This window comes from Rhizorhabdus phycosphaerae (assembly GCF_011044255.1).
In the GTDB taxonomy this organism is placed as follows: domain Bacteria; phylum Pseudomonadota; class Alphaproteobacteria; order Sphingomonadales; family Sphingomonadaceae; genus Rhizorhabdus; species Rhizorhabdus phycosphaerae.
This window is the reverse complement of the sequence record NZ_CP049107.1, coordinates 283,000-396,915: the sequence shown is the minus strand read 5'-3', so window position 1 is coordinate 396,915 and position 113,916 is coordinate 283,000. Positions and strand designations below refer to the sequence as shown.

General features: G+C 65.0%; 105 protein-coding genes and 3 tRNA genes (2 of these 108 cut by a window edge). 56 read left to right on the top strand and 52 right to left on the bottom strand.

The window, feature by feature from the left end:
- Positions 1–1,341: the 3' portion of an MFS transporter gene (locus G6P88_RS01885; RefSeq protein WP_165321576.1), read on the top strand. The gene continues 45 nt to the left of window position 1, outside the view; 1,341 of the gene's 1,386 nt are visible here — the last part of the coding sequence; its start codon lies off the left edge, out of view; it ends in the stop codon at positions 1,339–1,341.
- On the opposite strand, the gene G6P88_RS01880 is transcribed toward G6P88_RS01885, so the two are convergent.
- A complete protein-coding gene (locus G6P88_RS01880) occupies positions 1,313–2,680 on the bottom strand; it encodes an MFS transporter (protein ID WP_165321575.1) in 1,368 nt (455 codons plus the stop codon). The genes G6P88_RS01885 and G6P88_RS01880 overlap by 29 nt on opposite strands.
- Positions 2,677–3,582, bottom strand: coding sequence for an alpha/beta fold hydrolase (locus G6P88_RS01875; protein ID WP_165321574.1), 906 nt, complete (start codon positions 3,580–3,582; stop codon positions 2,677–2,679). Before G6P88_RS01875 ends, G6P88_RS01880 begins: the two co-directional genes overlap by 4 nt.
- Before the next feature lie 115 nt (positions 3,583–3,697).
- Between G6P88_RS01875 and G6P88_RS01870 the strand changes: the two genes are divergently transcribed.
- The 4 genes from G6P88_RS01870 to G6P88_RS01855 are packed head-to-tail and all read left to right on the top strand — an operon-like array spanning position 3,698 to position 7,995.
- Positions 3,698–5,005, top strand: coding sequence for a M24 family metallopeptidase (locus G6P88_RS01870; protein WP_226946684.1), 1,308 nt, complete (start codon positions 3,698–3,700; stop codon positions 5,003–5,005).
- Positions 5,002–5,802, top strand: coding sequence for an LLM class flavin-dependent oxidoreductase (locus G6P88_RS01865; RefSeq protein ID WP_165321573.1), 801 nt, complete (start codon positions 5,002–5,004; stop codon positions 5,800–5,802). Before G6P88_RS01870 ends, G6P88_RS01865 begins: the two co-directional genes overlap by 4 nt.
- A complete protein-coding gene (locus tag G6P88_RS01860) occupies positions 5,799–7,034 on the top strand; it encodes an LLM class flavin-dependent oxidoreductase (protein ID WP_226946683.1) in 1,236 nt (411 codons plus the stop codon). The genes G6P88_RS01865 and G6P88_RS01860 overlap by 4 nt, the downstream gene beginning before the upstream one ends.
- Positions 7,024–7,995: an alpha/beta fold hydrolase gene (locus tag G6P88_RS01855; protein WP_165321572.1), complete on the top strand. Its 972-nt coding sequence runs from the start codon at positions 7,024–7,026 to the stop codon at positions 7,993–7,995. Before G6P88_RS01860 ends, G6P88_RS01855 begins: the two co-directional genes overlap by 11 nt.
- Here G6P88_RS01855 and G6P88_RS01850 read toward each other — a convergent pair.
- Positions 7,973–9,217 (bottom strand): serine hydrolase domain-containing protein, encoded by a 1,245-nt coding sequence (locus tag G6P88_RS01850; protein ID WP_165321571.1) that lies wholly within the window; start codon positions 9,215–9,217, stop codon positions 7,973–7,975. The genes G6P88_RS01855 and G6P88_RS01850 overlap by 23 nt on opposite strands.
- A gap of 214 nt (positions 9,218–9,431) precedes the next feature.
- Between G6P88_RS01850 and G6P88_RS01845 the strand changes: the two genes are divergently transcribed.
- The 8 genes from G6P88_RS01845 (at position 9,432) to G6P88_RS01810 (ending at position 17,108) form a co-directional block, all read left to right on the top strand.
- Positions 9,432–10,640 (top strand): FAD-dependent oxidoreductase, encoded by a 1,209-nt coding sequence (locus G6P88_RS01845; RefSeq protein WP_165321570.1) that lies wholly within the window; start codon positions 9,432–9,434, stop codon positions 10,638–10,640.
- Between the two features lie 61 nt (positions 10,641–10,701).
- Entirely contained in the window at positions 10,702–11,448 is a 747-nt protein-coding gene (locus G6P88_RS01840) for a maleate cis-trans isomerase family protein (RefSeq protein WP_165321569.1), read from the top strand.
- Positions 11,449–11,808: 360 nt separating this feature from the next.
- Positions 11,809–12,150 carry an aldehyde dehydrogenase family protein gene (locus G6P88_RS01835; RefSeq protein WP_165321568.1) on the top strand — a complete coding sequence of 114 codons (342 nt, stop codon included), beginning with the start codon at positions 11,809–11,811 and terminating at the stop codon, positions 12,148–12,150.
- Between the two features lie 75 nt (positions 12,151–12,225).
- The gene (locus tag G6P88_RS01830) at positions 12,226–13,194 is read left to right on the top strand and encodes a thiamine pyrophosphate-dependent dehydrogenase E1 component subunit alpha (protein WP_165321567.1); all 969 of its coding nucleotides are present in this window, start codon (positions 12,226–12,228) and stop codon (positions 13,192–13,194) included.
- Positions 13,191–14,216 (top strand): alpha-ketoacid dehydrogenase subunit beta, encoded by a 1,026-nt coding sequence (locus G6P88_RS01825; protein WP_165321566.1) that lies wholly within the window; start codon positions 13,191–13,193, stop codon positions 14,214–14,216. The genes G6P88_RS01830 and G6P88_RS01825 overlap by 4 nt, the downstream gene beginning before the upstream one ends.
- Positions 14,216–14,449 carry a biotin/lipoyl-containing protein gene (locus tag G6P88_RS01820; RefSeq protein WP_165321565.1) on the top strand — a complete coding sequence of 78 codons (234 nt, stop codon included), beginning with the start codon at positions 14,216–14,218 and terminating at the stop codon, positions 14,447–14,449. The genes G6P88_RS01825 and G6P88_RS01820 overlap by 1 nt, the downstream gene beginning before the upstream one ends.
- Entirely contained in the window at positions 14,446–15,177 is a 732-nt protein-coding gene (locus G6P88_RS01815; RefSeq protein WP_165321564.1) for a 2-oxo acid dehydrogenase subunit E2, read from the top strand. Before G6P88_RS01820 ends, G6P88_RS01815 begins: the two co-directional genes overlap by 4 nt.
- Positions 15,174–17,108, top strand: coding sequence for an AMP-binding protein (locus G6P88_RS01810; RefSeq protein ID WP_226946682.1), 1,935 nt, complete (start codon positions 15,174–15,176; stop codon positions 17,106–17,108). The genes G6P88_RS01815 and G6P88_RS01810 overlap by 4 nt, the downstream gene beginning before the upstream one ends.
- Here G6P88_RS01810 and G6P88_RS01805 read toward each other — a convergent pair.
- Both G6P88_RS01805 and G6P88_RS01800 read right to left on the bottom strand, forming a co-directional pair.
- Positions 17,057–17,743 carry a lipoate--protein ligase family protein gene (locus tag G6P88_RS01805; RefSeq protein ID WP_165321563.1) on the bottom strand — a complete coding sequence of 229 codons (687 nt, stop codon included), beginning with the start codon at positions 17,741–17,743 and terminating at the stop codon, positions 17,057–17,059. The genes G6P88_RS01810 and G6P88_RS01805 overlap by 52 nt on opposite strands.
- Positions 17,744–17,745: 2 nt before the next feature.
- Positions 17,746–18,717, bottom strand: a complete 972-nt coding sequence (locus tag G6P88_RS01800; RefSeq protein WP_165321562.1) for a helix-turn-helix domain-containing protein — start codon at positions 18,715–18,717, stop codon at positions 17,746–17,748.
- A 415-nt stretch (positions 18,718–19,132) separates the two neighbouring features.
- Here G6P88_RS01800 and G6P88_RS01795 point away from each other — a divergent pair, with 415 nt between their 5' ends.
- Positions 19,133–20,485, top strand: coding sequence for an aromatic ring-hydroxylating oxygenase subunit alpha (locus tag G6P88_RS01795; protein WP_206335835.1), 1,353 nt, complete (start codon positions 19,133–19,135; stop codon positions 20,483–20,485).
- Between the two features lie 112 nt (positions 20,486–20,597).
- Positions 20,598–22,841, top strand: a complete 2,244-nt coding sequence (locus G6P88_RS01790; protein WP_165321560.1) for a TonB-dependent receptor — start codon at positions 20,598–20,600, stop codon at positions 22,839–22,841.
- Positions 22,842–22,921: 80 nt separating this feature from the next.
- On the opposite strand, the gene G6P88_RS01785 is transcribed toward G6P88_RS01790, so the two are convergent.
- From G6P88_RS01785 to G6P88_RS01755, 7 genes are all read right to left on the bottom strand, one after another.
- A complete protein-coding gene (locus G6P88_RS01785; protein WP_165321559.1) occupies positions 22,922–23,761 on the bottom strand; it encodes a metallophosphoesterase in 840 nt (279 codons plus the stop codon).
- Positions 23,762–23,908: 147 nt separating this feature from the next.
- A tRNA-Lys gene (locus tag G6P88_RS01780) sits at positions 23,909–23,984 on the bottom strand.
- A gap of 184 nt (positions 23,985–24,168) precedes the next feature.
- A complete protein-coding gene (gene rodA, locus G6P88_RS01775) occupies positions 24,169–25,269 on the bottom strand; it encodes a rod shape-determining protein RodA (RefSeq protein ID WP_165321558.1) in 1,101 nt (366 codons plus the stop codon).
- Positions 25,266–27,242: a penicillin-binding protein 2 gene (gene mrdA / locus G6P88_RS01770; RefSeq protein ID WP_165321557.1), complete on the bottom strand. Its 1,977-nt coding sequence runs from the start codon at positions 27,240–27,242 to the stop codon at positions 25,266–25,268. The genes rodA and mrdA overlap by 4 nt, the downstream gene beginning before the upstream one ends.
- Entirely contained in the window at positions 27,239–27,751 is a 513-nt protein-coding gene (gene mreD / locus G6P88_RS01765; RefSeq protein ID WP_165321556.1) for a rod shape-determining protein MreD, read from the bottom strand. Before mreD ends, mrdA begins: the two co-directional genes overlap by 4 nt.
- Positions 27,748–28,623 carry a rod shape-determining protein MreC gene (gene mreC, locus G6P88_RS01760; protein ID WP_165321555.1) on the bottom strand — a complete coding sequence of 292 codons (876 nt, stop codon included), beginning with the start codon at positions 28,621–28,623 and terminating at the stop codon, positions 27,748–27,750. Before mreC ends, mreD begins: the two co-directional genes overlap by 4 nt.
- A gap of 17 nt (positions 28,624–28,640) precedes the next feature.
- Positions 28,641–29,681 carry a rod shape-determining protein gene (locus tag G6P88_RS01755; protein WP_165321554.1) on the bottom strand — a complete coding sequence of 347 codons (1,041 nt, stop codon included), beginning with the start codon at positions 29,679–29,681 and terminating at the stop codon, positions 28,641–28,643.
- Positions 29,682–29,808: 127 nt separating this feature from the next.
- Here G6P88_RS01755 and mutL point away from each other — a divergent pair, with 127 nt between their 5' ends.
- From mutL to G6P88_RS01740, 3 genes are all read left to right on the top strand, one after another.
- On the top strand, positions 29,809–31,605 hold the full coding sequence (mutL, locus tag G6P88_RS01750) for a DNA mismatch repair endonuclease MutL (protein WP_165321553.1): 1,797 nt from the start codon (positions 29,809–29,811) through the stop codon (positions 31,603–31,605).
- Positions 31,606–31,787: 182 nt separating this feature from the next.
- Positions 31,788–32,054, top strand: a complete 267-nt coding sequence (locus tag G6P88_RS01745) for an usg protein (protein ID WP_165321552.1) — start codon at positions 31,788–31,790, stop codon at positions 32,052–32,054.
- A 140-nt stretch (positions 32,055–32,194) separates the two neighbouring features.
- Positions 32,195–32,542, top strand: coding sequence for a diacylglycerol kinase family protein (locus G6P88_RS01740; RefSeq protein ID WP_165321551.1), 348 nt, complete (start codon positions 32,195–32,197; stop codon positions 32,540–32,542).
- A gap of 116 nt (positions 32,543–32,658) precedes the next feature.
- On the opposite strand, the gene G6P88_RS01735 is transcribed toward G6P88_RS01740, so the two are convergent.
- The 9 genes from G6P88_RS01735 to G6P88_RS01695 all read right to left on the bottom strand — a co-directional run bounded on the left by G6P88_RS01735 (position 32,659) and on the right by G6P88_RS01695 (position 40,810).
- Complete coding sequence (locus G6P88_RS01735; protein WP_165321550.1) at positions 32,659–32,832, bottom strand: hypothetical protein; 174 nt, start codon at positions 32,830–32,832, stop codon at positions 32,659–32,661.
- Positions 32,829–33,593, bottom strand: a complete 765-nt coding sequence (locus tag G6P88_RS01730) for an MBL fold metallo-hydrolase (RefSeq protein ID WP_165321549.1) — start codon at positions 33,591–33,593, stop codon at positions 32,829–32,831. Before G6P88_RS01730 ends, G6P88_RS01735 begins: the two co-directional genes overlap by 4 nt.
- Entirely contained in the window at positions 33,590–34,366 is a 777-nt protein-coding gene (locus tag G6P88_RS01725; RefSeq protein ID WP_165321548.1) for a TatD family hydrolase, read from the bottom strand. The genes G6P88_RS01730 and G6P88_RS01725 overlap by 4 nt, the downstream gene beginning before the upstream one ends.
- Positions 34,366–35,925 carry a methionine--tRNA ligase gene (gene metG, locus G6P88_RS01720; protein ID WP_165321547.1) on the bottom strand — a complete coding sequence of 520 codons (1,560 nt, stop codon included), beginning with the start codon at positions 35,923–35,925 and terminating at the stop codon, positions 34,366–34,368. The genes G6P88_RS01725 and metG overlap by 1 nt, the downstream gene beginning before the upstream one ends.
- A 66-nt stretch (positions 35,926–35,991) precedes the next feature.
- On the bottom strand, positions 35,992–36,966 hold the full coding sequence (locus G6P88_RS01715) for a DNA polymerase III subunit delta' (protein WP_165321546.1): 975 nt from the start codon (positions 36,964–36,966) through the stop codon (positions 35,992–35,994).
- Complete coding sequence (gene tmk, locus G6P88_RS01710) at positions 36,963–37,589, bottom strand: dTMP kinase (RefSeq protein ID WP_165321545.1); 627 nt, start codon at positions 37,587–37,589, stop codon at positions 36,963–36,965. Before tmk ends, G6P88_RS01715 begins: the two co-directional genes overlap by 4 nt.
- A gap of 4 nt (positions 37,590–37,593) precedes the next feature.
- Positions 37,594–38,772 (bottom strand): D-alanyl-D-alanine carboxypeptidase family protein, encoded by a 1,179-nt coding sequence (locus tag G6P88_RS01705; protein ID WP_165321544.1) that lies wholly within the window; start codon positions 38,770–38,772, stop codon positions 37,594–37,596.
- Positions 38,769–39,695 (bottom strand): septal ring lytic transglycosylase RlpA family protein, encoded by a 927-nt coding sequence (locus tag G6P88_RS01700; protein WP_165321543.1) that lies wholly within the window; start codon positions 39,693–39,695, stop codon positions 38,769–38,771. The genes G6P88_RS01705 and G6P88_RS01700 overlap by 4 nt, the downstream gene beginning before the upstream one ends.
- Positions 39,692–40,810 carry a lytic murein transglycosylase gene (locus G6P88_RS01695; protein ID WP_165321542.1) on the bottom strand — a complete coding sequence of 373 codons (1,119 nt, stop codon included), beginning with the start codon at positions 40,808–40,810 and terminating at the stop codon, positions 39,692–39,694. Before G6P88_RS01695 ends, G6P88_RS01700 begins: the two co-directional genes overlap by 4 nt.
- A gap of 124 nt (positions 40,811–40,934) precedes the next feature.
- On the opposite strand from G6P88_RS01695, the gene G6P88_RS01690 reads away from it, so the two are divergent.
- Positions 40,935–41,024: transfer RNA gene (locus G6P88_RS01690), tRNA-Ser, on the top strand.
- A 29-nt stretch (positions 41,025–41,053) separates the two neighbouring features.
- On the opposite strand, the gene G6P88_RS01685 is transcribed toward G6P88_RS01690, so the two are convergent.
- The gene (locus tag G6P88_RS01685) at positions 41,054–41,689 is read right to left on the bottom strand and encodes a TetR/AcrR family transcriptional regulator (RefSeq protein ID WP_165321541.1); all 636 of its coding nucleotides are present in this window, start codon (positions 41,687–41,689) and stop codon (positions 41,054–41,056) included.
- Between the two features lie 163 nt (positions 41,690–41,852).
- On the opposite strand from G6P88_RS01685, the gene G6P88_RS01680 reads away from it, so the two are divergent.
- The 3 genes from G6P88_RS01680 to G6P88_RS01670 all read left to right on the top strand — a co-directional run bounded on the left by G6P88_RS01680 (position 41,853) and on the right by G6P88_RS01670 (position 45,768).
- Complete coding sequence (locus G6P88_RS01680; RefSeq protein WP_165321540.1) at positions 41,853–44,018, top strand: TonB-dependent receptor; 2,166 nt, start codon at positions 41,853–41,855, stop codon at positions 44,016–44,018.
- A gap of 77 nt (positions 44,019–44,095) precedes the next feature.
- The gene (locus tag G6P88_RS01675; RefSeq protein WP_165321539.1) at positions 44,096–44,872 is read left to right on the top strand and encodes an SDR family NAD(P)-dependent oxidoreductase; all 777 of its coding nucleotides are present in this window, start codon (positions 44,096–44,098) and stop codon (positions 44,870–44,872) included.
- Positions 44,873–44,919: 47 nt separating this feature from the next.
- Entirely contained in the window at positions 44,920–45,768 is an 849-nt protein-coding gene (locus tag G6P88_RS01670; protein WP_226946681.1) for a tyrosine-protein phosphatase, read from the top strand.
- Here the strand turns inward: G6P88_RS01670 and G6P88_RS01665 are convergent.
- From G6P88_RS01665 to rpsB, 14 genes are all read right to left on the bottom strand, one after another.
- Positions 45,765–46,553: a class I SAM-dependent methyltransferase gene (locus G6P88_RS01665; RefSeq protein WP_165321537.1), complete on the bottom strand. Its 789-nt coding sequence runs from the start codon at positions 46,551–46,553 to the stop codon at positions 45,765–45,767. The two genes, G6P88_RS01670 and G6P88_RS01665, sit on opposite strands and share 4 nt — an antisense overlap.
- A complete protein-coding gene (locus G6P88_RS01660) occupies positions 46,550–46,900 on the bottom strand; it encodes a VanZ family protein (RefSeq protein WP_165321536.1) in 351 nt (116 codons plus the stop codon). Before G6P88_RS01660 ends, G6P88_RS01665 begins: the two co-directional genes overlap by 4 nt.
- 90 nt (positions 46,901–46,990) lie before the next feature.
- Positions 46,991–47,221 (bottom strand): 50S ribosomal protein L31, encoded by a 231-nt coding sequence (gene rpmE / locus G6P88_RS01655; protein ID WP_165321535.1) that lies wholly within the window; start codon positions 47,219–47,221, stop codon positions 46,991–46,993.
- A gap of 111 nt (positions 47,222–47,332) precedes the next feature.
- Positions 47,333–47,806 carry a 3-hydroxyacyl-ACP dehydratase FabZ gene (gene fabZ / locus G6P88_RS01650; protein WP_165321534.1) on the bottom strand — a complete coding sequence of 158 codons (474 nt, stop codon included), beginning with the start codon at positions 47,804–47,806 and terminating at the stop codon, positions 47,333–47,335.
- Positions 47,807–47,816: 10 nt separating this feature from the next.
- Complete coding sequence (locus G6P88_RS01645; protein ID WP_165321533.1) at positions 47,817–48,449, bottom strand: OmpH family outer membrane protein; 633 nt, start codon at positions 48,447–48,449, stop codon at positions 47,817–47,819.
- Complete coding sequence (gene bamA, locus G6P88_RS01640; RefSeq protein WP_206335833.1) at positions 48,449–51,160, bottom strand: outer membrane protein assembly factor BamA; 2,712 nt, start codon at positions 51,158–51,160, stop codon at positions 48,449–48,451. The genes G6P88_RS01645 and bamA overlap by 1 nt, the downstream gene beginning before the upstream one ends.
- A gap of 70 nt (positions 51,161–51,230) precedes the next feature.
- Positions 51,231–52,364, bottom strand: a complete 1,134-nt coding sequence (rseP, locus tag G6P88_RS01635; protein ID WP_165321532.1) for an RIP metalloprotease RseP — start codon at positions 52,362–52,364, stop codon at positions 51,231–51,233.
- On the bottom strand, positions 52,361–53,521 hold the full coding sequence (locus G6P88_RS01630; RefSeq protein ID WP_165321531.1) for a 1-deoxy-D-xylulose-5-phosphate reductoisomerase: 1,161 nt from the start codon (positions 53,519–53,521) through the stop codon (positions 52,361–52,363). The genes rseP and G6P88_RS01630 overlap by 4 nt, the downstream gene beginning before the upstream one ends.
- Positions 53,521–54,321 (bottom strand): phosphatidate cytidylyltransferase, encoded by an 801-nt coding sequence (locus G6P88_RS01625; RefSeq protein ID WP_165321530.1) that lies wholly within the window; start codon positions 54,319–54,321, stop codon positions 53,521–53,523. The genes G6P88_RS01630 and G6P88_RS01625 overlap by 1 nt, the downstream gene beginning before the upstream one ends.
- A gap of 11 nt (positions 54,322–54,332) precedes the next feature.
- Positions 54,333–55,073, bottom strand: coding sequence for an isoprenyl transferase (locus G6P88_RS01620; RefSeq protein ID WP_282097786.1), 741 nt, complete (start codon positions 55,071–55,073; stop codon positions 54,333–54,335).
- Between the two features lie 5 nt (positions 55,074–55,078).
- Positions 55,079–55,636 (bottom strand): ribosome recycling factor, encoded by a 558-nt coding sequence (gene frr, locus G6P88_RS01615; protein WP_165321528.1) that lies wholly within the window; start codon positions 55,634–55,636, stop codon positions 55,079–55,081.
- A gap of 12 nt (positions 55,637–55,648) precedes the next feature.
- On the bottom strand, positions 55,649–56,362 hold the full coding sequence (pyrH, locus tag G6P88_RS01610) for a UMP kinase (protein WP_165321527.1): 714 nt from the start codon (positions 56,360–56,362) through the stop codon (positions 55,649–55,651).
- Between the two features lie 154 nt (positions 56,363–56,516).
- Positions 56,517–57,440, bottom strand: a complete 924-nt coding sequence (tsf, locus tag G6P88_RS01605) for a translation elongation factor Ts (RefSeq protein WP_165321526.1) — start codon at positions 57,438–57,440, stop codon at positions 56,517–56,519.
- A 116-nt stretch (positions 57,441–57,556) separates the two neighbouring features.
- Positions 57,557–58,309 (bottom strand): 30S ribosomal protein S2, encoded by a 753-nt coding sequence (gene rpsB, locus G6P88_RS01600; RefSeq protein WP_165321525.1) that lies wholly within the window; start codon positions 58,307–58,309, stop codon positions 57,557–57,559.
- 243 nt (positions 58,310–58,552) lie between these two features.
- Here rpsB and G6P88_RS01595 point away from each other — a divergent pair, with 243 nt between their 5' ends.
- Entirely contained in the window at positions 58,553–58,771 is a 219-nt protein-coding gene (locus G6P88_RS01595; RefSeq protein WP_165321524.1) for a hypothetical protein, read from the top strand.
- Here the strand turns inward: G6P88_RS01595 and G6P88_RS01590 are convergent.
- Together G6P88_RS01590 and G6P88_RS01585 are read right to left on the bottom strand one after the other, a co-directional pair.
- Positions 58,713–59,507: a CDP-alcohol phosphatidyltransferase family protein gene (locus G6P88_RS01590; RefSeq protein WP_165324833.1), complete on the bottom strand. Its 795-nt coding sequence runs from the start codon at positions 59,505–59,507 to the stop codon at positions 58,713–58,715. The two genes, G6P88_RS01595 and G6P88_RS01590, sit on opposite strands and share 59 nt — an antisense overlap.
- A 37-nt stretch (positions 59,508–59,544) precedes the next feature.
- Positions 59,545–60,279 (bottom strand): phosphatidylserine decarboxylase, encoded by a 735-nt coding sequence (locus G6P88_RS01585; protein WP_165321523.1) that lies wholly within the window; start codon positions 60,277–60,279, stop codon positions 59,545–59,547.
- A gap of 166 nt (positions 60,280–60,445) precedes the next feature.
- Between G6P88_RS01585 and G6P88_RS01580 the strand changes: the two genes are divergently transcribed.
- The 7 genes from G6P88_RS01580 to G6P88_RS01550 all read left to right on the top strand — a co-directional run bounded on the left by G6P88_RS01580 (position 60,446) and on the right by G6P88_RS01550 (position 72,223).
- The gene (locus G6P88_RS01580) at positions 60,446–61,666 is read left to right on the top strand and encodes an NADP-dependent isocitrate dehydrogenase (RefSeq protein WP_165321522.1); all 1,221 of its coding nucleotides are present in this window, start codon (positions 60,446–60,448) and stop codon (positions 61,664–61,666) included.
- A 217-nt stretch (positions 61,667–61,883) separates the two neighbouring features.
- Positions 61,884–63,665, top strand: coding sequence for a cation:proton antiporter domain-containing protein (locus tag G6P88_RS01575; RefSeq protein WP_165321521.1), 1,782 nt, complete (start codon positions 61,884–61,886; stop codon positions 63,663–63,665).
- 55 nt (positions 63,666–63,720) lie between these two features.
- The gene (locus G6P88_RS01570; RefSeq protein ID WP_165321520.1) at positions 63,721–65,388 is read left to right on the top strand and encodes an MFS transporter; all 1,668 of its coding nucleotides are present in this window, start codon (positions 63,721–63,723) and stop codon (positions 65,386–65,388) included.
- The gene (locus G6P88_RS01565; protein WP_165321519.1) at positions 65,381–66,487 is read left to right on the top strand and encodes an HlyD family secretion protein; all 1,107 of its coding nucleotides are present in this window, start codon (positions 65,381–65,383) and stop codon (positions 66,485–66,487) included. Before G6P88_RS01570 ends, G6P88_RS01565 begins: the two co-directional genes overlap by 8 nt.
- A complete protein-coding gene (locus tag G6P88_RS01560) occupies positions 66,484–67,875 on the top strand; it encodes an efflux transporter outer membrane subunit (protein WP_226946680.1) in 1,392 nt (463 codons plus the stop codon). Before G6P88_RS01565 ends, G6P88_RS01560 begins: the two co-directional genes overlap by 4 nt.
- A 56-nt stretch (positions 67,876–67,931) precedes the next feature.
- Positions 67,932–70,718, top strand: coding sequence for a DNA polymerase I (gene polA, locus G6P88_RS01555; RefSeq protein WP_165321518.1), 2,787 nt, complete (start codon positions 67,932–67,934; stop codon positions 70,716–70,718).
- Positions 70,715–72,223 (top strand): lipopolysaccharide biosynthesis protein, encoded by a 1,509-nt coding sequence (locus G6P88_RS01550; protein ID WP_165321517.1) that lies wholly within the window; start codon positions 70,715–70,717, stop codon positions 72,221–72,223. The genes polA and G6P88_RS01550 overlap by 4 nt, the downstream gene beginning before the upstream one ends.
- An 18-nt stretch (positions 72,224–72,241) precedes the next feature.
- On the opposite strand, the gene G6P88_RS01545 is transcribed toward G6P88_RS01550, so the two are convergent.
- The 4 genes from G6P88_RS01545 to eno form a co-directional block, all read right to left on the bottom strand.
- Positions 72,242–73,894: an MFS transporter gene (locus tag G6P88_RS01545; RefSeq protein ID WP_165321516.1), complete on the bottom strand. Its 1,653-nt coding sequence runs from the start codon at positions 73,892–73,894 to the stop codon at positions 72,242–72,244.
- Between the two features lie 96 nt (positions 73,895–73,990).
- The gene (purH, locus tag G6P88_RS01540) at positions 73,991–75,592 is read right to left on the bottom strand and encodes a bifunctional phosphoribosylaminoimidazolecarboxamide formyltransferase/IMP cyclohydrolase (protein ID WP_165321515.1); all 1,602 of its coding nucleotides are present in this window, start codon (positions 75,590–75,592) and stop codon (positions 73,991–73,993) included.
- Between the two features lie 80 nt (positions 75,593–75,672).
- Positions 75,673–76,911, bottom strand: coding sequence for a sensor histidine kinase (locus tag G6P88_RS01535; protein WP_165321514.1), 1,239 nt, complete (start codon positions 76,909–76,911; stop codon positions 75,673–75,675).
- A 103-nt stretch (positions 76,912–77,014) separates the two neighbouring features.
- Positions 77,015–78,298, bottom strand: coding sequence for a phosphopyruvate hydratase (eno, locus tag G6P88_RS01530; protein ID WP_165321513.1), 1,284 nt, complete (start codon positions 78,296–78,298; stop codon positions 77,015–77,017).
- Positions 78,299–78,437: 139 nt separating this feature from the next.
- Between eno and G6P88_RS20245 the strand changes: the two genes are divergently transcribed.
- The 5 genes from G6P88_RS20245 (at position 78,438) to G6P88_RS01505 (ending at position 81,295) form a co-directional block, all read left to right on the top strand.
- Positions 78,438–79,094 carry a hypothetical protein gene (locus tag G6P88_RS20245; RefSeq protein ID WP_226946679.1) on the top strand — a complete coding sequence of 219 codons (657 nt, stop codon included), beginning with the start codon at positions 78,438–78,440 and terminating at the stop codon, positions 79,092–79,094.
- Positions 79,095–79,140: 46 nt separating this feature from the next.
- Positions 79,141–79,833: a phage holin family protein gene (locus G6P88_RS01520; protein WP_165321512.1), complete on the top strand. Its 693-nt coding sequence runs from the start codon at positions 79,141–79,143 to the stop codon at positions 79,831–79,833.
- The gene (locus G6P88_RS01515) at positions 79,830–80,261 is read left to right on the top strand and encodes a hypothetical protein (protein WP_165321511.1); all 432 of its coding nucleotides are present in this window, start codon (positions 79,830–79,832) and stop codon (positions 80,259–80,261) included. Before G6P88_RS01520 ends, G6P88_RS01515 begins: the two co-directional genes overlap by 4 nt.
- Before the next feature lie 121 nt (positions 80,262–80,382).
- Complete coding sequence (locus tag G6P88_RS01510) at positions 80,383–80,979, top strand: MlaC/ttg2D family ABC transporter substrate-binding protein (protein WP_165321510.1); 597 nt, start codon at positions 80,383–80,385, stop codon at positions 80,977–80,979.
- A gap of 100 nt (positions 80,980–81,079) precedes the next feature.
- Positions 81,080–81,295 carry a DUF4170 domain-containing protein gene (locus tag G6P88_RS01505; RefSeq protein WP_165321509.1) on the top strand — a complete coding sequence of 72 codons (216 nt, stop codon included), beginning with the start codon at positions 81,080–81,082 and terminating at the stop codon, positions 81,293–81,295.
- Positions 81,296–81,353: 58 nt separating this feature from the next.
- Here the strand turns inward: G6P88_RS01505 and G6P88_RS01500 are convergent, their stop codons facing one another.
- From G6P88_RS01500 to carA, 4 genes are all read right to left on the bottom strand, one after another.
- Complete coding sequence (locus G6P88_RS01500) at positions 81,354–81,980, bottom strand: rhomboid family intramembrane serine protease (protein WP_165321508.1); 627 nt, start codon at positions 81,978–81,980, stop codon at positions 81,354–81,356.
- Between the two features lie 13 nt (positions 81,981–81,993).
- Complete coding sequence (greA, locus tag G6P88_RS01495; protein WP_165321507.1) at positions 81,994–82,470, bottom strand: transcription elongation factor GreA; 477 nt, start codon at positions 82,468–82,470, stop codon at positions 81,994–81,996.
- An 82-nt stretch (positions 82,471–82,552) separates the two neighbouring features.
- On the bottom strand, positions 82,553–85,885 hold the full coding sequence (carB, locus tag G6P88_RS01490) for a carbamoyl-phosphate synthase large subunit (protein ID WP_165321506.1): 3,333 nt from the start codon (positions 85,883–85,885) through the stop codon (positions 82,553–82,555).
- A complete protein-coding gene (carA, locus tag G6P88_RS01485; protein WP_165321505.1) occupies positions 85,885–87,063 on the bottom strand; it encodes a glutamine-hydrolyzing carbamoyl-phosphate synthase small subunit in 1,179 nt (392 codons plus the stop codon). Before carA ends, carB begins: the two co-directional genes overlap by 1 nt.
- Positions 87,064–87,200: 137 nt before the next feature.
- On the opposite strand from carA, the gene G6P88_RS01480 reads away from it, so the two are divergent.
- The 12 genes from G6P88_RS01480 to G6P88_RS01425 all read left to right on the top strand — a co-directional run bounded on the left by G6P88_RS01480 (position 87,201) and on the right by G6P88_RS01425 (position 99,030).
- Positions 87,201–87,656 carry a GatB/YqeY domain-containing protein gene (locus tag G6P88_RS01480; RefSeq protein WP_165321504.1) on the top strand — a complete coding sequence of 152 codons (456 nt, stop codon included), beginning with the start codon at positions 87,201–87,203 and terminating at the stop codon, positions 87,654–87,656.
- Between the two features lie 59 nt (positions 87,657–87,715).
- Positions 87,716–89,575 (top strand): DNA primase, encoded by a 1,860-nt coding sequence (gene dnaG, locus G6P88_RS01475; RefSeq protein WP_165321503.1) that lies wholly within the window; start codon positions 87,716–87,718, stop codon positions 89,573–89,575.
- A gap of 50 nt (positions 89,576–89,625) precedes the next feature.
- On the top strand, positions 89,626–91,650 hold the full coding sequence (rpoD, locus tag G6P88_RS01470; protein WP_165321502.1) for an RNA polymerase sigma factor RpoD: 2,025 nt from the start codon (positions 89,626–89,628) through the stop codon (positions 91,648–91,650).
- Positions 91,651–91,903: 253 nt separating this feature from the next.
- Positions 91,904–94,150: a TonB-dependent receptor gene (locus G6P88_RS01465; protein WP_165321501.1), complete on the top strand. Its 2,247-nt coding sequence runs from the start codon at positions 91,904–91,906 to the stop codon at positions 94,148–94,150.
- A gap of 113 nt (positions 94,151–94,263) precedes the next feature.
- On the top strand, positions 94,264–94,950 hold the full coding sequence (locus tag G6P88_RS01460) for a PepSY-associated TM helix domain-containing protein (RefSeq protein ID WP_425594466.1): 687 nt from the start codon (positions 94,264–94,266) through the stop codon (positions 94,948–94,950).
- A 9-nt stretch (positions 94,951–94,959) separates the two neighbouring features.
- The gene (locus tag G6P88_RS01455) at positions 94,960–95,442 is read left to right on the top strand and encodes a DUF2271 domain-containing protein (protein WP_165321500.1); all 483 of its coding nucleotides are present in this window, start codon (positions 94,960–94,962) and stop codon (positions 95,440–95,442) included.
- Between the two features lie 11 nt (positions 95,443–95,453).
- On the top strand, positions 95,454–96,356 hold the full coding sequence (locus G6P88_RS01450) for a DUF4198 domain-containing protein (RefSeq protein ID WP_165321499.1): 903 nt from the start codon (positions 95,454–95,456) through the stop codon (positions 96,354–96,356).
- 92 nt (positions 96,357–96,448) lie between these two features.
- Positions 96,449–97,306, top strand: a complete 858-nt coding sequence (locus tag G6P88_RS01445; protein ID WP_165324830.1) for an FAD:protein FMN transferase — start codon at positions 96,449–96,451, stop codon at positions 97,304–97,306.
- 71 nt (positions 97,307–97,377) lie between these two features.
- Positions 97,378–97,608, top strand: a complete 231-nt coding sequence (gene purS / locus G6P88_RS01440; protein WP_165321498.1) for a phosphoribosylformylglycinamidine synthase subunit PurS — start codon at positions 97,378–97,380, stop codon at positions 97,606–97,608.
- Between the two features lie 17 nt (positions 97,609–97,625).
- Positions 97,626–98,291, top strand: a complete 666-nt coding sequence (gene purQ / locus G6P88_RS01435) for a phosphoribosylformylglycinamidine synthase subunit PurQ (protein ID WP_165321497.1) — start codon at positions 97,626–97,628, stop codon at positions 98,289–98,291.
- Positions 98,288–98,701, top strand: a complete 414-nt coding sequence (locus G6P88_RS01430; protein ID WP_165321496.1) for a GFA family protein — start codon at positions 98,288–98,290, stop codon at positions 98,699–98,701. Before purQ ends, G6P88_RS01430 begins: the two co-directional genes overlap by 4 nt.
- A gap of 5 nt (positions 98,702–98,706) precedes the next feature.
- Positions 98,707–99,030, top strand: a complete 324-nt coding sequence (locus G6P88_RS01425; protein ID WP_206335916.1) for a YnfA family protein — start codon at positions 98,707–98,709, stop codon at positions 99,028–99,030.
- A gap of 8 nt (positions 99,031–99,038) precedes the next feature.
- Here G6P88_RS01425 and G6P88_RS01420 read toward each other — a convergent pair whose 3' ends face one another.
- Positions 99,039–99,788 carry a queuosine precursor transporter gene (locus tag G6P88_RS01420; protein WP_165321494.1) on the bottom strand — a complete coding sequence of 250 codons (750 nt, stop codon included), beginning with the start codon at positions 99,786–99,788 and terminating at the stop codon, positions 99,039–99,041.
- A gap of 58 nt (positions 99,789–99,846) precedes the next feature.
- On the opposite strand from G6P88_RS01420, the gene G6P88_RS01415 reads away from it, so the two are divergent.
- Positions 99,847–99,923 (top strand) — tRNA-Arg (locus tag G6P88_RS01415).
- A gap of 7 nt (positions 99,924–99,930) precedes the next feature.
- On the opposite strand, the gene G6P88_RS01410 is transcribed toward G6P88_RS01415, so the two are convergent.
- The 3 genes from G6P88_RS01410 to folE form a co-directional block, all read right to left on the bottom strand.
- Complete coding sequence (locus G6P88_RS01410) at positions 99,931–101,205, bottom strand: putative bifunctional diguanylate cyclase/phosphodiesterase (protein ID WP_206335832.1); 1,275 nt, start codon at positions 101,203–101,205, stop codon at positions 99,931–99,933.
- Between the two features lie 463 nt (positions 101,206–101,668).
- Positions 101,669–102,646, bottom strand: a complete 978-nt coding sequence (locus G6P88_RS01405) for an NAD(P)/FAD-dependent oxidoreductase (RefSeq protein ID WP_165321492.1) — start codon at positions 102,644–102,646, stop codon at positions 101,669–101,671.
- Positions 102,646–103,257 carry a GTP cyclohydrolase I FolE gene (gene folE / locus G6P88_RS01400; RefSeq protein ID WP_165321491.1) on the bottom strand — a complete coding sequence of 204 codons (612 nt, stop codon included), beginning with the start codon at positions 103,255–103,257 and terminating at the stop codon, positions 102,646–102,648. The genes G6P88_RS01405 and folE overlap by 1 nt, the downstream gene beginning before the upstream one ends.
- A 155-nt stretch (positions 103,258–103,412) precedes the next feature.
- Here folE and G6P88_RS01395 point away from each other — a divergent pair, with 155 nt between their 5' ends.
- The 4 genes from G6P88_RS01395 to cofC all read left to right on the top strand — a co-directional run bounded on the left by G6P88_RS01395 (position 103,413) and on the right by cofC (position 106,344).
- A complete protein-coding gene (locus G6P88_RS01395; RefSeq protein WP_226946677.1) occupies positions 103,413–103,985 on the top strand; it encodes a PAS domain-containing protein in 573 nt (190 codons plus the stop codon).
- A gap of 63 nt (positions 103,986–104,048) precedes the next feature.
- Positions 104,049–104,819 carry a coenzyme F420-0:L-glutamate ligase gene (gene cofE / locus G6P88_RS01390; protein ID WP_165321490.1) on the top strand — a complete coding sequence of 257 codons (771 nt, stop codon included), beginning with the start codon at positions 104,049–104,051 and terminating at the stop codon, positions 104,817–104,819.
- On the top strand, positions 104,816–105,745 hold the full coding sequence (gene cofD / locus G6P88_RS01385; RefSeq protein ID WP_165321489.1) for a 2-phospho-L-lactate transferase: 930 nt from the start codon (positions 104,816–104,818) through the stop codon (positions 105,743–105,745). The genes cofE and cofD overlap by 4 nt, the downstream gene beginning before the upstream one ends.
- Positions 105,742–106,344, top strand: a complete 603-nt coding sequence (gene cofC / locus G6P88_RS01380) for a 2-phospho-L-lactate guanylyltransferase (RefSeq protein ID WP_165321488.1) — start codon at positions 105,742–105,744, stop codon at positions 106,342–106,344. The genes cofD and cofC overlap by 4 nt, the downstream gene beginning before the upstream one ends.
- On the opposite strand, the gene G6P88_RS01375 is transcribed toward cofC, so the two are convergent.
- Positions 106,345–107,814, bottom strand: coding sequence for a leucyl aminopeptidase (locus tag G6P88_RS01375; protein WP_165321487.1), 1,470 nt, complete (start codon positions 107,812–107,814; stop codon positions 106,345–106,347).
- Between the two features lie 186 nt (positions 107,815–108,000).
- Here G6P88_RS01375 and G6P88_RS01370 point away from each other — a divergent pair, with 186 nt between their 5' ends.
- The 4 genes from G6P88_RS01370 to rsmA all read left to right on the top strand — a co-directional run bounded on the left by G6P88_RS01370 (position 108,001) and on the right by rsmA (position 113,497).
- Positions 108,001–110,241 carry an LPS-assembly protein LptD gene (locus tag G6P88_RS01370; protein ID WP_165321486.1) on the top strand — a complete coding sequence of 747 codons (2,241 nt, stop codon included), beginning with the start codon at positions 108,001–108,003 and terminating at the stop codon, positions 110,239–110,241.
- A gap of 61 nt (positions 110,242–110,302) precedes the next feature.
- The gene (locus tag G6P88_RS01365; protein ID WP_425594465.1) at positions 110,303–111,661 is read left to right on the top strand and encodes a peptidylprolyl isomerase; all 1,359 of its coding nucleotides are present in this window, start codon (positions 110,303–110,305) and stop codon (positions 111,659–111,661) included.
- A 4-nt stretch (positions 111,662–111,665) separates the two neighbouring features.
- Entirely contained in the window at positions 111,666–112,661 is a 996-nt protein-coding gene (gene pdxA, locus G6P88_RS01360; RefSeq protein WP_165321485.1) for a 4-hydroxythreonine-4-phosphate dehydrogenase PdxA, read from the top strand.
- Positions 112,658–113,497 carry a 16S rRNA (adenine(1518)-N(6)/adenine(1519)-N(6))-dimethyltransferase RsmA gene (gene rsmA, locus G6P88_RS01355; protein WP_165321484.1) on the top strand — a complete coding sequence of 280 codons (840 nt, stop codon included), beginning with the start codon at positions 112,658–112,660 and terminating at the stop codon, positions 113,495–113,497. Before pdxA ends, rsmA begins: the two co-directional genes overlap by 4 nt.
- A gap of 23 nt (positions 113,498–113,520) precedes the next feature.
- On the opposite strand, the gene G6P88_RS01350 is transcribed toward rsmA, so the two are convergent.
- Positions 113,521–113,916 carry the 3' portion of a tetratricopeptide repeat protein gene (locus tag G6P88_RS01350; protein ID WP_165321483.1) on the bottom strand. It continues 135 nt past the right edge of the window, so 396 of the gene's 531 nt are visible here — the last part of the coding sequence; the start codon falls outside the window, past its right edge; it ends in the stop codon at positions 113,521–113,523.

Below are 113,916 nucleotides of genomic sequence, written 5' to 3'. Positions count from 1 at the left end.
GAGGTGCCGAGCGGCGTCGTCCTTCGCTATGGTGTGGGACAGCTCGGCGCGCAGGTGTTCCGCGACACGCCGGCGGTTCTCCTGCCGCTGTTCATGACGACGATGCTCGGCGTACCCGCCTGGCTGGCGGGGCTGGTCGTTCTGGTGCCCAAGCTGTGGCTGATCCTGTGCGATCCATTGGTCGGGGCCTGGTCCGACCGGCTGAAGACCGCGATAGGGCGGACGCCTTTCCTGATCGGCGGGGCGGTGGGAACGACGGTCGGCTTCATCGCGCTGTTCGCCTTCACCGCCTATCCCAGCCCTTATGTTGCCGCCGCGGCGATCTGCGCGCTGTTCTTCCTCGCATCGACCGCGTTCAGCATCTACTCGGTCCCCTATCTCGCCATCGCCGCCGAGCTTTCCGGCGACCCGCATCAGCGCAACCGGATCATGGTGCTGCGCATGGTCTTTGCGACCCTGGGCGTGCTGGTGGGTGTCGGCCTGGCGCAGCCGATCATCGTGAAATTCGGCGGAGGTGCCGCCGGTTGGCACGCCATGAGCTGGATCTTCGGCGCGATCTGTCTCGTCTCGATGCTGACGACCGCCAGCGGGATGCGCAAAGTCCCGCTGATCCAGGCGGGCGCCGTGGCCGGCAGCCTGCGCGAGCAGCTCCGGGTCGTCCGCCGCAACCGCCCGTTTCTCGTGCTTCTGGCGACCAGTTTCCTGTCGAACATCGGACAGGCCGCCAGCTACACCGTCATCGGCTTCGTCTTTCTCTACGCCATCCGGGCGATCTGGCTGATCCCCATTTTCATCCTGTGCATGTCGATCGCCAGCCTCGCCGCTCAGCCGCTGTGGCTGTGGCTGCCGCGCCGGATCGGGAAGCCGCGCGCTTATGTCCTCGCATCGCTCGTCTGGGCGGCGGTGACGGTGACCTGGCTGTGGGTTGGGAAGGGCGGCGCCGATGTCGCGACGCTCCCGGGCGGCCAGCCCGTCAACAGCCAGCATCTGCTGATCCTTCTGCGTGCGTTGGTGATCGGCCTGGCGAACAGTGGGTTCATCCTGCTGGCGCTGTCGATGATGACCGATACGGTCGACTATCAGCGCCGCACGCAGGGCGTGGCCAATGAGGGCGTCTTCGCCGGGCTGTTTTCGGCCATGGAGAAGCTGGCCTTCGCGCTCGGCCCGGTCATCGCCGGGATCGTGATGAGTGCATTCGGCTTCGTTTCCTCGACTGGCGGTGCTGCGGCGCAGACCGATCAGGCGATCACCGGCATCATCCTGCTGTACAGCGTGATCCCCGCCAGCCTGCAGGGCATCGCCCTGCTCGTGTTCAGCCGTTATCGGCTGCCGCGCTCCTGACCCCTTCGAGCTTCTGCTCGTCGAGGTCGTAGGCCCACAGGAAAAGGCCGTTGATCGCGAACATCGCCATGGGGATGACTGCATAGCCCAACTGCAGGGCGAGCATGGCGCTGGCCGGCTGTTCGACGATCGCGCCGCCGGTGGTCGGCACATAATGGAACAGCCGCAGGAACATGCCGAGCATCGCCACGCCCAGCGCGAAGGCGACCTTCTCGATCACCGCGATCGTACTCGACAGCAAGCCTTCGCGGGCCTGGCCGCTGACGATCCGATCATAAGCCAGCGTGTCGCCCAACATCGAAATCGACATGAGGATGATCGCGCCTGAACCGGCTCCGCTCGTGATACCGCGCAGCACCAGGCCGAGCGTGTCGGTGGACCGGTCGGCCAGCAACCAGCTGAGCGCGGTTCCGCAGAAGAGCAGGACACCCGCAAGATAGGTGGCGCGCTTCCCCCAGCGCCGGCCACAGCGCACCCACAACGGCATCGACAGCGCGACGACGATATTCTGGGTCACCGCGAGCACAATCTGCCCGTCATAGCCGACGCCGAGCACGTTGAGCATGAACAGCAGCCCCGTGGAGGCGATCGACGCGAAGGACAGGAACTGGAAGACCTTGGCGCCCAGCAGCAGCATGAAGGGGCGGTTGCGCGCGATCGAGCGGAGGTCGGCCAGTCCGGGCAGATGGCGGCCGGTCGCGACACCCTCGCCATGCTGGACCGGCACGGCCAGCGCCGTGGCCGTCATCGCACCACCGATGATCAGGGCCATGACGAGCCCCATGGTGAAATATCCGTCGGCGCCGCCGCCGCCGCTCTGGATCAGGCTTGCGGTTCCCGCCATCGCCAGCAACTGGCCGATCGAGACGAACACCGTGCGGAAGGACAGCAGACGCGTGCGATCATGGAAGCCGTTGGTGAGTTCCGCCGGCATCGCCATATAGGGCACATTGAAGAGCGAATAGGCTGTGGAATAGAGCAGCAGCGCGGCGATCATCCAGGCGATCAACGGCCCCTGACCGGTGACCGGCGGCGCGAACAGCATCAGGAAGGATGCCGTGGACAGCAGCGCGCCCGCGAGCAGGAAAGGCTTGCGGCGCCCCCAACGCGAGCGCGTCCGATCGCTCATCGAGCCGACCGTCACGTCGATTACCGCATCGGCCAGCTTCGACACCATCAGCAGGAAGCCGGCGATTTCCGGCGATTGCCCGAGCACGGTGGACATGAAGGCCGGATAATAAGCGGTGACGGCGTTGAGCATGATCGATACGCCGACCGTGCCGACGCCGAAGCCAAGGCAGATCGACAGCGGGAGCTTGTCGCGGGTGGCGTTCATCATGCGTCTCCGCCGGTAAGGAAGTGTGCCATAGCCGCCGCCTTGGCGGCATCGCCGGCTGCAAGGGAGACCGCCCGGCCATCCCCAAGGATTTCGAGCGCGCGCTCGACCGAACGGTTGAGGATTTCAAGTTCGCTGTCGGGCTTGAGGAGCAAGGTCGGCGCGCCGATCCGCCCCATCCGTTCGAACGCCTTGTATCGAAAGGCGGCGATGTAGGGCTTCGAATAGGTGTCGAGGGACTTCAGCACGTCAAGCGTGATCCGGTGGAGGATCTCCGGCGGCGGGATGGGAACGGCGAGGCGGTTCTGCGGCTGCTGCATGAAATGCGGAAAGAAGAGCGCCTGGTCGCGGCAGAAATTGAACGCCCAGATCAGGTGCCGGCCATAGGCGTCCGGCTCTACCACCGGCGCATAATTGGCGATCACGGCTTCGCGCAGCTCGTCGGGATATTCGGTGATGCCGTCCAGGACCACCCGCCGGATGCGCTCCGGGAAGGCCGCCGCCATCTCGCAGGCGATGCGCGCGCCGGTGTGGGTGCCGTACACGTCTACCGTCGCAATGCCCTGAGCATCGAGAAGCCGGCGCATGGCGTCTGCAAAATAGCCGATGTCGGGTTCGTCCGGCGCAGGAGCGCAGGAATCGCCGTTGCCCGGCGTGTCCGGTGCCAGGATCTCGCCACGAACACCCGCCGTGCGCAGGGCCAGCATGAGGTTCTGCATGAACCACGAAGATGCCGGGGAGGCGTGGAGCAACAGCAGCGGGGAAGCGGAAGGATCGACGGCAGCGAGGCGGCGCAGGTGGATCTGCCCTTCCTCGAGCCTGATGAAGGCCCGCTCGATGCCCTCCGGAGCGTGCGAAGGAACGGGGGTGGGGGCGGGGCCCGACGGCAGAGAGCTATCATCCATGCAAGGAGGCTAATCCATGCCCAGGTCGGCCGGCCAAGCTTCATCCGCCTGTCCAACTGGCGGATAGAGCGAAGCTTTCGGAGTCCGGCGAGGGAACAGGCCGCAGACTAGGCCGGTGATTGCGAACCTAAATTCCGATGAAGATGCGCTGCTGCTGGCCGAACTCGGCCAGCGCGGACCAATCAACGTCGAACGTGCTATGGCGGTAATGGACCGACATGGCCTGGACGGGCTCGTCCTCGGCCAGCCAGTCAATGTGTTTCATGCGCTGGGCCACTGGCCCCAGATCGCCCGGACCAGGGCGGGGCAGCCAGCGGGGACTTTCGCGCTGATCGCGCGGGCACGGCCGGACCGCTGGGGCCTCGTCATCAGTCGCTTCCTGCATCAATATAGTTGGGCCGATGGCCGCAGCCGCAGCGATGTCGGGGTCTGGCTGTACGACGCGCTGGGCGACGACGCTCCAGCGGACGGTCGACGTGCCGGAGCGACGATGCCGCTGTTCAACGATCGCGGCGCCGTTCCGCTATCGCCGATCGAACAGCATCGCATGGATGTCGGCGCCCAGGCCGAGGAAGAGCGCGCTGCCATGGCCGACAGTGGCGCGGCGCTGGTCGCCGCGATGCGCGACCTTGGGCTCTGGGCGGGCCGGATCGGCTATGACGAACCGGTGATCGCGGAGGTCTGCCTGCGTCACGACCATCCGGGCCGCATCGTCCCGGCACTCAACGCGCTGTGCGAAATCCGGCTCATCAAGTCCGATCTGGAGCGACGACTGATGGCGCGCGCGGCAGCGGCGAACGTCGCGGCACTCGATTCCACCGGGCGGGCGATCCGTGCAGGAGCGACCCATCGCGAACTGCAGGACCTGTTCCGCGTCGAAACCGCTCAGCGCGGTAACAGCGCGGTCTTCCTGAATGTCGACCGCGTCTCGGCCGATCATTCGCTCGGACGTATCGTCGAGGGGCAGACGCTGATGCTCGACGGCGTCAGCCACTTCCTCAACTATCATGGCGATTTCGCGCGGACCGTGTTCGTCGGCGAGCCGCCTCGTTCGGCAGCCCGCGCCGCCGAGGCTGCCGCCTTCGGCTGGCAGGCCGTGCGCGAGCGGCTGCGTCCCGGCCTGCGCTATTCAGAGATTTGCACAATCGGGGCCAATGCCGTCCGCAAGGCCGGCTACGACACGATCATCGGCTTCGGCCCGCACAGCGTCGGGCTCGCCCATACCGATGAACCTGGCGAGGACCATGGCGGCTTCTGGCGCAAGCCGGACATCATGCTCGAGGCCGGCATGATCCTGTCGGTCGACTGCCCGGTCATGGACATCGGGATCGGCGGATCGGCGCATTGCGAGGATCTCGTCCTCATTACCGACACGGGCTGCGAGCCCATTCACCCCCTCCACGATCCGGTGATCATTCTATGAGCAGAGCTTTCCTTCTTTCGGTATCGACAGGCGATCCGCGCCTGAACGATCCTCTCTGGGCGCGCAGCGTCCTGTCCGCCGCCGAGCAGGCGGGGATCGACCTGTTCGTCATGGGTCGTCCCGACGCCCGGCCGTTCGATGCGCAGGTGATCCTCGGCTGGGCCGCCGCCGCGACAAGCCGGATCGGCATTGTAGCAGCCGTTCCTGCCGCTACCTCGCATCCCTTCCACGTGGCGCGCGCCTTGTCGGCGGTCGATTTCCTGTCGGACGGCCGGAGTGGATGGCTGCCGCTTTCCGGCGATTCGCCCGACGGCATGGCGGAGGACATGGTCGCGGCCGTACGCGGCCTGTGGGATGGCTGGGATCCCGATACGCTGATCATCGACAAGGCCTCGGGCCGCTATCTCGACGCGTCCAGGGTGCGATCCACCAACCATGAAGGGCCGTTCTTCAAGGTGGCCGGGCCGGTCAACGCGATGCGTCCGCCGCAGGGGCACATATTGCTGGTCATCGATGGCGCCGATCCCGTGGGCGCGGCGGATGCCGACATCGCGCTGGTCTCCGAAGGACAGGTGCTCCCCGCACGGCGCCGGCTGCTCAAGACGAGCGTAGACAGCGACCCGGGCGCCACCGCCGAGCGGTTCTTCCGGGGCGAGATCGATGGTGCCCATTTCGAATTGAACGATGCGATGGCCGACATCGCGCTGATAGCAGAACGCTTCGGCCCTTTGGTCGATGCGCGAGAGGGCAAGACCCTGCGCCAGCGGCTCGGCCTAGCGCTTGAGGAGTTTGCATGATGACCGACCAGTCCGCGCCGCAGATCCATCTCTGGGCCTTTCTGCAGGGCATCGGCCATTATCCGAGCGGATGGCGGCATCCGCAGGCGACGCCGGCCGAGGTCTTCACGATGGACTATTATCGCCGCGTCGGTCGGCTGGCCGAGCGGGGCCGCTTCGATGCGATCGTGTTCGGGGATCAGCTCCACTCGCGCGGGGCGGGTGGACGCACGTCGGAACGGCTGGCGATGCCGACGCTCGATCCGGTCACGCTGCTGGTGGCGATGGCGGCGGTGACCGAGCATGTCGGTCTCGTCGCGACGATCTCGACCACCTATAACTCGCCGCAGATGCTCGCCGAGCGCCTCGCGACGATGGACCGTATAACGGGCGGACGGGCAGGGTGGAACATCGTGACCTCGGCCTATGCCACGACGGCTGGCAATTTCGGCGAGGAGCAGATGCCGGAGAAATCAGCACGCTACGCCAATGCGGTGAGCACGGTGGCGGAAGCGACCCGCCTCTGGCAACAGGCCGAGGTGCCGATCCCGCAGGGCCGGCCGGTCTTCATCCAGGCCGGGCAGTCGGGCGACGGACGCGATTTCGCTGCGCGCACGGCCGAGGCTATCTTCTGCCCGGCCGCAACGATCGACGATGGCATCGCTTTTCGGACCGACCTGCGTCAGCGTATTGCCGCCGTCGGACGCAACCCCGATGCGGTGCGGATCATGCCGGGTCTGTCCTTCATCCTCGCGCCGACCGAGGAGGAAGCCTTGGCCAAGGACGCGGCGCTGCTCGAACTTGCCGATCTCGATCTGTGCATCGAATATCTGGCGGAATCGCTGACGGTCGATCTGAGCGGGCAGGATCCTTCCGCGCCGATACCGCTCGAGCATATTCTGGAAAACACGCTCGCTCCGCGCGAGGACATCGCCAAGGTGCTGGCAGGGCCGGCATCGAAGGGGATTTCGCTGGGCGACTTCGCGACTGCCTATGTACGGACGCCGCGCGGCCATAATGTGTTCAGGGGCTCGCCCGAACAGATGGCCGACATGATGATCCGCTGGGTGGATGCGGGTGCCTGTGACGGCTTCACGATGCAACCCGCCTGGATGCCCGGCGAGCTGGAGCTGTTCGTGGATCAAGTGGTGCCGATCCTGCAGGAAAAGGGCAGGCTTCGCCGCAACTATCCCGGCAAGACGCTGCGCGACACGCTGGGCCTCGGTCCGCTGGAGGCAGACCTTGCTGCGTAAGGCTGCGCTTGCGGCCGGTGCGCTGCTCGGACTGGCGAGCCCCGCACAGTCGGCGGAACAGTTCAACCCATCGGACAGAGCCACGGTCACAGCGCGTTGGGCTCAGGCGCCGTCGCGCTTCGTAACCGTCGACGGAGTGCCGATCCACGTCCGCGAGGAGGGGCGGAAGGGCGATCCGGTCGTAGTTCTGCTGCACGGTTCGATCGTGAACCTGCATGAATGGGACGCGGTCGCCGCGCTGCTGAAGAAGAACTATCGCGTCGTCCGGTTCGACTGGTCACCCTACGGCCTGACCGGCCCAGATCCCAAGGACGTTTATTCCACCCCGCGCGCGGCCGAACTGATGGACGGGTTGCTGCGGGCGCTCGGCCATGAACGCTTCGTGCTGGTCGCGACATCGAACGGTGCGAATGTCGCGCTCGAATATAATCGCGCCTATCCGGGCCATGCCACCGCGATCGCGCTGTCGATCCTGCCGCTCGAACGCCCGAGCCAGACGCGCAAGGTCGACCCACGACTGCTCACGCTGCTCAAGGCGACCGACCAGTTCACGCCGGGCTGGCGGCCGCACGAATTCTGGCGGCTCGTCATAAAGGACACGACGCCGCCGGATTTCGAGCCGCCGCGCGCGTTCGTGGATTCCATCTACGATATGAATTCGCTTCCCGGCGCGCTCGAACGACAGGCCCGCTACATCGCCGCCAACACCCAGCTGTTCCGCACCACCGATGTCGGCGCCGTTGCCGAGGCGGTGACGGTGCCAGTCCTGTTGCAATGGTGCGAGGTCGACGACGTCATCAGCCAGGGGCCGGAGGCTTCGGTCGCCCGCTTCCGCAACACCAGGGTCGATCTGATCCGCTATCCCGGCCTCGGTCATTTTCCCATGATCGAGAATCCGGACCTTTTCGGCGGAGACCTGTCCCGGTGGATAGCGAAGGTCAGTCACCGCCGCGCGAGGTGAGTCCCCGGATCAGGGTGTTCGGCAGGAAGGCATTGTCCCATTCGGGCCTGCCGTCCTTCGGCGCCGGCGGTGTGGCGCCGACGCGCAGGACGATCAGCCGGTACTTCGGGCTGATCGCCACCTGCTGGTTCGAATTGCCGTCGAACATGAACAGCTCGGGATCCAGAAAGGGTTCGCTGTGCAGAACATGCGGACCGAGCATTCCCGGAGCGCCGAAGGGGCGGCGCTGGCGATAGGGCTCGCCCAGCCATATACCGAGGCCGAAATTAGGATTGGCCTCGGTTCCCTTCCGCATTTCCGCGACATAGCCGTCGGGCAGCAGCCGCTTGCCCTGCCAGACGCCATTCTGCAGCAGAAGAATGGCAAAGCGGAGATAGGTGTCGGCCGGCATGGTCGCGCAGCAGCCGGCGTGGGCGAGACCGCCCGGCTTTCCGACCCACATCGTCCCGCCCGGAGCGCCCAGCGGCAAGAGCACTTCGCGGCTGACCCAGTCGCCATAGCGCATCCCCGTCGCGCCCTCGATCACCATGGCGATCGTGTCGCTCGGGGCGTTTGCATAGGAATAATGCTTCCCCGGCTCGTGCGGCATCGGGTAGCTGTCGATGATCCTGTCTCCGAAATCGGGGTGGAGCAGGACTCGATTATAGGGGTGGTCGGGCTCAGCGCTGAAGCCCTGGTCCAGCATCCCGGAGCGCATATCGAGAAGATAGCGGATCGTGATCTTCTCCTTCGGCGTGCCCTTGGCGCGCGGGATGAAGTCGGCGATCGACTGATCGATCGAGCGGATCTTGCCCAGCGCCAGGGCACGGCCGATGGCGATCGCGGTCAACGGCTTGGACAGGGATTTGGAGGTGATCGGCGTGCGTTCGGTGACGCCGGGCGCATACCATTGGGTGACGAGCCGGCCGTCGCGCCACACCATGAAGGCGCTGCTGTTCATCATTGCCGCATAGGCGCGGGCCTTTTCCAGGCTTTCGACCGAGATTCCGCTCTTCGCGACCGACGTGGCGGGAAGCGGCTTCCAAGCGGGAGCGCCTGCGAGCGGCTCGGTCGGCTCATAGGGCAGGTTGCCCGGGTCCTTTAGGAAGACCGCCAGCCGGGCTCGATAGACCGCTTCGGCATCCTCGCTTTGGGCCAGCACAAGCGCCGGGTTCACGCTAACCGAAAGGGCCAGCGCGGTGAGAGAGAGTGCAAGGATCCTCGCCCGGGTAGATGACGTCATGCTGTTGATCCATCGATGAACGGTTTGCGCAATCTGGCACGACCGGAAGCCGGATGGCGATCCTGCCGACAATGCCAGTCTGACCGCAGCCGTTCCGATTTCCCCCGTTCGACCGGCCAATCACCGCAAGGCGGATAGTTCATCCGCTTTCGACGCGGCTCGAACGCGGGCGGTCCATAGTTCCATCTGCAAGTAAGATTGGAGTCCGCTCGATATGACAGGGGTTGATCGGTGCCAGGTGGCGATTGTCGGAGCCGGTCCCGTGGGGACGGTTCTGGCGACGCTTTTGGCCCAGGCGGGATTTGACGTGGTGGTGCTGGAAGCGGGCGAAGATTGCGCCCAGGATCTGCGCGCATCCACCTTCCATCCGCCGACGCTCGAAATGCTCGACACGATCGGCATCACGCCGATGCTGCTCGAAAAGGGGCTTAAGGCGCCCGTCTATCACTGGCGCGACCGCACCTCGGGCGAAGTCATCGAGTTCGATCTGTCGGAAATCTCGGACGTCACGCGTTACCCCTTCCGCATCCAGTGCGAGCAATATCATCTGTCGCGTGCGCTCGCCGCAGGGCTCGAGAAATTCTCCAACGCCCGGATGCTGTTCAACAACCGCCTTCTTACCTTCAAGGAGGACGAGGCCGGCGTCGATCTCTGGACGGAAACGGCGTACGGGATCAGTCGCATCCGCACCGATTTCCTGATCGGAGCCGATGGCGCCAATTCCATCGTGCGCAAATGGCTCGGGATCGAGTTCGACGGTTTCACCTACCCCGAGCGCTTTCTCTGTCTATCGACCGATCTGGAACTGGCCGATCACCTGCCGAACCTCGCGCTGGTGAACTACGTCTCCGATCCGAAGGAATGGCTGGTGTTGTTGCGGGTGCCTTCGCTCTGGCGCGTGCTCGTGCCGACCGATGGCTCGCTCAGCGACGACGAGCTGCGCTCCGACGAGATGAAGAACGGAATCTTCGATCGGCTCATCGGCGATGGCGCATCGGTCAAGACCGAACACCGTACCCTGTATCGCGTGCATCAGCGGGTGGCGAAGTCCTTCCGCGAAGGGCGCGTCATGCTGGTGGGCGATTCCGCGCACCTCAACAACCCGCTCGGCGGCTTCGGCATGAACTCGGGGGTCCACGATGCCTTCAACCTGTTCGAAAAGCTGGAACCGGTGCTGAAGGGCCAGGCCGATCTCGAAGCCAATCTCGCGCTGTACGATCGCCAGCGGCGTGAAGTAACGCACAGCTTCACCCAGATGCAGACCAAGGAAAACATGGCCTTCATCAAGGGTGGACAGGACGAAGCGCACGAGGCGCGCCGTCTGAAAATGCTCGGCATCAAGCAGAATGACGAGACCCGCCGCAACTATCTGATGCGGCAAGCCATGTTCGACAGCCTCGCCCAGGCGGCTGCGATCAACTGACCAACAGCGGGCGCAGCAGCGGAGGGGCTTGCTGCGCCTGTTCCACCGGAGAAGTACCCAAATGGTCGACGTTCAGGGATACCGTGCCTGTCTCGGCGTGATTGCCCCTTCCACCAACACCACCGTCCAGCCCGATATGGAGCGGATGCGGCCCGCAGGGGTCACCAACCATTTCTCGCGCATCTACGTTGAGGATCCCGTCGCGCTGTCGAACGAGGATTTCATCGCCGGCACGACCGCGATCGCCGAAAATACGATGGACGCCGTGCGCTCGGTCATGACGCTGCGCCCCGAATATCTGGTTCTCGGCATGTCGGCCATCACCTTCTACGGTGGGGTCGAGGGCGGCCAGAAGTTCAAGGCCGAAGTCGAGGCGCTGGCAGGGGTCGGCGCATCCACGGGTTCGGAATCGATCGCCGCCGCGCTTCATGCCTATGGCAATGTGAAGACCGTCAGCTTCGTCTCGCCTTACTACCCGGTGGCCAATGCCGAGGTGCGTCGCTTCCTGGAAGAGTCGGGCTTTTCGGTGGTGCGGGACGTGCCGCTCGAGTGCAAGCGCTGGACCGACATCGCCAAGGTCACGCCGCAGCGTCTGTGCGAGGTGATCGACCATCTCGACGGCCCTGACGTCGATGCAGTGGTGCAGGTTGGCACCAACCTGTCCATGGTGAGCCTTGCCGCCGAATATGAGGCGAAGCTCGACAAGCCCGTCATCGCGATCAACACGGCGACCTATTGGCATGCGTTGCGCACCCTCGGCATCACCGACCGGGTCGACGGCCTCGGACGGCTTCTCGCCGAGTTCTGATATTGGGCTATGCGCGCGAGGGGAATTCCCTGCGCACCGTATCGTTGCTTTGGTGATCTCGCTGACCTGACGCGCGCGCGGCCACTTGTTGGTCAACCGGGCGCGTGTCGCCTTCCGCGAATTTCTGGCCGCAAAGCGGGGAGAATGCTTCCCGCATAAGCGGCGCTAGCCTCGATGCTGCGCGCAAACGCAACTCGCCGTGCGCCTGCGCGCATGCTCTCCTCCTGCGACCGGCTATGCACCGGTCTGCCCGGCGGTTGAACGCCGGGCTCAACCGGGAACGGTCGTCGGACACCCACCAGGCATGCGCCGTCGGCCTTGCCCAGACGGGGTGCCGACCGTTCTCGCAGGAGGCGGACGATGTCTGAGTATAAGCTGCTGATTGGCGGAGCACTCGTCGACGGCGACGAGACGATGGATGTGATCAACCCCGCGACGGAAACGGTGTTCGCAACCTGCCCGCGCGGTTCCGAGCGCCAGATGAACGCGGCCGTCGCGGCGGCAAAGGCCGCTTTCCCCGCATGGCGCAAAATGCCGATGCGGACGCGGCGCGATCCGGTCAACCAACCGGCCGACGCGATCGATGCGCGCCGCGACCAGCATGCCTTTCGGCGGGGCCAGGCGATCGGGCATCGGCGTGGATTTCGCGGAAGAAGGGCTCCACGAGTTCACCCAGATACAGTGGTGAACGAGGCTCGCTGACGCCTCCCTCCCTGCGCTGCGATCGAAGGTCGGATCATGGTAACTGCACACACCAATCGTCAGCATCGGCTTTGGATGTACGAAAAAATGCATCAGAGCCGGCTGTTCGAAAGCCGGATCAAGGAAGCCTATTTCGAAGGCAAGAGTCCGCTGTTCAACATGGCCAAGGGGCCGATCCCGGGCGAGATGCACCTTTCGAACGGCCAGGAGCCCTGTGCGGTTGGCGTGTGCGAGCATCTGACGGACGGCGACTTCGTCACGGCGACGCACCGGCCACACCATGTCGCGATTGCCAAGGGGGTCAACCTCAGGGCGATGGCGGCGGAGATATTCGGGCGCTCCAGCGGGCTTTCCGGCGGGCGGGGTGGACATATGCACCTGTTCGATCCGGCGGTGAACTTCAGCTGCTCGGGTATAATAGGCCAGGGGCTGGGGCCTGCAGTCGGCGCGGCCCTGTCCTTCGCGCTTCAGGGGCTACCGCATATTGCGGTCGCGTTTCTGGGCGAGGGAGCCGCCAACCAGGGGGCTTTTCACGAAGCGCTCAACCTGGCAGCCATATGGAAGGCGCCGGTGGTCTTCGTGATCGAGGACAATGGCTATGGCATCTCGGTCGCCAAGCGCCATTGCACGGCAGTGGCGCGCAACAGCGACCGCGCGATCGCCTATGCCATGCCCGGCATTCATGTCGATGCCAACGATCCCGATCTGATTCACGAGGCGGCGGGGACAGCGATAGCACGCGCACGGTCCGGCGGTGGACCGAGCCTGATCGAGATCGTCACCACCCGGCTCGAGGGCCATTTCATCGGCGACCAGGAGGGCTATCGCCCGGACGGGGAGGTTGCTGCGCTGGCCGCGATCGATCCGATCCCGGCCTATCGTGCCCGGTTGGAAGCGGAGGGCGTCGACCCCGCTCTGCTCGACGAAGCGGAGCACATCGCCGCCGCCGCAGTGGCCGACGCCTTCGCATTCGCTCGCGGCAGCGAAATGCCCAGTGCAGCGCAGGCCCTCGAGGCTGTGTTCGTCGAGAGGACCGCAGCATGAACATCCCGGCACCGCAGCGCAAACTCACGATCGCCAAGGCCATGGCCGAAGCGCTGGCGCAGGAAATGACGGGCGACGACCGCATCATCGTCATGGGAGAGGATATCGGTCGCCTCGGTGGCGTGTTCGGCAATACGGCAGGGTTGCTCGACAGGTTCGGCAGTGCCCGCGTGCGGGATACGCCGATCTCCGAAACCGGCTTCATCAGTGCGGCAGTGGGGATGGCGGCGACGGGTCTTCGCCCGGTCGTGGAGCTGATGTTCGTCGACTTCTTCGGCGTGTGCATGGACGCAATCTACAATCTCGCCGCCAAGCAGGCCTATTTCTCCGCAGGCAAGGTCGCTTGCCCGATGGTGGTGATGACCTCAGTCGGCGGCGGATATGGCGATGCCGGACAGCATTCGCAGTGCCTCTATGCGACCTTCGGCCATCTTCCAGGGCTGAAAGTCGTGCTTCCCTCGACCGCCTATGATGCCAAGGGGTTGATGCTCGCCGCGCTGCGCGACGAAAATCCCGTGATCTTCATGTTCCACAAGGCGTTGCAGGGCATGGGCTGGCTGGGAACGGTGCCGGGATCGATCACCCACGTGCCCGAGCAACCCTATGAAGTCGCCATCGGAAAGGCGGCGGTGGTGCGGGAGGGTGGCGATGTGACCGTCGCAGGCCTCGGCATCACCGTGCATCACGGCCTCGGCGCCGCGAAAGCACTGCGGGGCGAGGGGATCGACGTCGAGGTGATCGATCTGCGCACGATCGCACCGCTGGACCGCGAGACGGTGATTGCCTCGGTCCGCAAGACCGGGCGGCTCGTCGTCGTCGATGACGACTATCGTCATTGCGGGCTTGCCGGCGAGGTGATCGCCAGCGTTTGCGAAGCAGGCGTCGTTCTGCGCGCGCCGCCCGTGCGGCTGGCGCATCCCGATATCCCGATACCCTTTGCCCCGTCGATGGAGCATGCGGTGCTGCCCGATACGGACAAGGTCATCGCGGCGATCCGCCGCGCGATGGAGGTCGACCGCTGATGGATGTACTGGTTCCGACGGGCCTGTGGGATGAAGATGGCGTGGGCGTGCTGTCCACCTGGTTCTTCGATGATGGCGATCCGGTGCAGCAGGGCACGGTGATCGCCGAAGTAATGAGCGAAAAGGTGAGCTTCGAGATCGTGGCGCCCTGCGATGGGATGCTCCGTCCATTGCTCGCCATCGAGACCGAAGTGGCCGGCGGTCAGGTCATCGGACGTATCGAACCCGCATGAGCGAAGCCGGCGTCGCCGCCCCGATTGGCGGGATAAGGGCCATGATCGCGCGGCGCATGCGCCAGAGTCTGGCCGAAGCAGCGCAGATATCCTATTTCGCCGAGGCCGATGTCGGCGCGGTGATCGCGGCCCGTGCCGCATGGAAGGCTCAGGGACTGTCCATCGGTTTCGAGGACGTCGTCATTGCCGCGCTCGGTCGCGTTGTCCGGTCCTTTCCCGATTTCAACGCCCATTTCAGTGACGGCCGACTGACCCGGTGGCGACAATGCGATGTCTCCGTTGCGATCGCCTCGCCTTCGGGGCTTGTCACCCCTGTGGTGCGTGATGCGGGAGCCATCGCGCTGACCGATATCGCCCGCCAGCGTCGGGCGCTGGTCGAGAAGGCGATGGCGGGATCACTCGCCATTGCCGATATGAAAGGCGGCACGATCACGCTCAGCAATTTGGGGCTTTCGCGCGTGCGCTATTTCACGCCGATCCTCAATCCGCCACAGGTGGCGATCATCGGGCTCGGGCAGATCGAGGAGGGGGTCGTGATCGTCGATGGCGCGCTTGCCACCCGCCATCGCATGGGCATCTCGCTCACGACCGATCACCAGATCGTCGATGGGGCTCCCTGCGGCGAATTTTTGTCCGCACTTTGCCGCGATCTCGAACAGACAGAGATCGGCCTTGAGCCGCCGGACCGCCGCCCCGCTGGCGCAGCTGAACAAGGGGCGGTGACGTGACGGGGCGTTTTTCCGGGGCAGGGTGCGATACGGACGACGATGTCGGCCATCGCTTCTGGATGGACGCGGCCGCGGCTCTGGAGTGGGACAGGGCGCCCGAGTGCCTCTCGCGGCCGCTCCCATCGGGCCTCAATGCCTGGTTTCCCGATGGTCTGATCAATATCTGCCGCAATGCGGTCGACCGGCATGTCGCGGCCGGGCGCGGCGGAGATCCGGCGCTTATCTATGACAGCGCCATGACCGGGCAGGTGGCGAAATACTCCTTTGCCCAGTTGCAAGCCGCCGTCGCGCGGACCGCGGGAATGCTGCACAATCTCGGGATAGGCAAAGGTGACCGGGTGATCATCTACATGCCGATGATCCCCCAGGCCGTCTTCGCCATGCTGGCCTGCGCCCGCATCGGGGCGGTGCATTCGGTCGTGTTCGGCGGCTTTGCGCCCCGCGAACTGGCCACGCGCATCGATGACGCCCAACCGCGGATCGTTCTTACCGCAAGCGGAGGGATCGAGCCGTCCCGCCTCGTGCCCTATCTCCCGCTGGTCGCCGAAGCGATCGCGCTGGCCGCGCACAAACCCGCCCATATCCTATCCTACCAGCGCGCGGAGGTGCCGGCTGATCGCGTCGCCCTGCCAGTCACCGACTGGGAAGAGGCGCTGGGCATGGCCGAGCCGATCGACTGCATTCCCTGTGCCAGCACGGACCCGCTGTACATCCTCTACACGTCGGGAACGACCGGCAAACCCAAGGGCGTGGTGCGCGATCATGGCGGCCATGCCACCGCTTTGCTCTGGGCTATGCGCAATATCATGGGGGCACAGCCCGGATCGGTCTATTGGGCGGCGAGCGATATCGGCTGGGTGGTGGGGCACAGCTTCATCGTCTACGGCCCCTTGCTCGCGGGGTGCGCGACGATACTCTACGAAGGCAAACCCGTCGGCACGCCCGACGCCGGAGCCTTCTGGCGCGTGGCGCGCGAGCATGGCGTCGAGATCCTGTTCACCGCACCGACGGCAATCCGCGCCATCAAACGTGACGATCCCGATGGCAGCCTTGTCGGCAAGGGCGATACGCTGCCACTGAAGCGGCTGTTCCTCGCCGGCGAACGGGCCGACCAGCCGACCATAGATTGGGCGCGCGAGAAACTGGGCGTGCCCGTTCTCGACAATTGGTGGCAGACCGAACTGGGCTGGCCGGCACTGTCGCCGCTCGCCGGTCGTGACGATCTGGAGGTCAGGGAAGGCTGTGCGGGACGCCCCGTGCCCGGATACAGGTTCGCCATTCTCGGCCCCGATGGTGCGCCTGTTCCGCCGGGCGCTGTCGGCGATATCGCCATCCGCTTGCCGCTTCCGCCCGGCACGCTGACCGGGCTGTGGAATAACGAGGCCGGTCTGACGCAATCCTATCTGGAGCGCTTTCCCGGCTATTATGTCACCGGCGATTCCGGCCAGATCGACGAGGACGGGTTCCTGTCGATCCACGGCCGGATCGACGACATCATCAATGTCGCGGGACACAGGCTGTCGACCGGCAGCATGGAGGCTGCCGTGCTCGCCCATGGCGCCGTCGCCGAATGCGCCGTGGTCGGGGTTGCCGACGCGCTCAAGGGACAATTGCCCTGGGCCTTCGTCGTTCTGGAAAAGGCGGTTTCGCCCGAACCGGGCATGGTCGAGCGGGAGATCGTGCGACTGGTGCGGGACATGATCGGTCCCGTCGCGGCGCTGCGCGACGTGATCACGGTTCCCGCGCTGCCGAAAACGCGATCCGGGAAGATATTGCGCCGCCTGCTGCGCGAGATCGCCGAGCGCGGCCGGGCGGACATACCCGCCACCGTCGAAAGCCCGCATGTGATCGAACAGATCATGCAGCGTGTGAAGGCGCTTCAGCGTCCCGCCAGTTCCTCCGCAAGCGACGTCAGCGACCGCTCATCATAGGCGGGATTCAGACCCAGCTTGCGCTCGAAGGTGGTGATCGCCGCAATCTCACCGGGAACGGGCGTCAACCGCAGGGTCGCATGAACCAGATGGGCGTCGAACGCGGCACATCGCCGAACCATTGCTGCCGTCCCGGCGAGCTTCCGTCCGGCTACGGCGATGTCATGGCGGCCGTTGCAATAGGCGCGTGAGACCCGCTCGAATCCTGCCACGATACCCAGCTGCGCGAGAGCGCCCATCACAATGTCGCCGAACGCGGCATAGAGGCGATCGACATTGAGATCGCTGCCCTTCGTCCGAGCGACGATATAGGTGATGTTGATGAACCCCGGCCCATGGAGGACGACGGTGCCGCCCGACGCGCGAATGGCGACCGGGATCGGGCTCTCTTCCACCGCAGCCGCGAACTCCGGCTTCCGGGCGAAATGGCGGGGCGCAACCAATGCGGCGGGACCGGACCATAGCCTTAGCAGCGAGGTCGCTCGGTCTCCTGCACCAAGCTGATCGAGAAGCGCTTCGTCCCTCATCACCGCCGATCGGGCATCGCTGGCGGGCTTGTCCCAGACGAGCTCCCCCACCGAAGGGCGCAGCGCTTCGGCCAAGGCGTCGAGATAGTCCAGCGAGAGCGCTTCCATGCCTAGCCCCGGGGCTGGGCGAGGCTGTTCTTGCGGACCCGGTTCGGGCTTTCGCCAAATGCCTTCTTGAAGGCATGGCAGAATTGCGCGGAGTCCGAAAAGGCCCAGCGGTAGGCGATATCGGTCACCGACAGGCGATCGCGCAGGACGGGGTTCACCAGATCGGCCCTGGCATTCTCAAGACGCCTTTTGCGAATATGTGCCATGACCGACTGGTCGGCGTCCTGAAAAAGATATTGCAGCTTGCGGAGCGAAACCCCCAGGTGACTGGCGACCGCTGCCGGCGACAGGTCCGGCGATTTGAGGTTCTTGTCGATATAGTCATGCGCCGCGCTCATCAGGATGGCATCGAGGTCGGATGCAAATCCGATGGCATTGCTGGCGTACAGCATGTTGAGAAGCATCGAGACCGACGCGGACCCGATATAGGCGCCGTTCACATTATCGATCAGGCTGGCCTTCTGTGAGAGCGCGGTGAAATAGGCCTCGGTCAGCGCCACGGTCGGATCTTTGCAGTCGAAGATGTGCTGCCTGTTCCAGAAGCTCGGCAAGCGGTCCATCACCGCCGATTTGGGAAAGAGGATATTGTTGAACTCGCTCGTCTCATCGATGTGCAGCGTCACGCTGTCGTCGGATGACCAGAAGAACATCTGCGACGGCTGCAGCACCAAATCCTGCCCATTACAGACAAGCTGGATGGCGCGGGAGGGGGCATAGGTCAGGCTGTAGAAGGGCACAGGATCGCGGCTCAAGACCTCCCGATCGCGCACGCCATGGACCAGCTCGAACTGCATGCGGGTGAACAGCAGATCATCGAAGGTTCGGCTGCCCACCACGATGTCGCCGACATCGGACGCCTGCTGATCGATACGCCACAGACCGTTGAAGCTGCTGAGAAAACTCTCGACCTCGCGGATCGGGCTATGCCGGCCCAAGGCCCTGACGGTCCAGTTAGAGGCTAGCGCATTGGCCATCTTATATGTCCATGGTCCCCGGTTGCTGTCGTCGATCGCCGATAATGCTGCGCAACACGTGGTTACGTGCTGCAGCGATCCCTGTCGCGTGCACCGCCCCGCCGACGGTTCATCCACTCCTGCCAAATCTAGCCTTGAGGCAAACTGGCTTGTCAATCTCTTTCACGGATTGGCTGCACGCTACGTCATCCGGCCTGGCGAACCGCCGCGAGGCTGCGCCAACCACCAAAAACCGGTGCGCCCATTCGCATGTACCCGTCTCCGGGCAGTGATAGCCCAACGCGAACAAATGAGCGGCAGGTTCGGCATTGAAAGACGATGCCCTGGCCCGTGAATGAGCAGGGGTGGGATGATGAAAGAGGGGCTTGGAGCGAAACGCGGTTCGCGCCACATCTATCGCGACAATCTGTCCTCGATGTTCCGACATGATGGCACGGTGCCGCCCGCCGGCATTCTCGACGATGCCTTCGAGGAGATCGCCGCGTCCAGCGTGTCCACCGAACGCTATACGTCCGAGGCGTTTCACCGGCTCGAGGTGGAGCATATCTGGAAAAAGCTCTGGCAGGTCGCCGGCTGGGCGCAAGATATCCCCAATCCCGGCGATGTGATGACCTATGACGTGGCCGACATGGCCGCGATGATCGTGCGCCAGCCCGATGGCAGCCTCAGGGCATTCCACAACAGCTGCCTCCACCGCGGCATGCGGATCTGCAACGATGCCGTACGGCTCGGCTCTCTGCGTTGTCCGTTTCACGGATTTGCATGGGGGCTCGACGGCCAGAGCAAGATCGTCACCGAACGCTGGGACTTCCCGGAGCTCGCCGGGCGGGACATGAGCCTTCCGCAGTTTCAGGTGGCGGAATGGCAGGGCTATGTCTTCATCAATCCCGATCCCGATGCGCCGCCTCTGGCGACCTATCTGGGAGGCCTGCCCAAGCAATGGGAGGAGGCTGGCTGGAGCTTGCACGACAGGTTCAAGGCCGTCCACGTCACCAAGAAGATCAGAGCCAATTGGAAGGTCGCCCAGGAAGCCTTCATGGAGTTCTTCCACGGCAACTTCGTGCATCATGGCTCGATCGTTCCCGCGGCGCCGGCGGAGGCGATGCGGCAGGATGTGTTTCCGGGGGAGCCGCATTTCGCACGCGGCGTCGGGGTCGCCGGTGTCCTGACGGAGCAGGGCGAGCCCGTGCTGGCGCGCGAGCAGAAGGCGGTCGACCATTTCATCGCTTATTATGCGCCGGAGCTGGCAGGCTGTTCGGAGTTCACCGTCGAGCCCGGGCAGACCGCGCGCGAGAAGATCGCCGAGATCACGATCAGGAAGTTCAGGAACGATCTCGGCGCCGATCTCTCGCCGATGAACCGCTTCGATATGATCGACTATGTCTGGTATAATGTGTTTCCGAATTTCATGCCCTGGCCAACGCTGGGCTACCCGCTGGGCTATTGGTTTCTGCCGGATGGCGGGCCGTCCAGGTGCACGATGGACATCATATTGCTGCTTCCGTTCGGCGGAGAGCGGCCGCCTTCCGCCAAGCGCGTCATCATCGAAGCAGATGAGGCCTGCGGTCCGGCCATGGGCCCAATCGGCTATATTCTCGACGAAGACATGGCGAACATGGAGCGCATTCAGCGCGGTCTCGAAGCTTCGGCAACGGGCGTGATCAACCTATCGCTCTGCAACGAGGTACGCCTGCGGCATTTCCACCGCACGCTGGGCCATTATGTCGGCGAGGCCTCGGCCCCGGCCGCGAACAGCGCGGGCGAGTGACGACCCTGTCGCGTCGACGGGCGGAGCCGCGAACCAGCCGGACCACGCGGTGAAGGCACCCCATTCTCAACGAAATACGACAACGAAACTCAGAAAATCGGGAGGAATCAAGATGCTGAAAGGCAAGACCAAGTCCGCATATGGTGCGATCGCGCTTGCGAGCCTGCTGCCCTCTGTCGCGCTTGCCCAGGAGGCGCAGCAAGAGGATGCCGGCGGGATCGCGGATATCGTGGTGACGGCCCAGCGCAGGTCCGAATCGCTGCAGGACGTTCCGCTGGCCGTCTCGGCGCTGGATGCTCAGCGGATCAAGGAGGCCGGCTTCCGGGACGTAGAAGACCTGTCGTCGACCGTTCCGAACCTCAACATTTCGGCGCTCTGGGGAACATCCAACCCGAAGATCTTCATGCGCGGCATCGGCAACAACAACTTCAACCAGACCGCCGAGAGCAAGGTCGCGGTCTATCTCGATCAGGTCTACCTCTCCGCACCCTCGGGGCAGCTGTTCCAGATGTTCGACCTCGACCGAATCGAGGTACTGCGCGGGCCGCAGGGCACGCTTTACGGCAAGAACGCAACGGGTGGCGCGATCTCGGTCTATTCCAAGAAACCCGGCGACGCTGCCGAGGGCTATGCCAGGGCCGGCTATGGCAATTACGACGCCTATGAACTTGAAGGCGCCGCGACCCTGCCGCTGTCTTCGACGCTCTCGGCGCGCATTGCCGGAACCTGGTCGAAGCGCGATGGCTATGTCACCGACCTCCGGAACGGTTCGAAGGTCAACGACGCGGACCAGTGGGCGGCGCGGGGACTGCTGCGCTGGCAACCGCAGAGCGGGGTCGACATCACCCTCAACATCCATGGCGGCGGATCGGATTCGACCAACAACAACAGCGCCCATCGCGGTCTGTTTGACCCGACGCAAGCGGCGCTCGGCAGCTTCGTGCGCCTCTCGCCCGACCAGATCATCGCACGCCAAGGCGTCGACATCCTCGGTTATCGGGATCCCAATCCGGACCCCTATGTCAACACCTATGGCACCGACACCTTCGCGAAGATCGACCTGTTCGGCGTGTCGCTGGTGGGGGATTTCGATCTCGGTGGGCTGACGCTCACCTCGGTCACCGGCTATGAGAAGTCGAAGCGCCACGTCCTGCAGGAAGGCAATGGCGCGCCCAGCACGATCTTCACGATCGACTGGGGACCCTCGACCTTCGAGTCCATCTCGCAAGAGTTCCGCCTGGCCTCGGCGGACAGCGAGTCCTTCAGCTGGCTTCTGGGTGCCTTCGCATTCCACGAGAAGGGCACGGTCAACAATTTCTACAACCTTTCGTCGGTCAATTTCGCGCTCGGTCTTGATGCCTTCGATCAGGCCTACACGCAGAAGACCGACACGCTGGCAGCCTTCGCCCAGGGGAAGCTAGGCCTGGCGGACGGGCTGCACCTGACCGTGGGCGCCCGGATCAACTATGAGAAGCGCTCGCTGGACCACAGCTCCTTCGGCACGACCGCCGCAGGCGTCTCGGTGCTGCCGGGGCCGCTCTTCGACCTGAACCTCGAGGACAGCTGGACCGAATGGTCGGGACGGGTCGCGCTGGACTATGAGATCGCACCGGACGTGCTCGGCTTCATCAGCGTCAACCGCGGCTTCACCAGCGGTGGCTTCAACACGGGTGCCTTTAACGATCCGGTCGGCGCGGCAAGGACCTTCGATCCGGAAACGGTGATCAGCTACGAAGCCGGCGTGAAGGCGACGCTGCTCAACCGACGCCTGCGGATCAATGCCACCGCCTTCAAATATGACTATAAGGATCTGCAGGTCTTCACCTTCACGCCGTCCGGGCTGCAGTTCATCGAAAACGCTTCCAATGCCGAAATCCAGGGGATCGAACTGGAAGTGCAGGCGGTCCCGTTCAGAAACCTCGAACTCGGCGCGAGCGTCGGCCTGCTCGAAAGCAAGTATAAGAATTTCGTTCGCTCGGTGGCCGGTGTAGTCGAAGATCTCAGCGGGAACCGCCTGATCGGCGCGCCGAATGCGCAGTTCAACCTGGTCGGAAAATATAGCATTCCGACCGCGCTCGGAGACTTCTGGCTGCGGGGAGACTATACCTATACCGGCAACCGCTATTATGACGAACGGCAGCTGAAAGAGATCAGCAGTGAGGGCCGGACGCAGAATCTGAATGCTTCGGTCGGACTGACGGGTGCGAACGATCGGTTCGAAGTCAGCGCTTGGGTCAAGAACCTGACCAAGGAAGTGAACATTATCGACATATTGGATGTCGGCCTCTTCGGCTATCAGAATGTCTGGTACAATATGCCCCGGACCTTCGGCTTGTCGCTCGAATATCGATATTAGAGCTATGCGAGACCCGGCGCCGTCGTGAGAATATCTCGAAGGCCATGACGGTGCTGGCGCTCGGAACAGAAACGCAGTGGCTAGCGTCTCCGCGCGCCTCGGCTTTTGACGGTGATCAGCCACATATCCGGCACGGCGCCCAGCCGAAGCGGTAGCAAGCTGGTCCCCAATCCCGCTCCGACCACAAGCGTTCTGCCTCTCTCGACGACGACGCCGCACGCATATCTGTCGCCATGTTCGGACATGTAGGACAACGCGCCTACGAGAGGTAGCCTGATCTGACCGCAGTGCGTGTGCCCCGCGAGCATCAGATTGACGCCCGCCGGAACGCGGGGGAAGGGGTCCGGGCTGTGGCTGAGCAGAAGCGGAACGCCGCCCAGATCCGCCATGGCGCGCAATGTGGCATCGAGGTCGTCGTGATGGGTATAGGCATCATCCAGACCGCCTATCACGAGAGGCCCTGCACGAGCGGCGCTATTGTTCAGCACCTTGATGCCGATATCCAGCAGGGCGCCGCGCGCCGCCGCAGCCTTGCGCCAGTGGTCATGGTTTCCCAGCACGGCAAAGGTGCCAAAGCGGCTTTTGAGACGATGGAGCGGCGCAACTGCCTCACCCAGGGAAAAGCGCCTGGTTGCAAGCGCCTTGTCGCTTACGAAATCGCCTGCGATCAAAATGGCATCGGGCTTCTGGGCATTGGCCTGCTCGACGATCCGGCTCAGCCGCTCAGGAGGCATGTCAGGCCCGGCCACATGAATGTCGGAAAGCAGAAGAATGCGGAGCCGCTGTTGCCGACTGTCGGCCGGCAGGATGTCGACATCGACGAAGCGGACAATCGGATCGGAGATGGCCGTCCAGTAGGACCAGCCGGCGAGCGCGCTGCCAAGCAAGGCCATCGCTGAAAGGAAGCGCGCGAACGTCATTCGGACTGGATGCAGGCTTCCCCCCTGCACAGCAATGCCAAAGCACACCGGCGGTGTTCGGGATATTCACGCGCTGCGAGCGAACGGCTCGGGCCGCAGTCCCATCACGCTGGAACGCCCGCCACAAAGACCAGGATGTGAGGGGAATGGTGGACGCACTTGGGCTCGAACCAAGGACCCGCTGATTAAGAGTCAGCTGCTCTACCAACTGAGCTATGCGTCCACTTTCCGGCGGTGGGAGATGGTAGCTCCCGTCGTGGAGGCGCGCCTTTAGCACCCGCTCGTTCGAAATGTAAACCGGCAAAATTCGCTTTGGCGACTTTTTTTCGCCGGATGCTGAACGCCCGCGGAACGGCCGGTGAATATCGGCCTCGATCAGCTTGTTAGGGGCATAGCGCGACGCCGTTTCAGGCGGGGCGGGCGCTGCGGTCGATCGCCATCAACATGCCGATGCAGATCAGGACGGTCATCATCGCCGATCCGCCGAAGGAGACGAGGGGGAGGGGGATGCCGACGACGGGCGCCAGGCCCATAACCATCATCAGGTTGATCGCGAAATAGAAGAAGATGGTCGTCGAGAGGCCGGCTGCAGCAAGCCGCGCGAAGCGCCCCTTGGCGCGGGTCGATACGCGCATCCCCCAGCGGATCACCATCATATAGCCGAGGATCAGGAACAGCCCGCCCACCAGGCCCCATTCCTCGGCCATGGTCGCGAAGACGAAGTCCGTGTGGCGCTCGGGCAGATAGTCGAGATGGCTCTGCGTGCCTTCGAGGAAGCCCTTGCCGGAAATGCCGCCCGAGCCGATCGCGATCTTCGACTGGATGATGTGATAGCCGGTGCCCAGCGGATCGCTCTCCGGATTGAGGAAGATGTTGATCCGGTCGCGCTGATAGCCGTGCATCATCGACAGGGCGATCGGAAAGGCGGCGGCGATGATCGCCCCCGCTCCCACGAACAGGCGCAGCGGCAGGCCCGAGAGAAAGGCGACGGTGATACCGCCGCCACAGATCATCAGCGCCGTGCCCAGGTCGGGCTGGGTCATCACGAGAAAGGCGGGCACCCCGATGAGCAGCGCCGGCGGCCAGACCGCGCTGAAGCGGCGTATCTCGCCGGCGGGCAGCATGTCGTAGAAGCGGGCGACCGCCAGCACGATCACCGGCTTCATCAGTTCGGACGGCTGCAGGCGAATAAACCCGAGGTCGAGCCAGCGCCGGCTGCCGCCCCCGACGAAACCGAACAGTTCGACCAGCAGCAACATCGACACCAGGCCGAGATAGGCCGGCATCGTCATCGCCTTCAGCCGGTGTTCGCCGAGGCGTGAAATCAGCAGGGCCAGCGCAAGGAAGGCCATGAGGCGCGTGCCCTGCGACAGCGCCCAGGGTCGCACGCTGCCGCCCGCAGCCGAATAGAGGACGACAAGCCCGAAACCGCCTATCGCCGCGACCAGCGCGAGCAGTCCCCACGGCACTTCGCGCAGCGGCGCGGGCACGATCGATTCCCGGCTCATTCGGGATCGCTCCCCTCTTCGCCGGTCGGCGGGGGCGGCGGATCGGTCCCCGCGGCGGGCTGTTCATCGCGGCGCGCCCAGGCATAGGCCTTGCGCTCCATACGCTGCTCGATCGTCCCGCCCCAGCCCTGTTCGAGCAGGGCGAGCCGGCTTTCCGCCAGCTTGCGATTATAGAGATAGGTGATCATGTCGCGCGCGATCGGGGCGCCCGACGCGCCGTGCATGCCATGTTCGATCACCACCGATACGGCATAGCGCGGATCGTGAACCGGTGCGAACGCGACGAACAGGCCGTGATCGCGATATTTCCACGGGACCCCATGCGTGCCGAAATTTCCTGCGCGGCGCATCGCCATGGTGATACGCCGCACCTGCGCGGTTCCGGTCTTGCCCGCCATCAGCAGGTCGTCGATGTTGAGCCGGCCCGAAAAACCGGTTCCGAAGGGGCCGTTGATGACCCCGCTCATCGCCTCCCGAACGATGTCGAGATGGCCCGGGGCGATACCGAGCGAACCGCCTTGCGGACCATGATTCTTGTTCACGATCAGCCGCGGGACCAGCGCCGTGCCCGACGCGATCCGAGCGGCCATGATCGCCAGCTGGAGCGGGTTGGACAGCATATAGCCCTGTCCGATCGTGGCGTTGAGCGTGTCGGCCGTCGTCCAGCGCGCGCCCTTGTAGCGCCGAGCCTTCCATTCGGTGTCGGGCACGGTGCCGTAGCGCTGCGATGGCATCGGCAGGTCGAACCGCTCGCCCAGTCCCAGCTTGCGGGCCATTGCGGCGATGCGATCGATGCCGATCAGCCGCGCCATGGTGTAGAAATAGACGTCGCAGCTCGATGCGATCGCGCGATGCATGTCGACCGGACCATGGCCGCCATGGCGCCAGCAGTGGAAATAGCTGCTCCCCAGACGATAGCGGCCGGTGCAGTTGACGCTCTGGTGCGGGTCCACGCCGGCTTCCAGCAAGGCCAGGGCGACCATGGGCTTGACCGTCGAGCCGGGCGGATAGAGGCCCTGCATGACCTTGTTCGTCAGCGGCAGGTGATCGTCGTTCGACAGCAGATCCCATTCGAAATGGCTGATGCCGTCGGAAAAGCTGTTCGGATCATAGGCCGGCATCGACGCCATCGCCAGAATGCCGCCGGTCTTGACGTCGACCATCACGGCCGACGCACTCTCCGGACCAAGCCGGGCGGCGGTATAGCGCTGGAGCCCCGCATCGATCGTCAGCTGGAGGGCATTTCCCGGCACCTCGGGGCTCGTGGTGAGCTCGCGCACCACCTTGCCATGCGCGGTGACCTCGCTCCGCATCGCACCCGGCTTGCCGCGCAGCCAGAGGTCCATCGTCTTTTCAAGACCTTCCTTGCCAATCTTGAATCCTGGCGTGATCAGCAGGGGGTCGCGGGACTTGTCATAGTCGGCGGCGGATGCGGTCCCCACATAGCCGGTGACATGGGCCATCGCTGCGCCCGCAGGATAATAGCGGCCATAGCCGCTTGCGGGCTTTACCCCCGGCAGGCCGGGCTGGCGCACGCTGACCGCGGCGAAGCGCTCATAGTCGATATTCTCGGCCACGGGCACGGGCTGGTAGCCCCGGGCCTTGGCGAGATCGGTGCGTATCCGGTCGAGATCGTCGGCGGTGAGCGCAAGGATGTCCCGCAGCTGACCGAGCACGGCTTCCGCATTCTTGAGCTGATTGGGAATGATGTCGACGCGGAAGGTCGTCCGGTTGATGGCGATCGGGCGGCCGTTGCGATCGATGATCCAGCCCCGGCGCGGCGGAACCAGGGTGAGCTGAACCCGGTTGCTTTCCGAGAGTGACGTATAGCGCTCGTTCTGTGCGATCGACAGCCAGGCAAGACGCCCGGCCAGCAGCGTTCCCACCGCCGCCTGCGCGCCACCGAGGAAGAAAGCTCGGCGGGAAAAGGTGAAGGCGAGGCTCTGCTCGGTGATGATCCGCGTGCGCTTCATCGTCTCAGGCGCCAGCGATCGAGCAGCGCGATCAGGCGCAACACCGCCGGGAAGCACAATATTGCCCCGATTGTCTGCGGCAGCAGGACGAGCAGGCTGGTGGCGCTATCGGCCGGTTGCGAGAACAGCCAGGATCCCGCGCCGATCGCGACGATGGCGACCGATGCGATCGCCCATTCCACGCGGCCGTCGCGCCACCGCACAAGCTGGTCGATCCATTCGAGTATCAGGAAAGCCACGGTCCAGAGAATTACCGCCGTCCCGAGATAATGGCCACAGAGGAGATCATCGGCGAGGCCGAGCGGCAAGGCCATCCAGGCAGGCCAGAGCTCGGGTCTAAGCAGGCGCCAGGCCAGCAGGATCATCAGGCCGAAAGGCGGGACGATCGGCTCGGTCGCGATAACGGGCAGGGCGCCCATGGCAGAGCCAAGCAGGGTCGAGGCGATCGGCACCCACCGTACCCTGAGCGGCTGACGCTCGGTGAAGCCGTCGTGCAACTGGCCGATCATGGTCTGGGCGGCGCCGGGCGGTCCGCGATCGGGGCCTGATAGACCGGATAGACCGCTGCGAAATCGGCGCGCGCCGGATCGGCGAGCGGCCGCGCGATCGCCCGGTCGCCGCGGGTCCGCACGACGACCGCAACGGGGACATTCGGGAAGAAGACTCCGCCCGTGCCCGATGTGACCGCCAGGTCGCCGCGTCGGAACGGTCGGCCGCCGGCGATCAGCCCGCGTATCTCCATCGTGCCGTCGCCCTGGCCGGTGGCGATGGCCGGGTTGCCGGTCCGCACGATCCGGACGGGAACTGCCGTCTCGCCGTCGGTCAGTAGCAGCACGCGCGAGGCGAAGAAGCCGCCTTCGTAGATGCGCCCGACCAGCCCCTCGGGCGAGCGGACGGTCATGCCCGGCTTGACCCCGGCCGCGAGGCCCGCGCTCAGCGTCGCGAAACGCCGTTGCCCGGTCGGCGTCGATCCGACGAGCCGCGCCGACAGAAGGGGGCGCGGCAGATTCTCCTGCAGACGGACAAGCGCCTTCAGCCGTGCATTTTCCGCTGCCACGGCCTTCGCCATGATCAGCGCGCGGCGCTGGGCAGCGAGTTGTTCCCGCAATGCCGCATTCTCGCTGCCCGCCCGGACATAATCGGACATCGTATCACCGGCGCCCCGCAGCGCATCGACACCGCTGCGGCCGACGCCTGATACAAGAGAGCCCGCATCGATCGCGAGGCCCCGGAGCGTGCCGAAGGCACGCGGATCGAGCCGCGAGAGCAGCAGCAGGCCCGCGCCGAGCACGATTCCCGCAACCGCGATGACATAGCCCGCGAACAGGCCATATTGAACCCGGCGGGAAAATCCTCGACGCCTGTGTCGGGGCGCCGCCATCGGCGGTTACCCGCGGCTCAGGCGGTCTGCAGAACGCCGCGGAAGACCGAGTCCTCCAGCGCGCGCCCGGTGCCCAGTGCGACGCAGGTCAGCGGGTCCTCGGCGATCGAGACGGGCAGGCCGGTCGCTTCGCGCAGCACCTCGTCGATGCCCTGAAGCAGCGCTCCACCGCCGGTCAGGACGATGCCCTGGTCGACGATGTCGGCGGCCAGTTCGGGTGCCGTGTTCTCGAGCGCGATGCGCACCCCCTCGACGATCGCGGAGACCGGCTCGGTCAGCGCCTCGGCGATCTGCGCCTGGGTGATGGTGATTTCCTTGGGCACGCCGTTGACCAGATCGCGGCCCTTGATGTGGATGGTCTTGCCCTTGCCGTCCATCGGCATCTTGGCGACGCCCACCTCCTGCTTGATCCGCTCGGCCGTGGCCTCGCCGATCAGCAGGTTATGGTTGCGGCGGACATAGGAGCTGATCGCTTCGTCCATCTTGTCGCCGCCGACACGGACCGACGTGGTGTAAGCGAGACCGCGCAACGACAGGACGGCGACCTCGGTCGTGCCGCCGCCGATATCGACCACCATAGACCCGATCGGTTCGGTCACCGGCATGCCGGCACCGATCGCGGCCGCCATCGGCTCCTCGATCAGCCACACCTGGCTTGCCCCCGCGTTGGACGCCGCGTCGCGGATCGCGCGGCGCTCGACCGAGGTCGAGCCCGACGGAACGCAGATCACGATCTCGGGCCAGCGCATGAAGTTGCGGCGGCCATGGACCTTCTGGATGAAATGCTTGATCATCTGCTCGGCGACGTCGATATCCGCGATCACGCCGTCGCGCAGCGGGCGGATCGCCTCGATCGTACCGGGGGTCTTGCCCATCATCAGCTTGGCATCGTCGCCGACCGCACGAACCCGCTTGACCCCGTTGAGGGTCTCAATCGCGACGACCGACGGCTCGTTGAGCACGATGCCGCGCCCGCGAACATAGACGACGGTGTTCGCGGTGCCGAGGTCGATAGCCATATCGTGCGACATGAACTTGAAATAGCGCTGCAGGAACATGCTTTGGTCCGTTCTCTAGGCCCGCCCTTGGCCGGATAAGATCTCGCGAGCATCACCCGACAGGCGAAGGAAAACCGGCGTCTATCAAGGGATGCGGAACGCTGCCGCTTGGGCTAGGACGGGGACCATGTCAATACGCCGCCTGCCCGAACATCTTGTGAATCGCATAGCCGCCGGTGAAGTGGTCGAAAGACCGGCCAGCGCGCTCAAGGAACTGGTCGAGAATTCGATCGATGCCGGCGCTCGCCGCATCGCAGTAAATCTCTCGGAAGGCGGGCTTTCCGCGGTCGAGGTGATCGACGATGGCTGCGGCATGGAAGCGGCGCAGATAGCGCTGGCGCTGGAGCGGCACGCGACGTCGAAATTGCCGGACGACGCGATCGAGGCGGTGACGACGCTGGGTTTCCGCGGCGAGGCGCTGCCGTCGATCGCGAGCGTCGCCGATCTGACGATCGAGAGCCGCGTCCGCGGCGCCGACGGCTGGTATCGCCGGATCGACCATGGCGAACTGGCGGGAGAGGGGCCCGCCGCTTTGCCGCCGGGGACGCGCATCCGCGTCGCACAGCTTTTCTCCAAGGTCCCGGCACGGCGCAAATTTCTGCGCTCGGCCCGGTCGGAATATGCCGCCTGCCTCGACGTCGTCCGCAGGCTGGCGATGGCCCGCCCCGATATCGGCTTCACCCTGGAACATGACGGGCGCCGCGCGATCCTCGTCTCGCCCGATGAAGACCGGGTGAGCCGGGTCGCCGCGCTGACCGACAAGGACCTCGCCGACAACAGCGTCGCGGTCGATTTCCGTCGGGAAGCCGTATCGCTGACCGGCGTGGCGGGCCTGCCGACTTTCAATCGCGGGGTCGCCGACCATCAATATCTGTTCGTCAACGGCCGCCCCGTTAAGGACCGGCTGCTGATCGGCGCGGTGCGCGCGGCCTATCAGGACATGCTGGCGCGTGACCGGCATCCGGTGATGGCGCTGTTCCTCGACCTTCCCGGCGATCTCGTCGACGTGAACGTCCACCCCGCCAAGACCGAGGTCCGCTTTCGCGATCCGGGACTGATCCGGGGCATGATCGTCGGCGGACTGCGCGCCGCGCTGGACGAGGCCGGCCATCGCAGCGTGCAGCGGACGTCGGTCGCCAGTCTCGGCAGCTGGCAGGTCGGGGGTGGGGGATCGTCTGCGCCCTGGCCATCGGCGGCGATGTCGGGGGGAGGCCCCGCTTTCCCGATCCCGGCGGGCGCGGGCGCCCCGGTTCAGGGCAGCGTGTGGGACCGGGTCGCCGATTATACCCCGGCCCCGATGGCCCGTGCCGAGGTCTCTTCGGGCGCAGTGCCCGAGCCGGTGAGCTTTCCGATGGGCGTCGCACGGGGGCAGATCGCCGCCACCTATATCGTCGCCGAGGCGAGCGACGGACTGGTGATCGTCGACCAGCACGCCGCGCATGAACGCCTGGTCCTCGAGCGGATGCGCCGTGCCATGGCGGAAGGCGGCGTTTCCCGGCAGAATCTGCTGCTGCCCGAGGTGGTCGAGCTGGACGAGCCCGCTTGCGACCGGCTTGAGGCGCGGCTCGGCGAACTCTCCGAAATGGGCCTCGACCTCGAGCGCTTCGGCCCCCGAGCAATGCTCGTGCGGGCGACCCCGGCCTTGCTGGGGCAGGGCGACGTCCAGGGGCTCATTGTCGATCTCGCCGACGAACTGGCGGCCTATGACGAAGCGCTGTCGCTCAAGGAGCGTCTCGACCATGTCGCCGCGACCATGGCCTGCCACGGATCGGTCCGTGCCGGCCGCACATTGTCGGTCGCCGAGATGAACGCGCTGCTCCGCGAGATGGAGGTCACGCCGCATTCGGGCCAATGCAACCATGGCCGCCCGACCTGGATCAAGCTCGGCCATGACGAGATCGAAAAGCTGTTCGGCCGCAAGTGAGTGCCGCATGAGAATCGCTTGACCTATGGGCAGGCGATTCGGAAAAATCGGGCCAGACAAGGAAAGGACCGCAAGCGACGACGAAAGGAGGTAGGGATGGTTCGACCGCCTATATCCATGATATATATCGTAAATCTCTCAGCCCCGGCGATATGTTCAGGCGCGCCCCGGAGGAGGCCTGCATGAGCGACGACCTCCTCAAACAGCTGCGGGGCTATGGCCTCGCGACGGTCGAAATCCATTATTATATGCCCGACCATCCATCGCTGCTGCAGCTGTTCCTCTGGCAGCATTATGACGTCGCGCCGGACTTCCCGGAGCTCAACCGCTTTCTCGACCATTGGCGCCGCGAGATCGAGGCCGTGCTCCACTCGATCCGCGTGGCCCACCGCCACCTGATCGGCCCGACCGAATGGCGCGCGGTGGACGGGATCATCACGATCCAGTGATCGTGCGAGGGCTGGCGGCCATTCGCCGCGAGGGGTAGGGATAGGCCAGTCATTCAGCGGTCGGGATTTAAACGGCAATATCGATGGCAAGCGATCCTGACGGGCCGAAGCTGGCCACGCGTTTCTCTATATGCGGTCGAATGAAAAGCTTCATCTACGCTGTCCACGGGCTGCGTTCTCTGGTGCGGACAGAACACAATGCCCAGTTGCACCTTGCCGCATCCGTGGCTGTCATCGCGACGGGGTTCCTGCTCAAGATATCAGTCGATGATTGGCGATGGATCGCGCTGGCCATTACACTGGTGTGGATCGCAGAAGCCTTCAACACCGCGATCGAAGAACTCTGCGACCGGGTCACCACAGAGTTCGATCCAGCAATCGGACGTGTGAAGGACCTAGCGGCGGGCGGCGTATTGCTCGCGTCGATCGGCGCAGCGATTATCGGAGCACTGACGCTCGGACCGGCTGCAGCGGACATCCTGTTTTGATCCGTGGATTCCTGGGGTGGGCATTGGAGGGAGCCACCGCGCGACAAATCGTAAGTCGGACATGGCCAATTATCCGATAATATATATTATGTTAAATTATGCCGCGGTTCAAGCGCTCAGAACCGGCTCGCGACCACTGCTACGACGGTTGCGATCAGGAAGATCGCCGCCCACAACAGAGCGAGTTGCACGAGACGGCCTTTGGCGACACCGCTCCGTAGAACGCGAGGAACGACGAGGATCAGCATCGCGGCGATGGCGACGAGGCCGACGATCATGTCTCCGTTCACAGCAGCACCTCCATTCCGTCATGGCCCGGCTCGACGCCGTCCGGCAGCTTCGCCGCCAGGCTGGCATAATCCATCGACTGGTCCATGTGCGTCAGCACGGCGCGCTTCGGAGAGCAGTCGCGGATCGCGGCGAGCGTGAGGTCTAGATGCGCGTGGGTCGGATGTGGACGAACCCGCAGCGCATCGACGATCCACAGGTCGACACCGGAGAACAAGTCTCGCATATCGCTCGTAATATCATGGAAATCGGTCGAATATCCAATAGATCGGCCATCATGATCGAAGCGCAGGCCGGCACTGTAGATGTTGCCATGCGGCTGGGCCACCGAGCGGACGCGGATGTCGCCGATCGTCATGTCGGCAAGCAGTTCGCCCGCCTCGACCGTCGGCGGGTAGCCGTCTCGACCGGCGAAGACATAGTCGAAGCGCTGGCGCAGCTGACGGATCGTCGCCGGGAAGCCGAAACCCGGCACCGGCGTGCCGCGCGCGTGGAAGATCTGCCGGCAGTCGTCGATCCCGTGGCAATGATCGGCGTGGTCATGCGTCCACAGGATCGCATCGATCGCGATGACATCGGCGTCGAGTAGTTGCTGGCGCATGTCGGGGGTCGTGTCGACCAGGATGCGCGTGGTCGCGCTCTCCACGAGGATCGATGCCCGGCTGCGGCGGTTGCGTGGTTCGGAGGGATCGCAGGCGCCCCAGTCATTGCCGATCCGGGGAACGCCCGAGGATGTTCCACAGCCGAGAATGCGGATCTTCATACCGCTGCTTTTGCAAACAATCTGAAGAAGTTATCCGACGTCTCTCGCGCCAGTTCCTCGATCGGCCAGTCGAGTTCGGTCGACAGCATCCGCGCGGTATCGACGACATAGGCCGGCTCGCACGGCTTGCCCCGATGCGGCACCGGCGCCAGGAACGGGCTGTCGGTTTCGATTAGCAGTCGGTCGCGCGGAACGAGATGCGCGGTGGCGCGCAGGTCGGCCGCGTTCTTGAAAGTCACGATCCCCGACAGCGAAATATAGCAACCCAAATCGAGCATCGCGCGGGCGAGGTCGGCGCTGCCAGTGAAGCAGTGGATGACGGCGGTGAAGGCCCCCTTCCCCATCTCCTCGGCCATGATCGCCTTCGTGTCCTCCTCGGCCTCGCGGGTGTGGACGATCAGCGGAAGTCCGGTCTCGCGCGCGGCTGCGATATGGCGGCGGAAGCTCGCACGCTGCCGGTCGCGGTCGGACTTGTCGTAGAAGAAATCGAGCCCGGTCTCGCCGATGCCGACAACGCGCGGGTGCCGAGCCTTTTCGACCAGCAGCGCGGTTTCGATATCCTCATGCGTATCGGCGTCGTGAGGGTGGATACCCACGCTCGCCCATACGTCGGGTTCGCGCTCGGCGACGGCCAGCACGTCGTTCCACTCGGCGGCGCGCGTCGAGATGTTGAGCATCGTCGTGACGCCCGCCGCCCGGGCGCCGGCAAGCACCTCCTGCTGGCGCTCGGCGAGGCCCGCATAGTTGAGGTGGCAATGGCTATCGACGAACATCAGCCCTCGGCCGTCTCGAGTTCGAGGCGCGGGAAGAGCGGCACCGGCTGCGCGACGCGGTAGCCCGAGGCGCGCAGTTCGTCATACCAGCCCTGCCGTTCGAGCGCCGCGAAGTCGCGGGCATCGGCGGCCACGCCCATCTGGTCGAGCAGCTTGCCCGCACTGGCCGGAATGACCGGCAATATGGCGATGGCCAGGTCGCGGATCACCGCGAACAAATTGCCCAGCACGGTCTTCATCCGCTCCGGATCGGTCTTGCGCAGCGTCCACGGCGCCTGGGCGTCGACATATTGGTTGCAGGCGAACACCGCCTTCATCCACGCCTCGATCCCGACCGAGAAGGACAGCTGCTCGAAGGCGCGCGGCAGTTCGTCGAGACAGGCCGAGGCGACCGCACGAACCAGCGCGGCATCATCCTCGTTGCGGTCGAGTGCGGGCAATTCGCCGTCGAGATTCTTGAAGATCATCGACAGCGTGCGCTGCGCCAGGTTGCCGAAGCTGTTCGCCAGCTCGGCATTGGCGCGGTTGACGATCGCCTCATGGCTGTAGCTGCCGTCGGATCCGAAGCTGACCTCACGCATCAGGAAATAGCGCAGCTGGTCGACGCCATAGCGTTCGGCCATGCCCATCGGATCGACGACATTACCGACCGACTTCGACATCTTCTCGCCCCGGTTGAGCAGGAAGCCATGGCCGAACACCTGCTTCGGCAGCGGCACCTTTGCCGACATCAGGAAGGCGGGCCAGTAGACCGAGTGGAAGCGGACGATGTCCTTGCCGATCAGGTGCAGGCTCGCCGGCCAATAGCGGTCATAGGTCTCGCCGCCATGGGGATAGCCGACGCCGGTCAGATAGTTGGTGAGCGCATCGACCCACACATACATGACGTGGCCAGGGCTGCCCGGCACCGGCACGCCCCAGTCGAAGCTGGTCCGCGACATCGACAGATCGCTCAAGCCCCCGCTGACGAAGCTCATCACCTCGTTGCGCCGGCTTTCCGGACGGATGAAGTCGGGCTGGTCGCGGTAGAGCGCCAGCAGCGGCTCCTGATATTTGGACAGCCGGAAGAACCAGCTTTCCTCGACGGTCCATTCGACCGGCGTACCCTGCGGCGACAGCTTCTGCCCGCCCTCGCCCTCGACAAGCTCCTTCTCGTCGTAAAAGGCCTCGTCGCGCACCGAGTACCAGCCTTCGTAGCGGTCGAGATAGAGATCGCCATTGGCCTCCATCGCCTGCCAGATCGCCTGGCTCGCGGCATAATGATCGGCCTCGCTGGTCCGGATGAAGCGATCATAAGAAATGTTGAGAGCATCGTCCATTTCCTTGAAATAGGACGACATTTCATCGGCGAGCGCGCGCGGCTCCATGTCGCGGGCGCGGGCTGCCTGCACCATCTTTAGGCCATGTTCGTCGGTGCCGGTCTGGAAGCGCACGTCGCGCCCCATGCCGCGCTGGAAGCGGGCGATGACATCGGCGGCGATCGCCTCATAGGCGTGGCCTATGTGCGGACGGCCATTGGGATAGCTGATAGCGGTGGTGATATAATAGGGTTCGGACATGGGCCTGCACTTAGTGTCTGTTGGCCCGCTGGGAAAGCGCTTTGCGGCGTCGTTGGCCGGAAAGGCTCAGCGCGGCGCCGGAGCCAGTCGGGCAAGCAGGCCGGCCAGCTCGAACACGGTAGTCGCCGGATCAAGCGAGATGTGGACCGCGCTTTCGCCAATGCGGCGAGCATCTTCCCACAGAGCCAGTGCATCGGCCATCGCCTGCCCTGTCCGCGTACGAGCCTCGGCGGCGATGCGTGCCGGAGCACGTTCGAGAAACGCTTCGTAGCGCGCCTGCGCGGCCTTGCCCGATAGCTGCTTTGCCAGCTGCGCCCGGATCGCATTGGTTGCATCGCCTTCGACCACAAGACGGTCCATGGCGGCATCGAGCGCCGCGATCTGAAGCCCCGCGAAACTGAGCGCCCTGCCCGGCGATCCCTGCCCGCTGCGAATCAGCGCGTCGATCTCGTCGCGCGGCTCCTCGGGAAGTGCGATCTGCAAGGCCCCAAGCATCTGCCGGTCGTCGAGCGGCGCGAAGCGCAATTGCCGGCACCGTGACCGGATCGTGGGCAGCAGACGCCCCGGCGCATGGCTGACCAGGAAGAAGATCGTGCCGGCAGGCGGTTCCTCGAGGCTCTTGAGCAGCGCATTGGCCGCCGGCCGCTCAAGATCGTCGATCGCATCGATAATGACCACCCGCCGCGACGACAGGCTGGGCGTCGTCGCAAACAGGCTCTGGAGCGAGCGCACCTGATCGATGCTGATCGAGCGCGCGAGATCCTCCGACCGGTCCTTGGTCAGGCGGGTCAGAATGCGCAGATCGGGATGGCTGCCGGCGCGGATATAGTTTGCGACGGGGTGTGTCTCGGGCGTTTCGAGGCCGGGCAGCGATACAGGCGGACCAGCGGCTTCGGCGAGCAGGCGGGTCGCAGCGGCCAGCGCGAAGCTCGCCTTGCCGATGCCCTCCGGCCCGGTCAGCAGCCAGGCATGGTGCAGCCGCCCACTGTCCGACGCCGCCCGCAGCGCCGCCACCTGCTCCTGATGACCGATCAGTGTCACGGCAGCAGGTCCGCCAGCGCGTCTATCAGGCGCGCAGTGACCTCCTCGGGGGTGCCGCGCGCGTCGATGCGGCGGACGCGTTCGGGTTCGGCGGCAGCAACCGCCTCGAAGGCAGATGCGACGGCGGCATGATAGGCCGCGTCCCGGCCGCCGATCCGGTCGGCGCCGTCGCGGTCACGGACAGCCGCGCGCTTGGCGGCTTCTTCAGATGGCAGGGTCAGAAGCAGGGTGCGCTCGGGCAGGAAACCGCCACTGCCAAAGGCGTGGAGCGCGCGGATCCGGTCGAGACCGAGCCCGCCCGCCCCACCCTGATAGGCGATCGAGCTGTCGACGAAGCGATCGCACAGCACCCATTTTCCAGCCGCCAGCGCGGGCTTGATCGTCTTCGCGACATGGTCGGCGCGCGCGGCGGCGAACAGCAGCGCCTCGGCCTCCATCGTCCAGCGGTCGCCGCTGCCCTCAAGCAGCAAGCGCCGGATGGCTTCCGCACCTTCGCTCCCACCGGGCTCGCGAGTCTCGACGACCTCGATCCCGCGCGCGCGCAGGGCGGCGGCCAGAGCGCGCGCCTGGGTCGACTTGCCCGCGCCCTCCCCGCCTTCCAGACTGACGAACCGGCCGGTCACGGCCTCAGGCGAGGCCGAACAGCCAGCGGAGACCCGCCATCATCCGGTCGAAGAAGCCTGCCTCACCCACGTCGCGGTCGGCGACGAGCGGCAGCTTCTGCGGTGCCATGTCGGGGCCGGACACGACCAGATCGGCGATATGATCGCCCTTCTTGAACGGTGCCTTGATCGGCCCCTGATAGACGACCCGGCTCTTCAGGTCCGAACCGAGCCCGGCGGGTATGGTGACGACCAGATCCTTCGGTGCCACCAGCCCCACTTCGCGCTCATCGCCCAACTGCACCTCGGCGATCTGCACCTTGCGCCCCTTGGGCGCCACCGGCTTCGACTGCCAGGCGCGGAAGCCCCAATTCATGAAGGACACCGACTGCTCGACGCGCTGGTTGAACGAGGTCAGCCCGGACAACACCATCACCAGACGGCGGCCATTCTGCTCGGCCGAACCCGTGAAGCCATAGCCGGCCTCTTCGGTGTGCCCGGTCTTGAGCCCGTCGGCCCCGGCGACGCGGCCCAGTAGCGGGTCGCGATTGGCCTGTGTGATCGCCTGGCCGCTCCCCATGGTCTTCCCCCAGGTGAAGCTCGGCCGGCTGTAGAAGGTCTTGTAGAGCTTGGGATGCTCCTCGATCGTCTTTTCGGCCAGCGTCGCCAGGTCGCGTGCGCTGACATAGGTGACGCCGCCGTCGGGCCATCCGTTCGACGTACCGAAATGGCTGTTGGTCAGCCCCATTTCCTTCGCACGGCGGTTCATCAGCGCGACGAAGGCTTCCTCGGTGCCCGAGATATGCTCGGCCAGCACCACGCAGGCGTCGTTGCCCGACAGAGTGACGATGCCGAACAGAAGGTTGGCAACGCTCACCTGCTCGCCGGGCGACAGGAACATCGTCGATCCGGCGGCGGGGCCGTGCCAGCGCTTCCACGTTTCGGGCCGGACCGTCGCCATCGCGTCGAGCTTGAGCTCTCCCTTCCGCACCAGATCGAAGGCGACATAGACGGTCATCATCTTCGCCATCGATGCCGGGGGCATGCGCAGATCGGGATTCTTGGCGTAGAGGATCGCGCCCGACGACAGGTCCTTCATGAAGGCCACCGGAGCCGGCGTGTCGAACGGGGGCGCTGCGGCCTCGGCCGGCAGTGACACGAACAACAGCATACCGGAAAGCAGGGCGAACGTCTTACGCTTCATCGTCTTGGAAATCCCTCCGCAGTGGCGCCGTCGGCGGCTTCGATCCGCACCAGACGCGACTCCTGATAGCCGCGCGACCGGACCTGCGCCAGCGCATTGCTCGCATCCTTTTCAGCCGGATAGGGGCCGAGCCGGACCCGCCACAGCGCTCCCACCGGTTCGACGCGAGCACCCAGCAATTCCGCGATCTCCTCGGCGCGCGGCCGGCTGCTCAGCGCCGTTACCTGCACGAACCAGCCACCGACCGGTACGGCTTCGTCCGGAACGGCGGCGGCGACGCGCGCGGGCAGCTTTGGGGTCGCCGGGCGCGACGCGAAGCGCTGGTTGAGCGCCGCCAGTTCGCTCGCCGAAGCGTAACGGCGCTCGCTCGCCGGCCGGCCCGATCGCAGGGCTAGCCGGTCCTCGTCCGACGGATAGACCCGGCGAACCCGCACCCGCGACACCCCTGCCCGCTCGATCCCCAGCAACTGGGCCGAGCGGCGCGACAGATCGATGATCCGGTTGGCGACGAACGGGCCGCGATCGTTGATCCGCACGACGACCGTCCGCCCGGTGTCGAGCGCGGTCACCTCGACATAGCTGGGCAGCGGCAGCGTCTTGTGCGCGGCGCCGACGCGATCCATGTCGAACTGCTCGCCATTGGCGGTGCGCGCGCCGTGGAACTGCGCGCCATACCAGGAGGCGAGACCGACCTCGTCATAGTCGCCATCGTCCGCCGGATAATACCAGATGCCCGCGATCTGGTAAGGCTTGCCGATCTTCACGGGCGTGTCGGGGGCCGGCCCGCCCGACGGGCGCGGCGCAGGCGGACGGCCCGGGCGATCGGCCTGCGGTGCGCCGCATCCGGCAAGCAGCAGCACAAGTCCGAGCGCCGCCGCACGGACCTGGGCGACCACAAGCCTATGACCGGCCGCCACGCTCATTCGACGATCGCGTCGCCCAGCAGCCCGACCGACAGCGCGTAGAAGTTCGAGCAGTTATAATCGAGGATCGACCGGTAGTTGGTGGTCAGCAGATAGCCGGTGCGGCCGGGGCCATCGGGCTCGATCAGCGTCGCGAGTTCGTTCTCCGCCGGCACGCGCCCGCTCAGCATCGTCAGGCCATGGTCACGCCATTCGGCAATTGTCAGCCAGCGACTCTGCCGCGCGAACACGCGCGGGCAGCGCGGCGAGTTCATCGGCGAGCGGATCGCAGCCCGGTCGATCCCCTCGGGCACGCGCACGGCGACACCCCAGGGCACGTCCTTCTTCCACCCGGCATCGCGCAGATAATTGCCGATCGAGGCGAGCGCATCGGGCTCGCTGCGCCAGATATCGGCCTTGCCGTCGCCATCGCCATCGCGCGCCAGACGCAGATAGACGCTCGGCAGAAATTGCGGATAGCCGGTCGCCCCCGCCCAGCTGCCCTTCAGCCGGTCGCGCGCGACGCCGCGCTGCATCAGCAGCAGCGTGTTGAGGAACTCGCCCGCGAACAGCTCGCGGCGCCGCCCTTCATAGGCCAGCGTGCCGAGCGCGCTCAGCAGGTCGAAATTGCCGGTGAAGGTGCCATAGCCGGTCTCATGACCATAGATCGCCAGCATGATCTGCTCGGGCACCCCGGTCTCTCGCTCGATCCCCAGCAACAACGGCCGCAGGCTGCCATAGCGCGAGCGCCCCATGTTGATGCGGACCCGGTCGACATGGCTTGCCAGATAAGGCGCGAAAGGCGGCGTGGCGCTGCTCGACGTGCTCGCCCCCGGCTGGCCCCGGTCGAGCCGCACGACCCGCGCGTTGAAGGTGACGGTCGGCAGCGTGCGATCGAACAGATCGCCCGAAATCCCCATGCCGACCGCGCGGTCGCGCAGCGTCGCCAGATAGGCGCGCATCAGGCTGTCTTCGCTCGGCGCCGCCGGCTCGGGCGCATCGGTCAGCCGCGCGGAATCGTCGGGCGCCCGCGCCTCTTCGGATGTCGGCTGGTCCTGGGCACTCCAGACCGGCGCCACGCCGACGACCGCCAATGCGGTCGCCAGGACCGCCCTACGCAACAGGCTCCGCATCATATCCCCTTTGGTGGAGGATCGTGCTTGCCACAGCTTGGCCGCGCATTGAACCGCTTTGATCGCGGCCCTTGCACAGAAGGCCGCAGCGGCGATAAAGCCACCCCACCGCGCGGCCCGGCTTCGCGGAGAGGTGGCCGAGTGGTTTAAGGCAGCGGTCTTGAAAACCGCCGTGGGTGGAAGCTCACCGTGGGTTCGAATCCCACCCTCTCCGCCAGCGCGATAATACATCGCGGACTGTCAGGCTTACGCTTCCACCTTAACCGCCGCCTTCGCCAGCGTATGCAACAACGCCCGGAACGGCTCCAGCTGCGCCGGGTCGGCCGGGTCGTAGCTGCGCCCCTCCCCCAGCTGCGCGGCGTTGCAGACATAGAAGAGGGCGCCGCCCGCGATGCCGTTGAGGATGTGCATCGCGGATACGGGGCGGAACTCGCCGGCCTCGACGCCCGCCGCGATCACGCGTTCGATGTCGACCAGAGCTGTTTCGGAGAAGCGGACGGGGTTGTCGCCGCGCGGGCCGAGGTCGGCGATCAGGCGCTGGATGATCCGCGCCGCGGTCGGGCGCGCGACGAGGAAGTCGAGCCAGGCGTCGAACAGGCCGAGCAGCTGGTCCATCGGGCGCTCGGTCCCGCTCAGCCGCTCGACGACATAATGGTGCATGGCAGCGAAGATCCCCGCCTCGACCTCGTCATAGAGCTGCTGCTTGTTCGGGAAATAATAGACGATCGACGGCCGTCTTATGCCGACGTCGAGCGCGACATCCTCCAGCCGGGCGGCCGCATAGCCGAGTCGCGCGAAGACCCGCTCGGCGGCGTCCAATATGGCCTGACGGGTCGCGTCGCCGCGGGCCTGCCGCATCACCGGACGCTCAATAGATGCCACGCGATTCTTCCCTGAAACGGGGTGATTTCCGCCCTTATCGCGCCCTGCGCACCGCTTGGCAAATGGCCGATTGTATTTTTACCGTCCTGACGGTAGATATTCTAACCAGAGGTAGAAAATGGCGCGGAGCATCGCATCGGCGCCGGGACACAGGGAGAGACGCATGTCCGGAAGCAGGATCCAACTCGCTATCGCCACGCTCTTGTGCGGAACGGCATCGCCGCTTCTGGCGCAGGCGGAAACCCCGGCACCGCAGGACGGGATCGAGGACATCGTCGTCACCGCCCAGCGCCGGGAGGAATCGCTGCAAACCACGCCGGTCTCGATCGCCGCCTTCGGTGCGCGCGAACTGGAATCGAAGGGCATCACCGGTCTGACCGACCTGCGCGCCAATGTGCCCGCTTTGCAGCTCACCCCCTTTCCCAATAATGCCGCGACCACGCAGGTGTTCATGCGCGGCGTCGGGCTGAGCGACGACCAGATCACCCAGGACGGCGGCGTCGCGGTCTATATGGACGGGGTCTATGTCGCGCGCAGCCAGGGCCTTGCCGTCGAGGTCGCCGATCTCGAACGGATCGAGGTGCTGCGCGGTCCGCAGGGCACGCTCTATGGCCGCAACGCAACCGGCGGCGCGATCAACTTCATCACGCGCAAGCCCGATCTCGACGCTTTCGGTTTCAAGGGACAGGTCTCGCTCGGCAATTACGATCATCGCCGCTTCAAGGGTGCGGTCAATCTGCCGCTCGGCCAGACGCTGGCGGTGCGCCTGTCCTATGTGAACCAGCAGCAGGACGGCTTCGTCCGCAACCCCGGCACCGGTGTGAAGCGCTGGGGTGACGAGGATCGGCAGGCCATGCGCGGCGATGTGTTGTGGGAGCCGAGCGACGCGATCAGCCTGCGCTATGCCTATGACCGCACCGAGATCGGCGACACGCCGGCCCATGTCGCGGCGACGCCCTTCCACCCGCAGACCGCTCCGCGCCCCAAGGCCGGAAGCCCGCTCGTCCGCGATCTGCTCCCCAACGACATTGTGTCGCAGGGCCACAGCCTGATCGGCGAATGGCAACCCACCGATACGCTGACGGTGCGGTCGATCACCGGCTATCGCAAGCTCGATAACTTCCAGAACCAGGATTACCTGACCGGCGTCCTCGGCCCGATCCCGCTGCAGAAGAACAGCAGCCGGGCGAAGCAGGACCAGTGGAGCGAGGAAATCCAGCTGGTCGGCGACGCCTTCGAAGACCGTCTGCAATATGTCGTCGGCTATTATTTCTTCACCGAAGAGGGCAGCAATTTCAGCAACAGCTTCAGCCCTCCCACCGCGACGCGCTCCTTCACCACTGCCACCATCAAGAACCGCTCGCACGCGCTGTTCGCGCAAGGGACGTGGACCCCTGCGCTGCTGGAAGACCGGCTGCACCTGACGGTCGGCGTGCGGCAAAGTTGGGACAAGCGCGCCGCCACGCTCGCCCGGTCGACGCAGGTGGGCGGCGGGGCGATCGTCCCGGTTCCCGGCCTCGGCGACGGCAGCCGCGACTTCAAGGATTTTAGCCCGACCTTCGTGGTCGCCTATGACGCCGCCGAGACCGTCCATCTCTACGCCAAGGCCGTGAAGGGCTATAAGAGCGGCGGTTTCAATATCCGCGCCAGTTCGCTCGCCCGCTTCGACCAGGGCTTCGGGCCCGAAACGCTGTGGTCGTTCGAGGGCGGCATCAAGAGCCAGTGGCTCGACAACCGCCTGCGCTTCAACCTGGCGGGCTTCATCTCCAAATATCGCGACATCCAGATCAATGTGCAGTCGGACCCGACCAATGTCCGCCTGACCGACGTGCTCAATGCCGGCCGCGCGACGGTCAAGGGCATCGAGATGGACCTGACGCTGGTACCGGTGCGCCCGCTGCGGATCACAGCCAATTACAGCTATCTGCACGCCCGCTATAACCGCATCCTCAATGCGGCCGGGGTCGACGTGGGGCGCGACTATCGCTTCACCAATGCGCCGGCGCACACGCTCGCGCTCGACCTGTCCTATGATCTGCCGCCGACCCCGATCGGCAAGCTGACCGCCAACGTCAATTACACGCTGCAGAGCGACAAGTTCACCAACGCGACCGTGACCGGCGGGCGCTATGTGGTCGGCGATTACGGCCTGATGAACGCCCGATTGAGCCTGGGCGACATTCCTGGCCTCGCGGGCGTCAGCGCCGCGCTCTGGGCGCGGAACCTGACCGACAAGGATTATTATCTGCTGCAGTTCAACATCGGCCGCCCCGGTGCAATCTATGGCGAGCCCCGCACCTATGGCATCGACCTCAGCGTCGAGCTCTGACAGCATATCATCAAGTACGGGGCGCGGTGGTTACCAAGCCACCCGCCCGTCAGTGACAATCTCGGGAGGATGACAGTTTGAGCTACGAACCCGCGCTGGGCGCGCCCGCCACGCCCGTCATCATCACCGGCGGCGCTTCGGGCATCGGCCTCGCATCGGCCGAGGCGCTCGCGGCGGTCGGCCGGCCGGTTGCCTTGTGGGACATCAACGCCGGAGGCGTCGACCGGGCGGCGGAGACGCTGCGCAGCCATTATGGCGTACCTGTCTTCGCGACGTACGCGGACCTGCGCGACCTGGCCGACATCGATCGGGCGCTGGCGGACAGCCGTGCGGCGCTGGGGCCGGTCGGCGGGATCGTCCATGCGGCGGGGACGGTCGACACCGCCTCGCTCGACGGCATCACCGCGGAAAGCTGGGAGGACGGGATCGCCGTCCACCTGCGCGCGCTCGCCTTTCTCGTCCAGGGCGCCCTGCCCGACCTCACGGCGAACCCGCATTCGGCGGTGGTCGCGATCACCTCGATCAACGCGACGCTCGGCAATGCGATGAACCCGATCTACAGCGCGGCCAAGGGCGGCATGCTCTCGCTCGTTCGCTCGCTGGCCGACCGGCTGGCGCGCGACGGAGTACGGATCAACTCGCTCTCGCCCGGTATCATCATGACCGGCATGATGAAGCCGGCGGTCGATGCCCTGCCTGCCGGCCATTTCGAGCGCCGCATCCTGCAGGAGCGGATCGGTGAGCCGGCCGAGATCGGCCGGGTGGTCCGCTTCCTCCTGTCGCGCGAGGCGAGCTATGTTACGGCGGCCGAGTTCGTCGTCGACGGCGGCAACATCTCTTCACAGCGGGGATGAGCGGGATGGATCGGGCGAAGCTTCGCATTTTGGCTATCGCGAGCGGCATGGCCCTGCTGGGCCTCGGCGCCTGCACGGTCCCTGCCCGCCACGAGCGCGCGTCGCTCGACCGGCCGCCGCCCGCCAGCCCGACGCCCCAATTGCAGGGCGCGCCCAATTTCCGCGACCTCGGCGGGTATCAGACCGAAGATGGGCGGCGGGTGAAACCGGGGATGCTCTTCCGGTCCGACCAGCTCGACCGCCTGACCGACGCGGATCTCGCGGCGATGGAGGGGCTCCACCTCGCCTATGTCGTCGATCTGCGGACCGAAAGCGAGCGGGCGCGCGAGCCCGACCGGCTGCCGCGCGGCGCAAAGCCTCTGATCCTCGACGTCTCGGCCGATGCCGATGGCTCGCTCGGCGGCGACATGCGCAAGGCGCAGGCGGAAATTACTGCCGGTCGCGGCGTCGAACTGCTCGAGGCGGCCAACCGCGATTTCGTCTCGCTGCCCAGCGCCCAGGCCGCCTATCGCGCTCTCGTTGCGCTGGTAGCCGACCCTGCGACGGGCCCACTGGTCTATCACTGCACCGCCGGCAAGGACCGCACCGGCTGGGCCTCGGCCGTCCTGCTATCGATCCTCGGCGTGCCGCGCGAGCGGATCTACTATGACTATCTCGCGAGCAACGCCTATCTCGCGCAGAAAAATGCGGGCATCCTCGCCTCGCTCAAAGCTTCGGGTGCCCCGATCGATCCGGCCAATCTCGAACCCGTCCTGGGGGTGCGGCGCGCCTATCTCGACAGCGCCTTTGCAGAGGTCGACCGGGTCTATGGCACGATGGACGCTTATTTCCGCGAGGGCCTGGGCCTCAGCGATGCGCAGATCGAAACGATCCGAAGCAAATATCTCGAGCGCTAGAGGCGCCGCAGCACCATTTCGATCGTCGGCGACATCCACCCCGGCCCGAGGCCTGTGATGCGTCCCAACGCCCCGCACAGGCGGGCCGCAGGGGTCAACCGGCCGTGGATCGCGATGCGCGCCCTGCGCCACGCTGCGTCGCCATCAGGTACACGGAGGAAGCGGCCGTCGAACGCCGCTGCCAGGGCCAGTGGAGATAACCCACGCTGGAGAGGGCGGCCGGTGAAGCGGTCGAAAGCTTTTGGCCAGTAATTGACGAGCCAGCGGCCCGAATGGCTTTCCTTCGGCGACAGCCGGCTCGCGGTGCCGCAGATCAGTAGCCGGCCATCTTGCCGGAGCAGGCGGTGGAATTCGGCGATGGTCGGGGCGAGCGCATCGTCGGCAACATATTCGAGCACGCTGTTGGCGACGATCAGGTCGAAGCTGGCGTCTGCAAACGGAAGCGCCCTGCCCGCCTCGATCACCGTTGCCTTGGCTTCCAGACCATGTCGTCGACAATTGGCGAGAGCGAGCGGCGGCATTTGCGGGTCGACATCGATGCCGGTCGCTCGCGCGCCCAGCGCTGCCAGAACGACGAGCGAGCCGCCGACGTTGCAGCCGAACTCGAGCAGGTCCCGGTCCGCAACAGCGAGTCCGTAAGCACGGAGGACATGGCGCAGATGCGCCCACTCATAGGCTGCATAGCCGCCAACCCAGCGATCCGTCGGATTCAGCCCCGCCGCGACCGCCAGACGGGTGAACAACGCATCGGCTTCTTCGTCCAGCGGGCGGGGCGCCTCTATCATCGCCGCCTCAGCAGGCTTTCCACGGGCCAGGCGAGCAGCAACGCCACGCCGATCGCCGCGCTGTCGGCGATCCAGTCCCAGGCGCTGGCGTCGCGGTTGAGCATCGGGATCGCCTGTGTCACCTCGATCCACGCGCCGAAAACGGACAGGCCCAGCGCGAGCCACAGCCGCGCCGTACCGCGCAGCGCCCATCGGCCGAACAGCGTCAGAAACAGGAAGGCGGCGATGTGGTTGATCTTGTCGCCGGCGCCGAGATCGGGCGCCTTGTCCGACGGCATGATCGCCAGCCCATAGATGATCAGGACGGCGGCCCCGAACAGCCCGCGGCGCGCGCGATCAGACAGCATGGCGGTGCGCCTCCGGGAGGGCCTCCCCTCCAAATGAAAATGGCCGGGCGAACGCCCAGCCATATCCATGTCCGAAGCTCGGAACCAAGCTTACTTCTTGGTGAGCGACAGCCCGCCGAAGCGCTTGTTGAAGCGAGCCACCTGGCCGCCGGCATCCATGAGCTGGGCCTTGCCGCCCGTCCAGGCCGGGTGGACCGAGGGATCGATGTCGAGCTGCAGCGTGTCGCCTTCCGAACCCCAGGTCGAATAGGTGTCGTAGGTGGTGCCGTCGGTCAGCTGGACCTTGATCCGGTGGTAATCGGGATGGATATCTTTCTTCATCGTCAGAAGCTCCAAAAATGGCTGGTTCCGACCAGCCTGGGGAAGCGAAGCGCGGCCCTTACCGTGTCGGCCCCGTTCTGGCAAGGCCGACACCGAAGCCCGCGCGGGCGATCATTCCTTGGGCGGATCGGCAATCATCGCGGTGAAGTTGGCCTGGGCGGCGAGCTTGTCGCCCAGATAGGCCTTGCCCTCGAACTTGCAGACGCTGCCGCGCTTCTGCGCGAAGGCGACGTCGAGGCGCAGCAATACGCCGGGTTCGACCGGCGTGCGGAACTTCACTTCGTCGATCGTCATGAAATAGACGAGCTTGCCCGATCCCGAGAGGCCCAGCGATTCTACCGCCAGCACGCCCGCCGCCTGGGCCAGCGCTTCGACGATCAGCACGCCCGGCATGATCGGACGGCCGGGAAAATGGCCCTGGAAGAACTCTTCGTTGATCGTCACCGCCTTCACGGCCGAGATGCGCTCGTCCACCACCAGCTCCTCGACGCGGTCGACGAGGAGCATGGGGTAGCGGTGCGGGATCGCGGCCATGACCCGCCGGACGTCCAGCGGGCCAAGCACGGTCTTGCTATCGTCGCTCATAGGGCTGCGATCAGCGACCCTGCGGCGCCGCGGCCGGAGCCTGCTCCGACTGGCCCGGCTGCCAGTTGGCCGGCGGGGTGATCGAGGCGCTGGGAACGAGCGCGTTGAGCTGGGTCACGACGTCGGGCGTCAGGTCCGAAGTCGGCTGGAAGGCGAAGGCGGCTTCCGGGCGCAGCACGACGCCGACCTTCTTCGCGGTCATCGCGGCCTTAAGCGCCTGCTCGACCTTGGCTTCGACCTGCTCGCGGACATAGGCCTGCGGGCGGGCGAAGGGCACGGCGAGGCGCTGCAGTTCGGCCTGAGCAGCCTGACCCTTCTGTTGGAAGGTCGCGATCTTCGCGTCGAGCGTCGCCTTAGGCGTGGCGCTGTTCTTCTGGAGGTTCTCGATCTCGGCACGCAGCGCGTTGAGCTCGCCCTGAAGCGCCGTCTGGCGGGTCTGCGCGGCGGTGATCTGCGTCTTGTAGGTCGTCTGGACCTGGCTCATCGCCGACTGGAAGGCGGCCGAATTCACGATGGCGGCGTCGAGGTCGACGACGGCGACGGCTGCCGGAGCGGTTGCGGCCGCAGCAGCCTGCGCATTGGCGGCGGCGGGCAAGAGCATCAGGGCCGCCGCGGCGGCTGCGGTCTTCAGATAGGCTTTCATCAGAACTGTGTCCCTACGTTGAATTGGAAGGTCTTGGTGTTGTCGCCCTTCTCCTTGAGGAGGGCTTTAGCGATGTCGATACGGAACGGGCCGAAGGGCGAGTTCCAGTTCACGCCGAAACCGACCGAGAGACGCGGCTTCGCGGTGTTGCCGACGAAGTCCTCGCGGAAGGGGCTGATCGTGGAGAAGGCCCGCGTATTCTGCGAGCTGCCGACGCAAGGACCGTTGGCCGTCGCCGAGTAGCCAATCTGGCACAGCGTGGAGGCTCCAGGATTGGTCGTATCGGTAAGTGGCACCGTATAGATCTGACGTCCTTGACTATCGAGAACTAGGCGTTCGACCGGGAGGTATTTACCATTGGCATCGAGCTGGAACGGATATCCGGCGATCTCTGGCGCGGTAAGCCGGGGCCGACTCACACCGAACACCGCACCGACGTCCATGAAGATCGACGGCCGCAGGCCCAGTTCGCGCGCGCCGTTGCCGAGCGGAATCTCGAGCTCAAGCCGACCACGATAATAAGCGTTGCCGCCGAGCGCATCGTCCGTCTGCGAATTGCGGTCGGTCAGGAACGTCCCGGTCGTCGTGTCATAGAAGGACCGGATCACGCGCGGACCGACGCCACGAATGCCGAAGCCGCGCATGTCCGGCTCGCCCAGATAGAAGCGGTCGATCAGGCGAACCTGCTGGCCGAGGCCCTTGATATAGCCGCCCTCCGCGCTCGCGGAGAAGACGAAGCCGCTGCCGATGCCCCAATATTTGGTCGCCTGCGCGGTGGTCTTGATATAGCGGACCGTGCCGCCGAGGCCGGCGAAATCCTGGCTGAACACCGCGCGCTGGCCGCGCGTAGGCCGCAGTCGGTTGTTCAGATTGTCGAACACCAGCGAGTAACCGACCGAGGAGGTCAGGCGGTTACCGATCGCATCGCACAGATAGCGCCCGGCGACGATCGGATCGCAGGTATCCCGGATGCCATCGTTGTTGGTGTCGGTGTAGAAGGTGAACTTGTTCAACGACACCTGATCATAGCTGAGGCCATAGCGCGTCGCGAGCGTGATGAACTCGGTCAGCGGAATGCCGGCACGGATCTGGAAACCCGTTGTCGTCTGCTCATAGGTGGTGTTGCGGTCGTTGCCGGAGAAGTTGAACGAGTTGTAGTCGCGGCGGAACACGTCGAAGCCGACCGCGATGTTCTTGTCGAACACATAAGGCTCGGTGAAGCCCAGCTCGATCGACTTTGAATAGGTCGAATAGCTTACGCCGGCGCGGACTTCCTGGCCCTTGCCCATGAAGTTGCGTTCGCGGATCGAAAGATCGACGATGAAGCGTTCGAGGCTCGAATAGCCGGCCGACACCTGCAGTTCGCCGGTCGATTTCTCCTCGACATTGGCTTCGAGCACGACGCGATCGGGCGCCGAACCCGGCTTCTGTTCGATCTCGAATTTGTCCTGGAAGAACCCCAGCGACTGGATGCGGTCGCGCGAACGCTTGACCTTGAAGCTGTTGAAGGCGTCGCCCTCGGACAGGCGGAACTCGCGGCGGACGACCTTGTCCTTGGTGTGCGTGTTTCCGTTGATGTCGATCCGCTCGACATAGACGCGCGGCGACTGGTTGATCTTGAAGACCACCCCCATCGTCAGATCGTCCTTGTCGCGGTTGAAATCCGGACGGACGTCGGGGGTGAAGCCGAACACGCCGGTCGCCTCGGTGATCGCGTCGACCGTGTCCTCGACTGCCTTTGCGTTGTACCAGTCGCCCTTCTTCATCGGCAGCAGATATTTGAACGTGTCCGCCTTGATGTCGCGGATCTCGCTCTCCAGGCTGACGTCCCCGAATTTGTAGCGCTGCCCTTCCTCCACCACATAGGTGATGATGAAGTCCTTCTTGTCCGGCGTCAGCTCGGCCACGGCCGACACCACGCGGAAGTCGGCATAGCCCTGCGTCAGATAATATTGGCGCAGCTTCTGCTGGTCATAGGACATGCGGTCGGGATCATAGCTGGTGCCCGACGAGAAGATCTTGGTGATGCCCGTCTGCTTGGTCGCCATCTCGCCGCGCAGACGGCCATCGGAAAATTTCTCGTTACCGATGATGTTGATCTTGCGGACCTTGGACTTGTCGCCCTCGCTGATCTCGAAGATGATATCGACGCGGTTCTGGTCCAGCTGGACCATCTTGGGTTCGACCGTCGCGGCGAACCGACCTTGGCGGCGATAGAGCTCGACGATGCGCGCAACGTCGGCGCGGACCTTCGACCGGGTAAAGATCTGGCGCGGCGCCAGCTTGATCTCCGGGTTGATCTTGTCCGACTTGAGGCGCTTGTTGCCCTCCAGAACGATCCGGTTCACGACGGGGTTCTCGCGGACCTGCAGGGTGATGTTGCCCTGCCCATCGTCCCGAACCTGGACGTCGGCGAACAATTCGGTCTCGTACAGCTCCTTCAGCGCTTCATCGAGCGCCTCGCGGGTGTAGGTCTCGCCGGGCACCAGCTTGACATAGGAGCGGACCGTATCCGCCTCCAGTCGCTCGGATCCGGAGACGTTGACCGTCTTGATCGTGCCCAGAGTGGGGGCGGCTGCAGGGGCTGGCGCCATCTGCGGCGGCGCGGCGTCCTGTGCGAACAGCGGTTGCGACGCGCCACCCAGCATCGTGCCGACGAGCAGCGCCGAACAAAAGCGAGCCCTGCCGAAATTCTTCCTCGTCGCCGTCACGCGTTCCCCGCTTCAATAGAATCCACGCCCCCCCAAGCAAGGAAGGTGCGCATGCACTGCCCGATCACGGTCAGCCGATCAACCCGGCAAGCCTCTCCAGAGCACCCAGCGACAGAATATCGTTGAGCGTAACGAAGATCATGAAGGACAGCAGTACGGCCAATCCGGATCGAAACGCCCATTCCATAGCCCTTTCAGGGACCGGCCGGCGCGCTATACCCTCGAACAGGTAAAAGATCAGATGACCGCCGTCGAGCATCGGGATTGGCAACAGGTTGATGAATCCCAGATTAATCGAAATGAGCGCCATCAGCATGACGAAGTTGAGCAGGCCCAGCGAAGCCTGCTGCCCCGACACCTGCGCGATCTTGATCGGCCCGCCCAGTTCCTTGACCGAACGGCGCCCCGTGACGATCTGGCCGAGCGTGTCGACCATCGTCCGGACGATGGCGAAGGTCTGCCGCGTGGCCTCTCCCGGAAGTTCCAGCAGGGATACCGGCTCAACCACGATCGACCCCGACTTGACGCCGATCGTACCCTTGCGGAATTCATTACCGAACCGGTCGCGCTCGATATTGGCAGCGGTCGTGACCGCAATGCTGAGCGCCTGCCCCGAGCGGTCGACGTCGAGCGACAGGCGCTCGTCAGGACGGAAACGGATCATCTCCGCCATCTCGTCGAAGGTGTCGACGGGTCGTCCGGCAACCGCCTTGATCCGGTCGCCCGGTCGCAGCCCCGCGGCGGCGGCGGGTGATCCCTCGATGACGGCAGAAAGCGTCGCCGGCGTACGCGGCACGCCATAGGCCGCGAAGAAGGCCATGAACACGCCGATCGCGACGAGAAAGTTCGTCGCCGGTCCCGCAAACACGATCAGGAAACGCTGCCAGACCGGCTTGGCCTGAAAGGTTTTCGCCCGCTCTTCGGGGGGCAGCGCCAGCCACTCCGGGGTCGGCTGGCTGGCCGGGTTCATGTCGCCCGCGAACTTCACATATCCGCCCATCGGGATCCAGCCCAGCTTCCACCGGGTGCCGCGCGAGTCGGTATAGCCGGCAATCTCGCGGCCGAAGCCGATCGAGAAAGCGTCCGCCTTCACCCCGAACCAGCGTCCGACCAGATAATGGCCCAATTCATGGACGAAGATGAGAGGCCCGATGACGAGCAGAAAAGCAAAGAGCGAGAACAGGATACCGGGATTTTCTGTCACGCGCCGATAGTCTCCATCGCGTCCCGTGCCACCGCGCGCGCTTCGGCGTCGATGGCGAATACCTCTTCCAGGCTGGACGGTGCGCCGGGATCGTAGCGATCGAGAGCTTTGCGCACGATTAACGCGATGTCGAGGAAACCGATCCGCCCGTCGAGGAACGCCCCGACCGCGATCTCATTGGCGGCGTTGAGGATCGCCGCCCTCCCCGCCCCTTCGGCCAATATGTCCTTGGCCAGCGCGAAGGCCGGAAAGCGTTCCAGATCCGGCGCGTGGAAATCGAGCCGACCGACCTTCGCGAGATCGAGCCGCTGACACGGTGTCGCCATGCGATGCGGCCAGGCCAGGCAATGCGCGATCGGCGTCCGCATGTCGGGAGAGCCAAGCTGGGCCAGCACCGAACCGTCGACATAATCGACCAGCGCATGGACCACCGACTGTGGATGGACGACCGCGTCGAACTGATCCGCCTCGAGCGGAAAGAGATGAAAGGCCTCGATCAGCTCGAGCCCCTTGTTCATCAGCGTGGCCGAGTCGACCGATATCTTCGCGCCCATCGACCAGTTGGGGTGCTTGACGGCCTGGGCCGGCGTGACCGCGCGCATAGCGTCCAGCGTCCACTCGCGAAATGGGCCGCCGCTGGCGGTCAGCGTAACCTTGCGGATGCTTCCCGGCGCGGCATGATTGAAGCACTGGAAAACGGCATTATGCTCGGAATCGACCGGCAGCAGGGTGGCGCCGTGGCGCCTGGCTGTGTCGGTCATGAGCGCGCCCGCAGAAACCAGCGATTCCTTGTTCGCAAGCGCGACCGTCCGTCCACCACTCAGAGCCGCCATGGTCGAGCGCAGGCCGGCGGTGCCGACGATGGCCGCCATCGTCCAGTCGGCCTCGCGGGTCGCAGCGTCCACCACCGCCTCCTCGCCGGCCGCGACCTCGACCGAGCTTCCTGCCAAAGCGGCCTTCAGCGCTCCATAAAGCGCGGGATCGCCGATCACGGCCAATTCGGCACGGGTACGACGCGCCGCATCGGCAAGGCCGGCCACGTCGCGCTGCGCCGTCAGTGCGACGATACGGAAAGCCTCGCGGTCCCGCTCGATCAGGTCGAGCGTCGACGTCCCGATCGATCCGGTCGCGCCCAGGATGGATATCGTCTTCACCATCACAAAATCCCCCCCGCAACGCCCGCTGCGACAAGGAGCGCAACCGGGACGACGCCGTCGAGCCGGTCCAGTATACCACCATGGCCGGGAAGCAGCGTGCCGCTATCCTTAACGCCCGACCGGCGTTTGAGCCAGCTTTCGAAAAAGTCGCCGACTTGCGCGGCCACCGCCAGCGGCGCTCCCGCGATGAGGAAAGGAGCCGCCAAGCCAGAGGCCGATGCGATGGCGGCACCACAGACGAGCGCGCCGACCATGCCACCCGCCAGGCCGGCCCAGGTCTTGCTGGGACTGATCGATGGAGCAATCTTGGGGCCGCCGATCGCCCTGCCGGCGAAATAGGCGCCAATATCGGTCGCCCAGACGATAACCAGCGTCCACAGAGCCAACGCGAAGCCCTGGCCCGGCTGCTCGCGCAGATAGATCAGCGCCACCGCCGGAAAGACCGCATAGAGTATACCCGCACCGAGGCGGGCACGGAAGCTGACGACCGCCACGAGGATCGCGGCGAGACCGGTCAGGTCGAAGGTCTGCGCGATCAGGCGATCGGCGATCGTCGCCAGCTTGATCGGATCGGCGAAGGACAGCGACGAAAGCATCAGCGCGGCGACCGCCAGCACGCTCAACAACAGCTGCCAGCGCGACACCTGCGCCATCGTCGCCCATTCGACCATCATCAGGACGGCCAGCAGCGATGCCAGCGCCCAGAAAGCGGCCCCGCCGAACCATAGAGCCGTGAGAGCCACCGCCATCATCACGATACCGGAGACGATCCGGAGCCGAAGTTCGCGTGTCAGGGCCATGAGGAAGCGGCTCAGCGCCCGCCGAAGCGCCGCTCGCGGGTGCCGAAATCGGCGATCGCCGCCGCCAGAGCGTTGCCGTCGAAATCGGGCCACAGCGTATCGACGAACAGCAGTTCGGCATAGGCCGCCTGCCACAGCAGGAAATTGGACAGCCGCCGCTCGCCCGACGTCCTGATCAGCAGATCGAGCGGCGGCAGGTCGTGCGTGTCGAGCCGGGCCTCGATCGTCGCCTGATCGATGGCGTCGGGATCGAGAGTGCCCGCCTGAACCTGTGCGGCGATACCGCGCACCGCCCGGAGCATCTCGTCCTGCGCCCCGTAATTGAGCGCCAGCACGAAATCGAGACGACGGTTATTTTTGGTCAGTTCGACACCGTCGCGAACCAGCCCGATGAGGTCGCCCTCAAGCGCGCTGATGTCGCCGATGGTACGCAGGCGGATGCCGTTTCGATGGAGTTCGGCGACCTCCTTGCGGAGATACAGCCGCAGAAGACCCATGAGGTCGGTCACCTCTTCGGCTGAGCGGCGCCAGTTCTCCGAGGAGAAGGCATAAAGGGTGAGCGCGCGGAGCCCCATGTCTGCCGCCGCCTTGACCGTGGTGCGCACGGCCTCGGCGCCGGCGCGGTGCCCGGCCACGCGGGGAAGAAAGCGCCGCTTGGCCCAACGTCCGTTTCCGTCCATGATGATCGCAACATGGCGCGGCATGCCGTTGCCCCCCGCAGCTTCGGCATTGGTCGCAGGACTGGCGGACAAGCCGCTCACTTCCCGAGGATTTCCTTCTCCTTCGCAGCCGCGGCCGCATCGACTTCGGCGATCGTCGCGTCGGTCATCTTCTGGACTTCGGTCTCCCGCCGCTTGCGGTCGTCCTCGCTGATTTCGCCCTTCTTCTCGTCGAGCTTGAGGCTGTCCATGCCATCACGACGGACGTTGCGCACGGCCACGCGGGCCTTCTCCGCATATTGGCTGGCGAGCTTAGCCAGTTCCTTGCGGCGCTCTTCGGTCAGGTCCGGGATCGGAATACGCAGCGTCTGGCCGTCGACGATCGGGTTGAGCCCCAGGCCCGCCGAGCGGATCGCCTTGTCGACCGGCCCCACATTCGAGCGGTCCCAGACCTGCACCGACAACATTCGCGATTCCGGCGCGGTCACCGTCGCAGCCTGGTTCAGCGGCATATGTGCACCGTAGATCTCGACCGTGACCGGATCGAGCAGATTGATCGACGCACGACCGGTGCGCAGACCCGTGAGATCACTCTTGAGCGACTCGACGGCGCCCTGCATCCGGCGTTCGAGATCGGCCTTGTTATAGGCGGGCATGGCTTCGTCTCCCTAGTTCTGAACGACCGTGGCCGTACCCGTTCCCCCGAGCACCCGGGCCAGATTGCCCTGCTCGCGGATGTTGAATACCACGATCGGAATATCATTGTCGCGGCACAGCGCCACGGCGCTGGCGTCCATGACCTTGAGGTCGTCGGCCAGCACGCGGTTGAAGGTGACTGTCTCGTAGCGGGTCGCGGTCGGATCCTTCTTCGGATCGGCGTTGTAGACACCGTCGACCGAGGTTCCCTTGAGCAGAGCGTCACATCCCATCTCCGCCGCGCGCAGCGCGGCCGCGCTGTCGGTCGTGAAATAGGGATTGCCGGTGCCGGCCGCAAAAATCACGATACGCCCCTTCTCCAGGTGGCGCTCGGCGCGCCTGCGGATGAAGGGCTCACAGACGGTCGACATCGGAATGGCGGACTGGACGCGCGTGTCGACGCCGATCTGCTCGAGCGCGTTCTGCACGGCAAGCGCGTTCATGACGGTCGCCAGCATCCCCATATAATCGGCGCTGGTGCGGTCGAATCCCTTGGCGGCGGCGGCCAGACCACGGAAGATGTTGCCGCCCCCGACCACGAGGCAAAGCTCATATTGGGTGGCGACGTCTGCAATTTCGCGAGCCACGCGGGCGACGGTTTCGGGATCGATGCCGAACTGGCCCTGCCCCATCAGAACCTCACCCGATAGCTTCAGCAGGATACGTTTGAAGCGCGGACGGTCCATAGGCGTTTGTTACTCATTATCTTAAAGCTGTTGCCGCACCTTAGGGGCAGCATCACGCGCTGCCAAGCGCCACGGCGCCGGCGCGAAGCGCGCGGACATGAAAAAGGCCCGCTCCCCCGGTCGAAACCGAAAGAGCGGGCCTTGTTCGAACGGATCAGGCCTTGACGGCTGCCGCGACTTCGGCGGCGAAGTCGCTGACTTCCTTCTCGATGCCTTCACCGAGCTGGAAGCGGACATAGTCCTTCAGCACGATCGAGCCACCCGCCGCCTTGGCGGCCTTGGCGACGACCTGCGCGATCGGGGTCTTGTTGTCCATGACGAAGATCTGGCTGAGCAGCGCGTTTTCCTTGCGGAACTTCGCGACGGCGCCCTGGACCATCTTCTCGATGATCTCGGCCGGCTTGCCCGATTCGGCCGCCTTCTCGGCGGCGATCGCGCGCTCGCGCTCGATCACCGTGGCGTCGAGGCCATCCTCGGTCAGCGCCTGCGGGAAAGCCGCCGCGATGTGCATCGCGATCTGCTTGCCGACGGCTTCGATCTCGGCAACGGGAGCGTCGCCCTCGAGCGCGACGAGCACGCCGATCTTGCCCAGGCCGGGGGCTGCGGCATTGTGGACGTAGGGAACGATCGCGCCCTGCGACACTTCGACGATCTTCGCGCGGCGCAGCGTCTGGTTCTCGCCGATCGTCGCGATGTTCGCGGTCAGCTTCTCCGACACGGTGCCGCCGCCCGGATAGGCAGCCGCGCCAAGCGCCGCGACGTCGTCACCGGCCTCGAGCGCAAGCTTGGTGACCGTGCGGACGAAGTCCTGGAACTGCTCGTTCTTGGCAACGAAGTCGGTCTCGGAATTGACCTCGACCGCAGCACCCTTGGTGCCTTCGACGGCAACGCCCACGAGACCCTCGGCCGCGGTGCGGCTCGACTTCTTCGCGGCGGTGGCGAGGCCCTTGGTGCGCAGCCAGTCGACGGCGGCTTCCATGTCGCCGTTCGTCTCGGTGAGCGCCTTCTTGCAATCCATCATGCCGGCGCCGGTCTTCTCGCGAAGCTCCTTGACGGCCGAAGCGGTGATATCCGCCATATTGCTTTCCTTTCGTCAGAAACACATCGCCCCGGACAAGCCGGGGTCTCAGGCCGGACCCGTGCCGAAGCACGGGCCGGGAGATCCCGGCCTAGGCCGGGACGACGATAGATTTGTTACGCGATGGCTTCTTCGATCGGAGCCTCGACCGAAGCGCCGAGATCCTCGCCACGCGCCTGACGGCCGCCCTGCTGACCGCGCGTCGCAGCTTCGGCGACGGCTTCGCAATAGAGGCGGATGGCGCGGGCCGCGTCGTCGTTCGCTGGAACCGGGAAGGCGATACCGTCCGGGCTCACGTTCGAATCGAGGATCGCGACGACGGGGATGCCGAGCGTATTGGCCTCCTTGATCGCCAGCTCTTCCTTGTTGGCGTCGATCACAAACATCACGTCCGGAATGCCGCCCATATCGCGGATGCCGCCGAGCGAAAGCTCGAACTTGTCGCGCTCACGGGTGAGCTGAAGGACTTCCTTCTTGGTGAGGCCGTGGGTGTCGCCCGACAGCTGCTCTTCGAGCGCCTTGAAGCGCTTGATCGAGTTCGAGATCGTCTTCCAGTTGGTGAGCATGCCGCCCAGCCAGCGATGGTTGACATAATGCTGGCCCGAACGACGCGCGGCCTCGGCAATCGGATCCTGCGCCTGGCGCTTGGTGCCGACGAAAAGGACCTTGCCGCCGTGCTGGACGCTCTGGCTGATGAAGTCGAGCGCGCGCGCGAAGAGCGGCACGGTCTGCGAAAGATCGATGATGTGGATGCCGTTGCGGTCGCCGAACAGATACGGCTTCATCTTCGGATTCCAGCGGTGAGTCTGGTGACCGAAATGTGCGCCGGCGTCGAGCAACGCCTGCATGGAGACGGTGGGAGCCGCCATAGGATTATCTCCTTACCCGGTTTGAACCTCTGCGGAGCGGTCACCGGGGAAACCCCGGCACCGGTATGTAAGCCCCGCATGCGGAATGCGCGGCGACTTAAGCCAGGCGGCGCAGAAATGCAAGCACCAGCGAGGCGCTTGACAGGCAAGAACAAATGAAGAACATTAAGGCTACGTAGAGCGAATATGGCACCCTGGGGCGATCCGGACGTTAACCGGGCTGCCCGCAACGGAGTAGAATCGATGCTTCAGCTGCTGTTCCTGACCTTCTTCCTGTCGGTGATCCTGCTGTCGATCAGCGTGGTGATCGATACGGCGCGACAGGAAATGCCGCACATCCGGCGGGCGCTCGGACTTGTCGATACTCAGCAACGCCCAGCGACGGTGGAACGCCGCGTCCGCGTCACGCGCCAAGCGCAGTTTCGTCCACTGCCGGCACGATCGCTGCGGGCTGCCGCTTGAACCGGCGATAGCCGGCGATGCTGAAGGGCACTGTCGCCAGATAGCCGAGCATGATGAAGCTCAGCGTATGCCAAGGCGCGGTGAAGAGCGCAGCGCCCACCATCGCGATGCCGAGCAGGGCCGGAAGGCGCCACGCACGCGAAATATGGAGCGATGACCAGCTATAGGTCGCAACGTCGGAGATCATCAGAAAGCCGACGAGCGCCGCCCAGGCACAGATGAAGAACGGATCGCGAAACCAGTAGACGTCGCTCCACAGCCACATGGCAACGGGCACCAGCATGATTCCCGCTCCGAGCGGCGCCGGAACGCCAGTCAGAAAACCCGCGGCCTTGCGCGGATGCTCGGCCTTATCGATGGAAGCGTTGAAGCGGGCGAGCCGCAGGGCGGCGCAGACGGCATAGCCCAGCGCGAAGACCCAGCCGAAGCGCGGGATTTCGTTGAGCGACCAGAGAAACATGATGATCGCCGGGGATACCCCGAAGGCGATCACGTCCGACAGGGAGTCGAGTTCGGCCCCGAAACGGCTTTCACCTTTAAGAAGACGGGCGATGCGGCCGTCGAGACCGTCCAATATCCCCGCGACGAGAATGGCGATCAGAGCCTTTTCCCATTCGCCCGCGATTGCGAACCGCACGCCGGTCAGCCCCGAACACAGCGCCAGCGCCGTGACGGCATTGGGCGCCACAGCCCGCGCGGGGATGCCGCGCCGGATATTCTCGCGCCTGCCGAGCATCGCCATGGTCAAGCCTCTCTTGTCGCCCGCAGGCCGATTACTGCGCTGCGCCGATGGTCCGGTCGCTCTCGCCGAGACGTGCGATCACCGTCTCCCCGGCGATCGTGCGCTGGCCGAGCGCCACACGGTGGCCGGTGCCTGCCGGCAGATAGACATCGACGCGGCTCCCGAAGCGGATCAGACCGATACGCTGCCCCAGCCCGACCGGCTCGCCGACCTTGACCAGCGGAACGATACGGCGTGCGACCAGGCCTGCGATCTGGGTAAAGCCGATGCGCGTTCCGTCCGCACCCTCGACCAAGAAATGCTGACGCTCATTTTCTTCGCTGGCCTTATCGAGGTCGGCGTTGAGAAAGCTGCCCGCAATATAGGCGATTCGCTTGATCGTCCCTGGGATCGGGGTGCGATTGATATGGACGTCGAACACCGACATGAAGATCGAGACGCGCGTCATCGGGGCGTCACCGAGCCCGTCCTCACCGGCGAGTTCGCGCGGCGGCGGCACGGTCGTGATCATCGTGACCAGCCCGTCGGCAGGCGCGATCACCAGTCCCTCGCCCACCGGCGTGCTCCGTACAGGGTCGCGGAAGAAGGCGGCGACCCACAGGGTGATCCCGGCCATCGGCCAGGCAAGCGTCTCCCACGCCATCAGCGCGAACACGAGGCAGATCACGGCCGCGATCAGAACGAATTTGCGGCCTTCGGGATGGATGCTGGGCCAGCGCCACTTGACGGAGGTGGTGCCGATTTCCGGTTTGTCGAGCGATGTCATCCCGACCTTGTAGGGACAGCGATGCCGACTGACAATCATTGCCGCTCGTGATCGGGCACGGAATTCTTTGTTGCCATTGCCGAGAAAAGGCGGCGCGAGCGGTTGATCCCGTCGGTTTCTCGGCATAGGGACACGCGGCAATATCCTTCCCCGGAGATGAAGAAGCATGGCGAAGATCAAGGTGAAAACCCCGGTCGTCGAACTCGACGGCGACGAGATGACGCGGATTATCTGGCAGTGGATTCGCGAACGCCTGATCCTCCCTTATCTCGACATCGACCTCAAATATTTCGACCTGTCGATCCAGAAGCGTGACGAGACCAACGATCAGATCACGATCGACAGCGCCAAGGCGATCCAGCAATATGGCGTAGGCGTGAAGTGCGCCACGATCACCCCCGACGAAGCGCGCGTCGAAGAGTTCAGCCTGAAGAAGATGTGGAAGTCGCCCAACGGCACGATCCGGAACATCCTCGGCGGTGTCGTCTTCCGTGAGCCGATCGTCATCAAGAACGTCCCCCGGCTCGTCCCGGGCTGGACCGACCCCATCGTGGTCGGCCGCCACGCGTTCGGCGATCAGTATCGCGCCACCGACTTCCTCGTCCCCGGCCCCGGCAAGCTGCGGATGGTCTGGGAAGGCGACAATGGCGAGACCATCGAGCATGAGGTCTTCCAATATCCGTCGGCCGGTGTGGCGATGGGCATGTACAATCTCGATGACTCGATCCGCGACTTCGCCCGCGCCAGCATGAACTATGCGCTCGATCGCAAGTGGCCGCTGTACCTGTCGACCAAGAACACCATCCTGAAGGCCTATGATGGTCGCTTCAAGGATCTGTTCCAGGAGGTTTTCGACGCGGAGTTCGCCGATGCGTTCAAGGCTGCCGGTATCGTCTACGAGCACCGCCTGATCGACGACATGGTCGCCTCGGCGCTCAAGTGGAACGGCAAGTTCGTCTGGGCCTGCAAGAATTATGACGGCGACGTCCAGTCGGATACCGTGGCGCAGGGCTTCGGTTCGCTCGGCCTCATGACCTCGGTCCTGATGTCGCCCGATGGCAAGACGATCGAGGCCGAGGCCGCCCATGGCACCGTCACGCGCCACTATCGCATGCACGAGCAGGGCAAGGCGACCTCGACCAACCCGATCGCCTCGATCTTCGCCTGGACGCAGGGCCTGCAGTTCCGCGGCAAGTTCGACGACACGCCGGACGTGGTCAAGTTCGCCGAAACGCTCGAGCGCGTCTGCATCGAAACCGTCGAGAAGGGCGGCATGACCAAGGATCTCGCGATCCTGATCGGTCCCGACCAGCCCTGGATGACGACCGAGCAGTTCTTCGAACAGATCCGCGTCAACCTCGAGGCAGAGATGGCCAACTGGGCCTGATCCCTCCTGAAAGACCGTAAACAGGCAGAGGGCGTCGTTCCAGCGGAACGGCGCCCTCTTTCTTTTGAAGCGATCGTTCGCGGAACGTGGTGCACGGCGGTCGCCGGCCTCTCCAACCTGTTGCAATCTCTCAACTGCGTGCAATCAAGGCTCGGGATGCAAAAGCTTTTTTAAGCCAAGGGTAGTCAATCGGGGGGTGATCCGTAATGATCTCCGCATGGCGCTACCGATCCATTCCGAAGCCTTCAGTGATTCGCTTGTCATTCTCGGAACCGCCGGGATCGTGATTCCTCTGTTCGCCCGGTTCAGGATTACGCCGGTCATCGGCTTCATTCTGGTCGGCATGCTCGCAGGCCCCCATGGACTGGGGATGCTGACGGATAGATTTCCGTGGCTTTACCATGTGACCATCACCAACCCGCGGTCGATCGAGCCCTTCGCGGAGTTCGGAATTGTTCTGCTGCTCTTCTCGATCGGCCTGGAACTCAGTTTTCGCAGGCTTTGGGGTTTGCGCCGGACCGTATTCGGTCTGGGCACCTCCAAACTGCTGCTCGCCGCGACGATATTGGGTCTGTCGCTCTGGATCTCAGGCCAGAGCGCGGCCGGTTCGCTCGGACTGGGCCTGGCGCTGGCCCTGTCCTCAACCGCGCTGGTGCTGCCAATGGTGGGAACGACAGGCGCGGTGGGACAGCGCGCCTTCGGCATCCTTCTCCTGGAAGACCTCGCGTTGGTTCCCATCGTATTCGCCCTGGGCGTGATGGCGCCTTATGGAGATACCGAAGGCTGGAACGGGCTGGCCCGGACCCTGATGCTGGGCATCGCCGTGGTCGCTGCCATGTTGATCGGAGGCAGACTTCTTCTTCCGCGCCTCTTCGCTCAGGCGGCGCGGGCCAAGAATCCCGAACTGTTCCTGTCCGCCAGCCTGCTGGTGGTCATTCTGTCGAGCATAGCGACGACCGCAGTAGGGCTGTCGCCGATCGTCGGAGCCTTGATTGCCGGCCTGCTGATCGCCGAAACCGACTATCATGCCGAGGTCGAACTCGTGACCGCGCCGTTTAAGGGGCTGGCGCTGGGCGTGTTCCTGATCACCGTCGGCATGTCGGTCGATCCGGTGATGATCCTCGACAATTGGGACAAGCTGGCCTTCGCGGTGATCGCCGTGGTCCTGGTAAAAGCCGTGATCACGGCTGGGCTGCTGCGCTTCTGGGGCGCCAAGCGCGCCGTCGCGGCCGAAACCGGCCTGCTGATGTCCTCGCCTTCGGAAACCACGCTGATCGTTCTCGCGACAGCGGCCCAGGCGCGGCTCATCGCCCCAGACACGGCAGCCTTCTGGCAAATGGTGACGGCGATCGGACTGACCATTACGCCCATCCTCGCCAGGGTTGGCCATGATCTCGCGCGGCGGGTCGATGAGCGCGACCAGGATGTCGTGGATGTCAGCGAGGAGCCCGGGGGCCGTGCGATCATTGCGGGGTTCGGCCGGGTCGGGCGGCTCGTCGCGCAGATGCTGAGCACCCATTCCAAACCCTATCTGGCGATCGACGCCGACATCGACACCGTCCACCACGCGCGCAAGCGCGGCTATTCGGTCATGTTCGGCGACATCGCCCGGCCCGGTATGGTCGAACATCTCGACCTGTCCCACGCCACCGCGCTCATCCTGACGATGGACGATCCGGTGCAGGTCGTGCGCATCACGCGGCAGGTGCGGCGGCTTCACCCGGACCTGACGATCGTCGCCCGCGCCCGCGATCCCAATCACGCGGCCGAGCTGTACCGCGCTGGCGCCACCGATGCGGTACCCGAGACCCTCGAATCGTCACTGCAACTGTCCGAAGCCGTACTGGTCGACCTCGGCATCGCCATGGGGCCGGTCATCGCCTCGATCCACGAGAAGCGCGCTGAACTGCGAGCCAAGATCATGGAAATGGGGCAGCTCAGCCACGAACCGCGGATTTCGACCAGACGACTGCGCGACGTGAAGACCGACAAGATCTGAAACGGAACCGAAACCAGTTTCGCCGGTTCTGAACGCGCTCGAACTGGAACATCGGATGGCGGACAGACCCGCATATATCTTCAAGCCGCACGAACGGCCGACATTGCCCGGCTCGCCCGCCAATCCGGACCATCCGACGCCGAGACGCCGTCTCTATTTCGCGATCGGATGTCTGGTCGGCATCACCGGTGGCCTGGGCAACGCCCTCGTCACCGTCAATCTCGGCTTTGCACAAGGGACGCTGGGGCTGAACAGCGACGAGGCCGCCTGGCTGACCGCCGCCTATTTCATGACCAATGTCACCGGCAATCTGCTGCTGGTCAAATACCGCCAGCAATTCGGAATCCAGCCCTTCATCCGCTATATGCTGGCGGCCTATGCACTGACCACCTTCGCGCATCTGTTCGTCCATGACTTCTGGACGTCGGTCGCAGTCCGGGCGGCAAGCGGCATCGCCGCCAGCGGTCTATCGACGCTGACCGTCCTCTATCTCAGCCAGGCGATGCCCGCGCCGAAGCGGCTGGCGGGAATCATGCTCGGTATCAGCATTCCGCAATTGGCGACGCCGCTCGCCCGCATGCTCTCGCCAAGCCTGTTGACCACGGGCGACTGGCACATGCTCTACTGGTTCGAGCTCGGCCTGGCCCTTGCGACGCTCGCGGCCGTGCTGGCACTGCCCCTGCCCCCGAGCGAAAGAACCAAGGCGTTCGAGAAACTCGACTTCCTCACCTTCTTCCTGCTCGCACCTGGGCTTTGGCTCCTCATAGCGGTTCTCACCCAGGGGCGCGTCCAATGGTGGCTGGAGCGGCCCTGGATCGGCATCGCGCTGGCCGCGAGCACCGCGCTGATCGCGGCCGCGCTGGTCGTCGAACACCGGCGCGCCAATCCCCTCATCAACACCCGCTGGCTCGGCACGCGGGAAATCATGCGCCTGATGGCGGTCGCCGCGTCCGTCCGGATCCTATTGTCCGAACAGGCCTTCGGTTCGGTCGGGCTGCTCAACGTCCTTGGCATGATCAACGACCAGATGGTCATGCTCAATCTGATCATCGTCGTCGCGTCGATCGCAGGCATGGCGACGGCCGTCCTGACCATCCGTCCCGACAACATATCGCGACCGATCACCATAGCCGTGATCCTCATCATGGTCGGCGCGCTGATGGACTCCGACGCCACCAATCTCACCCGCCCGTCGAGCTTCTATCTGAGCCAGGCTCTTATCGGTTTCGCCTCGCTTCTGTTCATGGCGCAGGCGATGGTGATCGGCATCGCCCGAACCCTGCTGGCCGGAACGCGCAACTTCATCAGCTTCATCGTGCTGTTCAGCATCAGCCAGAGCATGGGCGGACTGATCGGATCGGCCTTCCTCGGCACCTTCCAGGTCGTCCGCGAGAAATATCATTCGCACGAACTGGTCCAGGCGCTGGTGGCGAGCGACCCGCAAGTCGTCGCGCGCATCAAGGCGGGAAGCGCCGCCATCTCCGGCGTCGTCGGGGACCCTGCCCTGCGCTCGGCGGAGGGCGCAGCGCTGCTCGCTCGCGCCGTAAGCCGCGAAGCCAATATCCTGGCCTTCAATGACGTCTTCCTGCTCGTCGGCATATTGGCCGCGGGCGCCGTCGTCTGGAGCTACCTCATCCGCCTCGGCATCAAGCGCCGCGGCGAACCCTCGCCCCTGATCGAACTACAACGCCGCGCCGCGGCCGGGAACGCCCGCAATGACTGACCAGACATCCTCCGCTCCCGCCAACACCCCCGAATCGGCTGCGCCTGCGGGCTGGCTCCCACCGGAGCGCGGTCGGCCGGTGGTGCTCGCCATCGCGGCAGTGGCCCTCGTCGCCGTCCTCGCCATCCTCTACGCCTGGCAATTGCCGCCCTTCGCCGGGCGATCCGAGCGCACCGACAATGCCTATGTACGCGGCAGGGTTACCATCATCAGCCCGCAGGTCAGCGGCTATGTGACCAACGTAGCCGTGCAGGACTTCGCGCAGGTGAAGGCAGGCCAGGTCCTCGTCACGATCGACGATCGCATCTATCGTGCGAAGGTCGCCCAGGCCGAGGCCAATCTCGCCGCACAGCAGGCGTCGCTGGCCAATTCGGCGCAGACCGAGCGGGCGAAGGAAGCCGCCACGCAGAGCCAGGATGCCGGGATCGCCAATGCCCAGGCGCAACTGGCACGCGCGCAGGCCGACATGCACCGCGCCGATGCGCTGGTTGCGGACGGATCGATTTCCGAACGCGAGCGCGATCAGGCCCGCGCGGTGCTGCGCGCGGCGGAGGCCAATGTCCGCCAGGCCCAGGCCGCCCGTGCGATCGGAACGCAGGATGTTCGCACGGTACAGGTCGGCCGCTCCGGGCTCCGCGCGGCGGTCGAGGGCGCCGAGGCACAGTTGCGGCTCGCGCGGATCGATCTGGAGAACACCGTCATCCGCGCACCGGTCGCCGGGCAACTGTCCGAGATCGGGGTACGCAACGGGGGCTTCGTGACGGCGGGAACGCAGCTGCTGTTCCTGGTCCCGCGCGATATCTGGATTGTGGCGAATTATAAGGAAGCCCAGACCCGCCGGATGCGGGTGGGACAGGTGGCAACCTTCAAGGTCGATGCACTTGGCGGCGCCGAATTGCGCGGCCGCGTCGAAAATCTGTCACCGGCCGCCGGATCCGAATTCGCGGTCCTCAAGCCCGACAATGCCACGGGTAACTTCGTGAAGGTGGCGCAGCGGATCGCGGTGCGGATCCGGATCGACGCCGGCCAGCCCCTCGCCGACAAGCTCCGCCCGGGCATGTCGGTCGAGGCGAAGATCGATACGCGGGGCGGGCAATGACGATGAAGTGTCTCGCCGCCCTGGCGCTACCGGCTTTGTTGTCGGCCTGCGCCGCCCGCGACGCGCAGCCCGTAGCAGTCCCGCCGCTCGCATTGCCGTCGGACTGGCGCACATCGGCGGACATCGGCGCTGTCGGCGATCCCGTCTGGTGGAACAGTTTCGGCGATCCGGAACTGAGCCGCATCGTCGAAGCGGCACTCGCCGCCAACCCCGACATCGGCATAGCCATGGGTCGAGTCCGGGAGGCACGGGCAGCTCTGCGGGGGATCAATGCAACGCTGCTGCCGACGATCGACGCATCCGTGACCGGCGGCCGGTCGCGCAGTGTCAGCGCCTTCGGTACGCCGGAAGTGCAGAATGCAGCGCAACCACAGGTGCAGGTCGCTTATGAACTCGACCTGTTCGGTCGCCTCGCCGACCAGCGCGGGGCAGCACGCGACACCTATCTCGCCAGCACAGCCGCCCGCGATGCCGTGCGCCTGAGCGTGGCGGCCACCACGGCATCGACCTATGTCGCCCTGCTCGGACTGGACGCGCGGCTGGGCATCGCGGAACGGACGCTCGCCGCACGGGCGGAATCCCTGCACATCGCCCGCTCCCGCGTGGGCAACGGCTATTCGCCCCGGCTCGAACTGCAACAGGCGCAGGCTGAATATGATGCGACCGCCGCGATCATCCCACAGGTCAGGCTCGCCATCAGCCGCGCGGAAAACGCGCTGAGCCTGTTGACCGGAAAATTGCCGCAGGCGGTACGGCGCGGTGCCGGCTTGCAGACTTTGGCCGAACCGCCGATCGGGGCAGGGCTCCCCTCGGATATCGTGCGCCGACGTCCCGACGTGGCGCAGGCCGAATATCAACTGGCCGCCAGCGATCGATCGCTATCGGCGGCACGCAAGCAGTTCCTGCCGCAGTTCAGGCTCGCCGCAAGCGGTGGAGCCGCGATTTCCAGCCTGCTCTCCGATCCCATTGCGATCTGGAGCATCGGCGGCAGCATATTGGCGCCGATCTTCCAGGGCGGACGGCTGGCAGCCCAGACCGATGCCGCCGCCGGGCGACGCGACCAGGCCGCCTTCGCCTATCGAAAGTCGGTTCTGACGGCGTTTCGCGAGGTCGAAGATGCGCTTGCCGCCGTCAAGCGCCTCGACGAGCAGCAGGCACTGGCGACCGACCAGCGCGATGCCCTAGCCGGCGGGGTGAAGCTTGCAACCAACCGTTACCGAGAAGGCTATTCGCCCTATCTCGAGCAGCTCGACGCGCAGCGCCAATTGCTCGCGGCCGAACTCAACCTGACGCAAATCCATGCCGACGCCATCACCGCGCGCATCCAGCTCTACCAGGCGCTGGGCGGGGGATGGAGCGGCTCCGCCGAGATGGGCAGCACGCGCTAGCAGCGCGACGAGGATCGCGGTTTCGCGGCGGACAATCCCCTGCTATCCCCCGCCCCATGTCATCCAATCATCTCTATCTGGTCGACGGCTCGGGCTATATTTTCCGCGCCTATCATCGCCTGCCGCCGCTCACCAACCGCCATGGTGTTCCGGCAGGCGCGGTCTATGGCTTCACCACGATGTTGTGGAAGCTCATCAACGAGCTGCATCAGGCCGAAGGACCGACCCATCTCGCGGTGATCCTCGATGCCTCTTCGAAGACCTTCCGCAACGAGATGTACGACCAGTACAAGGCGCACCGCCCGCCGCCGCCGGAGGACCTGGTTCCGCAATTCCCACTGATCCGGGACGCCGTCCGGGCCTTTTCGGTCCCGTGCATCGAGGAACTCGGGCTCGAGGCCGACGACATCATCGCCTGCTATGCCGAAGCCGCGCTGGCACAGGGCTGGCAGGTCACGATCGTGTCGTCCGACAAGGATCTGATGCAGCTCATCCGGCCGGGCCTCGACCTGCTCGACACGATGAACAACCGGCGGCTGGGCCGTGAGCATGTGGTCGAGAAATTCGGGGTCGAACCCGAAGCGCTCGGCGATGTGCTGGCCCTGATGGGCGACAGCGTCGACAATGTCCCCGGCGTCCCCGGCATCGGTCCGAAAACCGCCAGCCAGCTGATCCAGCAGTTCGGCAGCCTGGAGGCGGTGCTCGCCGGAACCGATCAGATCACCAAGCCCAAGCTCAAACAATCGCTGATCGATCATGCGGACAATGCGCGATTGTCACGCGAGCTTGTCCGTCTGAAATGCGACTCGCCGCTGCCCGAGCCGCTCGACGATCTGGCATTGAAGGGCCTTCCGCCCGAGCCGCTCCGCGCCTTCCTGGAGGACATGGGCTTCAAGTCGCTGCTCGCCAAGATCCAGGGTGACGGCCCCGCGACACTGCCGGGCGGCGGTCCGACCATGCTGGCGCTGGCGCCGGGCACGCAGGAGAAGCCCGTACAGCTGGTCGAGCAGGTACCGTTCAACCACAAGGATTATGAAACGGTCGTAACGGTCGAGGCGCTCGACCGCTGGATCGCCGAGGCGCACGCCGCCGGTCGGGTCGCGGTGGACACCGAAACCGACTCGATCGACCCGGTCAGGGCCTTGCTCGTCGGCGTCAGCCTTGCGACAGCGCCGGGCCGGGCCTGCTATATCCCGCTCGCCCATGTCGGCGATGGCCTGCTGTCCGAGCGGCCTGCGCAGATCCCGATGGACATCGCGATCGAGCGTCTCAGGCCGCTGCTTGCCGCACCAGACGTGCTGAAGATCGGGCAGAACATCAAATATGACATGGTCGTGCTGGCCCGCCACGGGATCGAGGTTGCGCCCTATGACGACACGATGCTGCTCTCCTATGATCTGGACGCTGGCCTCGGTGGGCATGGGATGGACGAGCTTGCCCGGCGCCACTTCGATCATGGCTGTATCGAGTTCAAGAGCGTCTGCGGTACCGGCAAGAGCCAGATGAGCTTCGACAAGGTGACACTCGACCGCGCGACCGAATATGCCGCCGAGGACGCCGACGTCACGCTGCGGCTGTGGCAACGGCTCAAGCCGCGCCTCGCCCCGGAAAGCGCGACGCGCGTATACGAGCTGGTCGATCGCCCCCTCGTCCCGGTCCTGACCGGCATGGAGCGTGCCGGCATCCGCGTCGACCGCGAGGAGCTTGCACGGCTGTCGGCCGAGTTCGCGGGGCAGAGCGCCCAGCTCGAGACGCAGATCCATGCCGAGGCGGGGGGCCCCTTCACCGTCGGCAGCCCCAAGCAGCTTGGCGAGGTCCTGTTCGACCGGCTGGGCTTCAAGGGCGGGCGCAAGGGCAAGACGGGGGTCTATTCGACCGACGCCTCAGAACTGGAACGCCTTGCCGGCGAAGGCGCGAAAATCGCGCGGCTCGTCCTCGAATGGCGGCAGCTGACCAAGTTGAAATCGACCTATACCGACGCCCTGCAGGAGCAGATCAACCCCGCGACGGGGCGCGTCCACACCTGTTTCTCGATGGCGGTCGCACAGACCGGACGGCTTTCGTCGACCGACCCCAATCTGCAGAATATCCCGATCCGCACCGAGATCGGCCGGCGGATCCGCGATGCCTTCGTGGCAGAACCCGGCAAGGTCATCCTGTCGGCCGACTATTCGCAGATCGAACTGCGCCTGGCTGCCCATATGGCAGACGTGCCCGCGCTGAAGGACGCTTTCGCCCGCGGCGACGACATCCACTCGCTGACCGCGCAGGAGGTGTTCGGTGAGGTCACGCGCGACACCCGCGCGCGCGCCAAGACGATCAACTTCTCGATCCTCTACGGCATCTCATCCTGGGGGCTGGCCGGGCGGCTCGAAGTGTCGCGCGACGAGGCCCAGGGGATGATCGACCGCTATTTCGCGCGCTTCCCCGGCATCAATCACTATATCGCCTCGACCCTGTCGCAGGTGCGCGAGCAGGGCTTCGTCAGCACGCTGTTCGGCCGCAAGACCCACCTGCCCGGTATCCGCAGCGCCAAGCAGGGCGAACGCCAGTCGGCCGAGCGCCAGGCGATCAACGCGCCGATCCAGGGCACCTCGGCCGATATCATCAAGCGCGCCATGGTTCGCATGAACCCCGCCCTCGCTGCCGCCGGCCTGGCCGATGTCCGCATGCTCCTCCAGGTGCACGACGAACTGGTGTTCGAGCTCTCGCCCGAGCAGGTCGAGCCGGCGAGCGCGGTTATCCGCGAGGTGATGGCGAACGCGGCCGAGCCGCTCGTCGAGCTGTCCGTTCCCCTGGGCGTCGAGATCGGCACCGGGACGAGCTGGGGCGCCGCACATTGAGCCTGACGCCCGATCTCGCCGCAGCAGGGCCCGACACCCTGAAGGAAGGCGAGGACATCAAGGCCCTCGCCAAGGGTGGCCGGACCAACTTCTTCGGCTTTCTGCTCAGGCTTGCGGCACGCCTGCCCTTCCTCTTCATCGCCGGACGCTGGTATGGTGCCGAGGCGCTCGGCCGCTTCGCCTATGCGATCATCATCGTCGAGTTCGTGGCGACCCTCGCCACGCTGGGTCTGAAACGCGGGCTGGCGGCGCAGCTTTCCGCGACCGATCGGCCGCATGTCCATGTCGTCTGGGACGCCCTGCTGGTCGGCGCGATCGCTTCGGCCGTGGCCGCGACCGTGCTGGGCGCCCTCCCCCAGCTGATGTTCCCGAACAGCGACATCAACGGGCTGGAATGGCTGCTGCCGCTGACCATCTTCGCACTCGCCTGGTCCGACATCTCGCTGGCGGCGCTCGCCTACAGGCTCGATATCGCCGCAACGGTCCGAGCGCGCTCGGTCATCGAACCCTGGACGATCAGTATCGCGGCGATCGGCCTTGCATTCTACTCGCTGCGCGACGGGCTGATCATCGCCTATGTCGTATCGATGGTGGCCGCACTCGTCGCCTCGATCTGGCCGCTGCTCAAGAGTTTCGGCTGGCCCCATGGCTGGCGCCCTCGCCCCAGTTCGCTGTTCACGCTGGCGAAGCGCAACGTGCCGCTGGCCGCCGCCGACGCCATCGAATGGGGATCGCGCCGCCTCGACATCGCCATCCTCGGCCTGTTCTTCTCGCCCGCGATCGTCGGCATCTATTATGTCGCGCAGCAGGTCGCGTCGCTCCCGCAGAAGCTGAAGACCAGCTTCGACCCGATCCTGGGCCCGGTGATCACCCGCAACCTCGGAGCCGGCAACCGCGAGGCGGTGGCGAAGCAGGTCGCGCAAGTGGGCTTCTGGATCATCGCCGCACAGGCGGCGGTCGGCCTGGCGCTGGGCATACCGGGCGAAGGCGTGATGGGTCTTGTCGGACCGCATTTCGTCGCCGGCACGGTAGCGCTCTCATTCCTCCTGCTCGCCGAGGTCGTCGCCGCGACGGCGGCCGTGTCCGAGGCGGCACTCATCTACGTGGCCCGTCATCTCAACCTCTGGATTTCGATGGGCATGATCGTGGTTCAGATCCTGCTGAGCTTCGCGCTCGTACTGCTCCTGCGCGACGAGTTCGCCCTGCCGCCGGTCTGGCAGGCGGCGGCACCGGCCATCGCCCTCGCCCTCGCCCTCGGCATCGCCTCGATCGCCAAGGCCAAGCTGCTCGCACGGCTTCTGAATGCGCCGGTGTCGGGCTGGCGCTGGCCGCTGATCTGGGCTTCGCTGGTCGCGGGCGCCGTGGGCTATCTGTTCACCCGCCTGCCCGAATGGGCCGAGCTCGCCTTCGGCATTCCGGCGATCCTGCTCGCCTTCGGGCTGGTCATCTGGCGGTTTGGGTTCACCAGCGAGGACCGAATGCTGTTCCGCTTCCGCGAGGCCTGACGCCGCCTCGCGGGCGGATCAATTCGGCTGGGGAATGGCGACACGCAGCCCGTGGTCGGGGACGTCGTCGCTCCACCGGACCGACCCGAAGGGCCGTTCGAGCCGCCGCCTGACCTGCGGCTTTTCGCCGATGTGGAAGGCAAGCGCGTGCTCCCAGGCAGCCATGTCTGCGGCCGTCAGCCGTTCGCGCTGTCGTAGATAATCGTTCCAGGTCGGCGTATGATAGCGCTCGATCCAGAGCTCCGGATCGCCGATGTCGCGCGCGAGAGACCATGCATAGCCTCCGGTACGATGGCGGATCGGCTCCATTGCCAGCATGGCGTTGTGAAAGTCGCGGGCGTTGGCAGGGTCGACCCGATATTCGATCGTCAGGCTGATCGGCCCGCTACGCCCGGTAATGTCCAGCGCGACGTCCGGATCGCCCAGTTGCAGGCCATGCTCGCCCTGCACTTCCACCTCCGGCATCCGGAAGATCAGGCCCAGCGGAATAACGAAGAACAAGCCGATTCCCGACGCAGCCATTGCCACCGCCGTTCCATGGCCTTCGGCGACATGGCCCCAACCGATGCTGCCGAATGCCACGCCCGCACAAGCTGCGGTGGTAAAGCCGGCCAGTGCCCGTCCGGTAACCCAGCGCGGCGAGGATAGCTGGATCCCGATCGTACCGAGGGCCATCACGATCATCCAGCAAGCTCCAACGATGACGAGCAACGCGCAGGTGAGTACGGCCCAACCACTCAGCGCGATGCCAACCATCGAGGAGCCGATCACCGTCATGGCGACCGCCATCATCCCTTCGTTGCTCAGGCGCTCGCGGATCGGGCCGATCAACACCGCGCCCAGAATGGCTCCCATGCCATAAAAGCCGAGCAATATTCCGAACAGGGCAGCGCCACCGCCAAGCAGATCGCGTGCGACCAGCGGCATGAGCGCCATGGGGGCGGACCCGACCATGCCGGCGATCAGGATACGCAGCCAGATCGTCCGGATCGGCGGGGAATGCATGATGAATCTTATGCCCGAGATGATCGCACGCCCGAGAGCCTCGGGCGGGAGCCGGTGCTTTTCCGGCTTGCGGCGCCAGAAATACATCGTCGCGAGCATCGGCAGATAGGCGATCGCGTTGAGCAGGAAGGCCGACACGACCCCCGCAACCGCCACCAGCAGCCCGCCCACGGCGGGACCGAAGCTGCGCGCGACGTTGTAGCTGATCGAATTGAGCGCGATCGCCTGGGGCAGGATTTCCTTCGGAACCTGTTCGCCGACCGACGCCTGCCAGGCGGGGGTGAACAGGGCCATGCCCGTTCCCACCATGGTGCAGAACAGCAGCAGCAGGGCGGGCGTCAGCATGTCGAACAGGGTAACCAGCGTCAGCCCCGCAGCGCCGCCCAGCATGATGCCCAGCGCTGCCAGCGCGACCTTGCGCCGGTCATAGCTGTCGGCGATCGCTCCGGCCGGAAGAGACAGCAGAACGATCGGCGCGAACGTCGCCGTCTGCACCAGGGCAACCATGTCGGCCCGCCCGGTCAGTCTGGTCATCGCCCAGGCCGCGCCGACATTCTGAATGAGCTGACCGAAGTTGGACAGGACGCTGGACGTCCAGACGCGGCGAAACAGGACATGACGCAGCGGTGCGAACGTCCCGCCTTGCCGCGTTGCCGCATCCGCCATCCTGTCCGTCCTCCCCTTGTCCCGTCCCCCTTAAAGGCAGGGAACCGCAAGGGGTCAACCGCTTAGGGCGCGATCACCGATGCCATCGGCAAAGCGTCAGTGGCGGAAATGGCGCATCCCGGTGAAGACCATGGCGAGCCCCGCCTCGTCGGCGGCCGCGATCACCTCCGCGTCGCGGATCGAGCCGCCCGGCTGGATGACCGCCGTAGCACCGGCTTCAACTGCGGCGAGCAATCCGTCAGCGAAGGGGAAGAACGCATCCGATGCGACCGCCGACCCGATGGTACGGGGTGCCGACCAACCAGCCTTCTCGGCCGCATCCTTGGCCTTCCACGCCGCGATCCGCGCGGATTCGAGTCGGTTCATCTGGCCGGCACCGACACCAGCGGTCGAGCCGCCCTTGGCATAGACGATCGCGTTCGACTTCACATGCTTCGCGACGGTCCACGCGAACAGGCAGTCCGTAAGCTCTTGCTCGGTCGGAGCTCGCTTGGTGACGACCTTCAGCTGATCGCGCGTGATCCGACCGTTGTCGCGCGACTGGACCAGCATGCCACCGGCGATGCTCTTGACGGTCAAACCGGCGCGCGCGGGATCGGGCAGTTCGCCGGTCAGCAGCAGACGCAGGTTCTTCTTCTTTGCGAAGACCGCCTTGGCGTCGTCATCGGCATCGGGCGCCGCGACGACCTCCGTGAAGATGCCGCTGATCGCCTCGGCGGTCTTGCCGTCGAGCGGACGGTTGACCGCGATGATCCCGCCGAATGCCGACACGCTGTCGCAGGCGAGCGCGGCTTCATAGGCCTCGATCAGCGTATCGGCGCTGGCAACGCCGCAGGGGTTGGCATGCTTCACGATCACCACGGTCGGCGGGCCGTCGCGGAACTCGCTGACCAGCTCCAGCGCCGCATCGGCATCGTTGTAATTGTTGTAGCTGAGTTCCTTGCCCTGGATCTGGGTCGCCTGCGCGATCCCGCGCGCGCCGCCGCCGAAGGGCAGATAGAGCGCCGCCTGCTGATGCGGGTTCTCGCCATAGCGCAGCGTCTCCGCCAGGCGAACGGGGATGGACATCGTCGCGGGCAGCGTCTCGCCCTGATCGACTTCCGCGAACCAGGAAGAGATCATTCCGTCATAGGCCGCCGTCGCCGCGAACGCCTTGGCGGCGAAGCGCTTGCGCATCGCGAAGCTGGTGACACCGCCGGTCGCGATTATCTCGGCATAGTCGGCCGGATCGGTGGCGATCGTGACATAGGCATGGTTCTTGGCAGCCGAGCGGACCATCGACGGACCGCCGATGTCGATATTCTCGATGATCTCGTCGCGCCCGGCGCCCTTGGCGACAGTCTGGGCGAAAGGATAGAGATTGACGACGACGAGATCGATGCCGCCGATGCCGTGATCGCTCATGGCGCGGGCATGCTCTGGATCGTCGCGAACGCTCAGCAGCCCGCCATGGACCATCGGGTGCAGGGTCTTGACGCGGCCGTCCATCATCTCCGGAAAGCCGGTGATGTCCGACACGTCCTTGACCTCGAGGCCCGCGTCGCGCAGCGCCTTGGCGGTGCCGCCGGTCGAGACGAGCTCCACGCCCCATGCCGCCAGCGCCTGGCCGAGTTCGACCAGACCGCTCTTGTCGGACACCGAAAGCAGCGCGCGGCTGATCTTCACCTGGTCCGGGGCCGGCGTCGTGGGAGTCTTCATGAGAGGTCTGTCCTGCTGCGGTGATCGGGAATCGCGGCCCCGTTAAGCGATCGCTCGGACAATTGCCACCCCGGCCGCGCTCAGACCGTCTCCCTGCCCCCGACAGCGCACGGAACGAGGGGGAGTTCGATCTCGAAAGCGGCCCCTCTGGTCTGGCTCTCATCGAGCCGCAATGATCCGCCCAGCTGGGTCACGATCGCCTTGGCGATGGAAAGCCCCAGGCCTGTCCCCGGCTGCCGCGTCAGGCCGCGCGTGTGGGGAGACTGGGCGAACCGGTCGAAAAGGCGCGCGCGGAAATCTTCGGGAATACCGGGCCCGTTGTCGCTGACCCGGATCAGGACCGATCGATCGGTCGCACGCAGCGACACACGTACGACCTCCCCCGAGGGCGAGAATTTCGCGGCGTTCGAGACCAGGTTGGTGACCGCCTGGAACAGCCTGTCCGGGTCGGTCCGGGTCATGACCGGCGCCGCCGGCAGATCCAGACCCAGCTTCACCTCCGCCTGAGAGGCATAAGGCAGGTTCTGCGCCACCACGTCACGGAGCAGAAGTCCGACATCCGCATCCGCATAACAATATTCGAGCTGGCCCGAATCCATGCGATCGAGATCGAGCAGATCGTCGACCAGACGCTTCAGCCGTCCCGCGTTCCGCGCGGCGACGTCGACCAGCGACGACGCCGTGTCGGGCAATTCCCCCGCCGTCCCATTGGCGAGCAGGCCCAGTGCTCCGGAGATCGAGGTGAGCGGCGTGCGCAGTTCATGGCTGACCGTCGAAACGAACTGCTGCTTGAGACTGACGATGTCCTGGAGCTCCTTGCGGGCACGATTGGCGTCTTCTTCCGCAATCCGGCTGAATCCGACGGCGATCGGCCCGACCAGAAGATGCGCGACGAGCATGTCTTCCTCGGTGAAGGCCGCCACCGTCGGCGCATGATATTTCAGCGTACCGGCCATGCTTCCGCGATGGGGAATGGGTACGACGATCATCGACCGCAAACCTACTTTTCGACAGGCTTGGCGGTTCACCCGCGGGTCGGTCTCGGAATCGTCGCAGCGCTGCGGCTGTCCTGTCAGCACGCTGAGGCCGGAAAGGCTCGAATTGAGCGAGAGCCGCATTCCGACCAGATGGGCCGATGCCCCGCTTGCCGCCGCATAGACGAGCTGGTCGCCATCAAGCAGTTCGATCACCGCCCCGTTTGCCACCGGCATCACCGACAGTTCGCAGACGATCGCATCGAGAACAGCAGACAGACTTCCGCCCTCGCGTGCGATCGCCTCCTGTATCGCTATCAGACCGCGAAAGCGTCCGATGTCCATCTAGCCCAGCCTCGCCCATTCATTCTCTTGGAATGGTCGGGCGAGGCTATAGCCGAAAGGCGTCTCAACAACTACGTGATGGCCCGTAGTGGCCGGCGTTCGTTCAGCCGAGCGACTTGATCGCCGAACGGCCCGCATAGACCGCCACCGGGCCCAGCTCTTCCTCGATCCGGATCAGCTGGTTGTACTTCGCCAACCGGTCCGAGCGCGCGAGGCTGCCGGTCTTGATCTGTCCGCAATTGGTGGCAACCGCCAAGTCGGCGATCGTCGAATCCTCGGTCTCACCCGACCGGTGCGACATCACGGCGGTATAGCCGGCGCGCTGGGCGAGGCTGACCGCCTCGAGCGTTTCGGACAGGGTGCCGATCTGGTTGACCTTGACCAGCAGCGAATTGGCGAGGCCATCCTTGATGCCCTGCGCCAGGCGCTTCGGGTTGGTCACGAACAGATCGTCGCCGACCAGCTGGCAGCGATTGCCGATCTTGTCGGTCAGGATCTTCCATCCCGCGAAGTCATCCTCGCCCATGCCGTCCTCGATCGAGACGATCGGATAGCGGGCGACGAGATCGGCGAGATAGTCGGCCATCTCCTCGGGCGACCGCTTCACGCCCTCGCCATGGAAGTCGTAAACGCCGTTCTTGAAAAACTCGGTCGCGGCGCAGTCGAGCGCGAGCACGACATCCTCGCCGGGCTTGTAGCCGGCCTTCTCGATCGACTGCATGATGAAGTCGAGTGCGTCGGGCGCCGAGGCAAGGTTCGGCGCAAAACCGCCCTCGTCGCCGACCGCAGTCGCGAGGCCCTTGTCGTGCAGCGCCTTTTTCAGCGTGTGGAAGATCTCCGAGCCGCAGCGCACCGCCTCGATCAGGCTGTCCGCGCCGACCGGCATGATCATGAATTCCTGGAAGTCGATGGGATTGTCGGCATGGGCGCCGCCATTGATGATGTTCATCATCGGCACCGGCAGCACCTGTGCCGAAACGCCGCCGACATAGCGATAGAGCGGCAGCGAGCGCGCATCGGCTGCGGCCCGGGCGACCGCCAGGCTCGCGCCCAGGATGGCGTTGGCCCCCAGGCGCCCCTTGTTCGCGGTGCCGTCCAGCTCGATCATCCGTGCGTCGACTTCGCCCTGATCCTCGGCTTCCATGCCGAGAATGGCGTCCGCGATCTCGCCGTTGACCGCTTCGACTGCAGTCTCGACGCCCTTGCCCAGCCAGCGCGACTTGTCGCCATCGCGCTTCTCGACAGCCTCATAGGCACCCGTCGAAGCGCCCGAGGGAACCGCTGCGCGGCCGAAGCTGCCATCCTCGAGGGTGACGTCGACCTCGACCGTGGGATTGCCCCGGCTGTCGATGATCTGGCGGGCGTGGACGTCGACGATGGCGGTCATGCTGGCGCGTACCTCTGTTGATGGACGTTATGATGCGCGCGCTCTATCCGCGCCGCCCCCGTTAGGCAAATATGAAGTCGTTTCGGGACTGGTAAAGGAACGCAATCCGTCCCATCTGGTTCTTAGGCCATATGTTTTGATGGAGACGATCGACATGGCGACCGACGAAACCGGAAACGGCACTGCGTTCGAAAGCGCCCGCAAGGCGTTTGCGGACACCGCCGCGAGCTTCTCCGAACAGGCGGGCTCGAAGGTCAAGGATTATACGCTGCAGGGCAAGGATCGCGCGGTCGAGGCGCTCGACAATGTCGCAAGTCTGGTCGGCGATGCCGCCGAACAGGTCAGCGAACGCCTGGGCGAACAATATGGCGGCTATATCCGCCAGGCTGCGGACGCGGTCGAGGGACTGGCGTCCAACCTGCGCGACAAGGATGCGGATGAGCTGATCGACGATGCGCGTAACATCGTGCGGTCGTCGCCGGCCATCGCGATCGCCGCAGCGGCCGCCGTCGGCTTCGTTCTGGCCCGTGTGGTCAAGTCGGGCCTGACGCCCCGCGCCCAGAACGACGCGACCGGCACGGAGCCGTCGACGGCGCCGACCGAAGCGGCCAAGCCGGTGCGCAAATCGAGCGCGACCAAGTCTGCAACCGCAACGGGCGCAGCCAAGACCGCAACGCCGCGTCGCGCGGCTGCCAAGAAGCCGACGTCCGAGACGGAGACTGCTGCGGCCACCACGGCAGTCGAGCCCGTGACGCCTACGACGGCGACCGACGACGATACGCCGCCAGCAGTCTGATCCGTTGACGCAGGGGCAGGGACAAGAGAGGGAGCCGGTCGGCGCGGTGCTTGCGCGCGTCGTCGAGGACGGGCGCGCCATGGTCAAGGCGGAGCTCGCCCTGGCGCGCACCGATTTCTATCGTCGCCTAGGGAGAGCCCGCACAGGTGCTGCTCTGCTGCTGGTCGGCGCGATCATGGGCCAAGCGGCTGCGGTCACCGCGCTCGTCACCCTGTCCTTCGTTCTGACCCCCTGGGTCGGCCGACTGGGAGGAGCAGCGATATCTGTAGCGCTGGGGATCGGCATCGCGCTGCTCGCTATCCGGGCAGGCGTCCGCAAGCTGATGCTGGTCGTCGAAGACCCCGACGATGACGAACTGGTCGAGGCAACGACCAAGGCCAGTCCGATCGACGAGCTGTTCGAGAAGGTTCGGCAAAAGGCGCATGCGGCGAGGAACCAGCTGGTAGCGACGGTCGGCGAAGCCCAGGCGCGGCTGCACCCTCAGATGCTGATCGCTGACCTGGCCGACATCGTGGTCGATCAGGCACAGCGCGCCAGCAACGCTGCGATGGATGCCGTGCGCCGCCGGCCCGTCCGTTCGGGCGCCGCATTGGTCGGGCTGGTGCTGATGCTGGCGGGACCGTCGCTCTATCGGGCCTATGTCCGGTTGTCCGGCGCAACTCGTGCGGGCGCGGGGAGTTTCAAGACATCGAGCAGGAAAGCGTCCGGCACCGGCCGGACAGAGGAGACCAAGCCATGACGAACGAGAAGACATCGGGCGAAGCCGGGTCGAAGCTTCGCGGGCGCGCCGCCGAGGCCCGCGCCTTTGCCGAGGATCAGCTGCGCCGGACGAGCGAAGTCGCGCGCCAGGCCGGCCACCGCGCCGCCGATCAGGTCGACGCCTTTCCCGTCGCTGCGCTGGTGGGCGGTCTGGCCGTCGGTGCCGTCCTTGGCGCCATGCTGCCGCGCACGCGTCAGGAAGAGCAGTTGCTGGGGACGATCGGCGAGACGATCGCCGACCGCGCCCGGGAGGCGGTCGCCGCCGCCCGCGACGCAGGTCAGGAAAAACTGAGCGAGCTGGGTATCAGCTCCGATGCCGCGGGCAAGCAGGTCGGGCGATTGATCGGATCGATCGCCGAAGTGGCCGAGACCGCCGGCTCGGCCGCCGTCGACGCGGTTCGCAAATAACGCCTCTTACCCTCAGGCGGCCCAGGCCGATGCCTGCGCCACCGTAACGGTTCAAACCGCGTTCATCGCCGGTCCGCTACACCGCGTGTCACTGGCGAAGACGCCTATGGAGATGATTGATATGAAGACGTTCGCGCTGCCGCTGGCAGCAACCCTCCTTGGTGCGATTGCCGTCGCAGCGCCCATCATGCCTGCACAGGCCGCCGTCGTGGCCAATCAGGACGCCGGGACGTTCATCTCGTCTCTTGGCACCGAGGCCTTTGCCGTGCTGAAGACCGGCAACAAGGCGGTTGTCCGGACCAAGTTCCGCGAACTTCTGTCCCAGCACTTCGCCATCGATGCGATCGGCGAGCGGCTTATCCGACGCTGGAACAACCAGATCACGCCCGAGCAGAAGGCTGCCTACAAGGCCGCAATCCCGACCTTCATCATCGGGACCTATTCGGACAATCTGTACGACTATGCCAATGCGTCGATGAAGGTGATTCGCACCGCGCCCGCGGGTAGTGGTTTCAACGTCGTGACGCAGGTCCAGAAGCCCGGCGCGGCGCCGATCAGCGCAGTCTGGTCTGTGGCGAAGGTCGGTCCGGCCTTCAAGGTTACCAACCTGACGGTGGCGAACATCAATCTCGCCGTGACGCAGGGACAGGATTTCGACGCCATCATCCAGCGCAAGGGAATCGACGGGCTGATTGCGATGATGAAGTCCCGAAGCTAAGAAAAATGCAACGCGCGAGGATCATGCTTCAAAACATCGCCGTTCTTCGACAGGAGCAGGAGCCAGGCTTCGTCTGTTTGACGATCAACGGAGATATTCGATGAGCAAGATCCATCTGGTTTTCGGCGGGCGGGTCAAAGACCCCCAGACGCTCGAGTTCGAGGATCTCGGCAAGATCGACGTGGTGGGTTTCTTCGAGGACTATAAGTCCGCCGAAAAGGCCTGGCGCGGCGCCGCACAGCGGACGGTCGACGATGCCGAGATGAAATATGTGGTGGTCCACCTCCACAAGCTGCTCGAACCCGGCCTCGAGTGACGGACACGCCACCATGGGATGAACAAGGGCGGGCTCGCGAGAGCCCGCCTTTTTTTGTTCAGGTCGCGGATGGGCGATGCTTGGTCATAAGCCCGACCACGGCGAGACCGGCGAGGAACCCGCCAACATGGGCGCCCACCGCGATGGCCATGCCCATATCGATGAAGGCGAACCCCATCAGGAACTGGACTCCGACCCAGGCAGCGGCGAGCCACAGCGTATTGACCAGCGCAGCGATACGCGGATGCGCCAGCAATATCTTCGGACGACCGAACAGCAGCGCATAAGCCCCGAACAGTGCTGAGATGGCGCCGCTCGCACCGATCATCGGACCCGTGCTGCCCGGATCAAGGAGATATTGCCCCAGCGCTGCTGCATAGGCGCCGAGGATATAGAGCAGAACGAGGCCCACAGGCCCGACCACCGCTTCGACCATGCGTCCGCAGAACAGCAGCATCAGCATGTTGAAGCCCAGATGCAGCAGCCCGCCATGAAGAAGCGTAGCCGTCAGCGGGGTGACCCATGCCGGCAGGGCTCCGGGCAACTCGGCGCCGGAGAAGCGGGCCGGGACGAAGCCGCCGACCAGATCCACCGCGACGCCGTTGCCCAGTAACGAGGTCACGAGGAAGGCCGCAACGGTCAGAAGCGCGATACCGTTGGTGGCCCGCGCGGACGGCACCGTCACAGCGAGCGCGCGATCAGATGAACTCGATCTTCGAGACGAGGTAGAAGCGATCGCCCGAAGGCACTGTCACCTCGACCTCGTCATCGACGCGCTTGCCGATGAGAGCCCGGCCGAGCGGCGAATTATAGGAGATCTTGCCGGTCTTGGCATCGGCCTCGGTCTGGCCGACGATCTGATAGCGGACCGGCTTCTCGTCGTCGTCGAGCAACGTCACCGTCGCGCCGAAAACGATCTTGTCTCCCGAAAGCTGGGTCGGGTCGATGACCTGGGCACGGCTCAACCGGTCCTCGATGTCGGCGATGGACGCCTCGATCTGGCCCTGGCGTTCCTTGGCGGCATGATATTCCGCATTTTCGGAGAGGTCGCCATGGGCGCGCGCCTCTTCGATCGCATCGATGATGAGTGGCCGCTCGGCTTTCAGGCGAGTGAGCTCTTCCTCGAGCATCTTCTGCCCTTCCGCCAGCATCGGCAACTTATCAACGCCCGCCATCGTGCTTCAAATCCTTCGCAAAAATACCGCGGCCGGACGACCCCGGCCGGGCCGCCCGCACTGAACTCCACCGATGCAGGGATCAGGCGCGCGAAGCGGAATAATAGGATTGAAGTGATCGCACTTCAAGCTTGCGCTCCCGCAATGCGCCGATTGCCTCTGCTGCAGCGACGCTTGCCGCTGCCGTCGTGAAATAGGGCACACGCCCGTAAAGCGCCGACGTCCGGATCGCCTTCGAGTCCAGCAGCGATTGCCAGCCCTCGGTGGTGTTGAAGATCAGGTCGACGTCGCGGTCGACGATACGATCGACGATGTTCGGCCGCCCCTCGCGCATCTTCAACACGGTTTCGATCGGCAGCCCCTGATCGGCGAGGAACTTTGCGGTCCCGCCGGTGGCGAGGATGGTGAAGCCCATGTCGACGAGCTTTCGTACCGCGGGCAGGATATGCTTCTTGTCGCTATCCTTGACCGAGACGAACGCCGTCCCGCCGAGCGGCAGCTTGGTCCCTGCCCCCAGCTGCGCCTTGGCAAAAGCCGTTCCGAAATCGCTATCGATTCCCATAACTTCGCCGGTAGACTTCATTTCCGGGCTAAGCACAGGGTCGACACCGGGGAAGCGGGCAAAGGGGAAAACAGCCTCCTTCACCGCGATATGGCCTACGTCGAGATCGATCGCGGGCAGTGCGGCGAGTTTCTCGCCCGCCATCACCCGGGCCGCGATCTTTGCGATCGGCTGCCCGATCGCTTTCGCGACGAAAGGAACCGTACGGCTGGCGCGGGGATTGACCTCGATCAGATAGACCGCGCCGTCCTTGACCGCATATTGGACGTTCATCAGCCCACGAACATGCAGCGCCCGCGCGAGCAAGTCGGTCTGGCGGCGGATTTCCTCGATGATGTCCTGCGGCAGGTTATAGGGCGGCAACGTGCAGGCGCTGTCGCCCGAATGGACCCCTGCCTCCTCGATATGCTGAAGCACGCCCGCCACGACCACATCGTCGCCGTCGCAGATCGCATCGACATCGACCTCCACCGCGTCGCGCAGATACTGATCGATGAGAACTGGTGAATCGCCAGACACTTGCACCGCAGTCGTGATATATTGTTCGAGCTGCGCAGGATCCTCGACGATCTCCATCGCCCGCCCACCCAGCACGTAGGACGGCCGCATGAGCACCGGATATCCGACCCGCTCGGCGACGACCAGGGCCTCCTCCCGGCTGCGCGCGATTCCGTTACGCGGCTGGCGCAGACCGAGGTCGCCGATCAGCGCCGCGAAACGCTCGCGGTCCTCGGCGAGGTCGATGGCGTCGGGGCTGGTTCCCAGGATCGGAATGCCCGCGTCCTCCAGTTCCTGCGCGAGCTTGAGCGGGGTCTGGCCGCCAAACTGCACGATCACGCCCTTCAGCGTGCCCCGCGACTGCTCTACGTGCAGGATCTCGAGCACATCCTCGGCGGTCAGCGGCTCGAAATAGAGTCGGTCCGACGTGTCATAGTCGGTCGAGACGGTCTCCGGGTTGCAGTTGACCATGATCGTCTCATAGCCGGCCTCTTCCAGCGCGAAGCAGGCATGGCAGCAGCAATAGTCGAACTCGATCCCCTGCCCGATCCGATTGGGCCCACCACCGAGGATCACGATCTTCTCGCGGTCGCTCGGCTGGCTCTCGCACTCCGGCTCGCCGAAGCTCGGCGCTTCGTAGGTCGAGTACATATAGGGCGTCTTTGCCTCGAACTCGGCCGCGCAGGTATCGATCCGCTTGTAGACCGGGCGCACGCCCAGCTTGTGACGGTGCGCGCGGACCTCCTTTTCGGTGATACCGCCAGTCAGTGCCTTGGCGACGTCGTGCACGATCCCCGACCCGCGTGCCTGCTCGCGCGCCATGCCGGCGAGATTGGCCGACTGCAGCGCGAGCCAGGCGAGCCGCTTGTCGGAAAAGCCCATCGCCTTGAGGCGACGCATGCCGGCAGCGTCCTGCGGAAGGCCGTTGCGGCAGACCTCTTCCTCGGCGGCGACGATCTCGGCGAGGCGCTCGAGGAACCAGGGTTCGAACTTGGCGATCCGATGGATCTCGTCGACGGTGAAGCCTTCGCGCAGCGCCTGCGCCGCGACCAGCAGACGGTCGGGGGTCGGCCGGGCGAGTTCTTCGGCGATCACCGACTTCGGCGCGCCCTTGAGATTATCGATCACGTTGAAACCGGCCAGGCCGGTCTCGAGGCCGCGGAGAGCCTTCTGCATCGACTCATGGATGTTGCGACCGATCGCCATCGTCTCGCCGACAGACTTCATCGCGGTCGACAGCAGCGGCTCTGCGCCCTTGAACTTCTCGAAGGCGAAGCGCGGGATCTTCGTCACGACATAGTCGATCGTCGGTTCGAACGAGGCGGGCGTAGCACCCGTGATGTCGTTCATGATTTCGTCGAGCGTGTAGCCGACGGCAAGCTTCGCCGCGACCTTGGCGATCGGGAAGCCGGTCGCCTTGGAGGCGAGCGCCGACGAGCGCGAGACGCGCGGGTTCATCTCGATCACGACCAGACGGCCATCGGCCGGGTTGACCGCGAACTGGACGTTCGAACCGCCCGTCTCGACGCCGATCTCACGCAGCACCGCCAGCGAGGCGTTGCGCATGATCTGATATTCCTTGTCGGTCAGCGTCAGCGCCGGTGCGACCGTGATCGAATCCCCGGTGTGGACGCCCATCGGATCGACATTCTCGATCGAGCAGACGATGATGGCATTGTCGTTGCGATCCCGCACGACCTCCATCTCATATTCCTTCCAGCCGAGCACCGATTCCTCGATCAGCACTTCGGTGGTCGGAGACGCGTCGAGGCCGCCCGTGACGATCTTGACGAACTCGTCCTTGTTATAGGCAATGCCGCCGCCGGTGCCGCCCATGGTGAAGCTCGGGCGGATGATCGTGGGCAGGCCGACGAAATCCAGGATACGCAGCGCCTCTTCCAGCGTGTGCGCGACGTCGGAGCGCGGGCTTTCCAGCCCGATCTTGTCCATCGCCTGGCGGAACTTCATCCGGTCCTCGGCCTTGTCGATCGCCTCGGCATCCGCACCGATCATCTGGCAGCCATATTTCTCCAGCGTGCCGTCGTTGAACAGCGCCAGCGCGGTGTTGAGCGCGGTCTGGCCGCCCATCGTCGGCAGGACCGCGTCGGGGCGCTCCTTCTCGATGATCTTGGCGACGATCTCGGGGGTGATCGGCTCGACATAGGTCGCGTCGGCCATGTCCGGATCGGTCATGATCGTGGCCGGGTTCGAGTTGACCAGGATGATGCGATAGCCTTCCTCGCGGAGGGCCTTGCACGCCTGGGTGCCCGAATAGTCGAACTCGCAGGCCTGGCCGATGACGATCGGGCCGGCGCCGATGATCAGGATCGATTTTATGTCGGTACGCTTGGGCATTAGGCGCTCTTCTTCAACTGACCGACGAACTGCTGGAACAGATAATGGCTGTCCTGCGGGCCGGGGCTTGCTTCGGGATGATATTGGACGCTGAAGGCGGGCTTGTCGGTCAGGCGAAGACCGGCGAGGCTGCCGTCGAACAGAGAAAAGTGGGTCGGCTCGACATTGCCCGGAAGGCTGTCCGTGTCCACCGCGAAACCGTGGTTCATCGACGTGATCTCGACCCGCCCGTCGTCCTTGCGCCTGACCGGGTGGTTCGCACCGCGATGCCCCTGATGCATCTTGTAGGTCCGCGCGCCGACCGCGAGGCCGAGCATCTGGTGACCGAGGCAGATGCCGAACAGCGGCTTGCCGACTTCAAGCAGCTTGCGGATCACGGGGACGGCATATTCGCCCGTCGCCGCCGGATCGCCCGGCCCGTTCGACAGGAAGACCCCGTCCGGCTCATGCGACATGACCTCTTCGAAACTCGCGGTCGCGGGCACCACTGTCACGCGGGCACCAGCGGCCACCAGATTGCGCAGGATATTGCGCTTAAGGCCATAGTCGATCGCGACCACATGCGGCGCGTCGGCTGCCGCCGCATCGACGGCATAGCCCTCATGGATCGCCCAGAGCCCGTCATTCCACTTGTAGGTCTGGGTGGTGGCCACCTGCTTGGCGAGATCCATCCCCTCCAGGCCCGGCCAGGCGCGCGCCTTGGCGATCAGCGCGTCGATGTCGAAACGGCCGGCGGCATCATGCGCGATGACGCCGTTGGGGGCGCCCTGGACGCGGATCAGCCGCGTCAGCGCGCGCGTATCGACCCCGGAGATTCCGATGCGGCCATTTTGCTTGAGCCAGCTGTCGAGATCCTGCGTCGCACGGAAATTGGCCTGCTCGGTCACGTCCTCACGGACGATCATGCCGAGCGCATGGGGGTTGGTCGCCTCGACATCTTCGGCATTGGTGCCGACATTGCCGATATGGGGGAAGGTGAAGGTGATGATCTGGCCCGCATAGGAGGGGTCGGTCATCACTTCCTGATAGCCGGTCATCGCGGTGTTGAAGCACACTTCGCCAACGGCATCGCCTTCGGCGCCGAAGCCCCTGCCCCATATGACGGTGCCATCGCCCAGGACTAGGACGCCCGTGGCTCCCTCGGGGGGTATCGGACGCGCGTGATCGGGCTGGGCCACGAGGGCTCTCCTTTGGGCTGGGGTCGGCAGGCAAACGGCGGCGTACCTAGGGGGCCCACATCACAGGGTCAATTCTATTAAAACATCTTTCTCTGTGCTAGGCGACCTCCTTTCCAGAACCAGCTTTGGTGCACCCCATGATTCGAGACGATATCAAGGCGGCCCTCGTCGTCGCGATGAAGGCGCGCGACACGACCTCGACGGCAGCGATCCGCCTGATTCAGTCGGCCATCAAGAACCGCGACATCGAGTTGCGGACGGCGAGCACGCAGCCCGACGACGATCTTCTCGTGACCGAAGTGCTGCAGAAAATGATCAAGCAGCGCCGCGAATCGATCGAGATGTACGAGAAGGGCAATCGCCCGGAACTGGCGGCCGCCGAGGCGGCGGAGGTCGGCGTGATCGAGCGCTTCCTGCCGCGGCAGATGAGCGATGACGAGGCGCGTGCCGCCGTCGACGCGCTGGCGACCGAACTCGGCGCCGCGTCGGTCAAGGACATGGGCCGCGTCATGGCGGCGCTCAAGGAGCGCTTCGCCGGCCAGATGGACATGGCGAAGGCCAGCGGCCTGGTGAAGGCGCGGTTGGCCGGGTGACGCTTCCGGCAGAGGGCGCTTCCCGCCCTGCCCTGCCTGTCCGGGCCGGGCGGTAAGCCATGTCGCTTTCACCGCAATTCCTGGACGAACTGCGAGGCAGGGTCACGCTGTCCACGCTGATCGGCCGCTCGGTGAAGCTGATCAAGGCGGGTCGCGAATACAAAGCCTGCTGCCCGTTCCACGACGAAAAGAGCCCCAGCTTCTACGTCAACGACGACAAGGGCTTCTACCATTGCTTCGGCTGCGGCGCGCATGGCGACGCGATACGCTTCCTGACCGAAGCCAAGGGCCTGAGCTTCATCGACGCGGTGAAGGAGCTTGCCCAGAGCGCGGGCATGGAGGTTCCGGCCCCCGACCCCCGCGCCGCCCAGCGCAACGAGCGGCAAGCCGGCTTGCACGATGTCATGCAGGCCGCTGCGACTTGGTTCGAGGAGCAGTTGGGCGGGATCGATGGCGCTGCCGCCCGGGCCTATCTCGACCGGAGGGGCCTGAACGCCGCGCTGGCCAAGGCATTTGGCATGGGCTTCGCGCCCGACAGTCGCGGGCGCCTGAGAACGGCACTGAAATCGTTCGGCGACGACCAGTTGATCGAATGCGGGCTGCTCATCTCGGTCGAGGGCAAGGAACCCTATGACCGCTTTCGCGGGCGGCTGATGATCCCGATCCGCGACGCGCGCGGGCGGGTCATCGCCTTTGGCGGCCGCATCCTCGACCAGGGTGAGCCCAAATATCTGAACTCCCCGGACACGCCCCTGTTCGACAAGGGCCGCACCCTGTTCAACATCGATCGCGCGGGTGCCGCCGCACGGAAGGCCGGCCGGGTGATCGCGGTCGAGGGCTATATGGACGTCATCGCCCTGGCCAAGGCTGGCCTGGACGAAGCGGTGGCCCCGCTGGGCACGGCGCTGACCGAGATGCAGCTGGAACGGCTGTGGCGGATGGCCGAAACCCCGATCCTCTGCTTCGACGGCGACAAGGCAGGACAGAAGGCCGCTGTCCGGGCCGCGCATCGGGCCCTGCCGATGGTCGTGCCCGGACGAACCCTCCGCTTCGCGCTGCTGCCCGGCGGGCAGGATCCGGACGATCTGGTGAAGGCTGGCGGCGCCCGCGCGGTCGAGCAGTTGCTGGGCGAGACCATCAGCCTCGACGAACTCGTCTGGCGTTCCGAACTCGACGCCCAGCCGCTCGATACGCCGGAGGCGAAAGCGGGTCTTCGCAAACGGCTCGGCGATCTGGCCGGGACGATCCAGGACCGCGACGTCCGGGAGCAATATCAGGCGGAGTTCCGTCGCCGGTTCGACGAGCGCTTCGCCCCCGCCCGGCGTCAGTTCGACAGACCGTTCCAACCTCGCCAACAGCGGCGCCCCGGACAGCCCTGGAAGCCCGAAGTCCTTCCCCCGTCGGATGCGACCCGCGCCATCGCGCGGACTGGCCTGAATCGCGGGGTGATCAGGGCTGCGCTGGATGGGCTGTTGCGTTATCCTGAGGTGTTGGCGGACAAGATCGAGACTGTGGCAGCGCTCCCGCTGGACGATCCGAGGCTCGACGAACTGCGCGCTGCGGCCTTCGACGCCAGCTTTTCCGGGACACCGCTTGAAAAGGAATCTCTCGAAACCATATTGCGTGAGGCGGGTCTTGGGGCGGTGATCGAGGAGCTCAAGGCTACGAACACTCTTGCCTTTTCGTTTTTACGCGGCAATGCCGAGTATAATCGTGCCGTGCATGACCTGTCGGCGACGATCGACGCACTCGCGGCCATCCCGATGCTGGATGCCGCGCTGCGCGAGGCGACCGACAGGCTGGGCATGGAGACGAGCGAGGCACAGTGGTCGGAGCAGCAGAGGCTGCGAGAAGCGCTTGCCGACGCCCAACGCGCTCTAACCGATCTCGCCCAAGGCGAGGACGGCGAGGGCGCTTAAACTATTTGTGGCCGGATTTCCGGCCTGTATCGAATGAGGGCTGGTCCTAGATGGCGAAGACGAACGGGAGCGATGGTGGCGATCGGATCGACGGCGACGCTCCGCTCATCGACCTCAACGAAGGTTCGATCAAGAAGCTGATCGCACGCGCCAAGCGCAAGGGCTACATAACCTATGAGCAGCTCAACGAGGCGCTGCCGCAGGACCAGATGACCTCCGACCAGCTCGAGGACGTCATGTCGGCGCTCAACGAGATGGGCGTCAACATCGTCGAGAACGAGGATGCCGGCGAGGACGAGCAGCCGGAAGAAGAGAATATCGACGAGGCCGCCGCGGCGGACGAAGGCGATACCGGCCCTGCCCTCACCTCGACCGCGAAGAAGGAAACGGTCGATCGCACCGACGATCCCGTTCGCATGTATCTGCGCGAGATGGGCGCCGTCGAGCTGCTGAGCCGCGAGGGCGAAATCGCCATCGCGAAGCGCATCGAGGCCGGCCGCGACACCATGATCCTGGGGCTGTGCGAAAGCCCGATCACGTTCAACGCGATCATCGACTGGTCGAACGCGCTGAACGAAGGCACGATGCAGCTGCGCGAAATCCTCGACCTCGACGCGATGCTGTCGAAGGGCCCGACCGCAGAGCAGGTCGAGAATGAGGAAGCCGACGGCGAGATTTCCGCCGAGACGACGGGACCGACCTTCAAGGAGGAAGACGAGCCCGAGGAAGAGCCGGCGAGCGACGAAGACGAGGAGTCGATGACCGAGCGTCGCACTCCCCGCCCGGCGGAGGAAGAGGACGAGGACAATACCCTCAGCCTCGCGCAGATGGAGGAGCAGCTCAAGCCGTTGGCACTTGAGCGCTTCGCCGCGATCACCGATCTCTACAAGACCTTCTCGCAGGTGCAGGAAGCCCGCGTCGCCGCGCTGAGCGTCGGCGACGATTTCCCGGCCGCCGAGGAAGAGCGCTATCAGTCGCTGCGCGAGCAGCTGACCGCCGAGGTCGAGAGCGTCCAGTTCCACGGCGCGAAGATCGAATATCTGGTCGACCAGCTTTACTCGTTCAACCGGCGCCTCACCACGCTGGGCGGGCAGATGCTCCGCTTGGCCGAGCGGCACAAGGTGCCGCGGCGCGACTTCCTCGAATCCTACATCAACCGCGAGCTTGAGGACGGCTGGCTCGAGCGCGTGGGGAAGATCGACAAGAAGTGGGCGGCTTTCGCAGCGCAGGAAGCCGGCGCCGTCGAGCGTATCCGCAATGAAATCTCCGAGATCGCCCAGGCGACCGGCATGGCGCTCAGCGAATTCCGCCGCATCGTCAACATGGTGCAGAAGGGTGAACGCGAGGCGCGCATCGCCAAGAAGGAAATGGTCGAAGCGAACCTGCGCCTCGTGATCTCGATCGCGAAGAAATATACCAACCGTGGCCTGCAGTTCCTGGACCTCATCCAGGAGGGCAATATCGGCCTGATGAAGGCCGTCGATAAGTTCGAATATCGCCGCGGCTACAAATTCTCGACCTATGCGACCTGGTGGATTCGCCAGGCGATCACGCGCTCGATCGCCGATCAGGCTCGGACCATCCGTATTCCGGTCCATATGATCGAGACGATCAACAAGCTTGTTCGCACGAGCCGTCAGATCCTTCACGAAATCGGACGCGAGCCGACCCCGGAGGAACTGGCGGAGCGGCTTTCGATGCCGCTCGAGAAGGTTCGCAAGGTGATGAAGATCGCCAAGGAGCCGATCAGCCTCGAAACGCCGATCGGCGACGAGGAAGACAGCCACCTCGGCGACTTCATCGAGGACAAGAACGCGATCATTCCGGTCGACGCCGCGATCCAGGCGAATCTCAAGGAGACGGTGACCCGCGTTCTGGCGAGCCTCACCCCCCGCGAGGAGCGCGTGCTGCGCATGCGCTTCGGCATCGGCATGAACACCGATCACACGCTCGAAGAGGTTGGCCAACAATTCTCGGTCACCCGCGAGCGCATCCGGCAGATCGAGGCGAAGGCGCTGCGCAAGCTGAAGCATCCGAGCCGCAGCCGCAAGATGCGCAGCTTCCTCGACCAGTAAGCGAAGCGGCGAATAGACCACTTAGAAGGCCCCGGGTCCGACAGGACGCCGGGGCTTTTCTTTGGACTCGGCTGCGTCGGGGAGCGGGTCGGCCGAGCCTACTGTGCTTTTGCGGCAACGCCCCTTCCAATAATCGCGTTGCTGACGCCAATGTCAGTGTGATCCATTGACGGTGGCCATGCGGCTGATAGCGCTGCCTCAAACAGAAAATCCGCAGAGAGGGCGTGGGCCAGCAAAAAAGGGGTTTGCCACCATGTCTACCGATCGTTCGACGTCCATTCGCCTGGCGCTGCTCGCCGGCGCCCTGTTGTTTCCTCCGTTCGCATCGCCGGCCTTTGCGCAGGCGGCAGCAGACGACAGCGGCGAAGGCGCCGAGATCGTGGTCACGGCCACCCGCCGCGCCGAGAACATCAAGGACGTACCCGTCGCGGTGACGGCGATCGGCGGCGAAAAGCTCGCGGTGATCAACTCCAGCGGTCTCGACATCCGCTTCCTCTCGGCGCGCACGCCGAGCCTGCAGATCGAAAGTTCGTTCGGCCGCACCTTCCCGCGCTTCTACATTCGGGGCCTCGGTAACACCGACTTCGACCCCAACGCCGCCCAGCCTGTCTCGGTGGTCTATGACGACGTAGCCCTCGAAAATCCGATGCTCAAAAGCTTCCCGGTGTTCGACCTTGCCAGTGTCGAGGTGCTGCGCGGCCCTCAGGGTACGCTGTTCGGCCGCAACACGCCGGCGGGTGTCGTCAAGCTCAACTCGGCCAAACCGAGCGACACCTTCGGCGGCTATGGCAGCATCAGCTGGGGGACCTACAATACGGTCAATGCCGAGGCCGCGATCACCGGTCCGATCGGCGAAGGTCTCAACTTCCGTGCTTCGGGCCTGCTGCAGCGTCGCGATGATTGGGTAACCAACACCGCTTCCCCGACCCTCGCCGACCGCAAGCTCGAAGGCTATCGCGATCTCGCCGGTCGCCTCCAGCTCGGATATACGTCGGGCGAGTTCAGCGCGCTGTTCAACGTCCATGCCCGCGACCTCGACGGCACCCCGCGCGTCTTCCGAGCTGGCCTCTTCCAGCAAGGCAGCAACCGCTTCTCGGCGGGCTTCAAGAAGAACCGCGTCTCGCTGGACGGACTGACCAGCCAGGACCTCAAGCAGTTCGGCGCCAACGCCCGCCTCGAATGGGCGATCGACGGCGTGGGCACGCTGTTCTCGACCACTGCCTATGAGAAGGCCAATGTCGAGAGCACCGGCGACATAGACGGTGCGGCGACCTATGGCTTCCCGGCCCTCGGCCTTGGCGTGGCGCTGTTCCCGGTGAACACCGGCGGACGCACCAAGCCCAAGGAGTTCAGCCAGGAACTGCGCTTCGCAAGCGAGGATCTCGGGGGATTCCGCTATCAGGTCGGCGCCTACTATTTCGACCAGAATCTCGACTATAGCGAATATGCCTATGACGGCACCGGCACGCGCGTCAGCAACATCCTGCACGACAACAAGAACCGGAATATCGGACTGTTCGCTTCGGGCGAGTATAAGGCGAGCGACGCACTCACCCTGCGTGCCGGTATCCGCTACTCGCACGACAAGAAGCGCGACACGATCTCGCTCGACCCGGCGCTAGCGGCGTCGAGCATCTCGAGCCAGCTCATCGCGGTTTCACTACCGCTGACCAATCGCGTCAAGGCGAGCAATGTCAGCTGGGATGCCAGCGCAACCTATGCGATCACTCCCGACATCAACGCCTATGCACGCTTTGCGACCGGCTATCTCGGTCCGGCGATCCAGGACCGCGTCACTTTCTTCAGCACGCCGTCGATCGCGCGCAAGCAGACCACCATCTCGGGTGAAGCCGGCTTCAAAGGCGCGCTGGCAGGCGGACTCTTCACCTTCGACATCGACGGCTACTGGTATCGCACCAAGGATCTGCAGCTCACGGCGGTCGGCGGCGCGGTCAATTCGGCACGGCTGCTCAACGCCGACAAGGCGGTCGGCTACGGTCTCGAGACGACACTGGAACTGCGGCCTAGCAGCCAGTTCCTCCTGACGGCGGGCGGGAGCTGGAACTTTACCGAGATCCGCGACAAGTCGATCGCGGTTGCTCCCTGCGGCTCGCTCTGCACGGTCACCGACCCGCTCAACGCCGCCGGCCTCGCCATCATCGACGGCAATGACCTGCCCCAGGCGCCGCGCTATGTCGCGAACGTCACCGCGCGATACTCGGTCCCGGTCGGCGGGGGCGAGATCTATGCCTATACCGACTGGGCCTATCGCAGCCGGGTCAACTATTTCCTCTACGAGGCACTCGAATTCCGGGGGCGGTCGCTGCTCGAGGGCGGTCTTCGCGTTGGGTACAAGGCGGACGCGCAGTGGGAAGTCGCGGCGTTTGCACGGAACATCACCAACCAGATCCGAAGCGTCAGCGCGATCGATTTCAACAATCTGACCGGCATGATCAACGAACCGCGCATCATCGGCGTCGAACTGCGCAAGAGTTTCTGAGCCTCGTGGCGCCGCGCTCGATAAGGCGCGGCGCCATATTTCAAGACTGAAATTAATGCGACTGGTTCGCATTAGCTATTGCACTGCCGAATCGATCCGGTTAGCCGGGCAATGTGAACAGCCCCGCCGACATTCCGCTGACAGCAGCCCAAGCGCATCCCGCACCGAAGCGGCGTCCGGTGCCCAAGCCCTGGTATCGCTCGCGTGGCTGGTGGTTGAAACAGTTCCACAGCTGGCACTGGATGAGCGCTGCCGTCTCGCTGATGGGGATGCTTCTGTTCGCGGCGACAGGCATCACGCTGAACCACGCCGCGACGATCGGCGCGACGCCGGTCACGACGGCCCTGGCTGCACAGCTTCCCGCGCCACTGCTTCCCCGGCTTGCGCAGCCGGCCAGCGCCGATGCTGCCCTGCCGCCCCCCGTCGCGGCGTTCGTGGACGCGCGACTGGGTCTCGATCCGCGCGGAAAGCCCGCCGAATGGTCAGACGACGAAGTCTATATTGCGCTCCCTCGCCCGGGCGGTGACGCGTGGATCAGCATCGACCGCCAATCCGGAGCGGTTACCGGTGAAATTACCGACCGCGGCTGGATCAGTTGGGCGAACGATCTCCACAAGGGCCGCAATGCGGGAAGCGCCTGGGGCTGGTTCATCGACATCTTCGCGGGAGCCTGCGTCCTCTTCACGCTCACCGGCCTTATGCTGCTCTACATGCACGCAAAGCCGCGCCCGTCGACCTGGCCGCTCGTCGGCCTGGGCCTGCTCGCCCCTCTCCTTCTCATCCTGTTCTTCGTTCACTGAGGTCCTGCCATGCGCGCTACTCCCCTCATTCTTCTGGGATCGTCTATCGCTTCCCCCGCTTTCGCCGGTGGCACCGTCACCATCGCGATACCTCAGCTCAAGGTGGCCGAATATCATCGCCCCTATGTCGCCGTCTGGCTCGAGCCCGTGGGCGGCGGTGCGATCCGCACATTGTCCGTCTGGTATCAGGTCAAGAAGAACGGTGGAGAGCCCGGCACCAAATGGCTGTCGGACCTGCGGGCCTGGTGGCGCAAGGGCGGCAAGAGCATGACGATGCCGGCCGACGGTATCAGCGGGGCGACCCGCGCGCCCGGCAGCCATGTCCTGTCGATCCCCGACGACGTCAAGCCCGGCGCCTATGTGCTGAATGTGGAAGCCGCTCGCGAGACCGGGGGCCGCGAGCTTGTCTCCCTGCCGATCGCCCTGCCTGCCAAGGCCGCCAAGGCCTCCGGCAAGGCCGAGCTTGGCACCATCACCCTCGCCGCACGCTGAAAGGACCGACGATGCGCATGTCCGCACGCCTGATCACCGCCACCCTGTTGATCGCCATCCCGACACTGGCCTCGGCGCACCGGCAGTGGATGGTCCCCAATGCGACCGTCTTCTCCGGCACGAACAACTGGGTCACGGTCGATGCAGCCGCGTCGAACGACCTCTTCTTCGCGGACCATCAGCCGATGCGCCTCGACGGGGTCAAGGCGTGGGCGCCTGATGGCAGCGAAGCGAAGATCGAAAACGCCGCGACGGGCCGTTACAGGTCCGTGTTCGACGTCAAGCTCGACAAGCCGGGAACCTGGAAGATCGGCACCTATACGAACAGCGTGGCTGGCAGCTTCAAGATCGACGGCGAGGAAGTCCGCGTCGGCGGACGGCCCAGGGGTCCGGCCATGGCAGGTGGTCCCGGCGGCCCCGGTGGGCCTGGCGCAAATGGCACCCCCGGTGCCCCGCCGCAACCGCCGATGCGATCGGTACAGTCCGTCGACGACATCCCCGCCAACGCGACGGACGTGAAGCTCACGCAGATGATCGCGCGCAACGAAATCTACGTGACCGCAAACCAGCCGAGCGATGCCGTTTTCAAGCCAATGGGTGCCGGCATCGAATTCCAGCCGATCACGCACCCCGATGAACTGGTCGTGGGAGAGACGGCCAGCTTCCGCTTCCTGATCGACGGCAAGCCGGCGGCCGGGCTCAAACTCAGCGTCGTGCCGGGCGGCAAGCGTTATCGCAACGACGACGGCGCGCGTGAAATCGTGACCGGCGCGGATGGTGTCGCGAAGATCGACTGGCCGGAAGCGGGCATGTACTGGATCAACGCCTCAGCAAGCGACGACAAGCCGACTGTCGCCCGCGCGACGAGCCGGCGCCTATCCTACACCACCACGGTCGAGGTGCTGCTCCCCTGAGCCTGCGGATCGCCCTGCCCCCAAGGGTCGACGCAGAGGCCTTGCGAAGCGTCGACCCGACCCGTCCGGTCACAACCCTGTCCGGCGAAACCATGGGCACGCTCTGGTCGGTTCGCTACTTCGCGCCTGCCTCGCTCAGTAAAGCAGACGTCGGTGCGATCATCGACGCGACGCTCGACCGGATCATCATCGAGATGAGCCAGTGGCACGCCGACTCGGTCATCAGCGGCTTCAATCGCGCAGCGCAGGGCAGCGAGGTCCGGCTGCCCAGCGATTTTCGCACGGTCCTCGAAACCGCATTGGACGTCGCGCAGCGAAGCGACGGTGCCTTCGATCCGACGCTGGGCCGGCTCGTCGACCTGGCCGGATTCGGCCCCGCCTCTGCCGCAACGAACGCCACGACCGATCCAAGTGATGCCCTTCGCACGGCGGGCTGGCGGCGCCTCCCCTATGCGGGCGGGCGAATCGTTCAGCCCGGCGGTCTTGCACTGGACTTTTCGGGCGTTGCCAAAGGCCATGCGGTCGACGCCGTAGCGGATGATCTGGCAGCGGCAGGCGTAGGCCACATGCTTGTCGAAATCGGCGGCGAACTTGTCGGACGCGGCGTCCGCCCCGATGGCCAGCCCTGGTGGGTCGATCTTGAAGCGCCCCCCGGAAAGCCCATTGCGCCGGTCCGCATCGCTCTTCACGGGATCGCCGTCGCGACCTCCGGACATTATCGCCGGGGTTTGCACACGCTCGATCCCCGCACCGGCGCGTCGGTTGCCAACGGCCTGCGCTCGGTATCGGTCATTCACGACAAGGCTGCCTATGCCGACGCCTGGGCCACCGCGCTGATGGTGCTCGGCGCCGATGCCGGAATGCGGCTCGCCGAGCGCGAAGGCCTGGCGGTACGAATCGTCGCCGATGACGAAGCGCTGAGCCCCGCTCTTTGCGAAATGCTCGAATAACGTCCGGCCCCCCTTGCCCCCCGCCGCCATCGGGGCCATAGGGCCGGAAAATCTACAACCAAGAGGCCGCGATGAAGACCCGCGTCTATGTCACCCTTAAGGGCGGCGTTCTCGATCCCCAGGGCAAGGCGATCCACAACGCCCTCGGCTCGCTCGGCTTTTCCGGCGTCAACGACGTGCGCGCCGGCAAGCTGATCGAACTCGACCATGACGAGAATGTCAGCGACGCCGATCTCGAGGCGATGTGCCGCAAGCTGCTCGCCAATACGGTGATCGAGAATTTCCGCATCGAGCGGGCCTGAGCGCGGGAGCCGACACCATGAAGAGCGCGGTCATCGTCTTTCCCGGTTCGAATTGCGATCGTGATCTGGCCGTTGCCATTCGCGACGTGACCGGCCGCGCGCCGGATATGCTCTGGCACCGCGAAACCGAACTGCCCGACGGCATCGGTCTGATCGCGGTACCGGGCGGCTTCTCCTATGGCGATTATCTGCGCTCGGGCGCGATGGCAGCCCGATCGCCGATCATGCGCGCGATCGTCGAGGCCGCGGGCCGTGGTGTCCCGGTGCTCGGTATCTGCAACGGGTTCCAGATCCTGACCGAGGCAGGGCTGCTTCCCGGCGCGCTGATGCGCAACCAGGGACTGAACTTCGTTTGCCGCGACGTTGCCCTAACCGTCGAGAACAGCCAGTCGGCTTTCACCGCGCGCTATGCGCAGGGCGAGACGGTACGCTTCCCGGTGGCGCATCACGATGGCAATTTCAACGCCGACGCCGAGACGCTCGACCGTCTCGAGGGCGAAGGCCGTGTTGCCTTCCGCTACGCCGAACCGGTCAACGGCTCGGCGCGTAACATCGCTGGCATCCTCAACGATGGCGGCAATGTTCTGGGCATGATGCCGCACCCCGAACGCGTGATCGAAGCCGCCCACGGCAATGCCGATGGCAGGCGCCTGTTCGAGGGGCTGCTGGAGACGGTTGCGTGACATCGGGAGCGGGCTGCCTCTGTGGAGCGGTCCGTTTCACCATCGACGCCGACCCGCTCGGCGCGCGCACCTGCTGGTGTCGCCTGTGTCAGTATATCGGCGCCGGCACCGCAACAGCCAATATCGTCTTTCCCAAGGACAAGGTCAGCTGGACCGGCGAAATCCGCTATTTTGAGAATGTCGCCGACAGCGGCAATCACATGCGCCGCGGCTTCTGCCCGCAATGCGGCACGCCGCTGACCAGCGAGGCGCTGGAACGCCCGCATCTGATCTTCCTGCGAATCGGCACGCTCGACGATCCCGATCTGCTCGGCCCCGAGATGACCCTGTGGACATCGCAGGCGCCCGACTGGGCCTGCATCTCGGACAGCCTGCCCCGCTTCGAAGAACAGGCGCCACCCGTCGCATGACCGCCATGACGCTGCCGGCCTATCTGGCGGCTGCGCTGTGCGAGATTGCGGGCTGCTTCGGCTTCTGGGCCTGGCTGCGGATGGGCAAGCCTGTCATCTGGGCCATCGGCGGCACCGCCCTGCTCTTGTGCTTCGCGCTGTTCCTGACGCGTATCGAGAGCGAAACCGCAGGGCGCGCCTTCGCCGCCTATGGCGGAATCTATATCTGCGCCTCGCTCGGCTGGATGTGGGCGATCGAGCGCGCCCGGCCGGATCGCTGGGATCTGCTCGGGGCACTCCTCTGCATCGCGGGCGCCGCCATCATCCTGCTGAGCCCAAGAAGCGCCTAATCACCTGATCACACGCGCGTACGAAACGGCGTGAAATCGGTATGGGTGTCGAACAGATCGACGCCCTCGCGGGTCTTGAGGAAGTTGACCACGACATAGGTCAGCGGCGTCAGAAGAACCTCCCAGCTGACCTTCAGAACCAACTGGGTCGCCAGCACCTTGATGACCAGCGACGGGCTCCAGCCCACAGCCCCCCAAAAGGCGAGTGGGTAAAAGATCAGGCTGTCGACGCCCTGGCCCGCGATGGTCGAGCCGATCGTGCGCATCCAGAGATGCCTGCCGCCGGTCATCAGCTTCATCTTGGCAAGAACATAGCTGTTGACGAACTCCCCCGCCCAGAAGGCGGTGATCGACGCGAAGACGATACGGGGCACCTGGCCGAAGACCTGTTCATAGGCTGCCTGGCCAGTCCAGTCGGCGGCCGGCGGAAGCGCGACCACGACCCAGCTCATGAACGCCATGAACAGAAGTGCCACCGTGCCCGCCCAGATGCAGCGCCGTGCGCGGGCATAGCCATAGACCTCGGTCAGAACGTCCCCCAGGACATAGCCGATCGGAAAGAAGAGAATGCCCGCACCGAACGGCCAGTCGCCTATCCCGGGCAGATCGACCGTCGCCACCTTACCCGCGCCCAGCACATTCGACAGCAGCAGGATGGTGACGAACGCCGCCATCACGAAATCGAAATAGCGGAAATGCCGCCCCCTATAGGCTTCGGCATCCTGGACGGCTGGCGCGGCAGCATGGCTTTCGTTCATGGGCCCACACTAACCACGTTCCATCCGCGCGCAATCCACGCTATCGGCATCGCTGCGCGCGCCCGTAGCTCAGTTGGATAGAGCACGAGCCTTCTAAGCTTGGGGTCACAGGTTCGAATCCTGTCGGGCGCGCCATTTCGGTTCAAACAAAGTCGGGGGTCGGCAGCTTCGACAGGTGGCGAGACAGCGGCTCGCTGCCGGTTCGTTTCAGCGCCAGAAGCTCGCCGAATGCATCGACATCGAGCGGCGGACTGAAGAGATAGCCCTGATAGATTCGACAGCCGGTCTCGCGCAGGCGATGGAACTGCTCGTCCGTTTCGACGCCTTCGGCGACCACCTGCAGGTTCAGCTTGCTCGCAAGGTCGATGATAGCTTCGGTAACGACCATGTTCGACGCGTCGCTCAGCATGCCGCAGACGAAAGACTTGTCGATCTTGATCTGGCCGAGCGGAAAACTGTTCAGAACGCTTAGCGACGAATAGCCGGTCCCGAAATCGTCGAGAGACCAGATGATGCCGATCTCCTTCAACGCGTCCATCTTAGCAACTGTCGTGCCGACATTCTCGACGAACATGCTCTCGGTCAGTTCCATCTTCAGCTTCGACGGCGTGACACCGCTGATTCGAACGATCTCCGAGACCGTCTGGACGAAATCGGGCTGGCGGAATTGCGAGGCGCTGACATTGACCGCCATGGTGAGATGGCGCGTTTCCGGCCGGGCTTCCCATTGTGCAAGCTGGGCGCAGGCGGCGCGGAGCACCCAGTTGCCGATCGGGACGATAAGGCCGGTTTCCTCTGCAAAGGGTATGAATTTATCGGGTGGAATGATGCCCATTCTGGCATGCTGCCAGCGGATCAGAGCCTCGGCGCCGACCACCTCTCCGGCTTCGTTGATCTGTGGCTGGTAATGAAGCTGGAAATCGGCCTTGGCGATCGCTTTGCGCATCTCGATATCCATCATGCGCCGCGCAGACAGGTCCGCGTTCATGATGAGCGCGATGAAGACCAATCCGGCCAACGCAGTCAGCGTATTGGTCCAGATTCCGACCTCTGCGGCCCAGGCAGGAATGACCAGCGCCGGGTCGTGAAAAGCGACCGATACATTGGAGAAGACGACGAAGGCGACCAGGCACAGGGACGAGACGCCATATTTCAGGTAGATGCCGTCTCGGCGAAAAATGAAATAGCTGCCGAGCGCCACCGCAAGGAAATGGAGATGAGTCGCCCGGTGCATGCCATCGGGCACGTTGTCGAAGAGGCAGGCAAAGGCGACGAACAAGGGCAGGATATGCGCGGCGAGCACGGCCGCCACCGTCAACCGCCCCCGATAGGCCAGCCAGACCATCATCATGCCGAAGGCGATCAGAGCGCCATGCATGGTCGCCAGGATCGGTCTGTCGAACTGCGTGAAAGCCATGCCCCAGCCGGCGCCGACCAGGATGGCGATTATGCCAGAGCCCAATAAACTGGCCCTCACCCGACGCCTGTGACCGTTATCCTGCATGAAAAACGATTTGCTCGATCTCAAAAAGGTCGCCCGAAGACCATGGTGAACCTCGAGATACAAAACTAACAGGAAAAGACGTGGATTTTTCTCTCGTGCTGCAAAATCTGTCAGCCCGGTGTCCCCGTCAGAAGGTCAGGCTTCCGTCATACCCTGGCCTGGTCTGATCGGGCATTCCGGATCACAAGCGGTCATTATGGTAGCCTGCCCGTCGCATAGTGCCGGCAACGGCCATCCTATCGGGCTATCGGGCGCCCGCCTGCCGGCGGGCCAACAAGCGTCGAATCTCTCAGCCTCGTCCGCGCGGAAAACCAGGGCGCTTGAGACGACGATAGCAAGAAACCGGCTCAGCCGGCGCGCTGTGCCGGGGCTGTCTTCAAGCGTGGGGACGGGCCGCGAAAACTGGTCCGGAAACGGCCCCTTGCGTCATCATATCGGCCAATGAGCGGCCCGACAGCCAGGCAAATTCGACGCGTGGGCCCAGCAACCAGTCCCCGCAGGCGCCGAGCTTCAGCCCGGCATTCCAGAGCGAGCCTTGGTCGGCCCCCCGGGTCATGGCAAAGCGCCAGCGATGTGCGGCGATACTCAATATTTCGGGCCCGGCCGACCGCGCCTCGGCCAACAGAGCATCGAGCAGGACGCCGGCTACAACCGGCGCCTCGAGTTCGACGTTGCGCGCAGACCAGTTGCCTCCCGCCTGAACGACCCAACTCTCCGGCCCTTCGCGCCCGGGCTTGGCGCTGTTGCGGGCCGCCCAGGAGATAAGGCCCCTGTTGCGGATATGGTCTTCCTCGATCGACAGCCGGTCGGCGAAGGCGATCATCGCGGTCCAACAGGGCTGTGAGCGCGACATCATCGCATGGGTCGCCATGGCGAGGTCGTGAAGCCCCAGCAACGCCGCCGCCTGTTCGGCTGGAACGGCGATGATCGCTGCATCGAAGGGGCCGTGCTTTTCCGGGCCGACCTTGACCCACCATCCGTCGCGGCTGTGCATGAGCCCGTCGACATGATGGGTGTGCCGAACATCCAGGTCGCGCGCCATGTGCTTGAGCGGAGCGTTCATCGTGGGAACCCCGACCCAGGCATCGCTGCCCGCCTCAGTCCAGGGTTCGGCCAGACCGGCATCTTGCCAAATGCGCACCTGGTCGAGGAAAAGCGCCTCACGAACGGTAAAATATTGCGCGCCATGGTCGAAGGTAGCGGCGCCCTGCGACGTGTCGACCCTCCGGCTCGACATCCGTCCCCCGGTCCCCCGGCCCTTGTCGAACAAGACGACCTCGCTGCCGCCTTCCTGCAACCGCGCGGCACAGGCGAGTCCGGCGATACCCGCGCCGACGATAGCAACCCGTTTCATCAATATCCCATGAGAGACCGCAGTTCCTTGCGGCTGCTCTTGTCCTCCAGAAAGCAGCCGAGAAGGCGGCTCGTGACCATGCCCACGCCGGGCGTTCTGACACCGCGCCCGGTCATGCAACCATGCTGCGCCTCGATCACCACCGCGACGCCGTGGGGCTGCAGATGGTCCCAGATACACTGGGCGACCTCGGCGGTCAGCCTCTCCTGGATCTGCAGTCGCCGCGCAAAACCGTGCAGCACGCGCGCCAGTTTGGAAATCCCGACCACCCGGTTGCGCGGGAGATAGGCGATCGAGGCCTTGCCGATGATCGGCGCCATATGATGTTCGCAATGCGACTGAAACGGTATGTCCTTCAGCAGGACGATCTCGTCATAGCCGGCCACTTCCTCGAACGTCCGGCTGAGGTGGAGCGCCGGGTCCTCGCGATAACCCTCGCAATATTCGCGCCACGCCCGCCCGACCCGCGCCGGCGTATCGCGCAGACCTTCGCGCTCGGGATCGTCGCCCGCCCACTGGATCAGTGTCCGGATCGCATCCTGAACTTGCAAGGGAACGAGCAGCTTGCCGTCCTCGCCACGCTCCCCAAGCCCGGGCGAAAAATAGTTCATAGGCTTGCCCTTTCGTGAGCATCGGGAAAAATGGCGATGTCGCTGTAGCTTTGTCTTGCCGACTGGGGGGCCGATGCAGCAACATGTCCAAAGGGCCATGGGGATTATCCGGCGGCGAAATCACTGCTACGGAAGGCGCGATGTCTGTTTCTGATATGATAGCTGGGAGCGCGGTCGCCGCGGTCATTAGCAACCCCCGCCTGCCCGACAATCCGATTGTCGAATGCAACGAGGCCTTCGTGGCTCTCACTGGCTATTCGCGTGAGGAGATCATCGGTCGCAACTGCCGCTTCCTGCGCGGCGCCGATACGGAGCCGTGGCTGACGCAGGCGCTGCGCAGCGGCGTGCACAATCAGCGCCCGGTCATGGTCGAGATCCTGAATTACAAAAAGGACGGCACGCCGTTCCGCAACGCCGTCCTCGTCGCGCCGATCTTCGGAGCGGATGGGGAGATCGAATATTTCCTAGGCTCGCAGGTGGAGATCGAGGATCCGGCGCTGGGCAGTTCGCCCCGGCGGGAGAATGCCCATGACAAGATCGCCGGGCTTTCCGACCGGCAGCGCGAAGTGTTGATCGCCATGGCGGCAGGCAAGCTCAACAAGCAGATTGCCTATGATCTCGGGCTGACCGAGCGCACCATCAAGATGCACCGCGCCGCCATGCTACGCGCACTGGGCGTCAGGACGGGCGCGGAGGCGATCCGCATCGCGATCGAGGCCGGCTACTGACGTTCGGACGGGCCTTTTCCATCCGCATTGGCACGCGCCGGATGGCTCCCTAAGGCTGAAACGATGACAGCATCGACCACAGTCACCCTCCGCGCGATCGAGGGCGTCGAGATTATCGTCCCCGGCTGCGACCTTGTTGCCGTCATTGCCGACGCACTAAACGGCTCGGCCGAGACACTCCGTCACGGCGATATCATCGTCGTTGCGCAGAAGATCGTCTCCAAGGCGGAGGGACGACTGGTGTCGCTCTCCACCGTCGAGCCGTCGCCTCAAGCCTCTGACCTCGCTCTCCGATCCGACAAGGACCCACGCCTTGTCGAACTCGTGCTGTCCGAATCCCAAGAGGTGATGCGGGTCCGGAAGGGCGCACTGATCGTGCGCCACCGGCTGGGGATCGTGTTGGCCAATGCAGGCATCGACCAGTCCAATGTCGACCAGGCGCAGGATGCTGTCGCACTGCTGTTGCCGATCGACCCGGACGCCAGCGCCGAGCGGATCCGGGCCGGCTTGCGGGAACGCACCGGCGTCGACGTCGCCGTGCTGATCATCGACAGCCTCGGGCGCGCGTGGCGCAACGGAACGACGGGGACAGCGATCGGCGTGGCGGGGATGCCTGCTCTGCTCGACCTGCGCGGTCGTACCGATCTCCATGGCCGCCCCCTGGCGACCAGCGAATTGGGACTGGCGGACGAGGTGGCGGCCGCCGCTTCGCTCGTCATGGGCCAGGCAGACGAAGGCCGTCCCGTCGTGCTGGTGCGCGGCGTCGGCTATGCCCGGCGCGAAGGCAGCGCCGCCGAGCTTATCCGTCCGCGCCACATGGACCTGTTCGCATGATCGTGGCGCTCGCCGGAGGCGTGGGAGGGGCTCGCCTCGCCAATGGCCTTGCCGCCTGCCTGCCGCCAGATGAATTGCTCGTCGTTGTGAACGTCGGGGACGATTTCGATCATTTCGGCCTGCCCATCTGCCCCGATCTAGACACCGTCTGCTATACACTGGCCGGGCTGAACGACCCGCAACAAGGCTGGGGCCTTGCCGGCGAAAGCTGGAATTTCATGGCCGCCATCGGTCGCCTCGGTGGGGAGGACTGGTTCAATCTCGGCGATCGCGACCTTGCAACCCATGTCATGCGCCGGCTGCTGCTCGAGCAGCACAGCCTGTCCGAAGCGACGCGACAGATCGCGGACAAGCTCGGCGTGAGACACAGAGTTGCACCTGCCACCGATGATCGGCTGCGGTCCATCATCGACAGCGACGAAGGCCGATTGGCCTTTCAGGACTATTTCGTCCGGCGACGCGCGGCTCCCGTCTTTCGCGCGATATCCTTCGACGGGGTCGACGAGGCGCGGCCATCGGCTGCATTCGATGCGGCGCTCGACGACCCCGCTCTCGACGCGATCATCCTCTGCCCGTCCAACCCGGTCCTGAGCCTTGCCCCGATCCTGGCGATCCAGGGGGTCCGCGAGCGGCTGTGCCAAAGCCCGGCACCGGTCGTGGCCGTGTCGCCTTTCATCGGCGGATCAGCCGTCAAAGGACCCGCTGCCAAGATATTGGAAGAACTTGGTATATCGCGAGACCCGCTAGGGCTGGCCAGCTATTTCGGCGATGTCCTCGACGGGCTGGTGATTGATCAGGCAGACGCCGACTCTCCCCGACCGGATATCCCAGTTCTTTTGACCGAGACGCTGATGCGGGACGATGCCGGGCAGAAACGTCTCGCGGCGGACGTTCTCGATTTCACACGACAGCTACGCGACCGTTGAGGACGATCGCTATCCTCGCGGCGCGCCCGCCTGAGGAAGGCAAGACACGGCTTGCCTCAGCCCTTCCCGAAGGCGACCGATATCGATTGAATATCAATATGTTTCGGCATGTCCTGAACATTTCGTCCGAGATGTTCGCAGCAACGGACATGCTCGTGGTCACGCGGTCGGCCGATCTGCGATCCATCGCCGCCGAGCATGGCGTCGAGAGCGTCGTGGAAAGCGGTGCGGAACTCAATGCGGCTTTCGCCCAGGCGCGCTCTGTTGCTGTCGAATTGGGCGCAGACCGTCTCGTCACGCTCAGCAGCGATCTCCCCTATCTCGAGATCGGGGACATCGAAGCCCTGCTCGCGACGCCGGGCGATGTCGTGATCGCTCCGGACAGGCATGGCACGGGTACCAACGCCCTGATGCTCAGCCCGCCCGACGCGATCGATTTCTTCTACGGGCCCGATAGCTGCCAGCGGCATATAGATGCCGCTATATCACGAGGCCGGACGCTCAATCTGCTCAAGCGCCCGGGCCTCGCCAGCGATGTCGACCTGCCTGTCGAACTGGCCGAGCTTCTTGCCAGGCCCGCCCGAGCAAATCTCGCCTGATCAGTTCTCGAAATTGTCCGCGACGAAGCGATCGAGCAGGCGAACGCCATAGCCGGTCGCCCCCTTGTCCCAGGTCGTGCCGGGCTTCGACGCCCAGACCATGCCGGCGATGTCCAGATGGGCCCAGCGCACGCCCTCGTCGATGAAACGCTTGAGAAACTGAGCGGCGGTGATCGATCCCGCCTCGCGCGGACCGACATTTTTCATGTCGGCGATCGGGGAGTCGATCAGCTTGTCATAGGCGTCGCCCAGCGGCATCCGCCACAGGCGATCGCCCGATGCCGTCGCTGCGGCCAGCAACTGGTCGGCCAGCAGATCGTCATTCGCGAATAGCCCGCCATATTCATGGCCGAGCGCGACGATCATGGCGCCGGTCAGCGTGGCAAGATCGACGATCGTCTTGGGCGCGTAATTCTTCTGGACCCAGGTGAGCGCGTCGCACAGGACGAGCCGCCCCTCGGCATCGGTGTTGATGACCTCCACCGTCTGACCCGACATCGAGGTCACGACGTCACCCGGCCGCTGGGCCAGGCCATCGGGCATGTTCTCGACGAGACCGCAGACGCCGATCACGTTCGCATTCGCCTTGCGGAGCGCGAGCGCCTTCATGGCGCCGGCAACCGCGCCCGCGCCACCCATGTCCCACTTCATGTCTTCCATGCCGCCGCCCGGCTTCAGCGAGATGCCGCCGCTGTCGAAGGTCACGCCCTTGCCGACGAAAGCGACGGGGGCCTTTGAAGATTCGGCGCCTTCCCACCGCATCACCAGCATCTGCGGCGGTCTCGCCGAACCCTGTGCAACGCCGAGCAGCGCCCCCATGCCGAGAGCTGCCATCGCATCACGACCGAGAACCTCGATCTTGACACCGAGCGCCTCGAGCGGCCGGCAGCGCTCCACGAAGCTCTCCGGATAGATGATGTTTCCCGGTTCGGTCACCAGTTCGCGGGTGAAGGCGACACCCTCGACGACCGCCGAGGCAGCCGCCCAGCGGGCCTCGGCCTCGGCTCCGCCGCCCACGATCACGACCTCCTCCAGCGACGGACGCTGCTTGGCGTCGAGCTTCGTCCGATAGGTGTCGTAACGCCAGCTGCGAAGCATCGCGCCGGATGCTACTGCCGCAGCGGCCTCGGCGGCCTTGGAACCGGCGACGCCTGAGATGTCCACCACCAGAGTCGTCTCGCCCGAGGTGAGCAGCTTCGCGACCAGCGCCGCGCCGGCCTTTTCGAAATCGGTCTTCGAACCGAGGCCGACCAGAAGGAGGCGACGGTTGGCGCCATCGGCCTCCGCAAAATATTCGACCACGGCACCAGCCTCGCCGTCGAAACGCAGCGCCTTGGCCGCCGTCCGCGCCAGCGCCTGCGCAGCATCCGGCAAGCTGCCGAGCGCCGTACCGTCGAGAGTTCCCGGTGCGACGACCAGGGCAAGGGCATGGGCGGCGGAAGGCCGGGCGTCGGCGAAACTGATGCGCATCTAGGCGGTGTCCTTACAATCTGCTTTGCCATCCATCTAGGGAGCCGGCACGCCGGTCGCAACGGTGCAGACGAACCGGTCTGCCGCCCAAGGCATTGCAGCGGCGGCGTTGGTGCGATAGTCGGCGCGAGTGCGTTGTGCAGACCGCCGGCCGATGACGGCATCCGGCCTGTCCTGTGGGGTTTCGTGAAAAAGCCATATCTGTTCCTCCTGGCAACCACCCTGCCTGCGCTTGCCAGCAGCGCCGCTTATGCTGCCCAGCCAAATCTGGTGGAACCGGCGCCGGCGCCGGTCCAGGGCGATGCGCCCACGCCCGCCAACGAGGAGGAGGTGACCTTCGCCGCCGATACGCTGGCCTATGACAGCGACGGCGAGGTCGTCACGGCATCCGGCAATGTCCGCATGATGCGCCAGGGTGCCAGGCTGCGCGCAGACAGCGTCCGGTGGAACCAGAAAACGGGGGTGGTTCGCGCCGAGGGCAATGTTGCGATCGTGAACGCGTCGAACGACACCGTCTACGGAGACTCGGTCGAGCTCACCGACACACTGAAGGACGGCGTCGTCGAAAATCTGTTGCTGGTCCTCAACGACGGCGGACGGCTGGCTGCTGTCCACGGCGTCCGTCGCAATGAGGTCAGCACGCTCGACAAGGCCGTCTATACGCCCTGCGCGGTCGTGGACAGCAAAGGCTGCCCCAAGGAACCGATCTGGAAGATCAGTGCGGTGCGCGTGGTGCACGATCCGAACAAGCACCGGATCAGCTATGATGGCGCGAGGATCAGCTTCCTGGGCGCACCGATCGTGTGGCTGCCCGGCCTTTCGCATCCCGACGGCAGCGGTGGCGGCGGGTCCGGCCTGTTGCTCCCCGATATCCAATATGGCCGGGTCAACGGCTTCGAATTCGCCGTCCCCTATTATTTCCAGCTCGCGCCCAATCGCGACCTGACGATCACGCCGCACGTCTATTCGAAGGTTTTGCCGGCGATAGAAGGCCAATATCGCGCACTGACTGCCAATGGCGCCTGGCAGGCTGCGGGCATGCTGACCTACAGCCCCCGGTCGTCGGCGACCACCGGAGCCCCGCTGAGCAGCAACCGCGAGGTTCGTGGCTATGTCGATGCCAATGGCCGCTTCCAGTTCGGCGACTATTGGACGGTTTCTGCCTCGATCCGGGGTACGACCGATCGCACCTTCATGCGGCGCTACGACATTTCGCGCGACGACCGGCTGCGCAGCCAGATCCAGGCGGAACGGATCGACTCGTCGAGCTATTTGTCGATCAAGGGCTGGGCGGTCCAGACACTGAGGATCGGCGATCCGCAGGGGCAGCAGCCGATCGCCCTGCCCGCCATCGACTACCGCCTCAGGGTGACCGACCCGCTGGTGGGCGGCATTCTCCAGCTGCAGTTGAACAGCCTCGCCCTCGTTCGCACCAGCGGACAGGACACGCAACGTGCCTTCGCTGCAGCCGAATGGAATCTGCGGCGCTATACGCCGCTCGGGCAGGAGGTGACGCTGACCGGCTACCTCCGCGGCGACATCTATCATACTGATCAGGTCGGGCAGACCGCGACGATCAGCTACCGTGGCGATCCCGGCTGGACGCCGCGCGGCATTGGCGCGCTCGCCATCGACGTAAAATGGCCCCTGATCGGCGACTTCTTCGCCGGTACCCAGCGGATCACTCCGCGTATCCAGATCGTCGGCAGCCCCAAGACCAAGAATATGAGCATCCCGAATGAGGATGCGCGCGCGATCGACCTGGAAGATTCGAACCTCTTCGCGCTCAATCGCTTCTCCGGCTATGATCGCTGGGAAGATGGCAGCCGCGTGACTTACGGCGCCGAGTGGTCGGTCGATCTTCCCGGCATCTCGTTCAACAGCGTGGTCGGACAGAGCTACAGGCTGACGAACAAGCCCAGCCTGCTGCCGGTGGGCACCGGCCTATCCGATAGGCTGTCCGACATCGTCGGGCGCACGACGCTGAAATATGGTCGATTCCTGGAACTCACCCACCGATTCCGGCTGGACAAGGACAATTTTGCGGTTCGCCGCAACGAGATCGATGCCACGATCGGTACGCGCAAGACCTATGCGCTCATCGGCTATCTCAAGCTCAACCGGGACATCGCGTCAACCATCGAGGACCTGCGCGACCGCGAAGAGGTCCGGCTCGGCGGACGTGTGCAGATAGCACGCTACTGGTCGGTGTTCGGTTCGACCGTCATCGATCTGACCGGTCCGAAGGAAGATCCGGCGACGCTGTCCGACGGATATCAGCCGATCCGGCATCGCCTCGGCATTCTTTACGACGACGACTGCATCGAGGTCGGCGTGACCTGGCGGCGCGAATATGCCGCGATCGGCGACGCCCGCCGGGGCAACACTTATCTGTTGCGACTGGCGCTGAAGAATTTGGGCCGCTAAGCGTGCATTCAGCGGCGGGGTGAAATAGCCACCGTATATGACATTGATCGAGGATTAGCTCTTGGTACGCGGAACGAAGCTGGGTCGGGGTGGAAAGCTACTATGTGCGGTGACGGCCCTTGCGCTGTTGGCTCCGCCCGCGACCAGCCAGATGGCCGGCGATCCCAATGAGGAAATGTCGGGGGCGCTCAACATTCCGAAAGACATCACCGTCTTCGGCAATCGCGACCCCAATGTCCGCACGGCGACCGCGATCGTCAACGGTACCATCATCACCCAGACCGACGTCGAGCAGAGGCTGGCCCTCGTGGTCGCTGCCAATGGCGGCCGCATCCCGCAGGAAGAACTCGAGCGGCTGCGGCTTCAGGTCTTGCGCAACCTGATCGACGAGACGCTGCAGATCCAGGAAGCCAAGGCCCAGAAGATCGAGGTCGCTCCCGAAGAGGTGCAGCAGACCTATGATCGCGTGGCATCGAATTTCCGCAAGACACCCAAGGACTTCGCGGCCTTCCTGCACGAGAAGGGCTCTTCGGAGGTCTCGATCAAGCGGCAGATCGAGGGCGAGGCCGCATGGCGGCGCGTACTCAGCCGTCGCGTCGAACCCTTCGTCGCGGTCAGCGAGGAGGAGGTCAACGCGATCATCTCGCGCCTGAAGGCGTCGAAGGGCGCCAACGAATATCATGTCGGCGAGATCTTCCTGTCCGCCACGCCCGAAACCATGGGCGAGGCCGGCGCCAACGCCCAGCGCATCATCGAACAGATTCAGCGGGGCGCCTCCTTTGCGGCTTATGCGCGCCAGTTCTCCGAAGCCTCCACCGCCGCGGTCGGCGGCGATCTGGGCTGGGTTCGGGCCGAGCAGTTGCCGGAACAGCTTTCCGGCGTCGTCACGCAGTTGCAGAACGGACAGATTAGTCAGCCGATCGCCGTCCCCGGCGGATATTCGATCCTGCTCCTGATCGACAAGCGGCAGGTGCTGGGCGTCGATCCGCGCGACGCGCAACTGCTGCTGAAGCAGTTGACCGTCACCTTCCCGCCCAACATCACCCAGGCCCAGGCGACCCCGAAGCTCGAGGCCTTCGCCAAGGCGGTCAAGGACATTCAGGGCTGCGGCAAGGCCAATGAAGTGGCGCAGTCGGTCGGCGCGGACGTGGTCAACAACGACCAGATGACGATCCGCGACCTGCCGCCCCAGCTCCAGGATCTGATGCTCAACCTGCAGGTCGGACAGGCGACGCCGCCCTTCGGTTCGCTCAAGGATGGCGTACGTGCGCTGATCCTGTGCGGCCGCGACGATCCCGCGCCCACATCGGGTCCCTCCTTCGAGCAGATCCAGTCCCAGATCGAGCAGGAGCGCGTCAATCGCCGCGCCCAGCGCTATCTGCGCGATCTCCGGCGCGACGCGGTGATCGAGTATCGCTGACGCGATGGACATAGCCCCGCTCGCCGTCGCCCTCGGTGACCCCGCAGGCATTGGTCCCGAAATCGTGGCCAAGGCCTGGGACGCGCGGGACGACCATGATCTGGCGCCCTTCTTCGCGGTCGGCGACCAGCGTTCGATCGAGGCGGTGTGGTCCGGGCCCATATGCCTGATCTCCAGCCCCGACGAGGCGATGGGCTGTTTCTCCTCGGCTTTGCCGCTGATCCAGATTCACGACACGGCTGACATTGTTCCCGGGCAACCCGACCTGGCGGGGGCACGGTGCGCGCTCGACTCGCTCGAACTGGCAGCCGGCCTCGCGCGGTCGCCCATTGTCGGCGGTCTCGTCACGGCCCCCGTCGCCAAGTCGCAACTCTATGCGATCGGCTTCACGCATCCCGGGCAGACCGAATTCGTCGCCGAGCGCTGTGGCGTCTCCGCCGCGAATACCGTGATGCTGCTGGCAGGGCCCACGCTCCGCGCGGTCCCGATCACCACGCACGTACCGCTGCGCGAGGTGGTGAACATGGTGAGCATCGATCTCATCGTCGCCAAGGCACGAGCGACCGAGCGCGGCCTGATCAAGAATTTCGGTATAGAACGGCCGCGCCTGGCGATTGCCGGCTTCAATCCCCATGCCGGCGAAGGCGGCGCCATTGGCCGCGAAGAGATCGAACTGATCATTCCCGCCATCGAGATATTGCGCGCCGAAGGGATCGACGTGACGGGCCCTCTGGCCGCCGACACCATGTTCCATGCGCGCGCCCGCGCACAATATGATTGCGCCTTGTGCCTCTATCACGACCAAGCGCTCATCCCGCTCAAGACGCTCCATTTCGACGAAGGCGTGAACATGACGCTGGGTCTGCCGATCGTCCGCACAGCCCCCGACCACGGCACCGCCTTCGGCATCGCGGGGAAGAATGTCGCGCATCCCGGAGCGATGATCGCCGCCATTTCGCTGGCGGCGGAAGCGGCCCGGAACCGCCTGCTCCACGCATGACCGGAAAAATGCAGGGGCTGCCGCCGCTGCGCGACGTGATCGCGCGGCATGGCCTCAGCGCCAACAAGGCCCTTGGCCAGAATTTCCTCCTCGACGGCCAGCTCCTCGACAGGATTGCGCGCATTCCCGGCGACCTCGACGGGCAGACCGTCTATGAGGTCGGCCCCGGCCCGGGCGGGCTGACGCGGGCCCTGCTCGGCGCGGGGGCGTCCGTCGTGGCGGTGGAGAGGGACGATCGCTGCCTGCCGGCGCTCGCCGAACTCGACATAGCATCGGGCGGTCGGCTGCGGGTAATTTCGGCCGACGCGATGAAGATCGACGAACGCACAGAGGCCGGTGAAGGCGCCCATATCGCATCGAACCTGCCCTATAATGTCGGAACCGCGCTCTTCGTCCGCTGGCTTTCGCTCGACAAATGGCCGCCCTGGTGGCGCTCGCTCACGCTGATGTTCCAGAAGGAGGTCGCGGAGCGGATCGTCGCCAAGCCCGGCACGCCCGCTTATGGGCGACTGGCCGTGCTCGCCCAGTGGCGATCGACACCGACGATCGCGCTCAACGTGCATCGGTCCGCTTTCGTCCCCCCGCCCAAGGTGATGTCGGCCGTCGTGCACGTGATTCCGGGCGATCAGCCCGAGGGTGCGAGCATGGTCACGGTCGAAACGCTCACTGCCGCCGCCTTCGGACAGAGGCGCAAGATGCTGCGCCAGAGCCTGAAATCGGTGAAAGGCGCGGTCGATCTGCTGCCAACGGTCGGCATCGACCCGGAGCGGCGCGCGGAAACGCTCAGCGTCGAAGAGTTCGTCGCATTGGCCCGAGCGCTGGACTCGAACCGCTAGCTTCTCCCTACCGGAGAGACGACCTATTTGTCGGCGACGGCGCTGGTTTCGGCGCCCTTGGGCGGAACCTTGTCGCTGGCCGGCGCGGTGGCGACGACGGGGGGCGGCCCCTTGGCGATCGCGGCGGCGAGCTGCGCGGCGGGCGGACACTCGACCTTGCACAGCGCGCGTACCCGGGCGAGATTGGCGCGGGCTCTTTCGACCGCCCCCTTCTGGACCATGGCCTCGCCCTGGGCAGAGAGTGCGTTGACGTCATTGGGCTCGAGCGCAAGCGCCTCGAAATACATGCGGATGGCCTTGCCGGGCAGCTGCTGCGCCTGAGCGACCTTGCCGAGCACGATGAAGGCGTTGCGGTTGCGTGGGTCGACCGCGAGAGCGCTTTCCAGCGCATCATTGGCGGCCTCATATTTGCCGGCGGC

What these genes read in the sequence shown, in the direction of transcription:
- G6P88_RS01625 (WP_165321530.1), bottom strand. Translation starts at nt 54,321, where the DNA reads ATGGCCCTGACACGCGAACTTCGGCTCCGGATCGTCTCCGGTATCGTG.
- G6P88_RS01725 (WP_165321548.1), bottom strand. Translation starts at nt 34,366, where the DNA reads ATGTTCGTCGATAGCCATTGCCACCTCAACTATGCGGGCCTCGCCGAG.
- G6P88_RS01730 (WP_165321549.1), bottom strand. Translation starts at nt 33,593, where the DNA reads ATGAAGATCCGCATTCTCGGCTGTGGAACATCCTCGGGCGTTCCCCGG.
- G6P88_RS01575 (WP_165321521.1), top strand. Translation starts at nt 61,884, where the DNA reads ATGGCGCTACCGATCCATTCCGAAGCCTTCAGTGATTCGCTTGTCATT.
- purQ (WP_165321497.1), top strand. Translation starts at nt 97,626, where the DNA reads ATGAAGAGCGCGGTCATCGTCTTTCCCGGTTCGAATTGCGATCGTGAT.
- fabZ (WP_165321534.1), bottom strand. Translation starts at nt 47,806, where the DNA reads ATGAGCGACGATAGCAAGACCGTGCTTGGCCCGCTGGACGTCCGGCGG.
- G6P88_RS01875 (WP_165321574.1), bottom strand. Translation starts at nt 3,582, where the DNA reads ATGGATGATAGCTCTCTGCCGTCGGGCCCCGCCCCCACCCCCGTTCCT.
- G6P88_RS01880 (WP_165321575.1), bottom strand. Translation starts at nt 2,680, where the DNA reads ATGATGAACGCCACCCGCGACAAGCTCCCGCTGTCGATCTGCCTTGGC.
- G6P88_RS01670 (WP_226946681.1), top strand. Translation starts at nt 44,920, where the DNA reads ATGGCCCTGCTGGGCCTCGGCGCCTGCACGGTCCCTGCCCGCCACGAG.
- G6P88_RS01565 (WP_165321519.1), top strand. Translation starts at nt 65,381, where the DNA reads ATGACTGACCAGACATCCTCCGCTCCCGCCAACACCCCCGAATCGGCT.
- G6P88_RS01800 (WP_165321562.1), bottom strand. Translation starts at nt 18,717, where the DNA reads ATGGCCAATGCGCTAGCCTCTAACTGGACCGTCAGGGCCTTGGGCCGG.
- G6P88_RS01375 (WP_165321487.1), bottom strand. Translation starts at nt 107,814, where the DNA reads ATGCGCATCAGTTTCGCCGACGCCCGGCCTTCCGCCGCCCATGCCCTT.
- G6P88_RS01790 (WP_165321560.1), top strand. Translation starts at nt 20,598, where the DNA reads ATGCTGAAAGGCAAGACCAAGTCCGCATATGGTGCGATCGCGCTTGCG.
- purS (WP_165321498.1), top strand. Translation starts at nt 97,378, where the DNA reads ATGAAGACCCGCGTCTATGTCACCCTTAAGGGCGGCGTTCTCGATCCC.
- G6P88_RS01590 (WP_165324833.1), bottom strand. Translation starts at nt 59,507, where the DNA reads ATGCTCGGCAGGCGCGAGAATATCCGGCGCGGCATCCCCGCGCGGGCT.
- G6P88_RS01585 (WP_165321523.1), bottom strand. Translation starts at nt 60,279, where the DNA reads ATGACATCGCTCGACAAACCGGAAATCGGCACCACCTCCGTCAAGTGG.
- G6P88_RS01680 (WP_165321540.1), top strand. Translation starts at nt 41,853, where the DNA reads ATGTCCGGAAGCAGGATCCAACTCGCTATCGCCACGCTCTTGTGCGGA.
- rpmE (WP_165321535.1), bottom strand. Translation starts at nt 47,221, where the DNA reads ATGAAGAAAGATATCCATCCCGATTACCACCGGATCAAGGTCCAGCTG.
- polA (WP_165321518.1), top strand. Translation starts at nt 67,932, where the DNA reads ATGTCATCCAATCATCTCTATCTGGTCGACGGCTCGGGCTATATTTTC.
- G6P88_RS01425 (WP_206335916.1), top strand. Translation starts at nt 98,707, where the DNA reads ATGACGCTGCCGGCCTATCTGGCGGCTGCGCTGTGCGAGATTGCGGGC.
- G6P88_RS01510 (WP_165321510.1), top strand. Translation starts at nt 80,383, where the DNA reads ATGAAGACGTTCGCGCTGCCGCTGGCAGCAACCCTCCTTGGTGCGATT.
- G6P88_RS01480 (WP_165321504.1), top strand. Translation starts at nt 87,201, where the DNA reads ATGATTCGAGACGATATCAAGGCGGCCCTCGTCGTCGCGATGAAGGCG.
- G6P88_RS01465 (WP_165321501.1), top strand. Translation starts at nt 91,904, where the DNA reads ATGTCTACCGATCGTTCGACGTCCATTCGCCTGGCGCTGCTCGCCGGC.
- G6P88_RS01420 (WP_165321494.1), bottom strand. Translation starts at nt 99,788, where the DNA reads ATGAACGAAAGCCATGCTGCCGCGCCAGCCGTCCAGGATGCCGAAGCC.
- G6P88_RS01595 (WP_165321524.1), top strand. Translation starts at nt 58,553, where the DNA reads ATGCTTCAGCTGCTGTTCCTGACCTTCTTCCTGTCGGTGATCCTGCTG.
- dnaG (WP_165321503.1), top strand. Translation starts at nt 87,716, where the DNA reads ATGTCGCTTTCACCGCAATTCCTGGACGAACTGCGAGGCAGGGTCACG.
- G6P88_RS01865 (WP_165321573.1), top strand. Translation starts at nt 5,002, where the DNA reads ATGAGCAGAGCTTTCCTTCTTTCGGTATCGACAGGCGATCCGCGCCTG.
- mutL (WP_165321553.1), top strand. Translation starts at nt 29,809, where the DNA reads ATGTCAATACGCCGCCTGCCCGAACATCTTGTGAATCGCATAGCCGCC.
- G6P88_RS01825 (WP_165321566.1), top strand. Translation starts at nt 13,191, where the DNA reads ATGAACATCCCGGCACCGCAGCGCAAACTCACGATCGCCAAGGCCATG.
- G6P88_RS01785 (WP_165321559.1), bottom strand. Translation starts at nt 23,761, where the DNA reads ATGACGTTCGCGCGCTTCCTTTCAGCGATGGCCTTGCTTGGCAGCGCG.
- G6P88_RS01505 (WP_165321509.1), top strand. Translation starts at nt 81,080, where the DNA reads ATGAGCAAGATCCATCTGGTTTTCGGCGGGCGGGTCAAAGACCCCCAG.
- metG (WP_165321547.1), bottom strand. Translation starts at nt 35,925, where the DNA reads ATGTCCGAACCCTATTATATCACCACCGCTATCAGCTATCCCAATGGC.
- rsmA (WP_165321484.1), top strand. Translation starts at nt 112,658, where the DNA reads ATGACCGGAAAAATGCAGGGGCTGCCGCCGCTGCGCGACGTGATCGCG.
- G6P88_RS01860 (WP_226946683.1), top strand. Translation starts at nt 5,799, where the DNA reads ATGATGACCGACCAGTCCGCGCCGCAGATCCATCTCTGGGCCTTTCTG.
- G6P88_RS01745 (WP_165321552.1), top strand. Translation starts at nt 31,788, where the DNA reads ATGAGCGACGACCTCCTCAAACAGCTGCGGGGCTATGGCCTCGCGACG.
- G6P88_RS01845 (WP_165321570.1), top strand. Translation starts at nt 9,432, where the DNA reads ATGACAGGGGTTGATCGGTGCCAGGTGGCGATTGTCGGAGCCGGTCCC.
- G6P88_RS01850 (WP_165321571.1), bottom strand. Translation starts at nt 9,217, where the DNA reads ATGACGTCATCTACCCGGGCGAGGATCCTTGCACTCTCTCTCACCGCG.
- G6P88_RS01805 (WP_165321563.1), bottom strand. Translation starts at nt 17,743, where the DNA reads ATGGAAGCGCTCTCGCTGGACTATCTCGACGCCTTGGCCGAAGCGCTG.
- pdxA (WP_165321485.1), top strand. Translation starts at nt 111,666, where the DNA reads ATGGACATAGCCCCGCTCGCCGTCGCCCTCGGTGACCCCGCAGGCATT.
- G6P88_RS01815 (WP_165321564.1), top strand. Translation starts at nt 14,446, where the DNA reads ATGAGCGAAGCCGGCGTCGCCGCCCCGATTGGCGGGATAAGGGCCATG.
- folE (WP_165321491.1), bottom strand. Translation starts at nt 103,257, where the DNA reads ATGAACTATTTTTCGCCCGGGCTTGGGGAGCGTGGCGAGGACGGCAAG.
- G6P88_RS01645 (WP_165321533.1), bottom strand. Translation starts at nt 48,449, where the DNA reads ATGAAAGCCTATCTGAAGACCGCAGCCGCCGCGGCGGCCCTGATGCTC.
- G6P88_RS01700 (WP_165321543.1), bottom strand. Translation starts at nt 39,695, where the DNA reads ATGAGCGTGGCGGCCGGTCATAGGCTTGTGGTCGCCCAGGTCCGTGCG.
- G6P88_RS01665 (WP_165321537.1), bottom strand. Translation starts at nt 46,553, where the DNA reads ATGATAGAGGCGCCCCGCCCGCTGGACGAAGAAGCCGATGCGTTGTTC.
- G6P88_RS01740 (WP_165321551.1), top strand. Translation starts at nt 32,195, where the DNA reads ATGAAAAGCTTCATCTACGCTGTCCACGGGCTGCGTTCTCTGGTGCGG.
- G6P88_RS01830 (WP_165321567.1), top strand. Translation starts at nt 12,226, where the DNA reads ATGTACGAAAAAATGCATCAGAGCCGGCTGTTCGAAAGCCGGATCAAG.
- G6P88_RS01455 (WP_165321500.1), top strand. Translation starts at nt 94,960, where the DNA reads ATGCGCGCTACTCCCCTCATTCTTCTGGGATCGTCTATCGCTTCCCCC.
- cofD (WP_165321489.1), top strand. Translation starts at nt 104,816, where the DNA reads ATGATCGTGGCGCTCGCCGGAGGCGTGGGAGGGGCTCGCCTCGCCAAT.
- G6P88_RS01695 (WP_165321542.1), bottom strand. Translation starts at nt 40,810, where the DNA reads ATGATGCGGAGCCTGTTGCGTAGGGCGGTCCTGGCGACCGCATTGGCG.
- G6P88_RS01835 (WP_165321568.1), top strand. Translation starts at nt 11,809, where the DNA reads ATGTCTGAGTATAAGCTGCTGATTGGCGGAGCACTCGTCGACGGCGAC.
- rodA (WP_165321558.1), bottom strand. Translation starts at nt 25,269, where the DNA reads ATGAGCCGGGAATCGATCGTGCCCGCGCCGCTGCGCGAAGTGCCGTGG.
- tsf (WP_165321526.1), bottom strand. Translation starts at nt 57,440, where the DNA reads ATGGCGGATATCACCGCTTCGGCCGTCAAGGAGCTTCGCGAGAAGACC.
- G6P88_RS01630 (WP_165321531.1), bottom strand. Translation starts at nt 53,521, where the DNA reads ATGGTGAAGACGATATCCATCCTGGGCGCGACCGGATCGATCGGGACG.
- G6P88_RS01660 (WP_165321536.1), bottom strand. Translation starts at nt 46,900, where the DNA reads ATGCTGTCTGATCGCGCGCGCCGCGGGCTGTTCGGGGCCGCCGTCCTG.
- mreC (WP_165321555.1), bottom strand. Translation starts at nt 28,623, where the DNA reads ATGGCGGCGCCCCGACACAGGCGTCGAGGATTTTCCCGCCGGGTTCAA.
- carB (WP_165321506.1), bottom strand. Translation starts at nt 85,885, where the DNA reads ATGCCCAAGCGTACCGACATAAAATCGATCCTGATCATCGGCGCCGGC.
- rpoD (WP_165321502.1), top strand. Translation starts at nt 89,626, where the DNA reads ATGGCGAAGACGAACGGGAGCGATGGTGGCGATCGGATCGACGGCGAC.
- G6P88_RS01560 (WP_226946680.1), top strand. Translation starts at nt 66,484, where the DNA reads ATGACGATGAAGTGTCTCGCCGCCCTGGCGCTACCGGCTTTGTTGTCG.
- G6P88_RS01445 (WP_165324830.1), top strand. Translation starts at nt 96,449, where the DNA reads ATGGGCACGCTCTGGTCGGTTCGCTACTTCGCGCCTGCCTCGCTCAGT.
- G6P88_RS01450 (WP_165321499.1), top strand. Translation starts at nt 95,454, where the DNA reads ATGCGCATGTCCGCACGCCTGATCACCGCCACCCTGTTGATCGCCATC.
- greA (WP_165321507.1), bottom strand. Translation starts at nt 82,470, where the DNA reads ATGGCGGGCGTTGATAAGTTGCCGATGCTGGCGGAAGGGCAGAAGATG.
- rpsB (WP_165321525.1), bottom strand. Translation starts at nt 58,309, where the DNA reads ATGGCGGCTCCCACCGTCTCCATGCAGGCGTTGCTCGACGCCGGCGCA.
- G6P88_RS01410 (WP_206335832.1), bottom strand. Translation starts at nt 101,205, where the DNA reads ATGGCTTTCACGCAGTTCGACAGACCGATCCTGGCGACCATGCATGGC.
- purH (WP_165321515.1), bottom strand. Translation starts at nt 75,592, where the DNA reads ATGAAGACTCCCACGACGCCGGCCCCGGACCAGGTGAAGATCAGCCGC.
- G6P88_RS01820 (WP_165321565.1), top strand. Translation starts at nt 14,216, where the DNA reads ATGGATGTACTGGTTCCGACGGGCCTGTGGGATGAAGATGGCGTGGGC.
- G6P88_RS20245 (WP_226946679.1), top strand. Translation starts at nt 78,438, where the DNA reads ATGGAGACGATCGACATGGCGACCGACGAAACCGGAAACGGCACTGCG.
- mrdA (WP_165321557.1), bottom strand. Translation starts at nt 27,242, where the DNA reads ATGAAGCGCACGCGGATCATCACCGAGCAGAGCCTCGCCTTCACCTTT.
- G6P88_RS01705 (WP_165321544.1), bottom strand. Translation starts at nt 38,772, where the DNA reads ATGAAGCGTAAGACGTTCGCCCTGCTTTCCGGTATGCTGTTGTTCGTG.
- G6P88_RS01405 (WP_165321492.1), bottom strand. Translation starts at nt 102,646, where the DNA reads ATGAAACGGGTTGCTATCGTCGGCGCGGGTATCGCCGGACTCGCCTGT.
- G6P88_RS01515 (WP_165321511.1), top strand. Translation starts at nt 79,830, where the DNA reads ATGACGAACGAGAAGACATCGGGCGAAGCCGGGTCGAAGCTTCGCGGG.
- eno (WP_165321513.1), bottom strand. Translation starts at nt 78,298, where the DNA reads ATGACCGCCATCGTCGACGTCCACGCCCGCCAGATCATCGACAGCCGG.
- G6P88_RS01545 (WP_165321516.1), bottom strand. Translation starts at nt 73,894, where the DNA reads ATGGCGGATGCGGCAACGCGGCAAGGCGGGACGTTCGCACCGCTGCGT.
- frr (WP_165321528.1), bottom strand. Translation starts at nt 55,636, where the DNA reads ATGCCCGCCTATAACAAGGCCGATCTCGAACGCCGGATGCAGGGCGCC.
- mreD (WP_165321556.1), bottom strand. Translation starts at nt 27,751, where the DNA reads ATGATCGGCCAGTTGCACGACGGCTTCACCGAGCGTCAGCCGCTCAGG.
- cofE (WP_165321490.1), top strand. Translation starts at nt 104,049, where the DNA reads ATGACAGCATCGACCACAGTCACCCTCCGCGCGATCGAGGGCGTCGAG.
- G6P88_RS01795 (WP_206335835.1), top strand. Translation starts at nt 19,133, where the DNA reads ATGTTCCGACATGATGGCACGGTGCCGCCCGCCGGCATTCTCGACGAT.
- G6P88_RS01395 (WP_226946677.1), top strand. Translation starts at nt 103,413, where the DNA reads ATGATAGCTGGGAGCGCGGTCGCCGCGGTCATTAGCAACCCCCGCCTG.
- G6P88_RS01840 (WP_165321569.1), top strand. Translation starts at nt 10,702, where the DNA reads ATGGTCGACGTTCAGGGATACCGTGCCTGTCTCGGCGTGATTGCCCCT.
- G6P88_RS01755 (WP_165321554.1), bottom strand. Translation starts at nt 29,681, where the DNA reads ATGTTCCTGCAGCGCTATTTCAAGTTCATGTCGCACGATATGGCTATC.
- G6P88_RS01535 (WP_165321514.1), bottom strand. Translation starts at nt 76,911, where the DNA reads ATGGACATCGGACGCTTTCGCGGTCTGATAGCGATACAGGAGGCGATC.
- G6P88_RS01570 (WP_165321520.1), top strand. Translation starts at nt 63,721, where the DNA reads ATGGCGGACAGACCCGCATATATCTTCAAGCCGCACGAACGGCCGACA.
- G6P88_RS01580 (WP_165321522.1), top strand. Translation starts at nt 60,446, where the DNA reads ATGGCGAAGATCAAGGTGAAAACCCCGGTCGTCGAACTCGACGGCGAC.
- pyrH (WP_165321527.1), bottom strand. Translation starts at nt 56,362, where the DNA reads ATGGACCGTCCGCGCTTCAAACGTATCCTGCTGAAGCTATCGGGTGAG.